Source organism: Klebsiella sp. K47 (genome assembly GCF_051858335.1).
In the GTDB taxonomy this organism is placed as follows: domain Bacteria; phylum Pseudomonadota; class Gammaproteobacteria; order Enterobacterales; family Enterobacteriaceae; genus Klebsiella; species Klebsiella pneumoniae.
On sequence record NZ_JBPYUI010000003.1, the window covers coordinates 56,273 to 147,442 of the forward strand.

86 protein-coding genes and 5 pseudogenes are annotated in these 91,170 nt (G+C 55.2%); 57 read left to right on the forward strand and 34 right to left on the reverse strand.

Features of this window, described 5'->3' with window-relative positions; all coding sequences use genetic code 11:
• Positions 1–102: 102 nt before the first annotated feature.
• Positions 103–1,710, reverse strand: coding sequence for an FAD-NAD(P)-binding protein (locus tag RRF55_RS03510; RefSeq protein WP_032414953.1), 1,608 nt, complete (start codon positions 1,708–1,710; stop codon positions 103–105).
• A gap of 275 nt (positions 1,711–1,985) precedes the next feature.
• Between RRF55_RS03510 and RRF55_RS03515 the strand changes: the two genes are divergently transcribed.
• Entirely contained in the window at positions 1,986–3,218 is a 1,233-nt protein-coding gene (locus tag RRF55_RS03515; protein WP_002905221.1) for an MFS transporter, read from the forward strand.
• Positions 3,219–3,258: 40 nt separating this feature from the next.
• On the opposite strand, the gene RRF55_RS03520 is transcribed toward RRF55_RS03515, so the two are convergent.
• The gene (locus tag RRF55_RS03520; RefSeq protein ID WP_004148410.1) at positions 3,259–4,173 is read right to left on the reverse strand and encodes a DMT family transporter; all 915 of its coding nucleotides are present in this window, start codon (positions 4,171–4,173) and stop codon (positions 3,259–3,261) included.
• A 201-nt stretch (positions 4,174–4,374) separates the two neighbouring features.
• On the opposite strand from RRF55_RS03520, the gene RRF55_RS03525 reads away from it, so the two are divergent.
• Positions 4,375–5,475, forward strand: a complete 1,101-nt coding sequence (locus RRF55_RS03525; protein WP_004184110.1) for an iron-containing redox enzyme family protein — start codon at positions 4,375–4,377, stop codon at positions 5,473–5,475.
• Here RRF55_RS03525 and RRF55_RS03530 read toward each other — a convergent pair.
• The gene (locus RRF55_RS03530) at positions 5,451–6,029 is read right to left on the reverse strand and encodes a TetR/AcrR family transcriptional regulator (protein ID WP_032414952.1); all 579 of its coding nucleotides are present in this window, start codon (positions 6,027–6,029) and stop codon (positions 5,451–5,453) included. The genes RRF55_RS03525 and RRF55_RS03530 overlap by 25 nt on opposite strands.
• Positions 6,030–6,367: 338 nt before the next feature.
• Here RRF55_RS03530 and RRF55_RS03535 point away from each other — a divergent pair, with 338 nt between their 5' ends.
• Both RRF55_RS03535 and RRF55_RS03540 read left to right on the forward strand, forming a co-directional pair.
• On the forward strand, positions 6,368–6,556 hold the full coding sequence (locus RRF55_RS03535) for a hypothetical protein (RefSeq protein ID WP_004148407.1): 189 nt from the start codon (positions 6,368–6,370) through the stop codon (positions 6,554–6,556).
• Between the two features lie 70 nt (positions 6,557–6,626).
• On the forward strand, positions 6,627–7,205 hold the full coding sequence (locus RRF55_RS03540) for a GNAT family N-acetyltransferase (protein WP_074182352.1): 579 nt from the start codon (positions 6,627–6,629) through the stop codon (positions 7,203–7,205).
• A 16-nt stretch (positions 7,206–7,221) separates the two neighbouring features.
• Here RRF55_RS03540 and RRF55_RS03545 read toward each other — a convergent pair whose 3' ends face one another.
• Entirely contained in the window at positions 7,222–7,893 is a 672-nt protein-coding gene (locus RRF55_RS03545; RefSeq protein ID WP_223176065.1) for a hypothetical protein, read from the reverse strand.
• Entirely contained in the window at positions 7,890–10,145 is a 2,256-nt protein-coding gene (locus RRF55_RS03550) for a hypothetical protein (RefSeq protein WP_023278981.1), read from the reverse strand. The genes RRF55_RS03545 and RRF55_RS03550 overlap by 4 nt, the downstream gene beginning before the upstream one ends.
• A gap of 159 nt (positions 10,146–10,304) precedes the next feature.
• Here RRF55_RS03550 and RRF55_RS03555 point away from each other — a divergent pair.
• Positions 10,305–10,385 (forward strand): annotated as a pseudogene (locus tag RRF55_RS03555) (GNAT family N-acetyltransferase); the annotation flags it as partial.
• 37 nt (positions 10,386–10,422) lie between these two features.
• On the opposite strand, the gene oxlT reads toward RRF55_RS03555, so the two are convergent.
• Positions 10,423–11,721 carry an oxalate/formate MFS antiporter gene (gene oxlT, locus RRF55_RS03560; protein ID WP_099663903.1) on the reverse strand — a complete coding sequence of 433 codons (1,299 nt, stop codon included), beginning with the start codon at positions 11,719–11,721 and terminating at the stop codon, positions 10,423–10,425.
• A gap of 216 nt (positions 11,722–11,937) precedes the next feature.
• Here oxlT and RRF55_RS03565 point away from each other — a divergent pair, with 216 nt between their 5' ends.
• Positions 11,938–12,156: a hypothetical protein gene (locus RRF55_RS03565; protein ID WP_074188185.1), complete on the forward strand. Its 219-nt coding sequence runs from the start codon at positions 11,938–11,940 to the stop codon at positions 12,154–12,156.
• 110 nt (positions 12,157–12,266) lie between these two features.
• Here RRF55_RS03565 and RRF55_RS03570 read toward each other — a convergent pair whose 3' ends face one another.
• On the reverse strand, positions 12,267–13,319 hold the full coding sequence (locus RRF55_RS03570; RefSeq protein ID WP_017880184.1) for a LacI family DNA-binding transcriptional regulator: 1,053 nt from the start codon (positions 13,317–13,319) through the stop codon (positions 12,267–12,269).
• Between the two features lie 216 nt (positions 13,320–13,535).
• Here RRF55_RS03570 and RRF55_RS03575 point away from each other — a divergent pair, with 216 nt between their 5' ends.
• The 8 genes from RRF55_RS03575 to RRF55_RS03610 all read left to right on the forward strand — a co-directional run bounded on the left by RRF55_RS03575 (position 13,536) and on the right by RRF55_RS03610 (position 19,174).
• Positions 13,536–13,973, forward strand: a complete 438-nt coding sequence (locus RRF55_RS03575) for a PTS sugar transporter subunit IIA (protein ID WP_004179927.1) — start codon at positions 13,536–13,538, stop codon at positions 13,971–13,973.
• 11 nt (positions 13,974–13,984) lie between these two features.
• Positions 13,985–14,251, forward strand: a complete 267-nt coding sequence (locus tag RRF55_RS03580; RefSeq protein WP_004176134.1) for a PTS sugar transporter subunit IIB — start codon at positions 13,985–13,987, stop codon at positions 14,249–14,251.
• A 30-nt stretch (positions 14,252–14,281) separates the two neighbouring features.
• Positions 14,282–15,544 carry a PTS ascorbate transporter subunit IIC gene (locus tag RRF55_RS03585; protein ID WP_004176135.1) on the forward strand — a complete coding sequence of 421 codons (1,263 nt, stop codon included), beginning with the start codon at positions 14,282–14,284 and terminating at the stop codon, positions 15,542–15,544.
• Positions 15,545–15,564: 20 nt separating this feature from the next.
• Complete coding sequence (alsE, locus tag RRF55_RS03590) at positions 15,565–16,245, forward strand: D-allulose 6-phosphate 3-epimerase (RefSeq protein WP_004179925.1); 681 nt, start codon at positions 15,565–15,567, stop codon at positions 16,243–16,245.
• 115 nt (positions 16,246–16,360) lie between these two features.
• Positions 16,361–16,831 (forward strand): PTS sugar transporter subunit IIA, encoded by a 471-nt coding sequence (locus tag RRF55_RS03595; RefSeq protein WP_032414946.1) that lies wholly within the window; start codon positions 16,361–16,363, stop codon positions 16,829–16,831.
• Between the two features lie 56 nt (positions 16,832–16,887).
• The gene (locus tag RRF55_RS03600; RefSeq protein ID WP_004176139.1) at positions 16,888–17,199 is read left to right on the forward strand and encodes a PTS fructose transporter subunit IIB; all 312 of its coding nucleotides are present in this window, start codon (positions 16,888–16,890) and stop codon (positions 17,197–17,199) included.
• Positions 17,200–17,241: 42 nt separating this feature from the next.
• On the forward strand, positions 17,242–18,348 hold the full coding sequence (locus tag RRF55_RS03605) for a PTS fructose transporter subunit IIC (protein ID WP_004224873.1): 1,107 nt from the start codon (positions 17,242–17,244) through the stop codon (positions 18,346–18,348).
• 205 nt (positions 18,349–18,553) lie between these two features.
• Positions 18,554–19,174, forward strand: a complete 621-nt coding sequence (locus tag RRF55_RS03610) for a LysE family translocator (protein ID WP_023316872.1) — start codon at positions 18,554–18,556, stop codon at positions 19,172–19,174.
• Positions 19,175–19,231: 57 nt separating this feature from the next.
• On the opposite strand, the gene RRF55_RS03615 is transcribed toward RRF55_RS03610, so the two are convergent.
• Positions 19,232–20,440: an MFS transporter gene (locus RRF55_RS03615; RefSeq protein WP_094315990.1), complete on the reverse strand. Its 1,209-nt coding sequence runs from the start codon at positions 20,438–20,440 to the stop codon at positions 19,232–19,234.
• A 103-nt stretch (positions 20,441–20,543) separates the two neighbouring features.
• Between RRF55_RS03615 and RRF55_RS03620 the strand changes: the two genes are divergently transcribed.
• Positions 20,544–21,446, forward strand: a complete 903-nt coding sequence (locus tag RRF55_RS03620; protein WP_004176143.1) for a LysR family transcriptional regulator — start codon at positions 20,544–20,546, stop codon at positions 21,444–21,446.
• Between the two features lie 41 nt (positions 21,447–21,487).
• Here RRF55_RS03620 and RRF55_RS03625 read toward each other — a convergent pair whose 3' ends face one another.
• Positions 21,488–22,375 (reverse strand): LysR family transcriptional regulator, encoded by an 888-nt coding sequence (locus tag RRF55_RS03625; RefSeq protein WP_021462539.1) that lies wholly within the window; start codon positions 22,373–22,375, stop codon positions 21,488–21,490.
• A gap of 160 nt (positions 22,376–22,535) precedes the next feature.
• Between RRF55_RS03625 and ahlK the strand changes: the two genes are divergently transcribed.
• Positions 22,536–23,330: an N-acyl homoserine lactonase AhlK gene (gene ahlK, locus RRF55_RS03630; protein ID WP_004218740.1), complete on the forward strand. Its 795-nt coding sequence runs from the start codon at positions 22,536–22,538 to the stop codon at positions 23,328–23,330.
• A 104-nt stretch (positions 23,331–23,434) separates the two neighbouring features.
• Here ahlK and RRF55_RS03635 read toward each other — a convergent pair whose 3' ends face one another.
• The 7 genes from RRF55_RS03635 to RRF55_RS03665 form a co-directional block, all read right to left on the reverse strand.
• Positions 23,435–23,863 (reverse strand): cell envelope integrity protein TolA, encoded by a 429-nt coding sequence (locus RRF55_RS03635; protein ID WP_130974848.1) that lies wholly within the window; start codon positions 23,861–23,863, stop codon positions 23,435–23,437.
• 112 nt (positions 23,864–23,975) lie between these two features.
• Entirely contained in the window at positions 23,976–25,118 is a 1,143-nt protein-coding gene (locus RRF55_RS03640; RefSeq protein WP_004199916.1) for a M20 family metallopeptidase, read from the reverse strand.
• Complete coding sequence (locus tag RRF55_RS03645) at positions 25,118–25,873, reverse strand: glutamine amidotransferase (RefSeq protein WP_002904983.1); 756 nt, start codon at positions 25,871–25,873, stop codon at positions 25,118–25,120. The genes RRF55_RS03640 and RRF55_RS03645 overlap by 1 nt, the downstream gene beginning before the upstream one ends.
• A 14-nt stretch (positions 25,874–25,887) precedes the next feature.
• The gene (locus tag RRF55_RS03650) at positions 25,888–26,967 is read right to left on the reverse strand and encodes a phosphotriesterase family protein (protein WP_004176149.1); all 1,080 of its coding nucleotides are present in this window, start codon (positions 26,965–26,967) and stop codon (positions 25,888–25,890) included.
• 3 nt (positions 26,968–26,970) lie between these two features.
• Positions 26,971–27,972, reverse strand: a complete 1,002-nt coding sequence (locus RRF55_RS03655) for an ABC transporter permease (protein WP_002904978.1) — start codon at positions 27,970–27,972, stop codon at positions 26,971–26,973.
• 18 nt (positions 27,973–27,990) lie between these two features.
• Positions 27,991–28,737: an ATP-binding cassette domain-containing protein gene (locus RRF55_RS03660; RefSeq protein WP_004198552.1), complete on the reverse strand. Its 747-nt coding sequence runs from the start codon at positions 28,735–28,737 to the stop codon at positions 27,991–27,993.
• Between the two features lie 380 nt (positions 28,738–29,117).
• Complete coding sequence (locus tag RRF55_RS03665) at positions 29,118–30,140, reverse strand: LacI family DNA-binding transcriptional regulator (RefSeq protein WP_032414938.1); 1,023 nt, start codon at positions 30,138–30,140, stop codon at positions 29,118–29,120.
• Positions 30,141–30,486: 346 nt separating this feature from the next.
• On the opposite strand from RRF55_RS03665, the gene RRF55_RS03670 reads away from it, so the two are divergent.
• Entirely contained in the window at positions 30,487–31,440 is a 954-nt protein-coding gene (locus tag RRF55_RS03670; RefSeq protein WP_004176159.1) for an ABC transporter substrate-binding protein, read from the forward strand.
• Position 31,441: 1 nt separating this feature from the next.
• Here the strand turns inward: RRF55_RS03670 and RRF55_RS03675 are convergent, their stop codons facing one another.
• On the reverse strand, positions 31,442–32,314 hold the full coding sequence (locus RRF55_RS03675) for a PfkB family carbohydrate kinase (RefSeq protein WP_439419088.1): 873 nt from the start codon (positions 32,312–32,314) through the stop codon (positions 31,442–31,444).
• Between the two features lie 26 nt (positions 32,315–32,340).
• Here RRF55_RS03675 and RRF55_RS03680 point away from each other — a divergent pair, with 26 nt between their 5' ends.
• The gene (locus tag RRF55_RS03680) at positions 32,341–33,186 is read left to right on the forward strand and encodes a BtpA/SgcQ family protein (protein ID WP_099663900.1); all 846 of its coding nucleotides are present in this window, start codon (positions 32,341–32,343) and stop codon (positions 33,184–33,186) included.
• Positions 33,186–33,830, forward strand: a complete 645-nt coding sequence (locus tag RRF55_RS03685; protein WP_004199912.1) for a TenA family protein — start codon at positions 33,186–33,188, stop codon at positions 33,828–33,830. Before RRF55_RS03680 ends, RRF55_RS03685 begins: the two co-directional genes overlap by 1 nt.
• Before the next feature lie 52 nt (positions 33,831–33,882).
• On the opposite strand, the gene RRF55_RS03690 is transcribed toward RRF55_RS03685, so the two are convergent.
• Entirely contained in the window at positions 33,883–34,755 is an 873-nt protein-coding gene (locus RRF55_RS03690) for an alpha/beta hydrolase family protein (RefSeq protein ID WP_023316868.1), read from the reverse strand.
• Between the two features lie 454 nt (positions 34,756–35,209).
• Here RRF55_RS03690 and lysM point away from each other — a divergent pair, with 454 nt between their 5' ends.
• On the forward strand, positions 35,210–35,659 hold the full coding sequence (gene lysM, locus RRF55_RS03695; protein WP_002904908.1) for a peptidoglycan-binding protein LysM: 450 nt from the start codon (positions 35,210–35,212) through the stop codon (positions 35,657–35,659).
• Positions 35,660–35,795: 136 nt separating this feature from the next.
• Here lysM and pgtP read toward each other — a convergent pair whose 3' ends face one another.
• Positions 35,796–37,187, reverse strand: a complete 1,392-nt coding sequence (gene pgtP / locus RRF55_RS03700) for a phosphoglycerate transporter PgtP (RefSeq protein ID WP_023282591.1) — start codon at positions 37,185–37,187, stop codon at positions 35,796–35,798.
• 405 nt (positions 37,188–37,592) lie between these two features.
• Here pgtP and pgtC point away from each other — a divergent pair, with 405 nt between their 5' ends.
• The 4 genes from pgtC (at position 37,593) to RRF55_RS03720 (ending at position 42,705) form a co-directional block, all read left to right on the forward strand.
• Complete coding sequence (pgtC, locus tag RRF55_RS03705) at positions 37,593–38,813, forward strand: phosphoglycerate transport regulator PgtC (RefSeq protein WP_032415673.1); 1,221 nt, start codon at positions 37,593–37,595, stop codon at positions 38,811–38,813.
• Positions 38,814–38,824: 11 nt separating this feature from the next.
• A complete protein-coding gene (pgtB, locus tag RRF55_RS03710; protein WP_004184082.1) occupies positions 38,825–40,819 on the forward strand; it encodes a two-component system sensor histidine kinase PgtB in 1,995 nt (664 codons plus the stop codon).
• Positions 40,809–42,059 carry a two-component system response regulator PgtA gene (gene pgtA / locus RRF55_RS03715; RefSeq protein WP_032414937.1) on the forward strand — a complete coding sequence of 417 codons (1,251 nt, stop codon included), beginning with the start codon at positions 40,809–40,811 and terminating at the stop codon, positions 42,057–42,059. Before pgtB ends, pgtA begins: the two co-directional genes overlap by 11 nt.
• A 127-nt stretch (positions 42,060–42,186) precedes the next feature.
• Complete coding sequence (locus RRF55_RS03720; RefSeq protein ID WP_032414936.1) at positions 42,187–42,705, forward strand: GrpB family protein; 519 nt, start codon at positions 42,187–42,189, stop codon at positions 42,703–42,705.
• A gap of 180 nt (positions 42,706–42,885) precedes the next feature.
• Here RRF55_RS03720 and RRF55_RS03725 read toward each other — a convergent pair whose 3' ends face one another.
• On the reverse strand, positions 42,886–43,794 hold the full coding sequence (locus RRF55_RS03725) for a LysR family transcriptional regulator (RefSeq protein WP_002904893.1): 909 nt from the start codon (positions 43,792–43,794) through the stop codon (positions 42,886–42,888).
• Between the two features lie 216 nt (positions 43,795–44,010).
• On the opposite strand from RRF55_RS03725, the gene RRF55_RS03730 reads away from it, so the two are divergent.
• The 3 genes from RRF55_RS03730 (at position 44,011) to RRF55_RS03740 (ending at position 47,235) form a co-directional block, all read left to right on the forward strand.
• Positions 44,011–44,997 (forward strand): aldo/keto reductase, encoded by a 987-nt coding sequence (locus RRF55_RS03730; protein ID WP_004213043.1) that lies wholly within the window; start codon positions 44,011–44,013, stop codon positions 44,995–44,997.
• A gap of 46 nt (positions 44,998–45,043) precedes the next feature.
• Positions 45,044–46,225 (forward strand): aldo/keto reductase, encoded by a 1,182-nt coding sequence (locus tag RRF55_RS03735; RefSeq protein WP_004891956.1) that lies wholly within the window; start codon positions 45,044–45,046, stop codon positions 46,223–46,225.
• Between the two features lie 65 nt (positions 46,226–46,290).
• Positions 46,291–47,235, forward strand: coding sequence for an SMP-30/gluconolactonase/LRE family protein (locus RRF55_RS03740; RefSeq protein ID WP_032414935.1), 945 nt, complete (start codon positions 46,291–46,293; stop codon positions 47,233–47,235).
• A 51-nt stretch (positions 47,236–47,286) separates the two neighbouring features.
• Here the strand turns inward: RRF55_RS03740 and RRF55_RS03745 are convergent.
• Positions 47,287–48,324, reverse strand: a pseudogene (locus RRF55_RS03745) (aldo/keto reductase).
• A 217-nt stretch (positions 48,325–48,541) separates the two neighbouring features.
• Positions 48,542–48,646 (reverse strand): helix-turn-helix domain-containing protein, encoded by a 105-nt coding sequence (locus RRF55_RS03750; RefSeq protein WP_077257447.1) that lies wholly within the window; start codon positions 48,644–48,646, stop codon positions 48,542–48,544.
• On the opposite strand from RRF55_RS03750, the gene RRF55_RS03755 reads away from it, so the two are divergent.
• On the forward strand, positions 48,611–48,730 hold the full coding sequence (locus RRF55_RS03755) for a hypothetical protein (RefSeq protein WP_223168828.1): 120 nt from the start codon (positions 48,611–48,613) through the stop codon (positions 48,728–48,730). The two genes, RRF55_RS03750 and RRF55_RS03755, sit on opposite strands and share 36 nt — an antisense overlap.
• A gap of 280 nt (positions 48,731–49,010) precedes the next feature.
• On the opposite strand, the pseudogene RRF55_RS03760 reads toward RRF55_RS03755, so the two are convergent.
• Positions 49,011–49,370 (reverse strand): annotated as a pseudogene (locus RRF55_RS03760) (nuclease-related domain-containing protein); the annotation flags it as partial.
• A gap of 284 nt (positions 49,371–49,654) precedes the next feature.
• A complete protein-coding gene (locus RRF55_RS03765; RefSeq protein ID WP_223175340.1) occupies positions 49,655–50,275 on the reverse strand; it encodes a LysR family transcriptional regulator in 621 nt (206 codons plus the stop codon).
• 357 nt (positions 50,276–50,632) lie between these two features.
• Between RRF55_RS03765 and RRF55_RS03770 the strand changes: the two genes are divergently transcribed.
• Together RRF55_RS03770 and RRF55_RS03775 are read left to right on the forward strand one after the other, a co-directional pair.
• Positions 50,633–53,050 (forward strand): excinuclease ABC subunit UvrA, encoded by a 2,418-nt coding sequence (locus RRF55_RS03770; protein ID WP_087830455.1) that lies wholly within the window; start codon positions 50,633–50,635, stop codon positions 53,048–53,050.
• A gap of 35 nt (positions 53,051–53,085) precedes the next feature.
• Positions 53,086–53,673 carry an alpha-ketoglutarate-dependent dioxygenase AlkB gene (locus RRF55_RS03775; RefSeq protein ID WP_032414932.1) on the forward strand — a complete coding sequence of 196 codons (588 nt, stop codon included), beginning with the start codon at positions 53,086–53,088 and terminating at the stop codon, positions 53,671–53,673.
• 14 nt (positions 53,674–53,687) lie between these two features.
• Here RRF55_RS03775 and RRF55_RS03780 read toward each other — a convergent pair whose 3' ends face one another.
• Positions 53,688–54,566: a LysR family transcriptional regulator gene (locus RRF55_RS03780; RefSeq protein WP_032414930.1), complete on the reverse strand. Its 879-nt coding sequence runs from the start codon at positions 54,564–54,566 to the stop codon at positions 53,688–53,690.
• Positions 54,567–54,860: 294 nt separating this feature from the next.
• Between RRF55_RS03780 and RRF55_RS03785 the strand changes: the two genes are divergently transcribed.
• Positions 54,861–55,217, forward strand: a complete 357-nt coding sequence (locus RRF55_RS03785) for an MmcQ/YjbR family DNA-binding protein (RefSeq protein WP_032414929.1) — start codon at positions 54,861–54,863, stop codon at positions 55,215–55,217.
• Positions 55,218–55,272: 55 nt separating this feature from the next.
• On the opposite strand, the gene RRF55_RS03790 is transcribed toward RRF55_RS03785, so the two are convergent.
• Together RRF55_RS03790 and RRF55_RS03795 are read right to left on the reverse strand one after the other, a co-directional pair.
• A complete protein-coding gene (locus RRF55_RS03790) occupies positions 55,273–55,590 on the reverse strand; it encodes a BBE domain-containing protein (RefSeq protein WP_306462848.1) in 318 nt (105 codons plus the stop codon).
• A pseudogene (locus tag RRF55_RS03795) lies at positions 55,570–55,793 on the reverse strand (DeoR/GlpR family DNA-binding transcription regulator); the annotation flags it as partial. The pseudogene RRF55_RS03795 and the gene RRF55_RS03790, both read right to left, overlap by 21 nt.
• On the opposite strand from RRF55_RS03795, the pseudogene RRF55_RS03800 reads away from it, so the two are divergent.
• The 10 genes and pseudogenes from RRF55_RS03800 to RRF55_RS03845 form a co-directional block, all read left to right on the forward strand.
• Positions 55,789–55,935, forward strand: a pseudogene (locus RRF55_RS03800) (VOC family protein); the annotation flags it as partial. The pseudogenes RRF55_RS03795 and RRF55_RS03800 sit on opposite strands and share 5 nt — an antisense overlap.
• 248 nt (positions 55,936–56,183) lie before the next feature.
• Positions 56,184–57,740 carry a class I adenylate-forming enzyme family protein gene (locus tag RRF55_RS03805; RefSeq protein WP_002904845.1) on the forward strand — a complete coding sequence of 519 codons (1,557 nt, stop codon included), beginning with the start codon at positions 56,184–56,186 and terminating at the stop codon, positions 57,738–57,740.
• A complete protein-coding gene (locus tag RRF55_RS03810; protein ID WP_032414927.1) occupies positions 57,737–59,329 on the forward strand; it encodes an acyl CoA:acetate/3-ketoacid CoA transferase in 1,593 nt (530 codons plus the stop codon). The genes RRF55_RS03805 and RRF55_RS03810 overlap by 4 nt, the downstream gene beginning before the upstream one ends.
• Positions 59,330–59,340: 11 nt before the next feature.
• Positions 59,341–60,075 carry a 3-oxoacyl-ACP reductase FabG gene (fabG, locus tag RRF55_RS03815; RefSeq protein WP_002904841.1) on the forward strand — a complete coding sequence of 245 codons (735 nt, stop codon included), beginning with the start codon at positions 59,341–59,343 and terminating at the stop codon, positions 60,073–60,075.
• 11 nt (positions 60,076–60,086) lie between these two features.
• Positions 60,087–61,277, forward strand: coding sequence for a thiolase family protein (locus RRF55_RS03820; protein WP_032414926.1), 1,191 nt, complete (start codon positions 60,087–60,089; stop codon positions 61,275–61,277).
• A 135-nt stretch (positions 61,278–61,412) separates the two neighbouring features.
• Positions 61,413–62,750: an MFS transporter gene (locus RRF55_RS03825; protein WP_032414925.1), complete on the forward strand. Its 1,338-nt coding sequence runs from the start codon at positions 61,413–61,415 to the stop codon at positions 62,748–62,750.
• 13 nt (positions 62,751–62,763) lie between these two features.
• Positions 62,764–63,642 (forward strand): SMP-30/gluconolactonase/LRE family protein, encoded by an 879-nt coding sequence (locus RRF55_RS03830; RefSeq protein ID WP_439419089.1) that lies wholly within the window; start codon positions 62,764–62,766, stop codon positions 63,640–63,642.
• Positions 63,643–63,718: 76 nt separating this feature from the next.
• Positions 63,719–65,089 carry an MFS transporter gene (locus tag RRF55_RS03835; RefSeq protein ID WP_004176181.1) on the forward strand — a complete coding sequence of 457 codons (1,371 nt, stop codon included), beginning with the start codon at positions 63,719–63,721 and terminating at the stop codon, positions 65,087–65,089.
• A 13-nt stretch (positions 65,090–65,102) separates the two neighbouring features.
• A complete protein-coding gene (locus RRF55_RS03840) occupies positions 65,103–66,278 on the forward strand; it encodes a glycerate kinase (RefSeq protein WP_015958409.1) in 1,176 nt (391 codons plus the stop codon).
• Complete coding sequence (locus RRF55_RS03845) at positions 66,275–67,432, forward strand: CdaR family transcriptional regulator (RefSeq protein WP_032414921.1); 1,158 nt, start codon at positions 66,275–66,277, stop codon at positions 67,430–67,432. Before RRF55_RS03840 ends, RRF55_RS03845 begins: the two co-directional genes overlap by 4 nt.
• A gap of 82 nt (positions 67,433–67,514) precedes the next feature.
• Here RRF55_RS03845 and RRF55_RS03850 read toward each other — a convergent pair whose 3' ends face one another.
• Positions 67,515–68,390 carry an NAD(P)-dependent oxidoreductase gene (locus RRF55_RS03850; RefSeq protein ID WP_002904832.1) on the reverse strand — a complete coding sequence of 292 codons (876 nt, stop codon included), beginning with the start codon at positions 68,388–68,390 and terminating at the stop codon, positions 67,515–67,517.
• 111 nt (positions 68,391–68,501) lie between these two features.
• A complete protein-coding gene (locus RRF55_RS03855; protein WP_004190135.1) occupies positions 68,502–69,386 on the reverse strand; it encodes a LysR family transcriptional regulator in 885 nt (294 codons plus the stop codon).
• Positions 69,387–69,497: 111 nt separating this feature from the next.
• On the opposite strand from RRF55_RS03855, the gene RRF55_RS03860 reads away from it, so the two are divergent.
• Positions 69,498–70,241, forward strand: coding sequence for a sulfite exporter TauE/SafE family protein (locus tag RRF55_RS03860; protein WP_004190138.1), 744 nt, complete (start codon positions 69,498–69,500; stop codon positions 70,239–70,241).
• A 5-nt stretch (positions 70,242–70,246) separates the two neighbouring features.
• Here the strand turns inward: RRF55_RS03860 and RRF55_RS03865 are convergent, their stop codons facing one another.
• The gene (locus tag RRF55_RS03865; protein WP_002904825.1) at positions 70,247–70,945 is read right to left on the reverse strand and encodes a GntR family transcriptional regulator; all 699 of its coding nucleotides are present in this window, start codon (positions 70,943–70,945) and stop codon (positions 70,247–70,249) included.
• A 267-nt stretch (positions 70,946–71,212) separates the two neighbouring features.
• Between RRF55_RS03865 and RRF55_RS03870 the strand changes: the two genes are divergently transcribed.
• The 7 genes from RRF55_RS03870 (at position 71,213) to iroE (ending at position 78,652) form a co-directional block, all read left to right on the forward strand.
• Positions 71,213–72,745: a PTS transporter subunit EIIC gene (locus tag RRF55_RS03870; protein ID WP_032414919.1), complete on the forward strand. Its 1,533-nt coding sequence runs from the start codon at positions 71,213–71,215 to the stop codon at positions 72,743–72,745.
• 11 nt (positions 72,746–72,756) lie between these two features.
• A complete protein-coding gene (locus tag RRF55_RS03875; protein ID WP_004151635.1) occupies positions 72,757–74,085 on the forward strand; it encodes a 6-phospho-alpha-glucosidase in 1,329 nt (442 codons plus the stop codon).
• Between the two features lie 745 nt (positions 74,086–74,830).
• On the forward strand, positions 74,831–76,276 hold the full coding sequence (locus RRF55_RS03880; protein WP_004143440.1) for a sugar porter family MFS transporter: 1,446 nt from the start codon (positions 74,831–74,833) through the stop codon (positions 76,274–76,276).
• Positions 76,266–76,709, forward strand: a complete 444-nt coding sequence (locus tag RRF55_RS03885) for a PTS sugar transporter subunit IIA (protein WP_002904819.1) — start codon at positions 76,266–76,268, stop codon at positions 76,707–76,709. Before RRF55_RS03880 ends, RRF55_RS03885 begins: the two co-directional genes overlap by 11 nt.
• A gap of 416 nt (positions 76,710–77,125) precedes the next feature.
• Positions 77,126–77,365, forward strand: coding sequence for a hypothetical protein (locus RRF55_RS03890; RefSeq protein WP_002904816.1), 240 nt, complete (start codon positions 77,126–77,128; stop codon positions 77,363–77,365).
• Between the two features lie 24 nt (positions 77,366–77,389).
• Positions 77,390–77,530, forward strand: coding sequence for a hypothetical protein (locus RRF55_RS03895; RefSeq protein WP_002904814.1), 141 nt, complete (start codon positions 77,390–77,392; stop codon positions 77,528–77,530).
• 186 nt (positions 77,531–77,716) lie between these two features.
• Positions 77,717–78,652, forward strand: coding sequence for a siderophore esterase IroE (gene iroE / locus RRF55_RS03900; RefSeq protein ID WP_004148380.1), 936 nt, complete (start codon positions 77,717–77,719; stop codon positions 78,650–78,652).
• A gap of 33 nt (positions 78,653–78,685) precedes the next feature.
• Here the strand turns inward: iroE and RRF55_RS03905 are convergent, their stop codons facing one another.
• Complete coding sequence (locus RRF55_RS03905; RefSeq protein WP_032414917.1) at positions 78,686–80,341, reverse strand: putative bifunctional diguanylate cyclase/phosphodiesterase; 1,656 nt, start codon at positions 80,339–80,341, stop codon at positions 78,686–78,688.
• A gap of 296 nt (positions 80,342–80,637) precedes the next feature.
• Between RRF55_RS03905 and RRF55_RS03910 the strand changes: the two genes are divergently transcribed.
• The 3 genes from RRF55_RS03910 (at position 80,638) to map (ending at position 82,157) form a co-directional block, all read left to right on the forward strand.
• Entirely contained in the window at positions 80,638–80,886 is a 249-nt protein-coding gene (locus RRF55_RS03910) for a hypothetical protein (RefSeq protein WP_002904810.1), read from the forward strand.
• A gap of 289 nt (positions 80,887–81,175) precedes the next feature.
• Positions 81,176–81,394 carry a ParD-like family protein gene (locus RRF55_RS03915; RefSeq protein WP_002904808.1) on the forward strand — a complete coding sequence of 73 codons (219 nt, stop codon included), beginning with the start codon at positions 81,176–81,178 and terminating at the stop codon, positions 81,392–81,394.
• Positions 81,375–82,157: a type I methionyl aminopeptidase gene (gene map, locus RRF55_RS03920; RefSeq protein WP_004179825.1), complete on the forward strand. Its 783-nt coding sequence runs from the start codon at positions 81,375–81,377 to the stop codon at positions 82,155–82,157. Before RRF55_RS03915 ends, map begins: the two co-directional genes overlap by 20 nt.
• A 226-nt stretch (positions 82,158–82,383) precedes the next feature.
• Here map and RRF55_RS03925 read toward each other — a convergent pair whose 3' ends face one another.
• Positions 82,384–82,671 carry a hypothetical protein gene (locus RRF55_RS03925; protein WP_032414916.1) on the reverse strand — a complete coding sequence of 96 codons (288 nt, stop codon included), beginning with the start codon at positions 82,669–82,671 and terminating at the stop codon, positions 82,384–82,386.
• Between the two features lie 443 nt (positions 82,672–83,114).
• Between RRF55_RS03925 and RRF55_RS03930 the strand changes: the two genes are divergently transcribed.
• The 5 genes from RRF55_RS03930 (at position 83,115) to RRF55_RS03950 (ending at position 89,394) form a co-directional block, all read left to right on the forward strand.
• Positions 83,115–83,678, forward strand: a complete 564-nt coding sequence (locus RRF55_RS03930; RefSeq protein WP_004143457.1) for a fimbrial protein — start codon at positions 83,115–83,117, stop codon at positions 83,676–83,678.
• 77 nt (positions 83,679–83,755) lie between these two features.
• Positions 83,756–84,451 (forward strand): fimbrial biogenesis chaperone, encoded by a 696-nt coding sequence (locus tag RRF55_RS03935; protein WP_025861922.1) that lies wholly within the window; start codon positions 83,756–83,758, stop codon positions 84,449–84,451.
• Between the two features lie 15 nt (positions 84,452–84,466).
• Positions 84,467–86,968: a fimbria/pilus outer membrane usher protein gene (locus RRF55_RS03940; protein ID WP_064153112.1), complete on the forward strand. Its 2,502-nt coding sequence runs from the start codon at positions 84,467–84,469 to the stop codon at positions 86,966–86,968.
• On the forward strand, positions 86,956–87,960 hold the full coding sequence (locus RRF55_RS03945; RefSeq protein ID WP_004176196.1) for a fimbrial protein: 1,005 nt from the start codon (positions 86,956–86,958) through the stop codon (positions 87,958–87,960). The genes RRF55_RS03940 and RRF55_RS03945 overlap by 13 nt, the downstream gene beginning before the upstream one ends.
• A 141-nt stretch (positions 87,961–88,101) precedes the next feature.
• On the forward strand, positions 88,102–89,394 hold the full coding sequence (locus tag RRF55_RS03950; protein WP_032414911.1) for a glycoside hydrolase family 10 protein: 1,293 nt from the start codon (positions 88,102–88,104) through the stop codon (positions 89,392–89,394).
• Between the two features lie 16 nt (positions 89,395–89,410).
• Here the strand turns inward: RRF55_RS03950 and RRF55_RS03955 are convergent, their stop codons facing one another.
• Positions 89,411–90,733: a type II toxin-antitoxin system HipA family toxin gene (locus RRF55_RS03955; RefSeq protein ID WP_023316847.1), complete on the reverse strand. Its 1,323-nt coding sequence runs from the start codon at positions 90,731–90,733 to the stop codon at positions 89,411–89,413.
• Positions 90,733–90,999, reverse strand: coding sequence for a type II toxin-antitoxin system antitoxin HipB (hipB, locus tag RRF55_RS03960; protein ID WP_004176198.1), 267 nt, complete (start codon positions 90,997–90,999; stop codon positions 90,733–90,735). The genes RRF55_RS03955 and hipB overlap by 1 nt, the downstream gene beginning before the upstream one ends.
• Positions 91,000–91,170: the final 171 nt, after the last annotated feature.

Below are 91,170 nucleotides of genomic sequence, written 5' to 3' on the forward strand. Positions count from 1 at the left end.
CCTCGTAAATGTTAAACGTGGTCGTGCAGGGGACGGACAGTTGCTGTTTATAGCACGCCTGTTCACCCCCCCAGTATTCGGATATTGCGCTTAAGCGCTCCGCTATTCGATATACCAGAGACGGCGCCGTCGGCCGGCGGCCTGCTGCGACACGGCGCGGGCCATTGCGCTGCCAATCTCGGCGCTGGCCGTCAGCCCCTGCACAAAGGGGCGATCGTGCATCAGCCAGGGAAGGGCGCCGAAGGCGACCCGACCGCGCACTGTCTCCGGCGCCTGCAGCGTGTAGTCATCACCAACGTCCGGAATGTCGTCGCCGCAGGCCAGCAGCTGCTGGCGCAGTGAAGGGAAGGGCAGATCCCGGGTTTTCAGCGCTTTTTGTCCGCGGGCATCGATAAAGACATCGAATTCGCAGCGCTGACGATGATGAACAATCAGCGTCCGGTCAGGCTCCCGCTGCAGCTCATAATCTTCGCCCAGCGTCAGGATCCGCAGAATGCCAGCCCGGTGCAGGGCCAGCAGCCGACGTATGGACTCCGGCGGAATGGCGGCGTAGTTATCGATAAATACCCGGGCGAGGCCCTGGCGGAAGCGACGGCTGTCCGCGTCGTTGAACTGCGGCACCACGGTTTCAATCGCCTCATGCAGGCGCAGAATGGCATAGCGCCAGGGCACCGTGTGGTGTTCGCGCTTATTGCGCTCCACCTCCTGCAGATTGCGCTGCGCCCACTGAAAGGGGTCATGGGTGAGGCGGTCGGCAAACCAGGCGTCGGCGATACTGTCAGGCGTCAGCTGACGAAGCCCGATCGCCTCGCTCCAGTCGGGGGCAGCATATTCCAGCTCTTTAACGATCAGCTCAAAAATCCGATCTAACAGAGCGTCGCTACCCTCCGCAAAGGCCGCTTCGAGGGCGGCGGGAGTGGCAATCTCCAGCGGCTCCCACGGGATCGGGCAGTAAAAATCGGCCTCCGGCAGCACGCCGTGGCGTGACATCAGGGTGATCTCCAGCGCTTCGCTGCCTGGATGGAGGGAAAAATGGGTCGTTTTGTCGTCCTCGGTATGGAAAACGCCGTGGCGGGCCACTACCGCCACGGCGGCATCAATCGCGCTTAATGAAGTCCCAAGGATCCCCACCCGGCAGGGGGCAATGCGGGCCTCCATCAGGCCGGTCCACGGGCTGGGGAAGTACTGTCGGCTGGCGCGCTCTTCTTCAGGCCACAGATGGCCGGTGGCAATCGCCACCAGGTCGACGATTACCGGGTCTGCTGCACTATCGGTGTGGATGGCGATCCCGGTGGACTGAACCGCAATATCCGTGACTTCACAGGATTCACAAACGCTAATCACAAAGCCGACGTCCCGGGCCCGCTCAACGAGGTAAAGAAAACGGTCGCGATAGTATTCGCCGAGGATCACCCGCGGCAGAAACTGGCGCTCATGCAGGGCGTGCCGTTCAAGCCCGCGCGCTGACAGCCAGTCATCGCTTTGCTGCTGCAGCCATTGCAGGTAGGTCAGGTCGATGGGGGGGATCTCAATGCTGGCAATATTGGCCAGCATTTGCGCCGCGGTATTATCGTCACTGTAGGGCATACCCACCCCGGCCTGCGCCTCTTTTTCAAACAGGGTGATGGCCAGCGGCTCACCGCGCTTCACCAGTTCATAAAAGGTGTAAATCCCCGTCGGCCCCACGCCGACGATGGCAATTCTCTTCATGATTCTCTCCCTTCCTGTGGGCAGATGCGGCATTGATGACGCTTCGCTTAAGCGAACCTGGTTTTAATTCTGGTCGAAAATTACCGAACCGGTGAGGGGAACACGCAATTTGAAACAAATTAGCATGCTAATAAACTTGCCGATTGTCGTAAAAGGGGTGTAATTAACAAAAGAGCAACTTTCTATACAAACAATTTACACAAGCGGCGACCCCAGCTCGCTCTGCTGGACGCCGCGCACACTCCCGGCAATGCCGTCGGGATAGGGATGACAAGATGCACGGCTGGACCTCACGACAGCGTAATGCGGCGATAGCCAGTTTTTTAAGCTGGACGCTCGATGCTTTCGACTTTTTCCTGTTAGTTTTTTTACTGAGCGATATCGCCCACTCGTTTCATGTCGACCTTGAGGAGGTCACTCTGGCGATTCTGCTGACTCTGGCCGTGCGGCCCGTCGGCGCGCTAATTTTCGGCAGGGCGGCGGAGAAGTTTGGTCGCAAACCAATCCTGATGCTCAACATTGTGTTCTTCTCGGCTTTTGAGCTGCTCTCCGCCGCCGCGCCGTCGTTGATGCTGTTTTTCCTGCTGCGGGTGCTGTACGGCGTGGCGATGGGCGGGATCTGGGGCGTGGCCTCTTCGCTGGCGATGGAGACGATCCCCGACCGCTCGCGCGGCCTGATGTCCGGCCTGTTCCAGGCGGGATACCCCTTCGGCTATTTGCTGGCGGCCGTCGCCTACGGGCTGCTGTTTGAACAACTCGGCTGGCGCGGGATGTTTGTCATTGGCGCCGCGCCGGTGCTTCTGCTGCCGTTTATCTATTTCTGCGTCGAGGAGTCTCCGGTTTGGCAGGCGGCCAGGCAGAATAAAGAGAGTACGGCCCTGCTGCCGGTACTGCGTAGCCACTGGAAGCTGTGCCTGTACCTGGTGGTGCTGATGGCGGCTTTCAACTTCTTCTCCCACGGGACGCAGGATCTTTACCCGGTCTTTTTGAAAGTTCAGCACGGCTTCGAGCCTAAAACGGTCAGCATCATCGCGGTCTGCTATAACATCGCCTCGATCATTGGTGGAGTGTTCTTCGGTTCGCTGTCGGAGAAGATTGGCCGACGCAAAGCGATTATGATCGCCGCCATGCTGGCGCTGCCGGTCATTCCACTGTGGGCTTTCGCCAGCGGCTCGCTGGCGCTGGGGGCGGGGGCGTTCCTGATGCAGTTTATGGTCCAGGGGGCCTGGGGGGTGATCCCCACCTGGCTCAATGAACTGGTCCCGGCCAACACCCGGGCGGTGCTGCCCGGCTTCGTCTACCAGCTGGGTAATTTGCTGGCTTCGGTGAATGCCACTCTCCAGGCATCAATCGCCCAGCATCATGGGCATAACTACGGCCTGGCAATGGCCCTGGTGGCCGGGACGGTGGCGATTGTCATTACCGTCCTGACCTTTTTTGGTCGCGAAGGCCGGGTGATCCAATCCGCAGGAGCGGGACATCACCAGCCGCTCTCCACCAGCCGTTAACTTTTGTGACCGGGCGTGGCCAGGCGCCCGGTCGCATACATTAGTCACGCAGACGAATAGACGCCGCCTGGCGTTTCTCCAGCGAGCAGATCCCAATCCCCACCATGATGAACAGCGCGCTAAACAGATGCCAGGCATGCGGCTGGGTATGCAGGAACAGGATGCTCAACACCCCGCCGGAGAGGGGGATGATGTGGGTGTAAATTTCGCCCCGCGTGGCGCCAATGGTGGCGATACCTTTGTTCCAGAACAGGTATGCCAGCCACGATGGGAAAATTACCAGATACGCCAGGCCGCTGAGGAAAAACGGCTCGCGCCAGGCTGCCCAGTCCTGCGCCGGGTGGCGCATCAGCCAGAAGATGACGATTGGCACCAGGATCAGGGCGCCGAGCAGCGAGCTGACGGCGACAAAGCCATTCGCCGGGATACGGCGGTCCTTCAGACGTAACAGCGAACAGTAGAGCGCCCAGCTCAGCGCCGACCCCATCGCCCACAGGTCGCCGATGGCAAAGGTGTGCAGAGAGGCGGCGTGCAGCGGATTTCCCTGAAATAAGAGGATCATCACGCCGAGGGTGCTAAAAGCCACTCCAAGCCAGTTACGCCCTGATACCGGATCGCGAAAAAACAGTCGGTTAATCAACAGTACCATGCTCGGCGTGGCGGACATATAGATGGCGGCGTTGAGCGCGGAGGTGGTTTGCAGGCCAATATAGAGCGTGAGCGGGAAACTGACCTGGCCGCAGAGGGTTAGCACCACCACCGCTGGCGCGTTTGCCCGCAGCAGGTGGCGACTGCCGGCGATTTGCCGTCGGTAGAGGAGGCCCAGCAGCAGCGCCGTCAGCGCCCAGCGCGCTTCGGTCATCAGGATCGGATCCACGCCCTGCACCAGCACGTGCCCGACAACATAATTCCCGCCCCAGAACAGAGCCGCCAGCGTCAGTAACAGATAAGGCATGATGATTCCTTGTGTCGTTTGTCACTGTACTGAATGGTAATGTTATTGTTTTTATAATATCAATAATATTTTAGTGGTTTTTATTGTATTCATTTAAATTCTTTAATAAACAGTAAATTGAAAGCGCGTGTGAAATTTACGTTGCCGCATCATGGACGGTACTATACCGTATAGTAGCCATGTATTTCACAGGGATAAATCATGCGTAACACAGATAATGGGGTGATTGGAAGCGACCAGACCGCGGTGATGGCCAGGCTGGCGCTGGATGAGTTAATTGACCAGCTTTTGCACAGCAACGCGCTGTCGCTGAAGCTGACGGCCAACCCGCTGGTGGCCGACAGAGCCTGGCATCTCACTGAGAATACCTGCATCCGCGCCTTCTCCGCTGACGATCCACAGGCCAAAAAGCGTGCGCACCACGCGCTGTTCATTCTCTATCAGTCCTGGCTTGCCGACCCGCTCTCGCCAGCGGCCGCCAATCAGTTTCATCCGCTGCTTTCCGGGATCAGAAATTACATCGAGTCTGAGTGGCTGCGGGCGGAAAGCAAACGCTTCCACCACCAGAGACCAATGCTTAACGCCGGCAATATCGTCGACGAACTGCGCGCCTTATGCCAGCAGCACCCGGCGTCTCATCATCCGCTGTTCGATTTCCTTGCCAGCGAGGCCTCTGCGGCGCAAATCGACTATTTCTTCAAAAGCGACAGCGCCCTCAATCTGCTTTTCTTCGATCTGGTGGCGATGGGGCTGGTGGGCTCGCTGCCGGAAACCCGCGCTGAGATTGCGCAAAATCTGTGGGATGAGATAGGCCAGGGCAGCACCGAGATCACCCACGTTAATCTGTATAAAGATTTACTGAAGCGGCGAAATATCGCCTTACCGGACAATCATTTTGCCCATTTGTACGAGTGGCAGGGGCTGGCCGGGTATAACGCCTTTATGCTGGGCGGCGTAAACCGTCAGCATTACTACAAATCGCTGGGCGTGATGGCGATGACCGAGCTGCTCGACCCGCCGCAGTATGAAAAACTGGTGGCGGGCTGTCGGCGGATTGGGCTTTCCGAGCGCGACGTGCATTACTATGCCGAACATATCACGGTCGACATCGGTCATGCGGATGGCTGGCTGAACAATGTGATTGTGCCGATTGGCAAAAAACATCCGGCGGCGATGGAGGAGGTCTTCTTTGGCGCCGCGCTGCGTCTGCAAACCTGCAACGATTACTATGATTGTCTGCTGGCGGCCCTGCAGTCGCTGGGCGGCAGTTTATCATCTCACAGCGTACCGCCTTCTGAGTAAATAAGCGCTTTGGCCGCGCTCCAGGCGGTCACCCCTGGCGGGATCTCCCGGCATTCGGCGGACTCGGCCTGCTGGGCGGCGATGGCGCCATCGATGAGCATCACCATCATCATGGCCACCCGCTCGGCAGGTTCCGGTTTTAACACCTGCAGGAGGATATCGCGGAAGAACTGCCAGAGGAGCGACTTAAATCGGGAGCATTGCTCCCGGATCGCCGGCGATGACGCGCCATATTCAAACAGCGCGCGGGTAAACATGCAGCCGTGGAACGTTTCGCAGGTAAACCAGCTATGGTAGTAGTCGAACACGGCGAACAGCTTTTCCCGCGCGCTGGCTTTATCCGCGGTGATCTGCGCCAGATCCTGCATAAATTCGCTCTCTTTCTGCTTGAGGATAGCCAGAATGAGCGCCTCTTTATCGGCGTAATAGCGGTAGAAGGTCATTTTGGAGATGCCGGCATGTTCAGCAATCCGCTCGATGCTGGGCGACTGATATCCTTCGCGATTAAACAGCGTGCTGGCGTGGCGGAGAATGTCCGCTTGTTTTGGCTTCATGCGTTTTCCTGTCGAATGGTTCGCTGTCACGATTGCCGGTGACACGGCCGTCCTGCGACAGCGGTGCATTATGCCGGATCTTGCCGCCAGACGGGCAAAAAGTAAATCAGCCGCGGTTTATGCGGAGTCGGTTCCCTCAATAAAAACAAGATTGCGTAGACATACACAAGTCATGTCCTTATGTTTCTGAACCGACGTATTATTCGGACCTTTATACACATAAGCTGTGAATGATGTACTTTCTGATAGGCATTATTTCTGAAGTCTAAGACGGTTACAGCAGGACAGGCATCGAATGAGGGTATTACAGACATCATTACCAGGATGATCCGATAACTATGATGAATCTTATTAAAAGATTGCTGCGAAGAATATTCAGGTCGTTAATTTCATCTTATGGCCCAGCTGTACTGACCATCCTCTTCGCCGTGGCGCAAGGGCTCTTTTTTCCAGAGACGCCTCTCTGGCTTGTTCCCCTGTTTTTCGTATTTGTTATTGTAATGTTTTATCGGTTTGTGAAATTTTAATATCGAAATTTAACTTTATATTAAATTGACAAGGAAGTGCGATGGCTGGGTTGAGGCTGCGCAGGTTAAGATGGCCCCGCCATTGCCCGTCTCATTGAGAAGAAGAGAAGAAATGAAATTACCCCTGACCACGCCCCGGCTGCTGCTGCGCCGGTTCAGAACGGAAGATCTGCCGTCTTTCAGCCATTATCGCAATCTGCCGGAGGTGGCCCGCTTTCAGAGCTGGACCCACTACGGCATGACAGAGGCGACAGCCTTCTATGAACAACAGCGTTCGCAGGCCTTTGCTGAGGATGAGAGCTGGTTCCAGCTTGCCGTAGAGATCCAGGCCAACGGTGCGCTGGCGGGAGATGTGGGGATCCACTTCTTAGATCACGGCAGACAGGCCGAGCTGGGGATGACCTTTTCCCCTGCGTATCAGCATCAGGGGTATGCCCGGGAAGCCATGCGGGCGGTGATGGCCTTACTCTTTGAACAGTTAGCCTACCACCGGCTGACAGCGGTGGTAGACACCCGCAATACCGGCGCGATCAAACTCCTGGAAGGGCTGGGCTTTCGTCGCGAGGCGCATTACCGGCAGAATATCTTTTTTAAAGGCGAGTGGGGCGATGAGTACCAGTACGCGCTGTTGCGCAGCGAATATCAGTGAAGTGACGGGCGAGCCGTCACTTCTGGCTATGCTCTGCAACACCCAATTCGACTGTCTCAAGGGAAATGAGCATATAGGGGGTAAAGTCGACTTCTTTTCCATCGATAAGATTGATCATCGACCCTGAACCACAGAATGCAGCTTCGTCACGTATAAGACAGAATGACAATTTTTTCTTCACTCCTTTCTTTTGTTCTTGTAAGGAAACGTTGTTATCAATGACTGCATATCCATGCGCATTAATTGTCTGAATATTATACAGATGTACAGGCTGCAACTCGCTAAGGTTAACAATGCCATAGACATCCTTAGAGCGCTGGATACTTTCTTTACTCAAAGTGTATTTTTTCTTTTTCCATATTCCTGTTTTTTCATCAAAGTAGACTTTTTCAGGAAGCAACCTGTTTGGGCCGTATCCATCATGGATGACATCGACAGAAAACCAACAAAACCAAGTGTTAAACGGTGGGTTTTTTATTTTTAATGATGTGTATTCACTCGGATAATAGTTTTTAAATGCAACTTTATCACATGTGTTATTCCCGCTACCATTAGATATGGCGTTATTATAATTAACAAACCTGTTTTTATTGAAGTCAGAGGGTACATGTATTGCCGGTGTGATGGAGCTTACGGCTTTTTGTGATAAAAATATCAATATTAGTAAAATTATAACCCCCCTCATCATCCTCTCCTTAACTGTTCTGATTCGGGTTCTTCATTAACCAAAAAGTTATTGCTGTCCGGGAATTTTTGCTCAGTAAGTACGGCTATCGCACTACCGTATGCGCAGCAGCGTTCATTAAAACCATTTAATCCTTGATATTGTTCATTATCAATTTGTGCGGGTAAATTAACGGCGGCACTGGCTTGCCAGAAGGCCTGACTACGATAGTAAATTTTCACCCCGTTTCTTCTGGTATTGACGCTACATCGCTCGAGTATATGTTCGTTATCAGCGTAATATGCCATATTTCTTGACGCCCAGTAAAATCCTGCACTGCTAGTCGCCTCATGGTTATCGCTGCTGACATTATCCCTCCAGCTAATAATGTTCTCAGGAATGTGGTTTTCTGTATCAGATAGGTGATTGTCGGTGTAGCGAATGCCCCGGTGTGAATAAAGACGATTATATTCATTTATCAGAGTATCTTTGATGTTTACAGGATATACTCGTCCTCTGAAGCTAAAATATTCGAAATAATTTAGTGGGCTGGTTAGCTGTAACAGGCCTCGTCCATACCACGGGTAGTACCAAATATTATAGCGACGAACGATCTGATGCGTGCGTGGATCCCTTTCCGTATAGCGATAACCTTCCTCCATTGTTCCCAGCCACCCCGTCTCCTGAATCCCGTTTCCCAGAAAGCAAGCGAGTCGGAGTGGGGTGGTTATCAGGTGTTTCTGCATTGCTCTGTTAATGTGCGTGCGGATATTATCCGCAAGGCTTCCGACGCCATCCCGGTAGATGATGGCTTCCCATCGATAATCATTCTGTCCCGCCATTCTTAACAGATTGCGCGGAACAATTTGCTTCAATTCTGATTTGCTAAGCCAGCAGCACCTGCGAAAATGGGTAATGAAGGCCACTGGATGAAAATGCCATAGTCGACCTGTGCCAAGCGTGCCCGTATCAAAGCACAGTGCTAAAACATGACTTTTCAACCGCTCATAGTCCTCATCAGACATAGCTTGAGTATCGTCGTTATTGTTTTTTAGCCAGGAATAACGCTGTTCAAAAGTGTCGGCGTTCCATTCGAGTGGAAAATGACAAACCAGACGGCTGCTCAGATCGCTAAGGTTCCCACTCTCCTGTAATCCCGTGATAAAGGCGGAATTACACTGGCTGTTATTGTCCATGTCATCGTCCACCATTCGCCAGCCCGTCCAGTGCGGGAAGTCGGCATCACTGAATTTTTTGATGTCAGAAGAGGCCAGATTTACAAGCCCTGAGCCTCCGGGGAAGTTGACAGTACGCCACAACGGGGCGATGGCAGGGATGAGAGTTTCATATTCAGTACTAATAATCCGACCAAAGCGGAGTAGTTCAAAGCCCGCAGAGGGATTCTGCGGGTACAGACGTTTGGCTGTCCAGTATAGATTGTATTCATATTTCAGACCTAATCTTCTTATGTCGTCAATTTGGTTAGCATCTATGTTTACTAGAGGCTCTCCCACCGTATCGAAGTGTGCCCCGATGGTGATATTCTGCCTACGAGTAATCATCGAACAGTCACCTTTTTCGAAGGTCATACTGACAAACAGAGCTTCGGCACTGGTATGAACGAGATTTAGGCGGTCGGTATCTGCTGAGGCTGCGTCAGCTACAGATTCGTAAAACCGTGTCCCAGCGGGCAGATAAAAATGAATATCACCATAAACGGTATCGGTTCTGCCATCGCGGGTGACATCGAGTTCGGGTAGCATGCGTCCGGTTAGTTTCAACATGTTTTCATTGTCACAGAAAATCTGAAAGTGAAAGGCATTATTTTCATCCACCATCCCATTCTGTCCTATGCGATCCTTGCGCCAGACTTTGCCTCCCTCCCTTATTGCGGGACTCAGTCGGTCTCTGAGGTGCATATACAGGGAGTAATAGACGACGCTACAACTTTCCCCGATCTCGGTTTTATGCTTTAGCAGAATATATCCATCATCAGTTCTGCCATTAATATTCAGCGGGAATGCATCCCGTCTTTCTGTGTTTGACGGCGCCCTGAAAGAGACAACTTCTCCATCTGCAATCGCACGTACAAATTCGATGCGATTATAACCTTCATCAGGATTGTCGGTGTGGAGAACATGTACACCGCCATGCCATGATCCGGATCTGTTTACAGGAAAATCCCGGTTTAAATCAGTGGGTATCATTCTTTCCACCCATGATGCATCACATTCTCCTTCATTCCGGGGACGTATAAATGGCGGGCTTATTATCATGCTGACTCCCTGTCTGCTTTGTTGAGGCTATAAAAGTACAGAATAGCGTAATTTTAATTAATTAAGTACTGTGCGTTGTTAAATAAAAAAATAACTTGAATGAATTTATTAGCTGACGTTATCAACGCTATGATTTTCATTACCTGAGAACGAAAGTAATATTACCGGCAGAATATCTTTTTTAAAGGTGAGTGGGGCGATGAGTACCTGTACGCGCTGCTGCGCAGCGAATATCAGTGAAGTGACGGGCGAGCCGTCACTTCTGTCAGCGCTGCAGTTAGCTGTGCTGGCGGATAAAGCGCGCGCGCCACGGTTTTAGCACCCACAGCGCGAGGGCGGCGGTGACAAAATCAAGGCCAATCGCGCAGCTGAAGACCACATGCCAGCCGTGAGTGTGCTGATAGAGCAGTGCCGCCAGCGGACCGCCAAAGATTGACCCGATGCCCTGCGAAATATACAGCCAGCCATAGTTGCTGGCGGCATGCTCGCTGCCGAACGTATCGGTGAGCGTCGACGGGAAGAGCGAGAAGATCTCCCCCCAGCCAAAGAACACCACCCCGGAGAGCAGGACAAACAGCAGCGGATCTTCCCGGAACGCCAGCCAGAGCATCATCGCTACCCCCTCCAGCGCAAAGGCGATAAACATGGTTTGCTCGCGGCCGAAGCGGTCGGAAATAAACCCAAACAGCGGCCGGGTTAAGCCGTTGGTAAAGCGGTCTATCGTTAACGCCAGCGGCAGCGCCGCCATGCCAAACACCACCGCCTGGCTAATGCCGAAATCCTCGGCGAACACCGCCATCTGCGAAGTGACCATCAGCCCGGAAGTCGACATCATCGCCATCATGGCGAACATCAGCCAGAACAGCGGCTGGCGCAGCATTTCCCGGGAAGTAAACGATCTGCTGCTCTGCACCACCGTCTGACTGACGGGCTGGGAGACAGCAAGGGGCGGCAGCTTCAGCCCCTGACTGGCGAGGAAGCCGACGAGGGCGAAAAGGATCCCGAAAGTCGTCATCGTGTGTTCAAGGCCGTTAGTGGTCAGCGACAGGGAGATGGGGAAGGTGGTTATGATGGCCCCCATCCCGTAGCCCGCCGCCACCGCGCCGGCGGCAAACCCCCGCTGCTGTGGGAACCATTTGACCATCAGGCCGACAACGCCGATGTAGACGATCCCGGTCCCGAGGCCGCCCATGCAGCCATAAACCAGCCAGAGCGTTGCCAGGCCATTCACCTGCGCGGAAAGCACCCAGCTCATTCCCGCCATCACCGTGCCAATAGCGATCAGCCGCCGTGGGCCAAATTTTTCCACTAACCGCCCTTGAAAAGGGGAAAAGAAAGTCTGCAGGATAATCAGCAGCGAGAAGGTGACCTGCAATTCTGGCAGACCGACGCCAAGTTTGGCGGCCAGGGGTTTTGTCAACAGCGTCCAGACATATTGCGGACTGGAGATAGCGGCCATACAGATCAGGCCCAGCACCAGCTGGCGCCACTTGCCATATTGCGGGGTAACCAGCGGTTCGCTGAGTGTCGTCATGTTGTTCTCCGTTTTCAGTAAGCAGGCTTCCGTGAAACGCATCCACCCTGGATGCCTCACAGAAAGGGGAAGGTTGCGACCGCAGACTGGCGACCTGTTGTGGCCATATGGCATACGTTCTTGTCCACATTGCGGTATACAAGCGAAGAGCATTAAACGTGCCATATAAAATAACTTCTTATATTCAACTGGTTAATGTAATGGGGGCATGTCTGACGGGGGGCGGCATGGTGAATGTGCGGCACCAGGGCGGTGCAAATGAATTATCGCGGTGCGCTTTGCCTGCTAACTGGCGTAGGAGACATCGTATACCCTGAACTGGCGCTAGACGGACTTCAGTGCAAAGCCGCCCAGGCGGGTCGAGGCTACGAAATCACCGCCTGGGGCGGCTGGCAAGATAAACGGGAAATGAGGCTGGCGGTTTACCCGCTTAGTAGCGAAAAAACGCTACTGTCCCGACTATTTTTTGCTTTATGAGCTGGGCATTTATTGTATGGACTCTCGCAGAGAGACATTCTTCCTGGTAGAAACCCTGGCTACCACACACAGATACTAGATAGGGGAAGCCTTATCGCCCTATATTAAACTCATGCCGCGGTACTGGCCCGGACTTTGAGCACTGACGGAATTTCAATGAACTTTTCACCAGGCTTATCGTTAAGCAGTTCGAGAAGGGCTTTACCGGCTTTCACCCCAATGTCATGCCAGGGAAACTCAACGGTTGTCAGGGCAGGGGAACAGACTGTCGATAACACTCCTCCGCCTAAACTCGCAATGGCTACGGTATTGGGCACCTTAATGCCGGCACTGTGGCAGGCCATCATACATCCACAGGCCATTTCATCCGACGTGCAAATTAACGCATCCAGATCGCCCCAGGTAATCATCATATCCTTGAATATATTGACGCCTGTGGCGATGGTGGATGGCAAATGCGTGGTTACCACCCGGTGCGGGGAGCGGTTCAGAGCGAGCATCGCCGTATTCCATCCGCTCAGCAACTGGCGAAACATTGTGTTATTAGCCGGGGTACAGAGCAGTGCGATGTTTTTTAATGAGGCGTCGGCCAGATGAGTCACGAGCTGTTTTACGGCCTTACCGTAATCCACGCCGATGCACATACCCACAGGGTGGGTATTTAGCGCGCCAATTTCCAGAATAGGAACATCCACGTTGGCCAGCAGCTGGGTGCAGCTCTCAATGGTATCGATATTGAACTGAATAATGGCCGCCGGGTTATAGGCGAGCATTTTTTCAAACGTCTTTTGTTCACTTTGACCGTCATGCCCGGATTCCATAAACATCATGGTATATCCGCGTTCGGTCAGCACTTTTTGCAGCGCTTCAGAGACCGGCAAAAAACCCGGCGAAGAGAAGGTGGGAACGACGGCGAGAATAAGATCGGAATGGACCGACGCCAGATTACGTGCCTGCAGATTAGGGACATAGCCGAGTTGACTGACGGCCGCATCGATGCGATCGCGAAGCTCAGGATTCACTTTTTCAGGCATTCTCAGCGCTCGCGAGACGGTCATGGCGCTCACACCGACAAACTCAGCCACCTCGGTCAGGGTTATCTTACCCGTTCCTTTACGTCGTTTTTCTTTCGGGCTACCGTCCGCGTCTAAACTCTTCACCAAAATCACCAACCGTTTGAAAAATAAAATATAACGAAAGTATATCTGCGAATCGCATTATAACTTACCACAGCGAGGGGGAAAGCACATTATAGCCAGTGTTAGCGGTAACGCACTTTTTAACATTTTTCTTTGTTAGCGCTAACTTTGGGAGGTGTATCACAGTTGCATTTTATTTAGCTGTTTATAGTGCAGCACATAGACCCCTCGGGAGAGCATATGATCAGAGACTGGTTAACCCCGGATAAAATTAAAGTCATTAACTCAATAGATAGCTGGGAAAATGCCGTTCGACTTGCAGCAGAACCCTTGCTGATGCAAGGGTATATAGCCGGGTCGTATATTGAGGCGATTTTGCAAAGCCATAAAGAACTTGGGCCCTATTACGTATTAGCTCCCGGCTTGGCGATGCCTCATGCCCGTCCTGAACAGGGGGTATTAAGAAATGGATTATCGCTACTTCATATTAAAGAAGGGGTGTCGTTCGGCTCGGAAGAGAACGATCCGATATACGTGGTAATCATGCTATGCGCTCGTTCCGGGAATGAACATATCACGATGATCGGTGAACTGGCTGAAATCTTTAGCGATCAGCAAAAGTTACACCGATTGTTAAATGCCGATGATAGCAAGGCGATTCAGGCCGTTATTGACTGAAGGAAAACAGAATGAAAAAAGTGCTTATCGTGTGCGGTAATGGTTTGGGCAGCAGCTTCATCGTTGAAATGAATGTCAAAAAGATCCTTGCCGAAATGAATAAAGAAGCTGAAGTCGCACATACCGATCTGACGTCGGCAAAAAGCGAAACTGCCGATCTTATTCTCAGCGCCAAAGACATTGCAGAACATCTTAGCAGTCACTCTGCAAAGGTCGTTGGATTAAGTAATTTACTTGATAACAATAAAATTAAAGAAATTTTAGCAGAAAACATTTAAGCAACGGCTATCTGATTCGTGGAGTTAAACATGCTTCATTTTCTTATTTATGATGTGCTAGGAACACCGGCGATACTGGTTGGTTTATTTTCACTGATCGGTCTGCTGTTGCAAAAAAAAGGAATTTCAGACGTTATTTCAGGCACGCTGAAAACCATCATGGGTTTTGTCATATTGACCGCCGGCGCCGGTATTATAGCCTATACGTTAACCATCTTTAGCCAGTTATTTGAACATTCTTTCCATATTCAGGGCGTGGTGCCCAACACTGATGCCATGGCCGCTCTGGCGCAGAAGAATTACGGCACGGAAACCGCCACCATTATGGTATTGGGCATGCTGATCAATATCGCCCTGGCGCGTCTAACGCCATTAAAGTACATCTTTCTGACCGGACATCATACGCTTTATATGGCTGCGATGCTGGCGGTTATCCTGTCTGTAGGGGGCTTGTCAGGGGGATGGGTGGTGGCCATCGGGGCGGTTATTCTCGGTGCGATGATGGTCATCTCCCCGGCTATCTTGCAGCCGTTTACCCGTAAAATAACCAACACCGACGATCTGGCGCTCGGGCATTTTGGATCTATTGGCTACCTGCTGTCCGCGCTGGTGGGCAAAATTATTGGTAAAGGTAGTCCCTCGATTGAAGAGATCAAAGTACCTAAGTCGCTCAATTTCCTTCGCGACTCATCGGTGGCCATCTCTCTCACCATGATGATTCTGTTTCTGGTGCTGGTGCTCGTTGCGGGCAAATCCTTTGTCGAGGAGACCCTGAGCGCTGGTCAGAACTTTATTATCTTCGCCATTATTCAGTCCCTCACGTTTGCTGCAGGAGTTTATATCATCCTCGCCGGGGTTCGGATGGTGATTGCCGAGATCGTCCCGGCGTTTAAAGGGATTGCGGACAAACTGGTTAAAGACGCGAAGCCGGCGCTGGACTGTCCGACGGTGTTTCCCTTCGCTCCGAATGCCGTCATCGTCGGCTTCCTCGCAAGCTTTGTCGCAGGACTGGTCAGTATGTTCCTCTGCCCGCTGTTCGGCTTGAGCGTCATCGTCCCGGGCCTGGTTCCCCACTTTTTCTGCGGGGCCACAGCGGGGGTTTACGGCAACATTACCGGCGGACGTCGCGGGGCGGTGGTAGGGGCTTTTGCTCACGGTCTGCTCATTTCGTTCCTGCCTGCCATTCTCTTGCCCATGATGGGGGATATGGGACTGGGCTCCACAACCTTTGGAGACGCAGACTTTGGCGTTGTCGGCATCGTGCTGGGTCATATCATCGCAATGTTTAACTAACTATTTATCGGAGGTGGTTTATGAGCGCTAAATTTTCACCGTCACTGATGTGCATGGATTTAACGCAGTTCAAAGAGCAGATCACGGCAATGAATAAAAAAGCGGATTTTTACCATGTTGATATAATGGATGGCAATTACGTCCGCAATATCACACTGTCTCCCTTTTTTATTGAGAATCTGAAAAAAATTACTACTGTGCCCATTGATGTTCATCTGATGGTGAATCATCCGGAAGATATCATTCCCATGTGTCTCGAGGCCGGCGCCGATATCATCAGCTTTCATCCCGAGACGGCGAATAACAAAATATTCCGCCTGCTGAATCAGATCAAGGATGCGGGCAAAAAGTGCGGGGTGGTGCTGAACCCGGCGACACCGGCAGAAAGCATTGCCGAATATGCGCATCTGCTGGATAAAGTGACGGTCATGTCGGTTGACCCTGGCTATGCCGGACAAAAGTTTATTCCTGAGTCGCTGAACAAGATTAGAAAGCTCATCAACATGCGCAAAAATAATGGCTATCACTATCTGACGGAAATTGATGGCTCTTGCAATGAGAAAACCTTCGGTCAGATTGCTGAATCCGGGGTAGATGTCTTTATCGTCGGCACATCGGGTCTGTTTTCGCTCCATGAGGATGTCAGCCAGGCGTGGGACAGAATGATCGAGATCTTCCAGCGGGAAACTGTCGCTGCATAACGGTTATTTCTCTTCGAACCAAAGTGTGTATTTGAATAAGCCTTAAAAGATCTGCATCACGCCAGCGATGCTGGTTTGTTATTTAACGACTACTCTATATGAATGCGGGTGAATCATGGATATTTCGACAGTGCTTAATGTTAAAAACATCAAGTTAAATATGACCGCCAGAACCAAAGAAGAGGTGATAGAAGAACTCACCGATTTACTTATCCAGGATGGCGCCGTCACCAATAAGGAAGACTTTATTCGTGATGTCTGGTTACGCGAGGAGCTAGGCTCTACCGGTTTTGAAAACCATATCGCTATTCCACATGGTAAATCTTCCGGTGTTTACCGTACCGCATTAGCCATCGGACGCACGCAACATGCCATTCCCTGGGAGACCATGGATGGCAGCGATGTCCGCTGTGTTATTTTATTTGCGGTTTGCCTGGTGGATCAAAATGCCACCCATATTCGCCTGTTGGCACAAGTGTCTGGGTCACTGGCGGATGAAGACATTATCGCTAAATTACTTGTTGAATCTGATCCACATAAAATCATTGCGCTTTTCAATTCAGAAACAGAAAACGCCGATGCTTAATACCAACTTGCTAATATCGATTAGTAATTTATTAAATTAATTAACGGAGAAACATTATGAATATTGTCGGCGTTACCGCCTGCACGGTGGGGATTGCACATACCTATATTGCACAAAAGAAAATTGAAACTGCGGCTAAAAAAGCCGGACATAACGTTAAAATCGAGACGCAAGGAACCATCGGCATTGAGAACCCGTTAACCGCTGATGAGATTGCCGCAGCAGATATTGTCCTGCTTGCTGCCGATGTCAAAGTAACGGGCGAGGAGAGATTTGCCGGCAAAAAAGTCGTTAAAGTCGCGACGGAAACGGCAGTCAAATCCCCCAATAAGTTGATTGAAAAACTCAGTGAAATAGTCAATTCATAATTTTATTTCGGCCTGGCGACTCTACATTAAAGGGCGTGACTTATGTCTCTAAAACAAATATGGCAAGCAGCAAACCCTAAAGGACATCTGCTGACCGCTATCTCGTTTCTGATCCCCATTGTCTGTGGTTCTGGGTTTATTATCGCCATCGGTATGGGGCTTGGCGGAACGGTGCAGGACACGTTAACTCCGGGACAATTTGATGTATGGCAGGCGATGGCCACCCTGGGCGCCAAGGCGCTTGGGCTGTTGCCGGTGGTGATTGCCGTGGGAATATCTGGCTCGATCGCCGGCAAACCAGGCATCGCGCCAGGATTTGTCGTCGGGCTGGCGGCGAATACTATAAGCGCAGGCTTTATCGGTGGGATGATTGGTGGCTATATTGCGGGGTATATTGCGCTGGCGATCATTAAAAACGTCAAGGTGCCTGACTGGGCCCGCGGGTTGATGCCGACGCTGATCGTTCCCTTTTTTGCCTCCATTATCAGCTGCCTGATTATGGTCTATATCATCGGTACGCCTATCGGTATCTTTACGGAAGCGCTTACGTCTTTCCTGAGAAGCATGGGCACGTCTTCGAATTTGGTGTTAGGCGCAGTCATAGGCGCATTGTGTATCATTGACTTTGGCGGCCCGCTGAATAAGACATGCTTTGCTTTCGTGCTGACCCTCCAGGCGCAGGGGATAAATGAACCCATTACCGCACTTCAGTTAGTTAACACCGCTACGCCTATCGGATTTGGCCTGGCTTTCTTTATTGCCAAACTGCTGCGTAAAAATATCTATAACCGTGAAGAAGTGGAAACCTTAAAATCAGCGGTTCCGATGGGGATTGTGAATATCGTTGAGGGTTCTATCCCGATCGTCATGAATGATATTGTGCGCGGTATCGCGGCGGCGGCTATCGGCGGCGCGTGCGGCGGGGCGGTCACCATGGTCTATGGTGCGGATGCGACGGTTCCTTTTGGCGGAGTACTGATGATCCCCACGATGTCACATCCGATGGCAGGCATCATGGCCCTGCTGGTGAATATCGTTGTTACCGCCACGGTCTATGCCGTCATCAAAAAAGATATCCCTCGCGACGTGATTGTTGATAATGATTACGAAGAAGAGGATATCGACCTGGATGATATTAAAGTGAGCTAACGTATCCCAGGGTTATTTTAAATCAACATTAAGCTCTTCCTGTAAGAACATCAGCCCATGACTAAGCATTACTTAGTCATGGGCTACCCTTTGCATCTGTCATCCCCGAAGAAAAATGGAGCAGGGTAAGCAGAAGATCAGGGGAAATAATCTTGTTGCAAAAATGTGAACCCTTCAGTAGCCTTGTCTCTTTCGGAGACAGGAAATGCTCGTCACTGATTCACTTCTTGCTTACACCCTCGCTGCTACACTGCTTACCCTGACGCCAGGTCTTGATACTGCTCTTATTCTCCGCACGGCGACTGCTGAAGGGGGACGCAAAGCCTTGCATGCCGCGTTAGGCATCGATCTCGGGTGCTTTATCTGGGGCGCGCTGGTGGCCTTTGGTTTAGGTGCGCTACTGGCGGTTTCTGAGTTGGCTTATACCTTATTGAAATGGTGCGGAGCAGGATACCTTTGCTGGCTGGGCATCCAGTTGCTTCTGCGCCCGCGCCAGCAATTTAACACCACTCCGGCAGAATCCACTACCACCAGTAACTGGTTTCTGCGTGGGATGCTGGGGAATGTGCTTAATCCCAAAATGGGTGTTTTCTACGTTTCGTTTTTACCTCAGTTTATCCCCGCCGGGCATTCACCCGTGAGCTGGACTTTTCTCCTGGTCGCTATCCATGTATTGATAGGGACGCTGTGGTCGTTAACGCTGATTACCGCCACTCGCTATGCCGCCGGCATCCTGAAAAAACCGGCCGTAGTGAAATGGATGGACCGAACGACCGGCTGCCTGTTTCTGTTGTTTGCCGCGAAGCTGGCCATGAGTCGGCGGTAGTCACGCAGGGGCGTATGCCCCTGTTTTTGCCTTAAAAAATGAGCAACCCGCGGAGTACTACTCAGTGGTGAAACGATCGGGCTCGAACGTACGTTTAGCCAGTTTCTTTTGCAAAACGATGACAATAATTGGGGTTCCTGATGCGGTAATTGCACATACCGCCAACAGCGTATCCATATTTTGTAGCGCCATGCGATGGTCGGGTAACAAAAAAGCAGACAGGAAAAATGCGGCAGTTGTCATCAGATACATCATGGATGTCTGTAATGAAGAGAATCCCGCTCGTTGCTTGTTATCAGGAAACTGAATCGTCACCGCCGACGATGACACCAGACGACTGTAAGCTGCGCCGAGAAATAACGTAATAAATAGCGCTGGATGCGGATAGCCCATCACGGGTATCAGTAAGCTCAGGATAAAAACGAGGGTCGACCCGGTCGCCAAACTCAAAGCAGAAACACGGGAGGTTAATGCGCCTGTCATTCTGGTAGACAGATACCCCGCCAGGCCCCCGCCGAAGAACAACCAGGGCAGCAGACCTTGAGAAGCCCCCAACAGCTGCGTCATTAATGGCGCCAGGACAGGAATGATCAGCATTGGACTAAACTGTACCAGCGCATTACCGGAAGCAAACAGTAAAGTATCTACATCGAGGGGCAGCGCGTGGGACGTGTCGAAAGTGACGGGATCCTGAGGGATGATGGAGACGATCAGTGGCAATGCCAACCAACACAGTGTACAAATTAACCACAACGCGACATGCCAACCGTAATGAGTACACAAAAATAGTACAGCGGGCATCCCCACGATGCTGACCATCGAAAATGACGCAATCACCGTCGCCAACATTTTTCCGCGCAAGTCAGCCGGTGTGTGGTTTATCAAAATAGTGATCCCCACAGCCATTGTCGTACCGCCAACCAGTCCTGCGAAGAAGCGCAATGTAAGAAGAAGAGGAAAACTGGTAGTGAATGTCGTCAACAGTGTCGCCATGGCTAGCAGTACCATATTAGCGATTAAAAAATGCTTCTTATTGCAACGATCAATCCAGTAAAAGGCGATAATTCCCGACAGGACGGCTCCAGATGTGTACATACCGGATACATAGCCTGAGAAGGTGACGGGAACAGTGAAATCTGCAGCCATAAATGTAAAAACAGGGCTGAACATCATATATTCCAGCGCATTAGTAAACTGGACAAAAGCGATTACCATAGCAATCCGAATGAGCGTCTTTTGATTAAATGTTGTGGTGACCAGTGGCATAGCAAGCGACCTGTGGATGAAAGATATCCTAGCTTAACTGCTATCAAACTTGTCGATTAGATGGTAAAAATGGCACTCATTATTATCATATGTGGGATAGTTGATGCGGCCAGTTCTTGACTTTAATGCGCTGAAAATCTTCATTGCTGTGGTGGAAAGAGACAGTTTTGTCGGGGCATCGAAAGCCCTGGAAATGCCGACATCAAATGTGAGCCGTTGCATTTCTCAGTTAGAAGACAAACTGAACCTTCAGCTCATTGAGCGCAGTACCCGACATATGAAGCTCACACAGGCTGGGCATCTACTCTATACCCGGGCGAAGCCATTACTGGAAGCACTTGAGCAAACTGAAACCGAATTAACGTTGCGACAAATGCAATTCAAGGGGCCATTACGTATCTGTATTCCCAATGAAATCGGTCCTGTATTGCTGGGCTCTGTTGTTGCTGATTTCGCCTGTCAGCATCCGGATCTGGAGATGAGTTGCGTCACAAATTTGTCGGGTTATGAATCCCTGCGAGATGATCTGGATTTAGCTGTCATTGTTAGCCGTGGTCAGATGGATGACAGTGACTACATCGCCCGTCATCTGGTGACGATCCCTTGCACCATCGTTGCGGCCCCCTCCGTCATCCAGCGTTATGGCACGCCTTCTCGAATACAGCAATTTGAAGAGTTACCCTGTATTACAACGGTGAATGCGCTTAAAGGCGCTCCCTGGCAGTTTGTGAATAAAAAGGGCGGATTCGAGACGATCAAGGTTAACGGTCGTTATCGGGTCAACAGCGGAGAGATGGCAGGGCGAGCGGCCATCTCAGGTGTCGGTTTTGCCATCCTGTCGAAACAAGCCTGCCAACCCTATATTGATGATGGGCGGTTAATCGAGATTGAATTTGAACAATCGGCAGCCCCCTTGCAATTGTTCGCTCTGTATTCAGATCGGCGTTACTTGCCGGCAAAAACAAGAGCGCTTATTGATTTCATGCATCAGAGATTGAGTCATTAACAAGAGGCCATCTTCAGCGCGCCAGGGCAGCGCTGTTTTATTCAGCCGGCCGGCTCAAGCAACAAATCTCTGATATAGCCCTCCAGCAGGGAGGCACAAATTCGCGTTTCATACGACATCATCCCAGCTGGTGGATGGAGCAACCAGGCACTAAATGGCGGGATCGGATAGTGGCTTAAGAGGGGGATGAGCGCGCCGTCTGCCATTTCTTTTCTGCAAACCGGACTTTGCAAAACACCAATGGCATGTCCCGCTAATAACCAGGAGAGGACACTCCGCCAGTGCGTGGACTGAAATTGAATATTGACGGGAACATTAATGAGTTGATCTTCGGAAGCGACCAATTGAATGCGATTACTGGCGAATACACCGGAAACAGCAGCAAATGGATAATCTGTCAGCGCATCCGGCGTGTCAGGATGACCCATTTTCGCCAGCAGAGCCGGAGAGGCGAGTAACACTCTGCGCACGGTGCCAAGCGGGCGTGCGACAAAAAAACCTTCGGAGACATCACCTAATCTCAGCGATAAATCGACCCCCTCGGTGACGGGATTGATGACGCGGTCGTTAAAAATGACATCGACCTGTAGCTCCGGATGCTCGTTCTGAAGCTGCAACAATGCAGGCATCAGCAGGCTTTCTCCGGCGGAATAGGGCGCGGCAATACGGATTTTGCCTTGCAGCCCCTGATTTTCCTCATTCACAGAAAGAGCATGCTCTGCCGCCTGAACGGCCGTTTTGCTTCGCTCATAAAACACGTTACCGCTTTGCGTTAGAGACATGTTACGCGTGTTGCGCCTAAGCAAACGTGTCCCAAGATGAGCTTCCAGTTTTTCTATTCTTTCACTCACGGCGGGCTGGCCAATACCGAGATCGCGGGCTGCAGCCGACATGCTGCCCCGTTCAACCACCCTGATAAATATGCGCATTGCTGAGAAGAGATCCATTCACCAATTATATTGGCTTTACCGATAAATGTAAGTGGGGACAGGTATCTACTGCTTTACTGCGAAATGATGAAAAATCCAGACTCAAGGCCTGAGTCAGGCTAAATTTCAATCTATTTAATTGATTTATTAGTGGAAAATAATGATGCCAGAGATAAAGCTTTTCATGTTCCAGTCAGGAACACAGCATTGTCGATATCAGCATATCCGGATGAATCAGGGCGTGGGAGAGCATTATGAGATCCCTGTCCCCTGGTTTCTGCTGACCCATCCGGATGGGTTTACGCTGATTGACGGCGGTCTGGCTGTCGAAGGATTGAAAGATCCCAGCGGTTATTGGGGAAGTGCTGTAGAGCAGTTTAAACCGGTGATGTCAGAAGAACAGGGTTGCGTGGAACAACTTAAGAGGATTGGCATTGCTCCTGAGGATATCCGCTATGTGGTCCTGTCCCATTTGCACTCTGATCATACGGGAGCAATTGGTCGCTTCCCCCATGCTACGCATGTTGTCCAGAGGCAAGAGTATGAATATGCCTTTGCCCCTGACTGGTTTACTTCGGGAGCCTATTGCCGACGCGATTTCGATCGTCCCCAACTTAACTGGCTATTTCTGAACGGGTTGTCCGATGATCACTATGACCTTTACGGTGATGGCACGTTACAATGTATTTTCACCCCAGGGCATTCACCGGGCCATCAATCTTTTCTTATCCGCTTACCGGGTGGTACAAATTTTACGCTAGCGATTGATGCGGCTTATACCTTAGATCATTACCATGAGAAGGCGCTCCCGGGGCTAATGACGTCTGCTACTGATGTCGCTCAGTCTGTGCGAAAGCTGCGTCAGCTTACCGAGCGATATCATGCGGTATTCATACCCGGCCACGATCCTGAAGAATGGAAAAAAAACAGGCTTGCGCCAGCCTGTTACTATTGAATCATTCCTCGCTGATCGCCAAAAAGCGTCTGTTAAGCAGGGCTGTCAGCTTATCTTGTTCGAAATGGCCCTGGTGATGGCCGGGGCCATTTCTGCGGGCAAGCTCAGGGCTTCACGTCCAGCACGACATGACTGAAGGTTTGATAGGTTTTTTCGTCCGGCGCGGGCGGGATGTTGGCTTTTTTCAGCGCGGACATCACCTGCGCGCAGAATGGCCGATCGCCGCTCTCGACCGTTGGATCCTGCACCGTCCCGTCACGCTGCAGCATAAAGCGCACCGAGCATTTTTGCCCTTGCCAGGAGGCCGGCTGGTCTATGTTAGCGAAGATAGCCGCCTGGATCCGTGCCATATAGCGTGAGGCATTGGCCTGGGGTGAAGTATCGGAACCCGTTTGATAATCGCGAAGTATCTTATCCACTTCAGCCGATATTTTAGCGTCTTCGGCGCTGCCCGGCGCAGAAGCACGACCCGAGCAGGCGGAAAGGAGTAAAGAGAGGGTGCAAACGAGCACAGCGTTGGTTTTCACGGACATGCTAAGCCTCCTTGCTGGTGGTGATACCGTCGTGTACGAGGCGGTTATCCTCTGTTATTCCGCGATATTATTCAAACGCTGAATTGCATGGCACGCGCTTTCAGTGACAGTGTCACTCATTTTTTACTTTCGTCGCGGGCGGTGATGCCATCCAGTCGCGAATGATGTCACCGTATAGCTGTTCGGCCTCCGCCAGTCGGCTGAGCAGGCAGTATTCGTCGGTTTGATGCGCCATCGACGGCTCGCCGGGGCCGAGAATAATACAGGGCGGATCGCCCAATGCAGGCAGCAGCAGCGAGGCGTCGGTAAAGTAGGGCACCACGCGCGGCGCAATCGGCTCAGCGTGCAGCGGCTGACAGCGTTGATAAACCTGCTTAATCCACGCATGATCCTCCCGGCTGAGGACGGCGGGCAGGTCGACCAGCGTGGAGACGGTGACGCTTTCGCCAAGCAGCGTCGTCAAGCGCTCCCGGATAGTGGCGTGCTGTAAATTGGGCGCGCTGCGGATATCGACATCAAAACGCGTGCGGTCCGGTACGGAATTAATATTGAGTCCGCCTTCTATGCGTCCGACGTTGAGGGTGGGTTGCTTCATTAGCGGATGCGGCGCGCCTGGCGAAAAATGCTGAATCTTACCCAACGCATCCGCCGCAAGATAAATAGCATTGATCCCCAGCTCCGGCATCGCGCCGTGGGCGGTTTTCCCCCGCGTTTCGCAGCGTAGCCAGAGCGCGCCTTTATGGCCGATAACCGGATAGTTGGCGGTGGGTTCACCGACGATCAGCGCGCCCACCTCCGGCAACGTTGCGGAGGCGATCAGCGCCCGCGCGCCGTCGCAGCCGGTCTCTTCTCCGCCGGTTATCAGCAATACCGCGCCGCGTCCGGCGAGGATCGCTTCCCGCTGATGAACACAGGCGACGGCAAACGCCGCTATCGCCGCTTTCATATCGCTGGATCCGCGGCCATAAAGACGCCCGTCTTCCATCTGCGAGCCGAAAGGATCGTACTGCCAGCGGGCATTTCCCAGCGGGACGGTATCCAGATGTCCGGTAAAGGCCAGCGGTTTACCGCTCTTCGCCCCGGGCAGGCTGGCGATAAGATTGCAGCGTCCTTCGCCGAACGACGACAGCGAAACCTCAAAACCGCTATCATCAAGCCAGTCGGCGAAGAACCGCATGCAGTCGGCTTCGCTGCCCGGCGGGTTGATGGTGTTAAAGCCCAGCAGCTGCCGGGCGAGCTCAAGAGTCGCGGTCATCAGCGGCGTTCCGTCAGCCAGTCGAGGCAGTTAATCCACAGCTGGCGATAGCCGGGCCATTTGGCAAACTCTTCCGGCAGCCAGTGCGCCGACATGTCGCTGGTCCACACCAGCGAGCGTCCCTGCTGATATTCGCGAACAGCCAACAGCGGATGACCGGTACCGGCCACGGTCGCCAGCAGTTTGCCTTCCGGGTGCATTTCAACTTCGTTATAGCCCAGCAGCCACGGCCATTCGCCCGGAATATCGTTAAACAGGGGGTGAGACTCCGTCACTTCGGCATAGCAGCCTTCCGGGGTTTCAATGCGATCGTCCCAGGCCAGGCAGCGTACCGGCAGCACTTTCTCCACCTCGGTATGGCGGTAGCGCGCGCCGCCGTTGATTCCCTGGAAGCTGTAATAGCCGCCGATCATCATCAGCGCCCCCCCGCCGGCCACGTAATCATGCAGGAGCGTTAAACGGTTGGCGGTTCGGCGGCTCTTCAGCCAGGTGTCCGGATGCAGCAGCAGCGTATTGGCGCCAATGTCCGAGAGAATAATCGCATCCCACTCCTGCAGCGCTTCCAGCGTCAGCGGAAAGTCGGTCGCCGCCGCGTGGGCGGGCATATAGGTAATGGCATAGGGACTGTCGGCGAGCGCGGCCAGAAAGTCCGTTGCGCCGGTGTGCCAGGTGGCGGTGGCAAACTGGTCGAAGCCTTTAACGTGCGTTGACGTGCTGGTCCAGGACTCACCGACCAGTAAGATTTTTTTCTGCATGATGACGTTTCCTTTTATCCGCCAAAGACCCGCTGGGGGTTTCCAATCATTAAGGTTTCAAGTTGTTCGCCGCTGACGCCGTGGCGCCGCAGACGGGGAACAAAATGCTTGAGTATGTAGCCATAACCGTGGCCGCCGTAGCGGGTGAGCATGGTTTTCAGGAAGACGTCCTGCGACAGCAGAATTTGCTGGATGTAGCCGTCGTCAATCAGCTCGCGGATCGCGCGGGCGTTCTCCTCGTCGGAGGGCGACTGCGCCGACTCGTCGGCGTAGTAATAGCTCATGCCAATCATGTCGTATTCGAGAAACGCCCCGCGCTGCGCCAGTTCGCGCTGGTAGCGCTTATCGGCAAAGCTGGGATTCATATGGCACAGCACGGTATGGCGTAAATCGGCGCCTTCCTGCTCGAGAATATCCAGCACCCGATGGCCCAGCCGCTCCCAGCCGGGCAGATGGACCTCGATCGGCACGCCGGTCGCGGCGCTGGCCCGACCCGCAGCGCGCAGGGATTTCTCCTCATCCGGCGTAAAGCGGCTGGAGATACCGATTTCGCCGATGAGCCCGGCGAGCACCTCCGGTTTCTCCTCCGCGCCGCCAAGATCGTAAATCAGCCGTTCGGTCAGCTGTTCGACGCTGCTGATTTTTACCCACTCAGGGTGCGAAGGTTCCAGATAGAGCCCGGTACCCATAATGATGTTCAGACCGGTCAGCCGCGCGATGCGCGCCAGCGCTTTCGGATCGCGGCCAATGCCGATATTGGTCGGGTCGACTACCGTTTCTCCGCCAAGGGCGCGATATTTAGTCAGCTCGTCAATCGCAACGTCGACATCAAACAGCTGACAGTTATCGCGGCTCATCAGCGGGTTGAGCGACAGTTCGCCAAGGTTTTCCATTTTCACCGGCATTTCGGCAAGATGGCGATCGCTGCAGCAGCAGGGCGGCACCCATTTGCCGGAGGCATCCAGCAGAATATGCTCATGCATCAGAGTAACGCCCATTTCGTTAATCGGCAGTGGGCCAAGCACAGTCATTACATAACCGCTGCTAACGCCAACCGGCAGCGGGGAGGGATGGCGAAAAATTGATCCTTTCATCAGCTATCCTTTTGCCGCGGAGCGCGTCGGGTTGAGAATGCGGGTGTTCAGCCAGATAGCCAGCAGGATAATGGTGCCGGTGGCTATCTGGGTGTAAAACGGCGAAATATGCGACAGGATCAGCCCGTTCTGAATGACCGCAATCGACAGTGCGCCCAGCAGCGTGCCAATAATAGTTCCGAAGCCGCCAAACAGACTGGTGCTGCCTAGCACAACGGCAGCAATGACCTGCAGTTCAAAGCCTTCGCCCTGGTTGGAGGAGCCGCTGCCGAGGCGTGCGGTAATGATCATCCCCGCCAGCGCGGCGGCCATTCCGCTGATGATATAGACCTTCATGGTGACCGCTTTGGTGTTAATGCCGCTGCGCCGCGCGCCTTCGGCGTTAGCGCCGATGGCGGTCACGTAGCGGCCAAAGCGCATATGGTTGAGAACGATATGCCCGATCAGCAGAATCAGAATGCCGAGCAGTGCGGGCATGGGGATCCCGACGACCCACGCGCGTCCGATAAAGGTAAACAGGCTGTCAGCCGGCACCGGAATCGAGTAGCCCTGGGTGACCAGCAGCGCGATGCCGCGAACTACGGCCAGGGTGGCGAGCGTGACGATAAACGCCGGAATGCCTTCATAGGCAATAAAGAAGCCGTTGATGGCGCCAACGAATCCGCCTAGCAGCAGGCCGCCGAGGAGTACCACCGGCCACGGCAGACCCCAGCTATTCAGGGCGATAGCGGAGAGCGCGCCGACCAGCGCCAGGGTGGAGCCTACCGACAGATCGATACCGCCGGTGGTAATGACCAGAGTCATTGCCGTCGCGACGATCAGCAGCGGGGCGCTCTGACGGATAATGTTGAGCCAGTTGGTGCCGGTGAGAAAGTTGCTGGTGATCAGCGAAAACACCACGCAGCAGAAGACGAAAAAGAGCGCGATGCTGACTACGCCTGAATGGTTATGCAGCAGGCGGCGCGGCAGCGAATGCTGGATCATGCGTGAGCTGCTTAAATTCATGATACTCATCCTGTTACCTCAATGTGCTGCCGCAGAGCGGGCGGTGAATTTTTCGCCCACAATCAGGTTAACGATATCGCTCAGGCTGGTGTCGGACACCCGTCTGTCGGCGACGTTGGTACCTTCATACATCACCATGATCCGGTCGCAGACCAGGAACAGGTCCTGCAGGCGGTGGGTAATCAGAATCACGCTCACCCCGCGAGCGGAAACGCGGCGAATGAGCTCCAGAACCGCTTCAACTTCCGCGACGGCCAGCGCGGCGGTGGGTTCATCCATAATCAGCACTTTCGGGTCAAAGGCCGCGGCGCGGGCGATGGCTATAGCCTGGCGCTGGCCGCCGGAGAGATTTCGCACCAGCAGCCGGGTATCCGGAATGGAGATCCCGAGCCCTTTAAGCATCTCTCTGGCATCGGCGTGCATTTTGGCCTCGTCGAGAAAGGGGATGCCGAGGACCGATTTCATCGGCTCACGGCCCATAAACAGATTGCCCGCGACATCGACCGTGTCACAGAGCGACAGATCCTGGTAGACCATCTCGATATGGCAACGGCGTGAATCGGCCGGATTCGTAAACTGTTGCTGTTCACCGTCGATACGAATCGTGCCGCTGGAGGGGATCACCGCGCCAGAGAGCACTTTGGTCAAGGTGGATTTCCCCGCGCCGTTATCGCCCACTAAGCCCAGCACTTCGCCCGGGGCCAGCTCAAGGTTGACTCCGCGCAATGAGCGTATCGACCCGTAGGTCTTGGTGATATTGATCATCTCTACCCTTGGCGGGGTAGTTTGTGGCTGCTGCATCTGATAACTCCCATCGCTGTGGCCGGGAAAATGTTCGCCATCCTGCGGGAGAGACTCTATCCGACACGGTTTACAATCTAGTAAACCGGTTTACCTGCGGACCAGAGCACTCGCCAGTGCAGTCAGGACAAACGCTATGTAAGATATTTGTTCGCCAGTAAGAACATTGCAGCATCCGTGCCAGGGCAGTAACCACACAGCAGCCCTGTAACTTAACCTTATGTATTCAATACACTTAATTGAATACAATCCGGTAAACCGGTTTACTGATTATAGTGAATAAATTGTTAATTGATCGTTTTTTGCGCCAAAAGCGGGCGCTTTTGCGCCATTTTGGGACGGGCTTAACAAATCTTGATCGAGTCGCGGCCAATCCATTCAACCGGCAGGCGGGTTTCCGCAGGGATATCCGGATCGTCGTTTAGCAGGCGCATCATGATGTTCACCGCAGTGCGGCCCAGTTCGCGGGCGGGCTGACGGATAGTGGAGATCCGCGGCTGGGTAAAATCGGCATAGTTGGCGTCATCGAAGCCCACTAACGATAGCGCCTCTGGCGCCTGGAGCCCACTGGCGCGCAAGCCGTCGAGCAGACCGAGCACCAGATAGTCGCTGGCAGCGAAGACGGCGGTAGGGCGAACCTGTTGGCTGAACAGGTACCGCAACGCTTGCTGGCCAAACTCGCGCTGGTAGTCGCCATACATCACCCATTCGGGCGACCAGCTCAGGCCCGCTTGCTCCATCGCGGTGCAAAAGCCCTGATAGCGCTCGCGGACGCTCATCAGCTTGTCCGGGCCACCGACGAAAGCGATATGGCGATGCCCGGCGGCGATCAGTTTTTCGGTGGCGATCCGCCCGCCCTGGACGTTATCGGCAAACACTTTCGGTACCTTACTGCCGGGAATATCTTCATCCAGCAGGACAATCCGTTCGTGACGCTGGACTTCCTTGCGCAGCAGGCCATTATCGGGGCGGTTGGTGGTGAACAGCAGACCGTCGACCTGGCAGGTATCCAGCCAGCGAATGAACTGGCACTCTTTTTCCGGGTTGTTGCGGGTGATACACAGCACCAGGCTGTAGCCGCTGGCAGAAGCGGCCTCTTCGGCTGCGTCGGCCAGTTCGGCAAAGAAGGGGTTGGTAATATCGGGAAGCACCAGGCCAAGCGTTTCGCTGCCGCCTTTGCTAAGACGGCGTGCCAGGCTATTGCCGCGATAGTCCAGTTCGCGAATGGCGGTTTCGATGCGGTCGATGGTGTCCTGCGGCAGCACAATACTGTTGTTCATATAGCGCGACAGGGTCGCCTTCGACAGCCCGGCCAGCTTTGCCACATCGGATAACAATACACGTTTTATACTCATTTCCTGCGCCATTTGTGCCAGAATCGGCTATCTGTAACATAGTTAAGCGCGGTGGATACAGCAATTTCTCTGCGAACAATCACCAAAAATAAATGCTTGACAAATTTTAATCAGCAGAGAATTGTATAGGCAGTTTACCGCATTATCCGGGAAGTCATTCCCAACCCCGTTTAAGTTATTCCAGTCGCGCACCGACACGGACCGGTTGCCGGGATGACATTAAGCAGGTATCCGCCGAACGTTCAATGATTGTTCTGGCGATATAGACGATATTTGCCCGCCAAAAAAAATAATCCTTCTGCGTTCGCATGCGGCGCGGAACTCTGCTGGCTATCAACTATTCCCGACGAGGATACTGATGATGTTATTTCACACCGGAAAACTGCGTTTCCTTGCTGTCGCCACGACCATGCTGGCATCCATGAGTTTTATTTCTGCCGCCAGCGCTGCCGGTCCGACTTATGCGCTGGTACAAATCAACCAACAGGCGCTGTTCTTTAATCTGATGAATAAAGGCGCACAGGATGCGGCCAAAGCCAGTGGCAAGGATTTAGTTATTTTTAACTCTAACGATAATCCCGTGGCGCAAAACGACGCGATAGAAAACTATATTCAGCAAGGCGTTAAAGGCATTCTGGTTGCTGCTATCGACGTTAACGGGATCATGCCAGCGGTTAAAGAAGCCGCCGCCGCAAACATTCCGGTGATTGCGATTGATGCCGTATTACCGGCCGGGCCACAGGCAGCTCAGGTCGGCGTTGATAATATTGAAGGCGGCAGAATTATCGGTCAATACTTCGTGGACTACGTGCAGAAAGAGATGGGCGGCCAGGCGCGACTGGGTATAGTCGGCGCGCTGAATTCGGCCATTCAGAACCAGCGGCAGAAAGGGTTCGAAGAGACGCTGAAAAGCAATCCGAAGATTACTATCGCTAACGTGGTCGACGGGCAGAATGTGCAGGATAAAGCGATGACCGCGGCGGAAAACCTGATCACCGGTAATCCGGATCTGACAGCGATTTATGCCACCGGCGAACCCGCGCTGCTCGGCGCTATCGCCGCCGTAGAAAACCAGGGGCGGCAGAAGGATATTAAAGTCTTTGGCTGGGATCTGACGGCGAAGGCGATTTCCGGTATTGACGGCGGCTACGTCACCGCCGTACTGCAGCAGGACCCGGAAAAGATGGGCGCCGAAGCCCTGAATGCGCTGAACAGCATCACGTCGGGTAAAACCGTGCCGAAAACCATTCTGGTTCCGGCGACGGTGGTAACCAAAGCGAACGTCGATTCATACCGTCCGCTGTTTAAGTAGGTCAGCGCGCCCCGTCCGTGGTTAACAGGGCGGCGAGCTCACGGCTGCCGGGAAACGCGCTGAGCGTCCCCCGGCGGCTAACCGTAATGGCGGCAGCGCGACTGGCGTGCGCCAGCGCCAGCGCATCCGGCGCGACGACGCGCAGCAGGGCGGAGGCCAACATGACGGCGAGGAACGTGTCGCCCGCGCCGGTAGTATCAAGCGCCTCGGCGGGCACGGCGGGACAAAACTGACGCTGGCCCTCCTGGACCAGCCAGGCGCCTGCGGCGCCCTGGGTAATCACTAAGGTTTTCACCCCGTATGGCTGGAGCAGCTCGGCCTCGGATTCATTGACCACCGCGATGTCGATGAGGGGCCACAGATGGCAAAAGTCAGGATTGACAGGTGAGGGGTTGAATACCGTCGTCATGCCGCGGCTTCTGGCGTACTGGAACAGCGCCCGCGTTTTATCGAGGGAGAAATTGCCCTGCTGTAGCAGAATATCGCCAGCGACGGCATCCGCCATATGCGGAATCATTTCATCCAGGCTGAATGTATCGGCCGCCGCCGTAGTGGTAATGATGGCGTTGTCGCCATCAGCGCTATTTAAAATAATCGAGGTATCGCTATGTTGATTGAAATGGCCGTCGGGTAGTAGCATCAGTGGTTCATTTTTTATCTGCTGGCGGATCCACGCGCCGTTGCTGTCATTTCCCGTGGCGGCAATTAAACGCGTCTCTATTCCGCAGCGGGATAATATAATCGCCTGGTTCGCGCCTTTACCGCCGATATCCTGCGACACTTTAACGCCGTGAATGGAGGCTCCTTTTTTCGGTATATCCGGAATGGACCAGGTTTCATCTACGGTAATATTACCAGTAACGTAAACACGCATAGTGTTCCCTTAACAGGATGGATAAGATGGTTGCTATCTCAGCAGAAAAAACGAATGCAATACAAGCTATTTTTTCACGAAGCAAGGCTGTTATTGGTGTTATTCATTGCGACCCATTTCCTGGCTCGCCAAAATATCGAGGAAAATCAGTCTCGGATATTGTTGAACGTGCGCTTCGCGATGCTGAAAATTATATTTCAGGCGGTGTTCATGGTCTGATTATTGAAAATCATGGCGATATTCCTTTCTCTAAACCTGAGGATATCGGCCATGAAACCTCCGCGCTGATGGCGGTCATTACCGTGAAAGTTCGTGAACGTTTTGCTGTGCCGCTGGGCATTAACGTTCTGGCTAACGCGGCGATCCCGGCAATGGCGATCGCCCTGGCGGGAGGCGCCGATTTCGTCCGCGTAAACCAGTGGGCCAACGCCTATATCGCCAACGAAGGATTTATAGAAGGGGCGGCCGCTAAGGCGCTGCGCTACCGCAGTATGCTGCGCGCTGAACATATTCGCGTTTTTGCCGATAGCCACGTTAAGCACGGTAGCCATGCCATTGTCGCCGATCGTTCGATTCAGGAACTGACGCGCGATGTCGATTTCTTCGAGGCTGACGCGGTGATCGCCACCGGCCAGCGTACGGGCGATAGCGCCACGATGGCGGAAATTGACGAGATCCGCGCGGCGACGGAACTACCGCTCCTGGTGGGCTCCGGGGTGACACCGGCTAACGTGAAGCAGATCCTCGGGCGGACTCAGGGGGTCATTGTGGCCAGTACAATGAAGGTCGATGGCGTCTGGTGGAACGATGTTGAGCTGGCCCGGGTGAAACATTTTATGTCGGTCGCGCAGGCCGCGCTGGAGGAGGCATAATGGAAGCGTTTAGCGAACGCCTGCTGCGCGAACATCAACCGGCGTGGCAGGCGATGCAGCAGCACCCGTTTGTGACTGATATCGAACAGGATCGTCTGCCGACAGTCGTCTTCAACCGCTATCTGGTGTTTGAGGGCAACTTTGTCGCGACGGCAATCGCGATTTTTGCCCTCGGGGTCAGCAAAGCGCCGGGTATTCAACAGCAGCGCTGGCTGATTGGCGTGCTGAATGCCCTGGTTGATATACAGATCGCGTGGTTTGAACAGGTGTTGTCAGCACGGCAGATCGATCCCGCTGAGTACCCGGATGATTTGCCCGGGGTACGGCGCTTTCGCGACGGTATGCTGCGGACCGCCCACGAGGGCAGCTATGAGCAGATTGTGACCCTGATGTTCGGTGCGGAATGGATGTACTATTTCTGGTGCCGACGGGCGAGCGAACATTATCAGAGCGATGCTGATTTACGACGCTGGGTGGAAATGCACGCTGAGGACGAATTTTATCAGCAGGCTCTCTGGCTAAAAAACGAACTCGACCGCTGCGCCATGGCGCTGAGCGAAAACGAAAAGCAGGCGTTATCGGCGCTTTACGGCGAGGTGCTGCAGTGGGAAATTGATTTCCATCACGCGGCGTACGAGGAGTAGCCGCGAGGTGAAGAACAGGAGGCGCCGGAAGCGGCGTCTCCTGAAATATTGCTCAGGTCGTCCGCCTCTTATCCGGGCAATGTCTCTCCAGCCATTGTGCGACGAGGGGCCATAATTTCTCCGCATTCCGGGTACGAAAGAAGCCCATATGACCAATGGATGAAAGTCCGTAATCCGCCCGCCGTATTTCACGGCGTTCTATTTTTGCGTTTTGCGCTGGAGCAAGCAGGCGTGAGATGGCTTCTGTATTAGCCCAAGGGTCGTCATCAAAACCCAACACCAGAATAGGTAAGGTTATCTTTCCTGCCCGCTGACGCGCATCCCACTCCGGGTCGTCATAGAAATATTCAGGCATCGCGCTCCAGCGTCCCCACTGAAGCATCGCCGGAGCCGGTAAATCTTCACCCAGCCCGAGACGTCTGGCTGGCATATACCCAAAGAGCCGGCAAAGTGCCGGCCCCAAAACGCGCAGTAAACACCATACTCGCAGCTTTTCCTTCGTTTGGCTGATAGTGCTTGTCACGCCTGCGTGTGAGGCAATCATGACGGCGGCTCGCAGGTCGGTGGAGGCGGAAGATAACAGCACGGCATGCCCGCCAATACTGTGCCCAATCGCCAGCAGGGTAAGGCCAGGGGCTCGGGCTTTCGCCCACGCGGTGATGCATCCAACGTCCTGCTCGATCCAGTCGGACATGGTGTTTTTGTTGTGACGGACTCTCCCGGACTTCGAAAGACCAGTGCCCCGGTAATCATAAGTAATGACACTAAACCCCCTTTTATAAAGGTATTCAGCGAATCCTTTATAAAATCCCTGTACAACGGCCGTCGCCGGGTGAACGATCACCAATGCTTTGGCTTTGTGTCTTTGCCAGAGCGTGGCGGCGACAAAGCCGCCCTGGCTTACGGGGATGATGACAGATTCCATGAGTCTCGCCTTGTGTGGTCATACCAGTTTAACCTGGATTTACTGTAGCTGCTGCGTCAGAAATCAGCGAATGTTTTTGAGACGATCTCAGTAAGAAAAACGTCCTGAAAGCATTGGCGACCAGAATCAGGAGCCCTCAGGCGGGGTGCCAACTCCCAGCCTGCCATTTAAGGTCCCATATCATTTCACAATCAATCAGCCTCTGCGCCAGGTGCCTTGTGTTAGGGGGGATAATGTCCGCTTTAGTTTCGTGTCACCTTGCCGGAATACAGACTTTCCTGCCGTAGCGGGGCAAATATCCTGCACTTAGTCGCTTATTGATTATACTTTGATGGCAGCTTGTGCTGCTTCAGGCTGTTGACGCGAGGGCGGGTAGCAAAACCAGCCCCCCTGACATTGGATCAACGGGTCCGATGATGATGTGATCATGTAACCGTCGTGGAGGTATGGAAAGATGGGATTATTAAATTTTGTGAAAGAAGCGGGCGAGAAAATATGGGATGCCGTCTCCGGCGACAGTAAAGAAGATCGGGCTGAAAAGCTGAAAAAACATATCGATGGACTTAATCTGCCTGGCGCCGAAAAGGTCAATATTGATGTTGCGGAAGATGGCACCGCAACGGTCACTGGTGATGTCGCTTCGCAGGAGGATAAGGAAAAAATTCTGGTTGCGGTCGGGAATGTCACTGGCGTAGGCCAGGTCAGTGACGGCGTTAAGGTGACGCAAAGCGGGGCGGAAAGTCGTTTTTACACGGTCAAATCTGGTGACACTCTGAGCGCAATCTCAAAAGCGATGTATGGCTCGGCCAATGAGTATCAACGCATTTTTGAAGCCAATAAACCGATGCTGACCCATCCCGACAAAATCTATCCGGGTCAGGTGCTGATTATCCCGGCGAAGTAGGCCACTCAGCAGCAACATCAGTGATGGCAGGAATACTTGCTTTATACCGCTGTCGGAAGCCGCCGCGGACATCTATTCCTCTATCAACGGCAAAAGAGCCAGCAAGCTGGCTCTTTGTTCCCCCGGGTTCAGGCGCTTACTGTGCGTCAGCCAGTGCCAGTCGGGCCTCTTCCTGCTCGGTGATTTTACGCTGTTGCTCAAGTTCCAGCGCGCCGCGATGAGAGAGGTAGCAGAAGAGTATGCAGCAGAGGATCCCGCCCATCAGCAGATAGAACCCGCCGTGCCAGCCCATTTTATCGACCATTACGCCGAACAGGCTGGTGCCTAACGATGCGCCAAAGATATAGCTCATAAATCCGCGCAGACCCACGGCTGAACCGACGGCAAAGCTGGGGACGATTTCCATGGTCTGGACCGAGGCCAGAAACTGCGGGACATAAATAAGGCAGCCCACAATCGCCGCGAATACCGTGACCATCAGTAGCGATTCGCTTTTCCAGTAGCCGATCAGACAGATGAAGATTAGCGTCATACAGATTATGGCTAACGGCATCCGGCGCCCTTTAAACAGCTTGTCGGAGAGCCAGCCGGCCAGCAGAGTAGACGGAATCGCCGCCCACTCAAAAAACAGGAATGCGACGCTCATTTGTTCTTTGGAAAAATGTTTCACCGTCAGCAGGTAAATTGGCAGCCAGCTGATCATGCCGAAACGCACCATATAGACAAACACATCCACAAAGGAGACATACCAGGCGTTTTTGTTACGCAGTACGTAGGTACAGAAGATCTGAAATGCGCTCATGTTCTCCGGCGCTTTCTGGCCGTGTTTGGTCTTCAGCACCACTTTCTCTTCCGGCATCATCTCTGCCAGCGAAGGCAGACCTTCCTCGCGCGGCGAACCCTTACCCAGCACCAGTACGCTAATGGCGAATACCACCGCCACGCAGGCCGGTACAATGTAACTGGCGCTCTGCCAGTGCTCGGTGCCGAGAATGGCGAATGCGGCGCCGACGATCGGGGCGACAATTCCGCCGCCGACGTTATGGGAAATGTTCCAGAACGCCCCTACGCGGCCACGCTCACGGCGCGGGAACCAGTTCGCAATAGTAATAAAAGAGGGGCCGACCCCCATACCCTGAAACAGGCCGTTCAGGACAACCAGCGCAGCGAAGACCCAGAATGCGGTACTGAATCCTAACCCGACGTTGACGATAGCGCACAGCACCAGGCCACAGGCCATAAAGACTTTCGGGCTGGCTTTATCCGCGAGGCTGCTCATTACGCCTTTACTGATCCCGTAGGCGATGAGCATACAGCTGCTGAGCAAACCGATCTGCGTGGCGCTGAGGTCTAACTGTTCTTTCAGATAGGGCGTGGATAAGGTGAAGTTATTGCGCACGATATAGTACGCCAGGTATCCCAGAAATACGCTTAGCAGCGCCTGCATACGGTATCGACCATAGGTTGCCTGAATTTTCTCAGCAGGAACTTTATTCGCCGACGGGCCTTTTTTTAATAATGATAACATGTCGTCACCTGTATTTATATTGATATGAACATCAGGAGTAATTACCCCGAAGGGTGAAATAAGCGGCTAAAAAATTCAAATCGTCGAAATGAGTCAAAATTGACTCAAAATAATGCAGGGACGGGTTGTTTTTGACCCATCTGGCATGAGCGAGATTTTGCGAAATTAATTTTGCGCTGGTTTTATGTCCGGCTTGTGCGGACACTAACAAATTGCCTAATCATTATCTGGTAATCTTTCCCGATATTCCCGGACGCCCGTTTGACTATTTTTTCGCTCGCGGCGATTAATTCACCAGATGTCATAAACGGGTAAGTTTTGTCTCAACGCGGTTTTTACGATATTTCAATATTTATGAACGGGATCACAAACATATTTCTTCGTGGGGTCAGGATAATGGGCAAAATGTTCGCGCTGCTGCTGCTGACCGCATGGCTGAGACCCTGTGCGGCGCAAGGCAATGAGCTGGTGATGGCAACGACATTTTCTCCCAGCGCCACCGTGTGGATTATCGATCGCTGGCAGCAAGAGCCGGGGTCGGTGATGATAAGGACGCTCAACCGCACCAGCGCCTCGCTGGAACAGTTGCTTGATACGGCAAATGCCGAAAATGTCGATCTGATCCTGACTTCGTCGCCGATGCTGCTGCAGCATCTTCAGGAGCATCAAAAACTGGCGCCGTTCAGCGGTGCGCCGGCAGTCAGCCAACATCTGGTGCCGGAATCCATTCGCTCCACCTCCGTGGCCGTGGCGATCTCCGGGTTCGGTTTGCTGATGAATCGCTCGGCACTGATGACCCGGCATCTGCCTGCGCCAGCGGACTGGGATGACCTGACCGATCCCCGTTATCAGGGGGCGCTGCTGATGAGCAGTCCGTCGCGTTCGGATACCAACCATCTGATGGTGGAGTCGCTGCTGCAACAAAAAGGCTGGATTAAAGGATGGGAAACGCTGTTGACGACAGCGGGAAACCTCGTGACCATTTCATCCCGTAGCTTTGGGGTGGCAGATAAGATTAAAAGCGGCCTGGGCGTGGCTGGTCCGGTGATTGATAATTACGCCAATCTGCTACTGAACGATCCGCACCTGGCTTTTAGCTATTTCCCTCAGTCGGCGGTTTCGCCGACCTATGTCGCAGTGCTTAAAAACAGCCAGCACGCCAGCGAAGCGCGGCGGTTTATTCGCTATCTGTTAAGTCCGGAGGGCCAGACGATCCTCGCCGACGCTAATACCGGGAAGTATCCGGTAACACCGCTGGCGCCAGGCAATCCACGGGCGGCGCAGCAGGCGATGCTGATGAATCAACCGCCATTAAACTATCGATTGATCCTCAAACGTCAGCGTTTGGTTCAGCGGATGTTTGATACGGCGATTAGCTTTCGTCTTGCCCAGCTCAAAGACGCCTGGCGAGCGCTGCATAGCGCGGAGGTCCGTCTTAAGCGTCCGCTGCCCGAGATACGGGCGCTGCTCACCCGTGTCCCGGTGGATCCGGCCAGCAGCGAGGATGAAGCCTGGCTGGCTCAGTTCGACAACAAAAGTTTTGCGGAACAGCAGATGATGGAGTGGCAGCTCTGGTTTCTCAACAACCAGCGGCAGGCGATTACTAAACTGGAAGAACTGAAATGACGGACAGGTCCATGCTGCAACGCCTGCGGCAAATCAGTATCAGTAGCAGTCTGCGCGGGGCATTTCTGACCGGGGCGCTGCTTACGCTGATTGTCAGCAGCGTAAGCCTCTATTCCTGGCATGAACAAAGTTCGCAGATCCGCTATTCGCTGGATGAGTATTTTCCGCGCATCCATGCGGCTTTTCTGATTGAAGGGAATCTCAACCTGGTGGTCGATCAGCTCAATGAATTTCTGCTGGCGCCAAATACCACGGTACGACTGCAGCTGCGCAACCAGATTATCCAGCATCTGGACAAAATAGAACGGCTAAGTCAGGGGTTGTCGCCGGCAGAACGCCAGCAGTTGGGGGTGATATTGCAGGACAGCCGCGCGCTGCTGGCGGAACTGGATCGCGTGCTCTACAACATGTTTCTGGTTCGTGAAAAGGTGGGAGAGCTTGCGGCGCGGATCGACTGGCTGCACGATGATTTCACCACCGAGCTGAATTCGCTGGTGCAGGATTTTACCTGGCAACAGGGAACGCTGCTCGATCAGATTGAAGCCCGACAGGGGGATGCGAGGCAGTATCTGAAACGCGCCCGGGAAGTGCAGAATGAACAGCAGCAGGTCTATACCCTGGCTCGTATTGAAAATCAGATCGTTGACGACCTGCGCGACAGGCTCAATGAACTGAAATCCGGGAATGATGACGGCATGCTGGTGGAGACGCATATCCGCTATCTTGAAAACCTGAAAAAAACGGCGGATGAAAATATCCGTGCGCTGGATGACTGGCCGAGCACCATTACCCTGCGACAAACGATTGATGAGCTGCTGGAAATTGGCATGGTGAAAAATAATATGCCGGATACCATGCGCGACTATGTTAGCGCGCAAAAAGCGCTCGTGGAAGCCAGCCGGTCCAGAGAAGCGACGCTGGGGCGCTTCAGAACGCTGCTGGAAGCCCAGCTTGGCAGCAGTCACCAGCAGATGCAGATGTTTAATCAGCGTATGGCGCAGATTGTCCGGGTCAGCGGCGGGTTAATCCTGGTGGCGACGTTGCTGGCGCTGCTGCTGGCATGGGGGCTGAACCATTATTTTATTCGCTCGCGGCTGGTGAAACGCTTTACCGCGCTGAATCAGGCGGTGGTGCAGATTGGTCTGGGCCGGACCGAGGCGACCATTCCGGTTTACGGGCGCGACGAGCTGGGACGTATTGCCGGTTTGCTTCGTCATACCCTGGGTCAGCTTAATGCGCAAAAACAGCAGCTGGAACAGGAGATTGGCGAGCGAAAAGCGATTGAGGCCGATCTGCGCGCCACGCAGGACGAGCTGATCCAGACCGCTAAACTGGCGGTGGTGGGGCAGACGATGACCACCCTGGCGCATGAGATTAATCAGCCGCTGAACGCGCTGTCGATGTATCTTTTTACGGCGGGAAGGGCGATCGAACAGGGACAGGCGGAGCAGGCGCGGACGACGTTAAGCAAAGCAGAAGGGCTGATCAACCGCATTGACGCGATTATCCGCTCCCTGCGCCAGTTTACCCGCCGCGCAGAACTGGAAACGCCGCTGCATCCGGTCGATTTGCGTCAGACGTTTACCGTGGCGTGGGAACTGCTGGCGATGCGTCATAAGCCTCAGCAGGGGACGCTGGTGATACCGGATGACACTGTCTGGATCCTGGGGGACGAAGTGCGCGTCCATCAGGTGCTGGTGAACGTGCTGTCCAATGCCCTCGACGCCTGCCCGCACGCCGCGCAAATCACCGTGAGCTGGCAAATCCAGGGCGGAAGGCTGTGCGTGTTGATTGCCGATAACGGCCCTGGCTGGCCTGCGGCCTTACTCCCTTCGCTGTTAAAGCCGTTCACTACCAGTAAAACCGTGGGGCTCGGAATAGGGCTTTCGATATGTGTTTCGCTGATGACGCAAATGGAAGGGGCGTTGCGCCTGGCGTCGACGTTTACACGCAGTGCCTGCGTGGTGCTGGAATTCAATTTGACGGATGTAAAAGATGTTGAGTAATAACTGTTCGATTCTGCTGATTGACGATGATGCCGATGTGCTGGATGCCTATACGCAGCTGCTTGAGCAAGCGGGGTATCATGTCAGTGCCTGTAATAATCCGTTTGATGCGCGGGAGCAGGTGCCGAAGGACTGGCCCGGCATCGTTTTAAGCGATGTCTGCATGCCCGGCTGCTCCGGTATCGATTTAATGACGTTGTTTCATCAGGATGACGATCTGCTGCCGATTCTGCTTATCACCGGTCACGGCGATGTGCCGATGGCGGTGGAGGCGGTGAAAAAAGGGGCCTGGGATTTCCTGCAAAAGCCGATCGATCCGGGCAAACTGCTCACGCTGGTGGACGCCGCGCTGCGTCAGAGGCAATCGGTTATCGCCCGTCGCCAGTATTGTCAGCAAAAATTACAGGTTGAGCTTATTGGCCGCAGCCAATGGACGGTTCGGTATCGCCAGCGCCTTCAGCAGCTGGCAGAAACGGATATTGCGGTATGGCTTTACGGCGAGCCGGGAACCGGCCGCATGACCGGCGCGCGTTACCTGCACCAGTTAGGACGGCACGCTGAAGGTCCGTTTATCGCCTGCGAGCTGACTCCGGCTAACGCCCATACGCTTAATGAACTGATCGCCCAGGCCCAGGGCGGGACGCTGGTCTTAAGTCACCCCGAGCATCTGACTCACGAGCAACAGCATCAGCTGGTACAGCTGCAGAGTTATGAGAAGCGGCCTTTTCGCCTGATTGGTATCGGTAGCGCTTCGCTGGTGGAGTTGGCCGCCAGCAGCCAGATAGTGGCGGAACTCTATTACTGCTTCGCGATGACGCAAATTGGCTGCCAGCCTCTGTCAAAGCGACCTGATGATATCGAGCCGCTGTTTCATCACTATTTGCAAAAAACCTGTCAACGGCTGAATCATTCCGTCCCGGAGGTGGATGCTGGTCTGTTGAAGGGGATGATGCGCCGGGTGTGGCCAAATAACGTTCGCGAACTGGCGAACGCCGCCGAGCTGTTTGCAGTGGGCGTATTACCGCTCGCAGAAACGGTTAATCCGCTGATGCACATCGGCGAGCCGACGCCGCTGGATCAGCGGGTTGAGGACGTCGAACGGCAGATCATCACCGAAGCGCTGAATATCCACCAGGGACGTATTAATGAGGTGGCGGAGTATCTGCTGATACCGCGTAAAAAACTTTATCTCAGAATGAAGAAGTATGGTCTGAATAAAGAGCACTACAAAGGGGTTTAGGGCATCTTGTCAGACGATGGTTGAAAATTATGAGGACAGATACAGATTATAAATGCCTTCAAGTCAGCAGAGGCGATTTATGTTATTGTGACTGCTTAAATTTCCTTAAAAGGTGTGAATGTTGAACATGCGAATATTGACTGTAGTTGATTATGATGAGATGTGGCCGGCTTTATTTGAGAACGAACGTACTCTGTTGCAGATGACGCTTGGTAAAGTGATATCCCGGATTCATCATATTGGTAGCACCTCGGTGCCTGGATTATCAGCTAAGCCAGTAATAGATATATTAATCGAAGTTGCTAATCTTGAAGAACTGGACCGTTTGAATCAGGCAATGGAGGGTGTAGGATATACTGTGCGTGGTGAAAACGGCATTTTAAATCGTAGGTACTTTACAAAAGGTGGAAATCAGCGTAGTCATCATATCCATGCGTTTGCCACCGGGGATGCTCAAATCATAAAACACCTGGCATTCCGTGATTACCTTATTAAACACAATGACGTAGCCATTCAGTACGCTTTAATGAAAAAAAGCGCGATGTTATTATGTGAAAATGACAGCCACCGATACAGCATTTATAAAGCGGATTTCATTCAGAAACATCTTCGTATGGCGCTTATTGATGCGGGTCACCTGGGCTAGCCTTCAAATAAACTACAACCCATGTTTTTTTGTAATTTTTCACAGCGTTACCTCTTGTTTCTCCATTATTAGCAAACAGCACGCCTTGCAGACTCCCTGCGGCTTCCTGCAACTGAGCATTCTGAATAAGCGACGGGGCGATAAAGCCGATAACGCATCGTTCAGTATGGAGGCACTATTTCACAACCCCAGCGGCCTGGCCTCCTGTATGAACTCAATCAGAAGGCGAAGCCCGGTCGGCAATTGCCGGCGGCTTGAATAATAGATATGAAAACCTTCCTCTAGTGGGGACCATTCCGTAAGCACCAGACGGAGCCGTCCATCCTTGACATAGGGTGCAACAAGAGGCTCCGGAAAATACATCAGGCCAGCCCCGCCCAATACGGCCACCAGACCCGTTTCGGCATGATTGACCGTCACTGAGCCTGGCACCGTCATTTGGTATGTTTCGCCGTCTCGCGCAAGTTCCCAGCGATAAACCCGATCGTCACCGAGACGATTGCTGATGCAGCGATGGTGTAATAAATCATCCGGATGTTCAGGCGTTCCGTAGCGTTCCAGGTAATCAGGGGAGGCCGCGATAACCCAGCGAATATCGGCAGATAAACGCCGGGCAACCATGTCCTCCGGGACGGTGCCACCATAGCGGATGCCGGCATCGAAGCCCGCATCAGTCACGTCAACCATACGGTTGCTGGCCACAATATCGATTTCAATATCGGGATAGCGATCCATAAAAGCGGGCATGACCGGCGCAAGCAAAAGATTTGCCGCTTCAACGGCTGCATTGATGCGGATACGTCCGGTAGGGGTATTGCGATACCGGTTAAGCGATTCAAGCGCGCCTTCTATGGTGTCGAAAGGCTGAAGAACAGACTGAACCAGTTCCTCACCAGCTGCCGTAGGGGTAACGCTCTTGGTCGTGCGATTAAGCAGGCGAACTCCGAGCCGGGTTTCCAGTCCCTTCAGGGCATGACTCAGCGCTGATGCACTGACGCCTAATTCAATTGCCGCACGGCTGAAGCTGCGATGACGTGCAATCGCCATGAAATAAATAAGATCGGCAACATCAGCTCTGCTTATTTGCATACAGAATAGTTTTCCTTATGCGGCGTTAAAACCCGAATGCGTTGATGAAGAAATAATATACACCTTAGACCGATTAGGGCTAATCCATTGCTGAATTTTTTTCACAAGTCCATTCATGCACGTCCACTCACTGTACACGTTGTGCTTCGTTATTCTTGAAAATCATGCGCTCTGGCTGGTAGGCCAGGGCGGAACACTCATCTAACGGAGCCGTTTATGAACTATACGCATCTTGGCCGCACCGGCCTGAAAGTCAGCCGCCTTTGTCTCGGAACCATGAATTTTGGTGACGTCACCGACGAGAAGACCAGCGCCCGCATTCTGGATGAGGCGCTTGAGGCGGGTATCAATTTCATTGATACAGCAGACGTGTATGGCACTGAACAATCTCCCGATATCCAGCAAGGCTCGGGGCTGTCCGAGGAAATTATTGGTCGCTGGCTTCAGCAGGGTGGCCGCCGTGAACGCATCGTTCTGGCGACAAAAGTCTATCAGCCTATGGGACCGGGCCCGAACGATCGCCGGCTTTCTGCTTACCATATTCGCAAAGCCTGCGAGGACAGTTTGCGACGGCTTAAGACCGACCATATTGACGTCTATCAGATGCATCACATCGATCGTCATACGCCGTGGGAAGAGATCTGGCAGGCCATGGAACTGCTTGTTCAGCAGGGAAAGGTTCTTTATATCGGTAGCAGCAATTTCGCGGGCTGGGACATTGCGACTGCGCAGTCAGTCGCCACGGCCCGTCATTTCCTGGGCCTGGTCGCCGAGCAAAGTCTTTACAATCTGACTGCCCGAACTGTTGAGCTGGAGGTCATTCCCGCATGCCGCCATTTTGGCCTGGGGTTGATCCCCTGGAGCCCGCTTGCCGGAGGGCTGCTTGGCGGCGTACTGAAAAAGATGGCAAGCGGGCGCCGTGCCAGGCCCGCGTTTGCCCGTCTAATCGAACAGTATCGTCCGCAGCTGGAAGCCTACGAGGGATTATGTGAGGACCTCGGCGAAACCCCCTCCGATGTGGCCCTGGCCTGGCTCCTGCAGAATCCTGTCGTTACCGCTCCACTGATTGGGCCTCGTACGGTCGAACAACTCCAGCAGGCGCTTCACGCAACGACAGTCACGCTATCAGACGACACCATGAGCTGTCTCGACGAAATCTGGCCCGGCCCCGGGGGAGAAGCGCCCCAGGCTTATGCCTGGTAATGACCAAATTAATGAATCCTTTCTTCGTTATAGGGAGTTCCAGTTTATGAGCAAGATGATGCATGACCAGCCTTCTGCTGCCGTACCCGCTTCCCGGGACCGGCGCAATTTTCTGATCGCCGGCGCCGGTCTGGCTTTGGCCGCAACCACCCTTGGCAGGAGCGGCGCCGTGATGGCGAAACCGGCTGGTCAGGACACGCCGAACGCCCCTTCGGATGCTGCTCCCGTCCGGAAGGAAACCTTAACCACGCGTAAACTCGGCTCGCTGGAGGTGTCCAGCATGGGACTCGGGTGCCTGCCGATGGTGGGTTATTACGGCGGAGGTCCGCGCGATCGTAAAGCCATGGTTTCGCTTATCCGGGCAGCCTTCGAACAAGGTATCACGTTCTTTGATACTGCCGAGGTCTACGGCCCCCATCTCAGTGAAGAATTTGTCGGGGAAGCACTGGCCCCTGTTCGCGATCGTGTGGTGATTGCCACCAAGTTCGGCTTCGGCGTGGAGGAGGGGAAGCCCACTTCCCTTAACAGCCATCCTGACCATATCCGCCGCGCCGTAGAAGGCTCGCTAAAGCGTCTGAAAACGGACCACATCGATCTTCTCTATCAGCATCGCCCCGATCCGAATGTGCCGATCGAGGATGTGGCGGAAACCGTGAAGGCGTTGATCCAGGAGGGTAAAGTGAAACACTGGGGACTGTCGGAAGCGAGTGCCAGGACAATTCGCCGCGCACATGCGGTACTCCCTGTGACTGCGGTGCAGAGTGAGTATGCCATGTGGTGGCGGGAACCAGAGACGCGAATATTTCCAACGCTCGAAGAGCTGGGTATCGGTTTCGTACCTTACTGCCCGACTGCCCGCAGCTTCCTCGCCGGAGCAGTCAATCCAAGCCAGCGGTTCGACAGCACCGATCGGCGGCATAACCTGCCACGCTTCCAGCCCGATGCCCTGGCCAAAAACATGGTGCTGCTTGAATTCGCGCAGTCGTGGGCCCGTCGCAAAAACACCACTCCGGTTCAGTTCGCGCTGGCCTGGGTAATGGCCCAGCGGCCCTGGATTGTCCCTATCCCGGGTACGACGCAATATCCGCACCTGATAGAAAACAGCGGCGCACCGCAAGTCCGGTTGACGGACAGCGAGCTACGCGAAATCGATGCGGCGCTTGCCAAAATCCCATTGCAGGGCGGTCGCGCCGATCCGTTTACCGAAAGTCAGTTTGATAAAAGTTAATACCTGCTGTCACAGGGAGACTGCAGGTGAAGTCTCCCTCTGTATTATTGCCGGGGATAAACCACATGAATGGACTAAATCATAACGCGCTTACATGCAGTGCCGTCCCCATACCGCCCTGGGAGCGTCCTCTCCAGACCGTGGAGGCCCAGCCGTACTTCAACGTTTCACAGGCGTCGCTCGTGCTCGAAGGGATCGTGTTCGATCGGAACAATAACCTGCTGTTTGTTGATGTGGCGACGGGGCGCGTGTTTAAGCTAACCCCGGAGCGGCAGCTTTCCATTGTCCTTAAGGAGAATTCATTCGGTGCTTCCGGCCTGGCGGTACACAAAGATGGACGGATCTTTATCGCCTCGGTGGGCGATATGCAGCGAGGTTCTGTTCGGGCTATCGAACCCAACGGCACCCGTGAGCAGATGATTGTTGCTCCTGATGCCGGATTTCTTGTCAACGACCTGGTCTTTGATAATCAGGGCGGATTTTATTTCACTGACAGCCGGGGAAATTCAGCCGATCCACAGGGTGGGGTGTTCTACGTTAGTCCCAATGTCGGGTCAATTCATGCCATCCTGCCTGGACTCGCGGTCGGGAACGGCATAGCGATTGACCCCGTCGGCTCTCAGATATGGGCCACAGAACACGCTAAAAACAGGCTTCATCGCGTAAGACTGTCAGACGCCACCACGGTCGCCCCGTTTGGTTCAGTTGTTACCTATCAGTTCACCGGGCCGGCGCCAGACGGGGCCCGTGTCGACAGCGAAGGCAATGTATATGTGGCCATCTCAGGCCAGGGCCGCGTCATGGTCTTCAACCGCAACGGACTGCCTATTGGGCAAATTGTGCTGCCTGACCGCGACAAAGGCCGTAACCTTAAATCGACAAGCCTGGCGATCCGCCCCGGGCATCGCGAGTTGTTTATTGTCGCCAACAGCGGGACCGAACCTGGTGGCGCGATGATTTTTCGATCGGGCGCATACGCGCCGGCACCGTTTCCCTTTTCACATCAGTGACCGGGAATGTGTGGTCTGGGAGACCCGGCAACGCCGGGCCAGGGCAGGGTGTTAATAGTTCTGGAACGCTGAAGGCGGCGTGAGGGAAGGCGGCGTATCCGGAAGCGGGGGAATGATCCCGTCAACGGGGTGCGGCAGATAGCGAGCTTCCAGTTCCGTAATTTCGGCATCGCTAAGTGAAAAGTCCAGCGAGCTGATAGCCGTGGAAAGATGTTCTGGTTTCGTTGCGCCAATGATCGGTGCTGTGATGACGGATTTTGATAACAGCCAGGCAATTGCAACATGAGCTCTTGGCACCGCGTGCTTTTCGGCAATGCTGGCAACAACATCAATCACGGGCTTATCCAGAAGGGCTGCGTTCTCATACATTTTTAACGCAAAGGCATCGTTTTGCGTTCGTCGGGACGTGACACTCCAGTCGCGCGTGAGCCTGCCGCGTGCCATCGGACTCCAGGGGATCACCCCAACGCCCTTGTCTTCACACAGGGGCAGCATCTCGCGCTCTTCTTCCCGCTAAAGCAGGTTGTATTGCGGTTGCATCGTGATAAATCGGGTCCAGCCGTTACGCTCAGCGGTATGCTGCATTTTTGCAAAGCGCCAGGCTTCCATAGAAGATGCGCCGATGTAACGTACTTTTCCTGCTTTAACGAGGTCATGCAGAGCCTCCATGGTCTCTTCAACAGGCGTGGAGTGGTCAAAGCGGTGAATCTGAAAGAGATCCACATAATCCATGCCTAAGCGCATCAGGCTATCGTCAATAGACTGAAAAATGGCCTTGCGGGAAAGAAACCCGGTATTGGGTGAGTTGCGCCACGGAAAGAAGGTCTTTGTCGCTACAACGATCTCGTCGCGTCTGGCCATCTCTCTCAGCGCTTTTCCTGTAATTTCTTCTGAACTACCGCCCGAGTAGATATTCGCGGTATCAAAAAAATTAATGCCGGCTTCAAGCGCCTGACGAATGAGCGGTCGTGACGCCTTTTCATCCAGGGACCAGGGTTGAGGCAAACGTTCAGGTTCGCCATAACTCATACAACCGAGACAAAGACGGGAGACTTTCAACCCGCTACGACCCAGATTCACATACTTCATTCGGTGTTCCTTCTTTTATTGCCAGCAATTATGTATGTGACAGGGTATTGCACTGGTATGAAGGGAACCAGCATGCGCCATTGAATGGTGTTATGAGTTTTTTTCACAAGCAGACAACATTCTCATACGCCAGCCTAGGCCCAAAGTCGGTATAGCATTCGCGGATAATATTGAGTGCGTACCGGGCAAGACCATCAGGCAGCTGGTTATTGCTGGGTTATCCACGACGGCGGTTAGGCATACTCAGTGGGCCTGATTGATTGTAACGCGAGAGAAGGCGTCGGCACTGGCGATCGGGAATACCCAGGCGCTGCGCGGCCATCTGAGTGGTCAGACGCCGGTCGACAACGTCATGAATGATTTAGAGTCGGTTAACTTCATCCAAAGTAAAAATGCCGGTGCATGATCCGTCATCAGAATCCTTTGATTGGGAAACTATCTTTGAAAGCAGTGATCGCTGTGGTAAGACTGTAGCGCGGACATGTCTATTTGCTCAGAGACGGACATCTCAAGTTAGCTACTACAACATGAGTGCGCATAATGTATATTATGTTAAATTTAGTTCATCGTTCATTTAGTTCATAACCGCCCACAGAATGCGATTAATCATACACTTACCTATCCCCCTATCTTCTTGCAGGACGTTATGTTTGTCGGTTACTTTGTTCATAACCATACTATAATGATTTTTTGCCACGGGTCACGCTTACGGGCGAGCGCCCCATGTTCATGTCACCCTTATACCAAGTATCACCGCGCGCGGTTACAGGCTGATGGTTCCAATCTTTCAGTTCAACAATGATCACGTTGCAGTGTGTGACAATAACTAAATCGAATTCACCCTCTTTTTTTGCCTCAACAAATCGAAAACCTGCATAACCTTTCCAGGGGAACATTCCATTGCCGGTAAAACCATAGCTTTGTAGTTGCTCGCCAATTGAACCGCCACGGACAGGCTTGTCAGGCTTAGATACGTTGGCTGAAAAAGCAGCCTTTATTTTCTCGATAGCCAACACTTCCTGTTCTTGTAAGCCACCATCCCACATTTCTACTTCCAACGAAGTGTCAACGTTTCCACAGGTCAGGTATGGTTTTCTTTCAGACCCAGAGGTATTGTGCTCTGAGTGGTATTTCCATTTTGTCACTTCTGAAATATCAATAAGGTATATTGTCTGGACAGAATCTGAGTCTTACTATTACATTCATTCCAGTGAGGAACGAAATAAACTTTGCTGAATCAATGTTTTTAAAATAAATCTTGCTGATTTTTTATTTCTTTCAATTTCACGACAGGAAATTGTCGCGTATGTGTTGTGGCGAAACAGAAATTTTAATTCACCGTAAGTGGCCAAGGCTCCGTGCGCCCACTTGAGGGATAGCGGTACTGGATACAGATATGGGAACTGAGATCCTCCACGCAGGCAGGAATCCCGTATCGCCTGATGTAGTCCGGCGATGCTACCAGATTCATGGCACAGTTACCGAGCGAGCGGGCCGTCAGCCGGGAGTCTGACAATTGGCCGACGCGTATTACCGCATCGAACCCCTCTTCCACCACATCAACCAGCCTGTCGCTAAGATCTACCTCAAGAGTTACTGCCGAATATTGCTCCATAAAGCGGCTGATCAACGGCAGGAAAAAGGACGGGATATAGGGCATACTCACACGCAACTTGCCTCTGGGCTCGCCTGATACAGACGAAAGCTCCTCCTTCGCTGCTGTCAGCTCATCAAGTATTACCCGGCTGCGCTCAAGAAACATTTCGCCTTCCGGCGTCAGGCTTAAACCGCGCGTGTTACGGTTAAGCAGACGCGTACCCAACTCTTCTTCTGTTTTGCTGACCAGCTTACTTACGGCAGAGGGGGAAATATTCAGCTCGCGCGCGGCGGCCGCGAAGCTGCCCAGATCAGCAATTTTCACGAACGCCTCAATACCGTCTACCAGGTTCATCTTCTTCTCCTGTAAATAGGTGTAGCAGTTATGCCATCTTACCCCGTTCTGACATTCCATTTCGTCACGACTGAATTACCGAAACCGGCAATTGTCCAATACGCGTCCTGGGACTAACCTTGAAGTTCTTTTCTCATGCCGTCTGTCCGGCCCTTTTCAGTCAGAGCGGAGCTCTTACGTGAAAGGCGAAACTAATAATATCGACAGACTGACGCATTATCAGGGGAACCAATGTCATCAGAAAAACCATCACAAAGCATAAATGCACAGCCTGAGGATATCCGTACCGGCGTCACTGTACATGGAGCCAGGACGCATAACCTCCGGGACGTTTCCTTCACCTTTCCCCGTGATGCCATGGTGGTTTTTACCGGGATATCCGGATCGGGTAAATCCTCCCTGGCGTTTGACACACTCTACGCCGAAGCGCAGCGACGGTTTATGGAGTCCGTCGCGCCGCACGCGCGGCGCCTGATTGAGCAGGCTTCGGCACCAGACGTGGACGGCATAGACGGGTTGCCGCCTGCTGTGGCCCTACAGCAGAGCCGGGCCGGCGCGCAGGAACGCTCAACGGTCGGCAGCCTGACGCGGATCTCCGTCACCCTCAGGCTGCTGTTTTCCCGTGCCGGCCTCCATCCCGCTGACATCCCGTTCCTGCCGGCAGAGGCCTTCTCACCCAATAATCCGCAGGGCGCTTGCCCTGCCTGTCAGGGCATGGGCATGGTGCATGAAGTTAAGGCCGACGCGCTTGTCCCTGACGGGTCGCTTAGCATCCGCGAAGGGGCAATAGCCTCCTGGCCCAACGGCTGGCAGGCAAAAAACCTGCGTTCAATCCTTGATTCGCTGGGCTACGACATCGATGCCCCGTGGGAAACGCTGGCTGAAAAAGATCGGGAATGGATCCTCTTCACCGACGAACAGCCGTCAGTGCCGATTTTTATGGGGCTGAATGCGGAGCAGCGCCGGGAGGCGATCGCGGCAGGTACCGAGCCCGCCTATACCGGTACCTATACCAGTGCCAGAAAATATCTTCTTCAGAGCTATTCGGGCGGTAAGGACTCAGTGAAAAAACGCCTCTCCCGCTTCATCACCGTGGGACCGTGCAACGAATGCCACGGCAAGCGGCTCAACAGAAATGCCCTGGCTTACACCTTCGCGGGCCACGACATTGCCGAAATGGGTGAGCTGACGATAACGCAGTTAAAGGCGTTGCTTTTACCCTTTGCCGAAGGCCATTCGTCGCATATGCCTGGCGAAGCCGCGCTGCGGGAGGCCGTCATCAGGATGACGACCGATATCTGCGGCCGCCTCGACCAGCTCGAAAGGCTGGGCCTCGGCCACCTCTCTCTGGGTCGCCGGACTACCATGCTCTCGTCCGGTGAGCTGCAGCGTATCCGACTGGCCACGCAGCTTATCTCCCGTCTGTTTGGCGTGATCTACGTGCTCGACGAGCCCGCGGCCGGCCTGCATCCGGAAGATGTTCGCGCCCTCCTCCAATCCCTGCGTCTGCTTCTGGAGGCCGGTAACTCGCTGGTTATTGTCGAACATAATCTGGACGTTATCGCCGAAGCCGACTGGCTCACGGAGGTGGGGCCGGGCCCCGGGCGCTTGGGTGGTGAGATCGTTTATAACGGCGCGCCATCCGGGATGGCACGGATTTCCCGCTCGCCTACCGCAGGCTACCTCTTCGACAAACACCGTCCGGGCCTGCGCCGGCGTCGACTTCCCGAACGCTGGCTGGAGCTTGAGCAAATCACCTGCAATAACATTCACGGGCTGGATGTCCGCATCCCTCTTGAACGGATGACCGCCATCACCGGCGTATCCGGCTCGGGCAAGTCCACCCTTCTGGCCCGGGTGCTCCCGGCGTTGCTTCAGCGACTAGACAAAACCCCGGAGGATGATGAGTCAGAGGAAGACAACCTGGTGCCGGAGGTACAGGGTAAGATCACGGCAGGCGGGACCTCCCTGAAACGTCTGGTTCGCATCGACCAGAAACCCATCGGGCGCACACCGCGCTCTAACCTGGCAACCTATACCGGCTTCTTTGATACCGTGCGCAAGCTATTTGCCGATACCAACGAGGCGAAAAAGCGGAATTTTGACGCCAGCCGCTTTTCCTTTAACCTGCCCGCCGGCCGCTGCCCCTCCTGTGAAGGACAGGGACAGATCACTATCGAACTGATGTTTATGCCCGAGGCAAGCGCGCCCTGCTCTGCCTGCGGCGGACGGCGCTACAATGAGGAAACGCTCCAGGTCCGCTGGCATAACAGAACGATAGCGGACGTGCTGGACCTCACCGTTGACGAAGCCGTTGAGGTGTTCAGAAATAATGACTCCATCCAGCGCTCCCTGGCCGCGCTTGCCGCGCTTGGTCTCGGATACCTGAAACTGGGACAACCCGCCACCGAACTGTCCGGCGGCGAATGCCAGCGCATTAAGCTCGCCTGGGAGCTGCAGCGCGTACAGCGGGGTAAAACGCTCTATCTGCTGGACGAGCCCTCCACGGGGTTGCATCCGGCGGATATGGACAAGCTGATGCGGGTTCTCGACAGGCTGGTTCAGCGCGGCGATACGGTGGTCATGGCGGAGCACGATATGCGCATTGCCGCAGAAGCCGACTGGGTACTCGATCTCGGTCCCGGCTCGGGCGAAAACGGCGGACGCATTGTTGCGACCGGCACGCCGGAAGAGGTCAGCCGCAGTAAACACAGCCTCACCGCGCCCTGGCTGGCGGCCAGGCTAAAAAAAAGGAATGGCGATCCTGACGAGTAATATCGGTCAGGTTTAGTGATGGTTTCGGAGGATACATGCAGTTTGATTTGTTTGCAGACGAAGCGCTGCCCTCCATTCCGGGGCTGATTTATCAGGCCGATTTTCTCACGCCGGAAGAAGAGAAAGGGCTGCTGGAGATTATCGCCACGCTGCCTCTCATGCCTGCACGGTATAAAGAGTATGAATCAAAAGTCCGCATTCTCAGCTTCGGCGGGCTTAATGATTTCAACACGCATACTGTCAAGCCCAGTCCGGCGCTTGATGCACGTCTGGTTCCGCTGCGAAACCGCGTCGCCGACTGGCTGAAGATTGAGCACGGGGCGATTTCTCATCTGCTCGTCACCGAATACCTGTCCGGCACGCAGCTGGGATGGCACCGCGACGTCCCGGTCTATGAAACCATCGTCGGTATTTCTCTGGGCAACCCGGCAACGATCCGCTTCAGGCCCTGGCCGCCCGACGTGCTGACAAGCCACCGGAAGGTCAGCCTTGAAGTAATGCCCCGCTCGATTTATAAGCTCGACGGCGAGGCCCGCTGGGGATGGCAGCACGCCGTACCTCCAGTGAAGTATCCGCGCTGGTCTATCACGCTGCGAGTGAACCGGGCGAAGCCGGGCCGTTGATTCCTCCCGCGCGTTCAGGAAAGGTGATGGTGGAAATAGTCGACGAATTCACGCAGGCGCAGCATGGCATGCTTGTTCGTGGGCCAAAGCAGGTGCAGTTGATACTCTTTTTGCACAGACTGCCCCAGAACCACAACCAGATCGCCTGAGGCGAGATAAGGCGCGGACAGCAGGTCGGGCATAAGAGCAATTCCGTGCCCCTGGAGCGCCAGACCTAATCGGGCGTCGGCACTGTTACATACCAGCCGTTTTGAAAAACTCAGGCTTCCTCTGTACTCCTCAGGAAGGGGCCAGGCTTCCAGCCGTCCCGTGGTGGGATAGCGGTACTGGATGCAGTGATGGTGCGCAAGGCTTTCGACCGAGTCGGGCAGACCATTCTTCGCCGCATACGCCGGTGACGCTACTAGCTGCATATTGATACGGGCAACCTGCCGGGAGGTTAGCCTTGAGTCAGACAACTGCCCCACGCGAAATACCACGTCAAAACCTTCATCAATCACGTCAACGACACGATCGCTGAAATCCAGCTCCAGATCGATTTCGGGATACGCCTCCTGGAAACCGCCAATCAGCGGCAGAAAAAAAGAGGTGATATTCGGCATGCTGATTTTAAGCTGACCGCGCGGCGTGCCGGCCGCTGCTGCAATATCCGCCTTGGCCGCAGCCATTTCACTGAGGATCACCCGGCCTCTTTTCAGGAAAAGCTGGCCTTCCGGCGTCAGGCTCAGGCTGCGCGTGTTGCGGTTGAACAGCACGGTACCCAGAGCATCTTCAGTGCGCGCAACAAGTTTGCTGACCGCAGACGGTGAAAGGTTCAGTTGGCGCGCAGCACCTGCAAAGCTCCCCTTTTCTGCCACCTGTATGAAGGCTTCAATGCCGTTGAAAAGATTCATCTGTAAACCCGATCCGTAAAAGTTGTCCGCACAGACTATAGCAACAGACAGTTAATTCATGACAAAACTTCACTTCTGAACTGCATTTTGACGCATTTTCTTCCCGGCAAGCCATTCCTATACTTTTTTTTCATTCAGACGACTTAAGGAGAGTGCTATGCCCCATTCAGAACGTAACATCATCATTACCGGCGCCGGGAGCGGTATTGGCGCGGCAGCGGCACGGGCATTTTCAGAGTCAGGGGATCGTGCTCACCTGTTTGACCTGTCACTAAAACAATCCAGGAGCCGGATATGAAAAGAGAAACATTGTTCAAATATGCCCGGGAGCACTTTAAGTCCGAGCCGGAATATTTATGGAGTAATTTGCCTCACTATGTAGTGCTGCGTCATCACCATGGTGAAAAATGGTTTGGTATTGTCATGAACGTACCCGGTACAAAACTGGGTCTTAAAAGCGAGGAAGAGGTTGACGTGCTGGAAGTGAAGGTCAGACCTGAGCATATCGGGTCGCTTCGCAGGAAAGAGGGTATTTTACCCGCCTACCATATGAATAAAGAGCACTGGGTTAGTGTGGTACTGGCAGGCCCGGTGACGCCCTCAGAAATTCACGAACTCCTGGCTGAAAGCCATGAACTGACCTCAGAATAGAACGCTCACGCCGCCCGCGGGCGGCGCCATCCGGCCTGACGTCCCGGCCGAAACGTCAGAACAGGCCGTAGGGGGCCCGGAAACGATTGTCAGGATCAAACTGCTTTTTCAGCCTGAGCAGCCTTTCCAGCGACGGGCCGTAAAAGTTCCGGGCACGCTCCTGACCTTCTGACCCCACGACAGCAGGGTAAGACATGCCTTCACTCAGGGAGGGCATGATGTGCTGAATTCTGGACATCCATTGATCTGCCAGCACTTTCTGCGCGCTGGTTTGCCAGCCAGCCACAATCTGCATATTGAAATGGTCATCACGCCGAGCAAATGCGCAGTGCCCCGTGGCCACCCTTGCGGCTTTCTTCGTTTCTGCCAGCATGATATCGGCCACGCAGGCGCCGTGTTTCAGCGACAGCGAATTGGTGCCCATAAATGCTTTATCGACATTTAGCGTGTCGAGAATGGAACGTCCGTTGATCGCCACCACGCAGTGGTATCCCTTCTTAACGATCCCCCCAGCAGAATAGTTTGAATCGAGGCACTGGCCTCAGGCTCCCGGGCGATTTGGTAATCATTAGTCAGCGACCTGGATGCGGTGCAGCAGCGGCTGGCGGCGCTCGGTTATCCGCTCGATGAAGGGCCGATAGAAGAAGACAACGTGCGCTTCCTGCTTATTCGCGGCCCCGATGGCGAACGGCTCGAGTTCGATGCCTGTAAACGCTAAGCGGCAGGGCTGACCCCTTCACTCTTTTAGGCCCGGTTAATACGGGTCTAAAAGATAGCGTCCTCTGGCATTATTCACGTCGGTTTGATTCGCGGATATCTCTCCCCCACCCGGTCTCTCCTGCCCATTGTGCAATGTTACAAAATTGCTTCTGTTTTGTTGATTTTCTATTGTGAGCCATTCGGCAATTTCCTCTCCTGAATTTCCCCAGACTACTCCTACTCAATACGCGATATCAGGAGAGACACATGAACAGCACCTCCGCCGACTTCCAGAATCTGTACCAGGCCCTGAGCCACAGCGCCGCCCGCAGCCCGGATGCCCTGGCGCTGGCGTTTGAGGATCGGCGCTATCTGTACCGCGATTTTCATCTGCGGGTACAGCGGGCGATGGCGCAGCTTGATCGCGGCTGGTCGCTGCGCAAAGGCGACCGTATTCTGCTGGCCTGGGGCAATCACCCCGCTTTTTGCGAAGTCCTTTTTGCCGCGCTGGGTTTGGGCATCGAAGTGGTGCCTTTCAGCACCAAGCTTAAGCAGGCCGAAAGCGAGGCGCTGGTAGGCCATATCGCTCCCCGGGTTGTCCTGTTCGATGCGACCGTGCAGGACTGGCTGAAAAACACCCCCGACGCGCGTGCGGTTTCACTCAGCGAATGGCAGGCGCTCTGCCTTCCCGAACCGCTGACCCGCCCGCCGGTCCCGGTTAACCGCGACGATACGGCGGTGATGATGTTCACCTCCGGCACCACCGGAGAGCCTAAAGGGGCGATTATCACCCACAATAACCTGCTCTGCGCGATTGACGCCTATACGCAAAAACTGAATCTCACCGCCGCGGATAGCACCATCCTGGCGGTGCCTATCTATCACATCACCGGCCTGTCGGCGCTGCTGGCGCTGTTTATTAGCCTCGGCGCGAGCATCTGGCTGCAGCATCGGTTCAATGCCCCGCAGGTGATCACCACCCTGCGCGAGCAGAACATTACCTTTCTGCACGGCTCGCCCACCATTTTTATCCTTCTTTGCCAGGCTGCGCGTGAGCAGAGCGCCAGCCATCCCGGCGATTTTCCGGCATTGCGCACGATTGCCTGCGGCGCGGGCCACCTGAGCGATGGACTGATCAAGGAGTTAAAAACCCTGTTCCCGCATACCGCGATTCAGCCGATCTACGGCCTCACCGAAACGACCTCGCCTGCGACGATTTTTCCGGGCGACGTCTGGGGCAGCGATAAATGCGGCAGTTCAGGTCAGGCGATCCCGGGTCTCGCCATTACCATCCGCAACGATCGCCAGCAGCCCCTCCCCGCCGGACAAATCGGCCATATCTGGCTAAAAGGCGATGTGGTGATCCGCGAATACTGGCAGCACAGCGAGCGACGCCCGAGCTGCGATGCGCAGGGCTGGTTTTGTACCGGCGATCTGGGCTATCTCGACGACGAAGGCTGGCTGTACATCAAAGACCGCAGCAAGGACATGATCAATCGCGGCGGCGAGAAAATTTACTCACTGGAGCTGGAAAACATTCTCTCTACCTATCGGGGAGTACGGGAAGTTGCCGTCATCCCGACCCCCAGCCCGGTCTACGGCGAAGAGCCCGTGGCGTTTATCGTGCCGGATGGCCAGCATCACCTGACCAGCGAAGAGATCCTCGACTGGCTGAAGGTCAAAATCGCCCGTTTTAAGCTACCGGCGCGCATTATTTTCACCCGTGCTTTACCGCGTACCCACAACGGCAAAGTGAGCAAACAGCAGCTCAAAACGCGTCTCGCAGAATCCATCATCACGCTATCAACGGAGGATAAAAAGTGAGCAGCAAATTTATCGACGCCCATGAGGCGGCGCGGTGGGTCGCCAGCGGCGACACCGTCTGCACCGTCGGGATGACGCTTATCGGCGCGGCGGAGTCCATTTTAAGCGCCATCGAAGCGCGCTTTCTGACCGCGGGCGAACCGCGTGACCTGACGCTACTGCATGCCGCGGGGCAAAGCGATCGCCAGCGCGGTATCCAGCACTTTGCCCATCCGGGTATGGTGACCCGCCTTATCGGTTCGCACTGGGGCCTGGCGCCGCGCTGGATGGCGATGATCAACAACAACGAAGTGGAAGCCTGGTGCCTGCCGCAGGGGCAGATCGTTCATCTCTATAGCGCGATGGCCGCCGGACTGCCGGGGCGGCTTTCCCCCGTCGGTCTCGGTACCTTTGTCGATCCGCGCATAGAGGGCGGAAGGATGAACGCCCGCACCCGCGAACGACCCAATCTGATCGAGCACGTCACGTTTCGCGGCGACGAATATCTGTTTTATCCGGCTCTTCCTCTGGACGTGGTCATTGTGCGCGGCACCCATGCTGATGAAGACGGTAACCTCACGACCGATGAAGAGGTGATGAAGCTGGAAGTCCTGCACGCCGTTCTCGCCGCCAGACGCTACGGGGCGAAGGTGCTGGCGCAGGTGAAATATCGCGTAGCGAAAGGCTCGCTGCATCCGAAAAGCATCACCGTTCCCGGCAACCTGATCGACGCCATCGTGGTATGCGAAGAGCCGCAGACGGATCACCGCCAGACTTCAAGCTGGGCCTTCGACCCAGCGCTGTGCGGCGATATCCAGCTGCCCGCCGCGCAGAATGCGCCGCTGCCGCTGGACCTGCGCAAGCTTATCGGGCGGATTGCCTGCCGCTATCTGACCCCCGGCTGCGTCATCAATCTCGGCACCGGTATTCCCAATGACGTGATTGGCGCCATCATTCACGAGGAACAGCTCGGCGAGCAGGTCACCATCACCGTCGAGTCAGGGATCTACGGTGGGCAGCAGGCGGGTGGCGTGGATTTTGGTATCGGCCGTAATCTGAGCGCGATGATTAGCCACCAGGATCAAATGCTCTACTACAACGGCGCAGGGGTCGACATCACCTTTATGGGCGCCGGCGAGATGGACCCGCACGGGCACGTCAATGCCACACGGCTCGGCGCATCCTGCCCCGGCGCGGGCGGTTTTATCGATATCACCCAGAATGCCCGCCACGTCGTGTTCTGCTCCTCTTTTACCGCCAAGGGGCTGGAGATCGCCTGTGAACACGGGGCGCTGCATATCCGCCGCGAAGGCGAAGTGCGTAAATTCGTCGCCGGGGTAAACCAGATTTCTTACAACGGCGAACTGGCCCGCGCCAAAGGACAAACCATGCATTACGTCACCGAACGGGCGGTTTTCGAACTGCGCCCGGAAGGACCGGTGCTGACGGAAATCGCCCCCGGCATCGATCTTGAGCGCGACATCCTGGCGCAAATGGATTTTCATCCGGCGATCGCCGCGGATCTTCAGGTTATGGACAGCCGATTGTTCGCCCCGCCGCCCTGCGGTCTCGCGGAACATCTGTCCCGGAATTCATCCTCTGACTCATAAGGAACGTTGCTATGAAACTTGCCAGTAAAACCGCCATTGTCACCGGCGCCGCACGCGGTATCGGCTTTGGCATTGCCCAGGTGCTTGCGCGGGAAGGCGCGCGAGTGATTATCGCCGATCGTGATGCACACGGCGAAGCCGCCGCCGCTTCCCTGCGCGAATCGGGCGCACAGGCGCTGTTTATCAGCTGCAATATCGCTGAAAAAACGCAGGTCGAAGCCCTGTTTTCCCAGGCCGAAGAGGCGTTTGGCCCGGTAGACATTCTGGTGAATAACGCCGGAATCAACCGCGACGCCATGCTGCACAAATTAACGGAAGCGGACTGGGACACGGTTATCGACGTTAACCTGAAAGGCACTTTCCTCTGTATGCAGCAGGCCGCTATCCGCATGCGCGAGCGCGGTGCGGGCCGCATTATCAATATCGCTTCCGCCAGCTGGCTTGGCAACGTCGGGCAAACCAACTATTCGGCGTCAAAAGCCGGCGTGGTGGGAATGACCAAAACCGCCTGCCGCGAACTGGCGAAAAAAGGTGTCACGGTGAATGCCATCTGCCCGGGCTTTATCGATACCGACATGACGCGCGGCGTACCGGAAAACGTCTGGCAAATCATGATCAGCAAAATCCCCGCGGGTTATGCCGGCGAGGCGAAAGACGTCGGCGAGTGCGTGGCGTTTCTGGCGTCCGATGGCGCGCGCTATATCAATGGTGAAGTGATTAACGTCGGCGGCGGCATGGTGCTGTAAGGAGAAAAACAATGACCCAGGCTAATGATATTGTGATTGTCAGCGGCGTCCGTACCGCTATTGGCACGTTTAACGGCAGTCTTAAACATACCCATCAGCATGACCTTGGGGCCGCCGTCATTCGCGAAGCGATCGCCCGCGCCGGGATTGCGCCGCAGGATATCGACGAAACGATCGTCGGCAACGTCGGGCAAATCGCCGAAAGCGGTTTTATCGCCCGCATCTGTCAGCTGCGCGCGGGGATCCCGCAGGAGAGCACCGCCTATTCCGTTAACCGCCAGTGCGGCTCCGGACTTCAGGCCCTGGCGGACGGCATGATGCAGCTGCAAAGCGGCCAGGCCGAGGTGGTCGTCGCCTGCGGCACTGAAAATATGACCCAGCTGCCCTACTACCTGCGTAAAGCGCGCGATGGCTATCGCATGGGCCATGGCGAGCTGGAAGATGGCCTGATCTCCATTCTCACCTGGCCGGAAAGCCCTTATCACAACGGCATCACCGCGGAAAACGTCGCGCAACGCTTCGGTATTACCCGCGAAGCGATGGACGATTTTGCCTGGTCGAGCCAGCAGAAGGCGCTGAAGGCGATCGCGGAGGGTCGCTTTCGCGAGCAGATCCTGGCCCTTGAGGTGCCGGACGGCAAAAAAGCGACCCGCCTGTTTGCGACCGATGAACACCCGCGCGACACCCCGCGTGAAAAGCTCGCCACGCTGCGTCCGGCGTTTAAAGCCGACGGCGTGGTGACGGCGGCCAACTCATCGGGCATTAACGACGGCGCGGCGGCGCTGGTGATGATGACCCGCCAGCAGGCGGAAAAACGCGGCTTAACCCCGCGCATGCGCATTCGCGGCTGGGCGGTCGCCGGCTGCGGAGCGGAGATTATGGGGTTTGGTCCCTCTCCCGCTACCCGACGCCTGATGGACCGTCTCAATATAGATGTGCAGTCCATTGATTTAATTGAACTCAACGAGGCCTTCGCCGCTCAGGCGCTGGCGGTGATGAACGATCTGCGTCTCGACCCGGCCCGCGTTAACGTCAACGGCGGCGCGATCGCCCTCGGCCACCCGGTAGGCGCCAGCGGTGCGATTCTGCCGGTCAAACTGATGTATGAAATGGCGCGCAGCGGCGCACGCACTGGTCTGGTCACCATGTGCATCGGCGGCGGCCAGGGGATTTCTATGCTGTTCGAGCGCGAAGGCGCTTAGCAAAAGACGGCCCGAAGTGGGGCTTCGGGCCGGGCGTCGTTCGGGTCAGCACCCGGCGACAACCTGTGAGCTGACGAACGGGATCGTCTCGATCCCGGCAAGGCTTCTGACCACGAATACGGGGAAATAATAACCATGTCCGCAATAAATGAAAAGGCGGTAAACGGGACGCAGCTGCAACGCACCCATAAAAAAATCTACCGCCATTTGATGCCGCTGCTTATCGTGGCGTACATCATCAGCTTTATTGATCGTACCAATATTGGCATGGCGAAAGCGACCATGTCGGTGGATATCGGCCTTTCCGCAACCGCATTCGGCCTCGGGGCCGGGTTGTTTTTTCTCACCTACGCAGTGCTGGAGATCCCCAGTAACCTGTTTCTCACCCGGATTGGCGCACGGCGCTGGATAGCTCGCATCATGATTACCTGGGGCATCCTCTCCTGCGGTATGGCGTTTGTCACCGGGCCTACGTCCTTTTACGTGATGCGCCTTCTGCTCGGCGCCGCCGAAGCGGGACTCTATCCGGGCATTATTTACTACCTCACCCTCTGGTTTGGCCGCGAAGAGCGCGCAAAAGCCACCGGCCTGTTCCTGCTGGGGGTCTGTCTGGCCAATATTATCGGCGCGCCTTTGGGCGGATTGTTATTAAGCCTTGATGGCATGTCCGGCTGGCACGGCTGGCAGTGGATGTTCTTTATCGAAGGGCTGCCTGCGATAGCGCTGGCGTTCGTCGTCTGGCGCAGACTGCCGGATAAACCAGCCGACGCCCGCTGGCTGGACAGCGACGATGTGCAAGCCATTAACGCGGTACTGGCGAAAGAAGCCGAGGAAACGCGCCATACGCCGAGCCGTTTCTCCCTGAAAACCGCGCTGTCCACCCGAGTGTTTTTGTTGCTGGTGCTGATTTACTTTACCCACCAGTTTTCGGTTTACGGCCTGAGTTATTTCCTGCCGGGGATCATCGGTAGCTGGGGCCAGCTTACTCCGCTGCAGATTGGTCTGCTGACCGCCATCCCGTGGATTGCCGCCGCCGCGGGTGGGATCCTGCTGCCGCGATTCGCCCGCACGGAACAGCGTTCCCGCAGCATGCTGATGGCCGGATATCTGGTCATGGCGACCGGCATGGCGATTGGCGCCATTGCCGGCCACGCTGTGGCGCTGCTTGGCTTCTCGCTGGCCGCTTTCATGTTCTTCGCTATGCAATCCATCATCTTTAACTGGCTCCCGTTCATCATGAGCGGGCATATGCTGGCGGGCAGCTTCGGCCTGCTCAACTGCCTCGGGCTGTGCGGGGGCTTTCTCGGGCCGTTTATTCTCGGCGCGTTTGAGGACCGCACCGGTGCGGCAACGTCCGGCTTATGGTTCGCTGTCGCGCTACTGATTATCGGCGCGCTGGTGTCCCTGTTTCTCAAAAGTTCCTCATCCCCAGGCTCCGTATCGGCGAAACAGGCCCACGGTGAAAAAGTGTAATCAGGAGGCCATTATGCGCATTGAAGTGTTACTGGATTTAAAAACCCGACTCGGCGAAAGCCCGGTCTGGGATGTCGAACAGCAGCGTCTTTGGTGGGTGGACAGCCTCGACGGGCGCCTGTTCGCCTGCAACGCGCAGGGCGGCGCGATTAAGAGCTGGGACGTGCGACAGAAAATTGGCTCTTTCGCCCTGCGCCAGAACGGCGAAGGCGCGGTGGTGGCGCTGCAGAATGGCGTTCATCTGCTCGACTTCGCTAGCGGCGAGCTGACGCTGTTGCACCATCCGGAAGCGGACCGACCCTTTAACCGGCTCAACGACGGCAAAGTCGATCGTCAGGGACGCTTTCTGTTCGGGTCAATGGATATGCGCGAAGAGGAACCGAGCGGCGCGCTATATCGCCTGGACGCCGATCTGTCACTGCACGTGCTGAAGAAAGACATTATCGTCTCTAACGCCCCCTGCTGGAGCCCCTCCGGCGAGACGTTCTATTTTGCCGATACCTGGACGGGCGAAATCTGCGCCTGGGACTGCAACACCGCGACCGGCGATCTTTCCGGCGAACGGGTCTTTTGCCATGTCGATCGCAGCGAAGGCGGCGCGGCGGACGGCGCCACCGTGGACAGCGAAGGCTATCTGTGGAACGCGCTGGTCTACGCGGGCAAGCTGGTGCGCTATACCCCGGAGGGCAAGGTCGATCGCATCATTGAGATGCCGGTGAAAAAAGTGACCAGCGTGATGTTCGGCGGCGAAAACCTTGATGTGCTGTACGTCACCTCCATGGCGCAGCCGCCCCTGCCGCGCTTCCCGGAAGATAATCAGCTGCGCGGCAGCCTGTTCGCCATTTACGACCTGGGCGTGACCGGCGTAGCGGAACGGCGCTTCGCCGGCTAAACGAACCACCGGCTCGCCGCGATAACAATAATACCCGGCGAACTGACTCTGACCCTGACACCAGGCGGCGCGCATCATGCTGTCGCGACGCCGCGGAGTAAACACGACTATGACAACAATCAATCACACACCTGCCGGTGAACAACGTGGCAAAAAGCGGCTGATACATCGCTTCTCCTGGGTTTCGCTACTGGTTTGCTGGCTAATCTGGGTGCTTAACGCCTACGATCGCGAGATGATCCTGCGCCTTGGCCCGGTCATCTCTAAGGAGTTCTCGCTCTCGCCGGAACAGTGGGGCAATATCGTCGCCCTGATCATGGTAGCCCTTGCGGTGCTGGATATTCCCGGCTCCATCTGGAGCGATCGCTACGGGTCTGGCTGGAAACGAGCGCGCTTTCAGGTACCGCTGGTGCTGGGCTATACCGCGCTGTCTTTTATTTCCGGGATAAAAGCGATCAGCCACGGGCTGACGGCCTTTGTGCTGCTGCGCGTGGGCGTCAACCTTGGGGCCGGCTGGGGCGAACCCGTCGGCGTCAGCAACACCGCGGAGTGGTGGCCGAAAGAGAAGCGCGGTTTTGCGCTGGGGGTGCATCATACCGGCTATCCGATTGGCGCGCTGCTGAGCGGCGTGGTGGCAAGCCTGGTGCTTGCCACGTTTGGCGAAGGCAGCTGGCGCTACTGCTTCCTGCTGGCGCTGCTCGTCGCCATCCCGCTAATGATCTTCTGGGCAAAATATTCTACCGCCGACCGCATCAACACGCTTTATCAGCATATCGACAGCCAGGGGTTGACGCGCCCGGCGACGCAGGAAAGCAGCCATGTCGCCAAAGGCGAAGGGATGAAGACCTTTTTACGCACCCTGCGCAACCGCAATATTTCGCTGACGGCGGGCAATACCCTGCTGACGCAAATCGTCTATATGGGCATTAACGTTGTACTGCCCCCGTATCTTTATCACGTCTCCGGCCTGTCGCTGGCGGCGTCCGCCGGGCTGAGTATTATCTTCACGCTTACCGGTACCCTGGGTCAGGTAATCTGGCCCTGGCTGTCGGATAGCTTTGGCCGTAAACGAACCCTGATCGTCTGCGGTCTGTGGATGAGTATCGGCATTGCGCTGTTCTATTTCGCCACCAATATGCCGCGCCTTATCGCCATTCAGCTATTTTTTGGCCTGGTGGCCAATGCCGTGTGGCCTATCTACTACGCCATGGCGTCGGACTCCGCCGAAGAACGCGCCACCTCTACCGCTAACGGAATTATCACCACGGCGATGTTTATCGGCGGCGGCATTTCGCCATTGCTTATGGGCTGGCTCATTCAGTTTGGCGGCGGCTGGGAAAATCCAGCGGGTTATATCTACGCCTTCTTTACCATGGCGGGATGTGCGCTGCTGGGGATGTTATTACAGCTCATGACCACCGATAAAACGCCGCGCAAAGCGCATTAACGCAGGAGAACGTATGAAGATTGTTATCGCGCTAGATTCGTTTAAAGGTAGCTGTAGCGCGCAGGCCGCTTGCGCAGCGGTAGCCCAGGGATTGCGCCGGGTTGACCAGACGCTGGAGCTGGTCGAAATGCCCGTGTCCGACGGCGGAGAGGGACTGCTGTCGACTCTGGCGGATAGTCCGTTGCTTGAGGGGGCGGTGTGGCAACAGCAGCGCTGTACCTCGCCTTATGGCCTCTCCCTGCAGGCGGATTTCCTGATCCTGCCCGGCGAGCGGGCCATTATCGAGATGGCGCAAAGCTGTGGGCTCGAACTCACGCCGCCAGCGCAGCGGGATGTGCGTCAGGCCAGCAGCTACGGGCTGGGCGAACAGGTAAAGGCGGCGCTGGACGCCGGGTGTCGGCATTTGATTATCGGCCTGGGCGGCAGCGCGACCAACGATGGCGGCATCGGTTTTGCCCAGGCGCTCGGCGCGCGCTTCTGGCGTAAGGACGGCACCCTGCTGCCGGCTCCCGCGGCAGGTCAGGACCTGGCGCATATTCAGCGCATCGATTTGAGCGGTCTGGACCCGCGTCTACAGCAAAGCGAAATACAGGCCTCCTGCGATGTCACTAACCCTCTGCTTGGCGAGCATGGCGCCACCTGGGTGTATGGGGCGCAGAAAGGCGCGGACGAGGCGGCGCTCTGCGAGCTGGAGGCGGGAATGGCGCATTATAGCCAGCTGCTTACGCAAACCCTCGGATTCGACGTCAGCGGACGGCCCGGCGCCGGGGCCGCGGGCGGTATGGGGGCTGCGCTTATCGCCTATACCGGCGCCACGCTGCGTCCGGGCATTGACCTGGTGCTGGAGCTGCTTAACGCCGACGACCATCTTCGCGATGCCGCGCTGACGATCGTGGGTGAAGGCTGGCTCGATCGGCAGAGCGCCTTTGGTAAGGCCCCGGTGGGTGTGGCAGGCAAAGCCGCACGCCATGGCGTGCCGGTTGTGGCCCTTTGCGGCGGGCGTGATGAGAGCAGCCGGCAATTATATCAACACCATATTGACGCAATGTGGTCTATTTGCCAGCGCCCTATGGCGCTGGCAGAGTCGATGAACACATGCGAACCGCTCCTCGCCGACGCCGCGGAGAATGTTCTACGAACCTTTCTGAGCGGGTGGCGCGGAGAGGCACATAAGCGGATAACTGTATGATTATTACAACAGCGCTGGCTAATGAAATTGTCGCCCGGGCAATGGCGATAATTCATCATAACGTGAATGTGATTGACCATCATGGACAGATCATTGCCTCAGGTGAACGGCATCGTATCGGCGAACAGCATGAAGTCGCCCGGGAGGTAATACGCACCGGGAAACGCATTTGTATTAACAACGCCGCGGAAGCCGCGCGTTTTCACAACGTGCATCCTGGTATTAATCATCCCATTATCTATGACGATCGTGTGGTGATGGTGGTAGGCATCAGCGGCGATCCCGCGGCGATAAGCCGCTATGCTGAACTGGCGGTGCTCACCGCCGAACTGCTGGTCCGCCAGGCCATAGAGATGCGGGAAACCAACTGGCGGCAACGTCTGCGTGACACCTTGTTTTGTCAGTATCTTGAACAAGGGGCTACACCCGCCGGGCAAGAAGCGCTTCATCGCCTGCTGGAACTTGGTTTCGATTTTGATACACCGCGGGTTCCGATCGTAGTGACCGTGCAGGTCGAACAGCATCAGTTAAGCGACATACTGAGTACGCTGTTGCGGGAATTCTCGCAGCTCTCCGGCGTAAGTGACGTTATTTTGCTGGGCAGCCATGAAATATTGATCCTCAACGCGCTAAGCGAAGCCCAGGAAACCCTGCTGCGGGGCATTGAGTTTGTACTGAGTAATCAGATAAGCCATTACCATATCGGGATTGGCGTGCAGGCGGACAGCGCCCCGGACATTCGCGAGGCCATTCGGTTCGCCCGCTCGGTGATCGAAGTGGGTAGCAAAGTGCAGCCGCAGCGGCAGATCTACTACTTTCGCGAAATGGCAATGCTCTGCCTGTTCAGGGTGCTGGAGAACAGCTATATGGTCAATTTTTTTATCAATAACGTACGCCAGCTGCTTGAGCATGATTCCGGCGAAGTGCTGCTGGATACCCTGAGCAGCTTTATTGCCAATAATGCCGAACCGGGCAAAACGTCGCTGCTGTTGGGGATTCATCGTAATACGCTCACCTATCGGCTGCAGCAAATTAAAAAGCATATACAGCTCGATCCGATGGTCTTCACCGACCTGACGCAGCTGGCGGTGTCGGTACACTGTTATCGCCGGCTGAATCCGCGCCAGAGCGAATGGATTGATAGCTTAAGCTAACGTACGGTAGATTCGAATTGATGCCCCATCCGCCAGGATAAGTGGCCACCATGGCCACTTCTTTCCTGGCGTGGGTAGGAAATTACGCTTTTGACGACGGCGACAGCCACTGATATACCGCAGACAAATCCTCTCCGGCATATCCCGCGTCCGCCGCCTGCTGCCACAGTTCGGCGATGTTTTCCAGCCCCGGCATGGTGTGCGGCTCGGCCAGGGAAAGCGCCAGCCGGGCATCTTTCAGGGCATGCGCCAGCTGCATCTGCGGGGTAAACTGCTCGCTGGCGATGGCGTCCAGTTTCACTTTGACATAGGGCGCCGCCAGCGGGCCGCCTTCCAGGGCGCTCCACAGCTGGTCGGGGGTGAAGCCCAGCGTCTTCGCCAGCTGGGCGCTCTCCGCGATGCCCTGCATCATCGAAATCAGCCAGGCATTGAGGACCAGCTTCATTTTCTGGCTGTTGCCCGCCTCGCCAAACCACTGCGTCCCGCGGGAGATAGCCGCAAACACCGGTTCGGCAGCGGCGCCCTTTTCCCGATCTCCGCTGGCGAGCACCAGGATCTGTGCCTTCTCCGCTGGGGCTTTGGTCCCCGACACCGGGGCATCGATATAGGTCATCGCTGGCTGAAGTTCCCGCAACAACGCGATGGCCTGCCGGGTCTCCGGCAGGCCAATGGTGCCCATCTGGCAATAGATCGCCTGCGGCTGACAGGCGGGCGCGATTTGCGCCAGTACCTCGAGGGTGGCCTCGCCGTCGGCGAGCATACTGATGATCACCTCGGCATCGGCCACCGCCTGCTGCGGCGTGGCGTGCAGAGATAACCCATGCGCCTGTAAATCTTCGCCGCGGGCTGGCGAACGGTTCCAGCCGGCAACGGTAAAGCCGTTTTTCAGCAGGTTACTGGCAAAAGCGTGTCCCATGGCGCCGAGTCCCAGCACCGCGACCTTTGGTAATGTACTCATCTTGTCTGTCCTGATTCGCGTCTTAATAAAAGCGGACCTCTACTATCGCATCTCTGGCACGGATGTCAGTAGCAATAACGGGCATGAAAAGTGACACTGTCACTGATATTCTCAAGGCTGACGAAGCCATTCCAGTAAGCGGCGCATCGCTGGCGACAGGCTGGCGTCATCCTGGTAGCACAGGCACAAACGGCGCTGCGCCCAGCGGTCCTGTAACCCGATGACGGCAAACGAATAGCGCTGCCGGTAACGCTCGGCAATAACGCGCGGCAGGATCGCCCCGCCGGCGCCGTGCGCCACCATCTCGCAAAGCCCTGCAAAATGGCTCATCCTGACCCGAACGTTTAGCGCCTGGCCGAGTTCAGCTGCGTGCTGTTCGATATGCTGCTGTAGCGCACTGGTCTGATAGAGGGCGACCAACGGCTCGTTGAGCACCGCCGCAAACGCCACTTCCTGTTTTTCGGCCAGAGGGCGAGCTGGCGGCACGATCAGCACCAGCGGGTCGTCAGCGACGGGATCGAGGCGCAGCGGCCCGGGGTCGACCGCATCGGACACCACTCCGGCCTGCGCCACGCCCGCCAGGATACAGCTGACGATATCCGCGCTGGTGCGTTCTTCGGTTTCGATCTGCACCGCCGGGTGCGCTGCCATCCAGGCGGCGAGCTTCCCCGGCAGAAAGGCCGACATCGCCGAGGTGTTGGCGAACAGGCGCAGCGTCCCCCGCTGACCGCAGGCGAAGGCGTGCATCGCCTGGCGCAGACGCTGCTGCTGCGCAAGAAGCGGGCGGGCATGGCGCGCCAGTACCTCCCCGGCCTCTGTCATCGTCACCCCGCGGGCATGACGGTGCAACAGCGGCACGCCGATCTCGGCCTCCATCTTGCGCAGCCTCTCACTGGCGGACGCCAGGGCCAGATGGGCATTCGCCGCTCCGCCGGTGATACTACCGGTATCCACGATGGCGATAAATAGCCGCAGATCGGCCAGATCCAGTCGCATCAGGCCCTCCTTTACCTTCGGTTTTTCCGTAGTCTATGGCCAACATACCGCATTGTGGCCCTCACGACCAGCTGTTTCAATGCCCCTTTATACCCTGAAAAGTGAGCCATAATGTTCGATTTACACACGATCTCTTTCCTGTTGATCTTTATTGCCGCCGGGCTGGTCAAAGGGGTGACCGGCATGGGATTGCCCACCGTGGCGATGGGCCTGCTTGGCCTGCTGATGCCGCCGCAGGCCGCAGCGGCGCTGCTGGTGCTTCCCTCGCTGCTCACCAATCTCTGGCAGTTACTGGCAGGCCCGGCGCTGGCGCAGATTGTACGCCGTCTCTGGCTTATGATGACCGGGATTATTATTGGCACGTTGGCCGGATCCTCACTGCTGATCGGCCTCAATCCTCGGTGGTCGGCGCTGGCGCTTGGCGCCGCATTGATAGTCTATGCCGGGTATGCGCTCTGCAGTCCGGTGTTTCAGGTTTCCGGCCGCGTGGAGAAGTGGCTGTCGCCGCTCATGGGCGGGCTGACCGGCGTTATCACCGGGGCGACCGGGGTATTTGTTATTCCGGCCGTTCCCTGGCTACAGGCGCTGGGCTTTCGTCGCGACGAGCTGGTGCAGGCCCTGGGGTTGTCGTTCACCCTTTCCACTCTGGCGTTGGCGGCTGGCCTCGCCCTGCACGATGGCTGGCATGATGATGCATGGCTATTGTCGGCGCTGGCGCTGTTGCCGGCGCTGCTCGGCATGTGGCTGGGAAAGCGGATCCGCTCGCGTCTCAGCCCGCAGCGCTTTCGTCAGGGCTTTCTGTTGTTCCTGCTGGCGCTGGGGATAGAGCTGATCGCCCGGGGATGGCTGGTCTGAATCCTCTAGCGGCGGGTAATGTGCTTCACATTGTACTTACTGGTGTTCTGGTAGATCTCTGAGAAATCGACGATCGCCCGGTTCTGGGCGTAGCTGATCGACTGCACCCGCAGCAGGAGGCTGTTTGGCGCCACCTGCAGCAGCTCCGCCTGCTCACGGGTCGCCAGCACCGGGGTATAGCTGCGGTGGCTCTCGATGATGGTGATATGGCACTCTTTTTTGAAATAGTTGAACTTAGACTGCTCGAGGTTACCCACGCTGAGCCAGGGGAAGGTGGCGAAGGGGATATAGCTGTTTTCCACCAGGATTGGGACCTCATCGATCAGCCGCAGCCGTCTGACGTAATACACTTTCTCCCCCGGCTGGATCTTTAACTGCTGGGCAATGGCTGGCGGGGCATCAAGCAGCGTAAATTCAATAACTTTGTTACGGTAGTTGGTGACGCCCACCACCTGCATCTGGTAGTTAAAGCCCTCCAGTTCCCCGCCATGATAGTTACTTTTACGCACAATGCAGGTTCCGCTGCCGTGCCGCCGCGCGATCAACTTTTCTTCCTCCAGTAGCGCCAGCGCTTTGCGCAGCGTCATCACCGAGACCTTCAGCTCCGCGGCGAGCGCTTTTTCGCTGGGCAGCATATCGCCGACGGCATAGTCGTCGCTGTTGATGCGGGTCCTCAGTTCAGTGGCAATCTTTTTATAAATCACTTTTAGATGTCTCGATGGAGTGGCGCCAGTCAACGGTAACCATGAATAACTTCATGTAATTAGATGATTATTTTTATCTTGCAGCGAAAAAATCAACAATGACACATCTATAAATCACGCCATATTTATATATCTGTCCAGCAATAATATATATGACTTTCGTCACAGATGGCCCTTTTCCTGCTCGGGATCCTGGTGGTCTGCTCCTAGTCTGATAAGCCTATTCATCAGGTGATGACAGCGGTCTGCAAAGACGAGAGGACAACCATGATTGGAGTGAAAAAGCTTCAGGACTTTTCCAAGGCGATGATCGGGCCGGTGCTGTATCTGCCAGCTATCGGCCTGTTGATCGCCCTGTTCAGCATGACGACCAACCGGCTGTGGGTGGATGAAAGCAGCGGGCTCTACCTGATGGGGAAATTTGTCTCCAGTATGCTCTGGGCGCTGATGAACCATCTTGGGTTTCTGTTCTGCCTTGGGCTGGCCAGCGGTCTGGCGAAAACCCGCAAGGCCGAAGCGGCCTTCGTGGCGGCCATGACCTGGCTGATGTACCTGGCGGCGAATAATAGCTGGCTAACCCTCACCCATCGCCTGGCGACCGGAGCCACCAACGCGCAACTGTACGGCAGCGGACAAACCTTTATCTTCGGTTTTCAGGTTATCGATATGGGCGTATTCCTTGGGATTATCCTTGGCTGCGCTGTCGCCTTTGTCCATAATCGCGTGGTTGGGATTGAGTTTCGCGGCGCGCTGTCGATCTACGGCAACAGTAAGCTGGTGCTGATCGTGATGCTGCCGCTGGTTGGCATGTTCGCCATCGCCACCGTCTATCTCTGGCCGGTAGTGGAGCTGGGCATTTCGGCGCTGACCGGCTTTATGAAATCCTTTGGCGCCATCGGGGTCTTCCTGTACGGCTTTCTCAACCGGTTCCTGATCCCCACCGGGCTGCATCATCTGATCTGGTCGCCGTTCGTTTTTACCTCTATCGGCGGTCAGCTGCTGATCGATGGTCAGACCGTCATTGGCGCTAAGCCTATTTTCCTGGCCGAAATCGCCCGCCACCCCGTTGACGCGCTCAGTGATTCCGCCCGTTTCCTCACCTATGGGATGGTGAAGATTTTTGGCACCGCCGGCATGGCGCTCGCCTTCTACCGTACGGCGAAACCGGAGAATAAGCAGCGGTTGAAAGTCACGCTGATCCCCTTGATTGTTACCTCCGTCCTGGTGGGGATCACCGAACCTTTTGAGTTTCTCTTTATCTTCACCGCCCCATTGCTGTGGCTTATCTACTCCCTGCTGGACGGTTTTTTCCAGATGCTGGCCTGGCTACTTCACGTCAGGGTCTGCGCCACTAACGGTCTCATCGATTTCGTCGTCTATAACCTCCCGGCGGGAGTCAGCGCGACGCGCTGGCCGGTGTTTGTCGCCCTCGGTCTGCTGGAAACCGCGACCATGTACCTGGTCGGCACCTTCTGTATTACCCGTCTGCGGCTGCTCACCCCGGGCCGAGAAACCGCAGCCGAAGATGAGCATTCGCAACAGGCTAATAGCGAGTATCCGGATAAAGGCGCGCTGGTGATTGCCGGGCTGGGAGGGAAAGAGAATGTCTGTGCGGTGGGCAACTGTTTTACCCGTCTGCGGGTTGATGTGCGGGACCCCGCCCTTATCCACCAGACGCTGTTGAAAGAGAGCGGCGGGAGCAGCGTGCTGATTAAAGGAAACCATGTCCAGGTTATCTATGGCCTGGGAGTTAACAAAATTCGAACGGCGGTCAACGCCAGTCTGGGTGTTATTGAATAACGAGGTGGTAAATGAAAGATAATTTTGTGGTCACCATTGCCGGCGGCGGCAGTACTTATACCCCTGGGATTGTGATGATGTTACTGGAAAATATGTCGCGCTTTCCCCTGCGGGAGATCCGTCTGTATGACAACCATCACCAGCGTCAGAAGACTATCGGCGACGCCTGCGCCATCCTGGTGGCTGAACGCTTCCCACAGGTGAAGTTCAGCTATACCACCGATCCGCAGGCGGCCTTTACCGACGTCGATTTCGTGATGGCGCATATTCGCGTTGGCCTGTATGAGATGCGGGAAAAGGATGAAAAGATCCCGCTGAAATATGGCGTGCCGGGCCAGGAGACCTGTGGTCCGGGTGGGATTGCCTACGGTATGCGCTCGATTGCCGGGGTGCTGGAGCTGGTCGATTATATGCAGCAGTACGCTCCAGGGGCCTGGATGCTCAACTACTCCAACCCGGCGGCTATCGTCGCGGAAGCGACCCGTCGCCTGCGGCCCGACGCGCGCATCATCAACATCTGCGATATGCCGGTGGCTATCGAGGGTCTGTTCGCCGACATCCTCGGCCTGCCGTCGCGCAAAGCGCTGAACGTTCGTTACTATGGCCTGAACCACTTCGGCTGGTGGACCAGCATCACCGATAAAGCCGGTAACGATTTGATGCCGGCGCTGAAGCGTCACGTGGCGGAGCAGGGATACAGCAGCCCAAAAGAAGACTTTCAGCATAAGGCGCCGAGTTGGATCGAGACCTTTAAAAAGGTGAAGGATGTGTTTGCCCTCGATCCGACGACGCTGCCTAACACCTATCTGAAATACTATCTCTACCCGGACTATGAAGTGGCGCATTCCGACCCGGAGTTTACGCGGGCCAACGAGGTGATGGCCGGACGCGAAAAAGAGGTCTTTGATATGGCCCGGGAGATCACCCGTCGCGGCACGGCGGAAGGCGCGCATTTCCATGCCGGGGCCCATGCCACCTTTATCGTCGACCTCGCCTGCGCCATCGCCTTTAACACCCAGGAGCGGATGCTGTTGATCGTCGAGAACAACGGAGCCATCGCCAACTTCGATGAGACGGCGATGGTGGAAGTCCCCTGCCTGGTGGGCGTTAATGGTCCGGAACCGCTGGCGATGGGGAAAATCCCGTCATTCCAGAAAGGGTTGATGGAGCAGCAGGTGGCAGTTGAGAAACTGGTGGTTGACGCCTGGATTGAGGGCAGTTACCAGAAACTGTGGCAGGCCATCGCCCTGTCGAAAACGGTGCCCAGCGCTTCGGTGGCGAAAGCCATCCTCGATGAACTGATCGTCGCCAACGAAGGCTACTGGCCCGCACTGCACTGATCTTTTTCGTGATGGGTAAGATGCAGAGAATCCACCTTCTCTGCATTTTTACCCGGTGTTTCCCCCGGTGATGCATTCATCCTTAACCTCCGCCCCCGTGGGCAAAGCGAATCGCTCATTTCCCCCTTCAGACCGGAGGTAAAAGGCCTCTATCTTCATTTTGCCCCGATCGTGACAATGAAATATAAATTCTATTCTTCAATATTATGGCGTAAAAATGTGATCTGCGTAGTATTCTTCGATTTACATTAACCCACTGAAAACAACATCGTTATTACCTCACTGTAAATTTAACCTGCTTTTCATGGGGATATACTCCCTTTAGCCTTTGTGATTGGCTTCATGCATTTACCATTCTGCAACACTGAATTGAAATTAAATTTTCATAATGTGATCTTGTTGCATGTTCATTCCATTTCTTTGTGCCATATTCTTACCACGGTAAATCGCCGGAGCGACAGCAACGTGCCACACCAGAGCGCTGTTCATCGGCAAATGTCGTCGCGACTGACGCACTAAAGACCGCTAACCCGCAAAGGAGAACGGATATCGACTACATCCATGTCAACACCAAGCCGTAAACCTCTTTGACCGCCATTGCTTAGCGTACCCTGCCTTGTGCTGAGCAATTACACAAAGAAGAAAATCATTTAATTCAGTTAGATACGACAACACAGGCGTGATAAATCCTGACTGGGGAGATGTATTTTTATCTTGTGTCGTTCAACAAAATAAAGGGACTACCATGTCATTTATAACAAACCTGAACCAGCAACAGAGAAAACGACTTCATCAGATCACCTTAGTGGCCACCTTCGGCGGCCTGCTTTTCGGTTACGACACCGGCGTTATCAACGGCGCCTTTTCCTCACTGAAGCAGTACATGGCGCTGACCCCAACCACCGAAGGGCTGGTAATGAGCGTTCTGCTGGTCGGCGCCGCGCTGGGCAGCGTGTTTGGCGGCAAATTTGCCGATTACTTCGGCCGGCGTAAATATTTACTCTTTCTCTCCTTTGTTTTTCTCATCGGCGCGTTGCTTTCCGCCGCGGCCCCCGATATCACTACCCTGCTGATTGCCCGCGCCCTGCTGGGCTATGCCGTCGGCGGCGCTTCGGTCACCGCCCCCACTTTTATTTCAGAAGTGGCGCCTACCGAGATGCGCGGCAAGCTGACCGGCCTGAATGAAGTCGCCATCGTCATTGGCCAGCTGGCGGCGTTTGCCATCAACGCGATCATTGGCATCATCTGGGGCCATCTGCCGGACGTCTGGCGCTATATGCTGCTGGTACAAGCGATTCCGGCCATCTGCCTGTTCGTTGGCATGTGGCGCGCGCCGGAAAGCCCGCGCTGGCTGATCAGCAAAAATCGTCATGATGAAGCGCTGCATATCCTCAAACAAATCCGCCCGGCGGAACGCGCGCAGAAGGAGTACGATGACATCTCTACCCTGATCAAAATTGAAGCTGGTAATAAGTACAGCGCCCAGAGCACCTTTGCGACGATTGTCAAAACACCCTGGATCCTCAAAATTTTGCTGGTCGGCATTACCTGGGCCGCACTGCAGCAAACCACCGGCGTTAACGTCATTATGTATTACGGTACGGAAATCCTGAGTGCCGCCGGTTTCTCAGAGCGTACTTCGCTGATCTGCAACGTGCTGAACGGTGTTTTCTCCGTGGGCGGTATGCTGATCGGGGTACTGTTCCTTGTCGACCGCTTCAAACGTAAGACAATCATCATCTACGGTTTCGCCATTATGGCAACCCTGCATCTGATTATCGCCGCTGTCGATTACACCCTGGTGGGTGACCTGAAAGCTACCGCCATCTGGCTGCTGGGCGCGCTGTTCGTCGGCGTGATGCAGGGCTCCATGGGCTTTATTACCTGGGTGGTATTAGCCGAACTGTTCCCGCTGAAATTCCGCGGGCTGTCGATGGGGATCTCGGTATTTTTCATGTGGATCATGAACGCGGTGGTCAGCTATCTGTTCCCGCTGCTGCAGGCAAAACTGGGCCTTGGGCCAGTCTTCTTTATCTTCGCCGCCATTAACTATTTAGCCATTCTTTTCGTGGTCTTTGCCCTGCCCGAGACCTCCAATAAATCGCTTGAGCAGTTAGAAGCAGAGCTGTCAGCAAACCATGAAGATAAAAAATCCACTCGTCTCACCAGGGAGGTTGGTTATGATCGATAACATCACGCTGGATAATCTGCATATTGGCTGCAAAGCCAGTAATAAAGCGGAAGTCATCGCCATGATCGGCGCGGAGTTTAAAGCCAAAGGCTATGTCAATCAGGAATGTGTCCACTTTCTGCTGGAGCGTGAACATCAGGTCTCGACCTTTTTAGGCAATGGCATCACCCTGCCGCATTTGCCGAAATCCGCGACGGATATCATCCTTAAAACCGGGATTGAGATCTATCAGTTTCCTGATGGCGTAATCTGGGATCGGAGCAATGTAATGTTTATTGCCATCGGCGTGATCGCGAAAGAGAAAGAGCATATTGACGTACTCAAGGAAATTGCCTCGATATTTAGCGATGAGCTGATCGCTAATGCACTGTCATTAATCTCTGACAAACATGATTTCCTGAAAATTCTGCAGCATAACGCCTTGCCCCATTAAGTATGACACCGACCGGAGCTCTGGCCCCGGTCGGATTTTCACCCCTCGCCCAGCAAACATGGCGAATAATCTGATTCTCCCCGTTATAACCTCAATGGCAATAATAACCAGAGAAACCAACGTATTGCTACTTGCTTGAAGTACGCGCATTAGCGCAGGCATTTCATAACTAAAATCCCATTAAAACAATGAGTTAAATATTCTTCAGAGCTACTCACCCTCAGGTTTATTGCTCGCGCTGTTAGCACCGTACGCCAGTGATTCCTGCGGTATTCCATTAGTTTTGATTTATATCAATACCTGTTCGATCGTTAAAATGCATTTTACAGCGCGATTATTTTAGCAGGGTGAATACGACATTGGTTTTACGATTGGGATATTTATTTAGCCGACCCGCAAGTCTGTGGGGATGGCTGATGTGTAATGCGTTTAACGGTATTGCGATTGTCCTCTGCTTTCGTGGCATAAGCAGCGTCACCGGTTTCAGCGAGGCGATCTGGCAGGTCATCATCACGCTGGCTATTATCATATCGACCTGGTACAGCGCTAACTATTTTGCTGCGCTGGAAGCTCGACGCGATAAACGACGCTATCTGCTGCTGGCCTGGGTGGTCATGACCATTCTGTTGAATTTTATTCACCTTGGCGGTGGTTAACGCCATCTATTAAAGGATCATACCATGACGCTGGCGATGCTGTTGGTGCTTATCAGCCACCATAAAGGGCTGACGCTCTTGCTGATCGTAATTATTGCGCTGCTGTTTATTGCGCTCACTCCGCTGGTCAAAAAACTGTTGAGTCACCTTCACGATCGTTCCTGAATTTTCTTTTATGACCGCCTACAGGGGGCCTTCTCTTCGTCATCTCCGTTTATCCCGTCACCCGCTCCCCCAGCATACAGTTTGTGGCAACGCCAGAAAAAGAAATGAGAACCATTATCATAAAAGCTGTGCTAACGTGTCAGCCCACAATAACGCCAGAAGCAACAAAACAGGGGGACAGACGAGGTGAAGTTGAGTTCAGGGAGCATCACAACAGGTCGTACGAGCGGGCTGCTGACGCTGGCGATTGGCGCACTCTTCTACAGCAGCGGCAGTATTGCCCGGCCGGATCTTCAGCCGCTGGGGCCGAACATTGCGGATAAAGGGTCGGCGTTTTACCACTTTACGCAACGCCAGTATGACTCTGCCGATGGCGAACGTCACTACCGGGTATGGACCGCAGTGCCGGACAAAGCCCCGCCCGCCGCCGGCTATCCGGTACTGTATATGTTGGATGGCAACGCGGTGATGGATAAACTCGACGACGCGTTTCTGCAGCAGCTCTTCGCCGGCTCCCCGCCGGTGATCGTCGCTATCGGCTACCAGACCGCGCTGCCCTTTGATACCGCAGCCCGCGCCTGGGATTACACCCCACCGCTAAAGACGCATGAGCCTCGCGCCGGGAAACCCGCGCTACCGCCGCGTAAAACCGGCGGCAATGATGTTTTTCGCCAGCTGCTGACCGAAACGATGGTTCCCCAGACGGAAGCTAACCTGAAAATAGATCCCCACCAGCGCGCTATCTGGGGCCACTCCTACGGCGGATTGTTTGTGCTCGACGCGTGGAGGAAGGCTTCGCCGTTTGGGATCTACTATTCCGCCAGCCCGTCGCTAGGTCAGGCCCTGCAATCGCCTTTGCAGGCAAGCCAAAGTCTTGATGCCGTCCGCTTTCGCGGGAAATCGCTGTACCTACTCGAGGGTGACGGTAAAGCCCGTGGAGAGCCGTCCGGGCACGAGGCCTCGCTTGAGGTGTTGCGTCAAACCCAACAGCAGCTTGCCAGTAAAGGGTTGACCGTAGCCTTCTGGCGCTACCCCGGCCTGACGCACGGTCAGATGTTCGAGGTCTCGCTGCGCTCGGCGCTGCTGCATCTTTCCGGGCAGGCAGCGCTTGCGCATCAGTAACGCCCTTACGCCCACCAGCGGAGGGTGGGCGCATCAGCGCCGGTCGGGCAGGTGTTTGATATCGACCGGCTCGCCGAACAGAAATCCCTGCATCTCGTCACATCCCTCCTCTTCGAGGATCTGCAGTTGTCCAGCCGTTTCCACCCCCTCGGCGATAAGCGGCGTATTGATCGAATTGCCCAGCGAAATAATGGCTCGCACGAATGAGCGTACCTGAGGGTTGCTCTCCACATCCGTCATAAAGCTGCGGTCGAGTTTGATGACGTCGAAATGAAAATCGCGCAGCATGCTCAGGGAGGAGTAACCGGTGCCAAAGTCATCCAGCGCAATACTGATCCCCATTTTTTGCAGATGATGCAGAACGCTGAACGCCAGCTGTTTATTGATCACAAACGCCGTTTCGGTGACCTCAAACTCCAGCAGACTGACCGGGTAGGCGGTACGCATCAGGATCTCGCGGACTTTTTCGATAAAGCTACGATGACGCAACTGCACCGGAGAGATATTGACCGAAACTTTTCTGTTCAAACCATTTTCCAGCGATTCGTTACACACCTGCTCGAGCACCCAGTAACCTAAGGGCACGATGGCGCCGCTCTCTTCGGCGATGGGAATAAACACGTCCGGTGGGATCGTCCCCAGCTGCGGATGCTGCCAGCGCAGCAGCGCCTCGTAACCGGTGATGCTACGATCTTTGATGTTGCGGATAGCCTGATAGTGGAGCGAAAACTCCCCGGCGTGAATACCGCGCCGGATATCGGCGGCCATCATATTGCGCTGCCGCGTCTTGTCATCCATTTCACGTTCATACCAGCAAATCTTATGGTCGAGGCTGCTTTTTGCCCGATACATAGCCAGATCGGAATTGCTCAGTATCGTATTAATATCCGTGCCGTCCTCCGGGTAGACTGAGATGCCAATGCTGGCGGAGAGAACCACTTCCGTCGCGGCAAACGTCTGCTTACCGCTGAAGCAGTGCCACAGGCGCGCAGCAAAGGCATCCACTTCACCCTCATCGGAAAAAGGTTTAACGGCCACAAACTCATCGCCGCCGAAGCGGGCGACCATCTCCTCCTTCTGCAGCGTTTTGAGCACGGCGCCCGCCACGCGCTGCAGCAGCTGGTCACCAATCAGATGGCCCTGCAGATCGTTAATCTCTTTAAATTTGTCTAAATCGATCGTGATAATGGCAAAGCGGCGGGCATCATTTCCAGTGATCAGCTTCTCCACCCGTTCAAAAAACTCCACCCGATTGGGTAAACCGGTTAACGCATCGTAGCGCGCCATCCAGGCGATGCGGTCGTTAATCGCCTTCTGTTCACTAATGTCGCGGGTAATTTTGGCAAAACCCAGCAGGGTGTTCTGCTCATCGCGGATGGTATCGATCATGACATGCGCCCAGAATCGGGACCCGTCTTTGCGATACCGCCAGCCTTCCCCTTCAAACTGCCCGCTACGCAGGGCGATTTCCAGGTTTTTTGCGGGTACACCGGAGAGTTGCTCAGCTTCGCTATAGAAGAGACCGAAGTAGCGACCGATGATCTCGTCGCTCAGGTACCCTTTTGCCCGGCGGGCGCCCTCATTCCAGCTAATGACCGTGCCGTCGGCGCTCAGCATATAGATGGCATAATCTTTAACGCTTTCAATAAAGTGGCGATAGGCAATATCCGTCAGGTGATCGTTACTCATGGTACAGCGCTCTCTGTGGCTTGATCGTGGCAAAACGCATTAGATATAGCAGAATTACGCCTATTAAGAATACAAGGATATGGCCTTTTGTTGGCCTCTTTCTGACCCGGACACCGCAGTAGGCGCGGCGGACGCTCTCGTTAAGCGTAGTGGACCAGGCCGTCCGAAGGAGTGATATTCCCCGCGATTTTTGCACTTAGGTCGCCCACTAATAGTTACTTTTATTGATTAAAAAGTTTGATTGAAAGAATAAATAAAAGGAGTAATGTTAATAATACTTTCTATGGAGGTTAAATATGTTGCGTGATTATTTAAAAGTGGAAAAAGAAGACCAGCTTGTTGAACAACAGAGTCGGCATGACAATAGCCAGCATTATTCTTCGGTGACCGAATGGGTTATTTTAAGTAAAGATGGCCAGCGCAAAGGCCGGGTATCCCTGTTCGACCGCTTCACCACCCGCCGCTCCTGGAGCGACAGTTTCCGCATTACGCAGTTCGATAATGCGGGTAAAGTGGTGGTGGATAAACTCACTGACGCGCTGTAAATCCTTCGGATTCCCGGCCTGACGGGAGAATATTAATACGCAAAATTAACACCTGCATAAAATATATTGATGCGTCGCCATCATGTTATTTTCTTTCTGCATACCGATAATCTAATGGGTAATTTTCGCCATGGTGCACAGCGCGAATTTTTAACCCGAAAAAATGCTGAATATAAGCCCGCTGGTCGGGCTTTTTTGCATGGTGCTCGCCATCTACGCCACAAAATGCCAAGGACATCCCGCGCTGTATTGTATACGATGTATATACGAATCGTTACGGTATATATCTATGGGAATCGTCAAAATCTCCGATCTGCTGCACGATGATATTCGTGATGCCAGCAAAGCCATGTCCCGCTCCGTCAATGCCCAGGCGGAATACTGGATCCGTCTGGGCATGATGAGCGAACTCTACCCTGAGCTTAACCACCAGCAGATCAAACTGCTGATGCTGAAATCCGGCTCTGACCGTCTGCTGGAGGTGATCAATGCCATCAATAATCATTAAAACCGCCGACGAACTCGCCCGGCAGCGCCATGCCGGCCAGCTGCTGGCGTCAGTGTTTGATATGCTGGATACTTTTATCGTTCCCGGCGTAACGACGATGGCGATTAACGATCGAGTGGAAGATTTTATCGTCAACCAGCTGCACGCCCGCCCGGCCAGCAAGGGGCAATACGATTTTCCCTATGTGTTGAACACTTCCATTAACGATGTGGTGTGCCACGGGATCCCCAAAGCGACCGAACATCTGCGCTCCGGGATGATTGTTAACGTCGATATCACCCTCGAGAAAGCGGGCATGATTGCCGACTCCAGTAAGATGTACCTGATAGGCGATGTCTCCCCGCTGGCCCGCCGGCTGGTAAAGACTACCTATGAAGCGATGTGGAAAGGCATTGAGGTGGTGAAGCCTGGCGCGACGCTGGGCGATATTGGCCACGCTATTCAGCGCTGGGTGGAGGAACATGGCTATAGCGTGGTCAGAGAATATTGCGGTCACGGCGTCGGTCAGGAAATGCATGAGGAACCGCAGGTGCTGCATTACGGCCGCCCCGGAGAAGGCGCCGTGCTGCAGGAAGGCATGGTGTTCACCATTGAGCCGATGGTCAACCAGGGCGACAGCCGTATCAAAACCAAAAAAGATGGCTGGACGGTGGTTACCCGCGATAAAAAACTCTCCGCGCAATGGGAGCACACCGTGGCCGTCACCGCCAACGGTTTTGAGGTGCTGACGTTACGCGACGATGAACAGTCGCGGATCCGCTGAGTTGCTTCCCTTTCTCTATGGCGGTGGGCCGCTTTCCGATCCCGGAGCTCGCTTGGGCGCCAGACGACACCTGATTCTGCCGCCGGGCGGCGGCAATAATTGTTTTCATGAATGATTTCTGCGCGCGCGTCTGCCCGCTGGTTATGGCTGATGCGCGCATAAACCGCACAACGGTTTATCCTTTACCTTCTTGCATCAGCTTACTCTTCATTGCCTTTATCCTGCCTTAGCGATAGCGAATAATGACATCCGCTTCACTATGCTGCGCATTTCGCCAGTGAATACTGACCTCACCGCGATTGTCCGGCATGGCGTAGCGATGACGGTTGTTTGTCAAGGCGACCTGTTCCGGTGAATGGTGCTGGCACGAGACATCGATACGATCGTGCCGGGGGGCGATAACACAGGCCGGATTGATGACCCGTCCTGAAAAATGAACCTGGCCGGAAAGCGCAGCAGACGACGCCAGCGGCGCCAGGCACAGACATAGCAGAGCGAGACGGAATGGAGACATAGCAATCTTCCTTGATAACGGGTGACACTGCGCGGCACAGCATCGTTTCTGTGCCCTACAACCTGCGGCTTCCTGCCGTCACTCCACGCTACTGCAAAATAGCGGCAGCGTAAATGATTATTCCGGGCCACCCGGTCAACTGCCGGGAATAACAACAACTTTTCGTAAAATTTGCTCAGAACAGTTATCTCCCGGAAATAATGCATTATACGTATGGGACTCTTTTCAATATTTAATGAGATTATACTTACACCAAAAAATAAATAATGTTACAGCTTAACACATCTTATCAATGGGCCTTTACGATGTTCTCCGTATAATCCCGCCCCCGACGGTAATATACATTAGCGATGCTTACCGTTTTTTGTGAACAGAAATAAAAAACATGCTTTAAAAATGTTAAATGCTTTTGTTAACTTGTGATTATTTAATAAGGTTTGAGTATGAAAGAAAAAGGCACCCTGCTGGTTGTTGGTTCACTGCTGGCCTTAAGTCTGGCTACTGTGACCACCGCCCGCGCGGCGGGTACACTGAATTTCACCGGTAAAATTATTAACGAGTCCTGCCAGATCGCCAATAACGGTGGCGATGTTAATGTCGATTTTGGCAACGTCGATATGTCGGCGCTGAAATCCCATGAAGCGAAAACCGCAGAAACGCCGTTCACCATCAACCTCACCGGTTGCCCACTGGCGCAGAACATCAGTATCAGCCTGGAAGGTACTCCGGACACCAACGCTAACGGCACCAGCGCCGCCGTGCTGGCGCTCTCTGACGCCGCGGATACCGCCAAAGGGGTGGGCATTGAAGTTTTCTCTTCCCCTGACGGCTCAACGGAAGGCACTCAGCTGACCTTTGACAAGCAGAGCAAAACGGCGGTTTCGCAAGCCGACGAAAACGGTGATATTGCATTTAACTTTATTGCCGATCTGAAGAGCGATTCCTCACAGGATGTCACTGCCGGCAATATTAATGCCACGGCCAATATTGATATTGTGTACGAATAGAATGTCCTGATTGCCACTTTTCCAAGGGCAGCGTCCCCCTGCCCTTATTCTCATTTCTCGTGACCGGATCCTCAATTATGCAGTGTTATAAAGCGGCTTTTATCCTGAGCCTTCTCTTTTGCCCGTTCCTGGCGTCTGCCGCCGGGGTTGCCATTGCCGGCACACGTGTCATCTATAATGAACAAAGCCATGAGGCAGACATCACGGTAAAAAACACCAATCCTCACGATCCGGTGCTTATTCAGAGCTGGGTAGACGATCTGGCTGATAATAATAAATCACCGTTTATCGTCACCCCGCCATTGTTCCGTCTGGATGCCGGAGACAGCAACGATCTCCGCGTGTTATTAACCTCGGCGCAACTGCCAAACGATCGGGAAAGTTTGTTCACCCTGAATATCAAAGTGATTCCTGCCAATACCGCGCCGGCTGGCGAGAACATTCTGCAATTTGCTATAAAGAATCAACTGAAGCTCATTTATCGCCCGGCAGGGCTCCCTGGCTCGGCGCTCGACGCGGCGCAGCACCTGCGCTGGCGGATCAGCGGCAACCACCTGCAGGCGGAGAATGCCTCCCCCTATTATGTGACTATCACCACGCTCACCTGCGCGGGCCAGAACCAGAAAACGCCGCTTGAGCGCAGCGTGATTGCTCCTCACAGCCGTGAAGAGTATGCCCTCCCCGGCGAGGCCTGCGCCCGCGAGGTGAGCTGGCGCATTCTGGATGACTTTGGCGCTGTGCAGACGTTTAGCGCCCCCGTTTCGGCGCACTAAGCGTCTGATGTCGCGATGCGCCACGGCCCGGCTCATACCGTTACCGTCGTCAGCCTCTCCATCCTGCTGGGCGGACAGAGCGCGCTCTTGCACGCCCAGGCGACCTTTAATATGGATCTGCTGGAGAAAAACGACCATTTGCCGGCAGTGGATCTGCAACGCTTCAATCAGCAGGCGGGCCAGCCGCCAGGCGACTATCCGGTGAGCTGGCAGGTCAACGGCTTCACGCTGGACGCCCGTAAGACCGTCACGTTTCGCCAGAACGATCGCGGACAGCTCACGCCCTGCCTTAAGCCGGAAGATCTGCTGCAGGCCGGAGTTAACCCGGCCGTGCTGTCTCAGGCGCCCAGCGCAACGTCCCGCTCATGTCCCGAACTCAACGCGCTGCTGCCGGGCAGCACGGTCAATTTCGATTTTGCTCATCAGCGGCTGGTAATGACCATTCCTCAGGCGCTGATGACGCACCGGGCGAGGGATAATGTTCCCTCTGCGCTGTGGGACGAAGGTATTAGCGCCTTTCAGAGTAACTATCGTTATTCAGGCGCCAGCCAGCGTACCCGCGAGGGCAGCACCGAGCGCGATAACTATCTGATGTTGAAAAGCGGCGTGAACGTCGGCGCCTGGCGCCTGCGCGCCAGCAATAGCCTGACCGCCAACAGCGATGATAAGCCCCAGTGGACGACCAGCGGCGCCTGGCTTGAGCGCGACCTCACGCGCTGGCAGAGTGAACTGACCCTCGGGGATACCTTCACGTCGGGCGATGTGTTTGACGCGGTACAGTTTCAGGGAATATCCCTCGCCTCCAGCGATGCAATGCTCCCGGACTCGCAGAAAGGTTTTGCCCCGACCATCCGCGGGATTGCCAGAACCAACGCCCAGGTCACGGTTCGGCAAAATGGCTACGTGCTGTATCAAACCTACGTCACCCCCGGCGCGTTCGTGATTGACGATCTTTATCCCACCGCCAGCAGCGGCAATCTTGAGGTTGCCGTCAAAGAGTCGGATGGCGAAATCCGCCGCTTCACCCAGCCGTATGCTTCGGTGACCAGCATGCAGCGCGAAGGCAGCCTGAAATACAACCTGGTCGCCGGGCGCTACCATAGCGACGATGCCAGCCAGCGGCCGTTGATGATGCAGCTGTCGCTGATGCGCGGGTTCGCCCATAACCTGACGCTGTTTGGCGGACTGCAGAGCGCGGCGCAATACCATAACCTCTCGCTCGGCGCAGGACAGGGGTTGGGAGAAGCCGGGGCGCTCTCGCTGCAGCTGTTAAACGCCCGCGACCGGCACCAGCAGGATCCGATCGATGGCCGGGCCTGGCAGCTCCAGTACAGCAAAGGTTTTGATCGTCTTGGCACGCAGTTCACCTTCACCGGCTGGCGTTATTCGCATCAGCGCTATGCCACGCTGAGCGAGGCGTTTTCCAGCCCGGGTAGCGAAGACGACCTGCAGGATAGCGACAACAAAAAAGCAACCCTGCAAATCACCGCCAGCCAGAGCCTGCCGTACGATATCACCCTCTATCTGAGTCTCGACCAGGACAGCTACTGGTCAGGGGGCGCCTCACAGCGTACCGCCAATATGGGGATCAGCAGCCAGGTTCACGGTATCGCGTGGTCGCTCAGCTACAGCGGCTCCCGCAGCAGCCACGGTGACGAGGAGGATGACGAGCCGCATTCCGACAAAGTGGTGACATTGTCACTTTCCGTGCCGTTGAGCCACCTGCTGCCGGGGAGCTATGCCGGCTATACCCTGACCTCCTCCCGCCACAGCGTTGGCAGTCAGATGGTCAGCCTCAACGGCACATTGCTGGACAATCACGCGCTTAGCTACGCCGTCAGCCAAACCCGCGATCGGCAAAACGGGTCCAGCGGCAGCCTGACGGCCGGGTACAGCAGTGGAAGAGGCGATCTGAATCTCGGCTACAGCCACGATTCGCAGGCCGCTCGTCTGAACTACGGCGCCAGCGGGGGCATTCTGATTCACCGCCACGGGGTAGTCTTTACACCGGAAATGAATGGCGCTGTCGTCCTGATTGACGCCGGTGGCGCCGGGGGTGTGACCCTCGCCAACCAGAAAACCATCGCCACCAATGGTGACGGGTACGCCGTGCTGCCCTTCGCCACCGCCTATCACCGCAACGACGTCTCTCTCGACAGCCATTCGCTGCCGGAGAATGTGGATCTGGCCAACAGCACCGTGACGCTGGTCCCTACCAAAGACGCGGTGGTTCTGGCGCGCTTTCACACCCACGTTGGCTATAAGGCGCTGTTTACGCTGCAGTCGCGGGGACAACCGCTGCCCTTTGGCAGCGAAGTACGCGCCAAAGACACCAACAGCATCGTTGCCAGCGAGGGTCAGGTGTACCTGGCCGGCCTGGCGCCAAAAGGCACCCTTTATGCGCAATGGGGGCCGGGCCCTCAGCAGCGCTGTAGCGCCCGCTACGATCTCACCCCGACGCTGGCGCAGACCCCCCATCCACTCATTTTACAGCAGACGTTATCATGTCCTTTTTAACTCTCCTGCGTCGGGTCGCCCTGACGCTGTTATTCACTCTGTTACCGGCCGCCAGCGGATGGGCCTGTACGCCAGTGTTTGTCCGCGGCCAGGCCTCCACCCTTCGGCTGAACGTGGGGCAGCTCACGGTTCCGGCTGACGCCAGACCCGGCACCCCGCTGTATCATAAAAGTTTCGCCTGGAACCGCCTTAGCGACGGCGGCGAACAGTGGATCCGCTGCGCGGACGACCCGCACGGGCTGTCGCCGCTGCTGCTGGACAGTCTGCTGTCCGGGGGAGTGACGCGACCGACGGTTTATCAAACTAATCTCGCCGGCATTGGCGTTCGCGTATCGCTGCGCGCTATCGGCAGCTATGGCGGCTTTCCTGACCGGCCGACGCCCTCGCCGTTTAGCCAACGGGTGGACAATCCCGCCGCCTTGCCCGATGCGGTGTGGAAACTGGGCTATTTCCGCCTGACGATTGAGCTCATTAAAACCGGTCCCGCTGCGACGCCGGGCGAGCTTGAGTATCACAGCGAGCGCTTTTTAATGGCGGAGCATACCCCGCTGGCCGCGTTAGACTTAACCGGCAGGATCAGCACCGCGGGATGTTCAGTGAATGACGCCACGCCAGCCCTGATCAAGCTCCCTGCGGCGATGCTTGACCACTTCGGCGGCGTCGGCAAAACCACCGGCGACACCCCTTTTGCGCTGCAGCTGGATTGCAACAGCGCGGTCACGATTTCCCTGCGAGTTGACGGCGCGGAGCCCCTCTCCGCCCGGGGGCATGGCGTTCTGCGCAATGACGCCACCGACGATCGGGCGCAGGGTATTGGCGTGCAGTTGCTTTACCATCGTCAGCCGGTCGTACTGAATCATGAGATGACGCTGGGCAGCGCGAGCGCGGGCCGGTTTACCCTGCCGCTCACTGCCCGCTACTACCAGACACGTTCCCGGATCACCGCCGGTCAGGTGTCGGCCGTCGCGACCTATACCTTGCATTATGACTAGGCGATGGCGAACCGACGGATGAAGCGGATGAAGGAATTGCTCTGACCGGCGAATAGTAAGAGAATAGCGCCTACACGCGACGATCTGAGTACACGGGAGTTCATCATCAGCCATTCTCGTCGATTCCCCTTAGCCAGCAAAGTGGCGCTGGCAGGCGCGGCGCTCATCGCCGCTGGCATGCTGTTCAGCTGCACCAGTAAAGCCCCTAAATCCCTTGTCACGCCGCCGAACGCTGCCGCCATCAAAGCCGGGCAGGCGCACCGGGAGCCGGTGCGCGGCGTGTGGCTCACCACCGTTTCGCGCCTTGACTGGCCGCCGGTCGGGTCGATTATCGCCAGCACGCCGGAGAGCCGCATCACGCAGCAGAAGCTGGCGCTGATCGCTAAACTCGATAACCTGCAGCGCCTGGGGATCAACACCGTCTTTTTCCAGGTGAAACCGGACGGTACGGCGCTCTGGCGGTCGGATATTCTGCCGTGGTCCGATATGCTGACCGGCAAAATCGGCGAATACCCTGGCTACGATCCGCTGCAGTTTATGCTGGATGAAGCGCACAAGCGCGGCATGAAGGTTCACGCGTGGTTTAACCCCTACCGCGTCTCGGTCAACACCAAACCGTCGACGATTGCCGAGCTGAACAACACCCTTACTCAGGTACCGGCCAGCGTGTTCGTCCTGCACCGTAACTGGATCCGCACCGCCAGCGATCGCTTTGTTCTCGACCCGGGCATTCCCGAAGCGCGTGACTGGATCACCAGCATCGTCGCTGAAGTGGTGCAGAACTACCCGATTGACGGCGTGCAGTTCGATGACTATTTCTATACCGAAACCGCCTCTTCCCCGCTTAACGACAACGAGACTTTCCGCCGTTACGGGCAGGGCTATGCCTCGAAGGGCGACTGGCGGCGGCATAACACCCAGCAGCTCATAGCCCAGGTTTCCACCACCATCAAAAAGCTCAATCCGAACGTCGAGTTTGGCGTGAGCCCGGCCGGGGTGTGGCGCAACCGCTCCCACGATCCGGCGGGGTCCGATACCCGGGGCGCGGCCGCCTATGATGAATCCTATGCCGATACCCGCAGCTGGGTGCAGCAGGGACTGCTCGACTACATCGCGCCGCAGATCTACTGGCCGTTTGCCCGCGATGCCGCGCGCTATGATGTGCTGGCCAACTGGTGGGCCGAGGTGGTTAAACCGACGCATACCCGGCTGTATATCGGCGTGGCGCTGTACAAGGTGGGTGAACCGTCCAAAAACGAGCCTGACTGGACGGTGGATGGCGGCGTGCCGGAGCTGAAAAAGCAGCTCGATCTCAATGAGACTCTGCCGCAGATCCAGGGCACCATCCTGTTCCGCGAAAACAACCTCAATCAGCCGCAAACCCGGCAGGCGGTTAACTATTTGCGCAGCCGCTGGGGGCAGCCGCAGAGCTAGCCGCCAGCCGGCTCTGCTATAGCGCCTGCAGCCCTTGCTGCAGGCGGGCGTGCAGCTTCAGCATGTTCTCTGTAATGGCCTGCCAGACGTGGCTGGAAAAGTCCGCCGGCAGCGTCCGGCGAGCGCTTTCGATTGCCTGCGGCACATGCCCGGCAAACTCCTGGAGGATCGCCAACATCTGCTCTCGGGGAAAGTTCACCGCTTTGGCCGTCGCCAGAAAATGACGCGGATAGATGGCGTTAATCTCTGTTTTACGCCCTTTTGTGGCATTGAGCCCCATCGACAGCTTCAGATCGCGCAGATGCAGTCCCGTGCCGCCCAGCACCGGAAACGCCGAAATAATGTCGTAGAACGGTGTTAAGCGGTAGCTGCCGCCGGGCAACAGGTAAATTGAGAAGTTTTTTGCGTGACCGTCCGTCGCCCCCGTCAGCCACTGGAAGACCATGAACTTCATAAAGTCATAGCGATCTTTCAGCGCTTCACTCGAGCCCAGCAGAAAGGTCATGATCGCGGCGATACCCGGCCCGCCGTCAGACTCATATTTCATCGCTGAAGGAAGGCCAAAAGCCTGACACAGATCCTCCTGCGGCAGACGCAGCAGCACCCGTCCCTCCTGCGCCCAGCGCCGGTCGAAGCGGGTTACCGCCAGGGCGCGGATCCGCGGGGTGGCGATGATCTCCGCTTCCGGCACCGCCAGGCCCAGTTCTCTGGCCAGCGCCAGGCACAGATACTCATTATCCACGCTTTCACGCAGATCTAGCGTCGCATTGGGCTGCTTTATCTCGCCGATGGGCAGCTTAATGATATGCGTGGTCGGCGTGGCGCCCTGCGGAATACACCACTGCTCGCCCATCCGCAGCAGCGCCGTTTTCTCCTGGGCGCCGGCCACCGAGATACGGAAATCGTCCTGGCTGGTAATCATCCCGAGGGGGATATCCGACTGGTAAGCGGTCAGCAAAGCGGTGAGCTGCGCCTCGTCCAGCGTCTGCCAGCGTAATCCTTCCAGGTGCGCCTCTTCCCCCGGCGGCAGGAGGGTCACCGCCCCTACGCTATCCCGCCCGACTTCGGCCAGCAGATCGAACGGCTGCTTCGAGCGCGCCTGATAGCGCCTGACGATCCGGTCGCGGACCTGCGGGCTATCGGGCAGCAGGTTATCAAAATAGTGATACACCGCGTCGGCAGTGATATTGCCATACTGCAGCGGCAGTGAGAGGGAGAGCGGTCTGGCGCGCGGGCTGCGCAGCCACTCTTCGTCATAGCGAAAACTGTGCGCCCCGTTAGCCTGGCGGGTTAAGGTTCCCACGCGCACATTGTTCATCCAGGTGGTAAGCGTCGCCATTACCAGTCAAGGTCCGTGTTGTTATCGGGAGCCGGCGCCGTCTCAGCAGCTTTGGCGTTCAGCATCATCACCACCCCCAGCGACTGGAGGATCTTAAACAGCGTGGTTAAGGTGGTTTTGTCGGGGTGATTTTCAAAATTGGACAGCGTGGCCTGCTTAATGCCGATCCGCCTGGCCAGCGCATCCTGGGTCCAGTGGTTCTGCTGGCGCAGCAGCTTCAGGTAATTGGCCAGCTGCACGGGACTGTATATCTGCGGGGAATTCATCGCCTTGTTCCTTACCATCATTTATCCCCCTGTCGGGATAAACTTGGTTTTATACCCTACAGGGGATAATGTCAAGGATATCCCCTGGTGGGGATAGGAGAATAATTATCCTTGTGTGGGGATAAAACAGGAAGGATGATCGCCGGAGCCACCTGTACATGCCCGGTGGCG

Bases quoted from the DNA above. Each gene is read 5' to 3' on its own strand.
- RRF55_RS03510 (WP_032414953.1), bottom strand. From the start codon at position 1,710: ATGAAGAGAATTGCCATCGTCGGCGTGGGGCCGACGGGGATTTACACC.
- RRF55_RS03515 (WP_002905221.1), top strand. From the start codon at position 1,986: ATGCACGGCTGGACCTCACGACAGCGTAATGCGGCGATAGCCAGTTTT.
- RRF55_RS03520 (WP_004148410.1), bottom strand. From the start codon at position 4,173: ATGCCTTATCTGTTACTGACGCTGGCGGCTCTGTTCTGGGGCGGGAAT.
- RRF55_RS03525 (WP_004184110.1), top strand. From the start codon at position 4,375: ATGCGTAACACAGATAATGGGGTGATTGGAAGCGACCAGACCGCGGTG.
- RRF55_RS03530 (WP_032414952.1), bottom strand. From the start codon at position 6,029: ATGAAGCCAAAACAAGCGGACATTCTCCGCCACGCCAGCACGCTGTTT.
- RRF55_RS03535 (WP_004148407.1), top strand. From the start codon at position 6,368: ATGATGAATCTTATTAAAAGATTGCTGCGAAGAATATTCAGGTCGTTA.
- RRF55_RS03540 (WP_074182352.1), top strand. From the start codon at position 6,627: ATGGCCCCGCCATTGCCCGTCTCATTGAGAAGAAGAGAAGAAATGAAA.
- RRF55_RS03545 (WP_223176065.1), bottom strand. From the start codon at position 7,893: ATGATGAGGGGGGTTATAATTTTACTAATATTGATATTTTTATCACAA.
- RRF55_RS03550 (WP_023278981.1), bottom strand. From the start codon at position 10,145: ATGATAATAAGCCCGCCATTTATACGTCCCCGGAATGAAGGAGAATGT.
- oxlT (WP_099663903.1), bottom strand. From the start codon at position 11,721: ATGCGTTTCACGGAAGCCTGCTTACTGAAAACGGAGAACAACATGACG.
- RRF55_RS03565 (WP_074188185.1), top strand. From the start codon at position 11,938: ATGAATTATCGCGGTGCGCTTTGCCTGCTAACTGGCGTAGGAGACATC.
- RRF55_RS03575 (WP_004179927.1), top strand. From the start codon at position 13,536: ATGATCAGAGACTGGTTAACCCCGGATAAAATTAAAGTCATTAACTCA.
- RRF55_RS03580 (WP_004176134.1), top strand. From the start codon at position 13,985: ATGAAAAAAGTGCTTATCGTGTGCGGTAATGGTTTGGGCAGCAGCTTC.
- RRF55_RS03585 (WP_004176135.1), top strand. From the start codon at position 14,282: ATGCTTCATTTTCTTATTTATGATGTGCTAGGAACACCGGCGATACTG.
- alsE (WP_004179925.1), top strand. From the start codon at position 15,565: ATGAGCGCTAAATTTTCACCGTCACTGATGTGCATGGATTTAACGCAG.
- RRF55_RS03595 (WP_032414946.1), top strand. From the start codon at position 16,361: ATGGATATTTCGACAGTGCTTAATGTTAAAAACATCAAGTTAAATATG.
- RRF55_RS03600 (WP_004176139.1), top strand. From the start codon at position 16,888: ATGAATATTGTCGGCGTTACCGCCTGCACGGTGGGGATTGCACATACC.
- RRF55_RS03605 (WP_004224873.1), top strand. From the start codon at position 17,242: ATGTCTCTAAAACAAATATGGCAAGCAGCAAACCCTAAAGGACATCTG.
- RRF55_RS03610 (WP_023316872.1), top strand. From the start codon at position 18,554: ATGCTCGTCACTGATTCACTTCTTGCTTACACCCTCGCTGCTACACTG.
- RRF55_RS03615 (WP_094315990.1), bottom strand. From the start codon at position 20,440: ATGCCACTGGTCACCACAACATTTAATCAAAAGACGCTCATTCGGATT.
- RRF55_RS03620 (WP_004176143.1), top strand. From the start codon at position 20,544: ATGCGGCCAGTTCTTGACTTTAATGCGCTGAAAATCTTCATTGCTGTG.
- RRF55_RS03625 (WP_021462539.1), bottom strand. From the start codon at position 22,375: ATGCGCATATTTATCAGGGTGGTTGAACGGGGCAGCATGTCGGCTGCA.
- ahlK (WP_004218740.1), top strand. From the start codon at position 22,536: ATGATGCCAGAGATAAAGCTTTTCATGTTCCAGTCAGGAACACAGCAT.
- RRF55_RS03635 (WP_130974848.1), bottom strand. From the start codon at position 23,863: ATGTCCGTGAAAACCAACGCTGTGCTCGTTTGCACCCTCTCTTTACTC.
- RRF55_RS03640 (WP_004199916.1), bottom strand. From the start codon at position 25,118: ATGACCGCGACTCTTGAGCTCGCCCGGCAGCTGCTGGGCTTTAACACC.
- RRF55_RS03645 (WP_002904983.1), bottom strand. From the start codon at position 25,873: ATGCAGAAAAAAATCTTACTGGTCGGTGAGTCCTGGACCAGCACGTCA.
- RRF55_RS03650 (WP_004176149.1), bottom strand. From the start codon at position 26,967: ATGAAAGGATCAATTTTTCGCCATCCCTCCCCGCTGCCGGTTGGCGTT.
- RRF55_RS03655 (WP_002904978.1), bottom strand. From the start codon at position 27,972: ATGAATTTAAGCAGCTCACGCATGATCCAGCATTCGCTGCCGCGCCGC.
- RRF55_RS03660 (WP_004198552.1), bottom strand. From the start codon at position 28,737: ATGATCAATATCACCAAGACCTACGGGTCGATACGCTCATTGCGCGGA.
- RRF55_RS03665 (WP_032414938.1), bottom strand. From the start codon at position 30,140: ATGGCGCAGGAAATGAGTATAAAACGTGTATTGTTATCCGATGTGGCA.
- RRF55_RS03670 (WP_004176159.1), top strand. From the start codon at position 30,487: ATGATGTTATTTCACACCGGAAAACTGCGTTTCCTTGCTGTCGCCACG.
- RRF55_RS03675 (WP_439419088.1), bottom strand. From the start codon at position 32,314: ATGCGTGTTTACGTTACTGGTAATATTACCGTAGATGAAACCTGGTCC.
- RRF55_RS03680 (WP_099663900.1), top strand. From the start codon at position 32,341: ATGGTTGCTATCTCAGCAGAAAAAACGAATGCAATACAAGCTATTTTT.
- RRF55_RS03685 (WP_004199912.1), top strand. From the start codon at position 33,186: ATGGAAGCGTTTAGCGAACGCCTGCTGCGCGAACATCAACCGGCGTGG.
- RRF55_RS03690 (WP_023316868.1), bottom strand. From the start codon at position 34,755: ATGGAATCTGTCATCATCCCCGTAAGCCAGGGCGGCTTTGTCGCCGCC.
- lysM (WP_002904908.1), top strand. From the start codon at position 35,210: ATGGGATTATTAAATTTTGTGAAAGAAGCGGGCGAGAAAATATGGGAT.
- pgtP (WP_023282591.1), bottom strand. From the start codon at position 37,187: ATGTTATCATTATTAAAAAAAGGCCCGTCGGCGAATAAAGTTCCTGCT.
- pgtC (WP_032415673.1), top strand. From the start codon at position 37,593: ATGTTCGCGCTGCTGCTGCTGACCGCATGGCTGAGACCCTGTGCGGCG.
- pgtB (WP_004184082.1), top strand. From the start codon at position 38,825: ATGCTGCAACGCCTGCGGCAAATCAGTATCAGTAGCAGTCTGCGCGGG.
- pgtA (WP_032414937.1), top strand. From the start codon at position 40,809: ATGTTGAGTAATAACTGTTCGATTCTGCTGATTGACGATGATGCCGAT.
- RRF55_RS03720 (WP_032414936.1), top strand. From the start codon at position 42,187: ATGCGAATATTGACTGTAGTTGATTATGATGAGATGTGGCCGGCTTTA.
- RRF55_RS03725 (WP_002904893.1), bottom strand. From the start codon at position 43,794: ATGCAAATAAGCAGAGCTGATGTTGCCGATCTTATTTATTTCATGGCG.
- RRF55_RS03730 (WP_004213043.1), top strand. From the start codon at position 44,011: ATGAACTATACGCATCTTGGCCGCACCGGCCTGAAAGTCAGCCGCCTT.
- RRF55_RS03735 (WP_004891956.1), top strand. From the start codon at position 45,044: ATGAGCAAGATGATGCATGACCAGCCTTCTGCTGCCGTACCCGCTTCC.
- RRF55_RS03740 (WP_032414935.1), top strand. From the start codon at position 46,291: ATGAATGGACTAAATCATAACGCGCTTACATGCAGTGCCGTCCCCATA.
- RRF55_RS03750 (WP_077257447.1), bottom strand. From the start codon at position 48,646: ATGGCCGCGCAGCGCCTGGGTATTCCCGATCGCCAGTGCCGACGCCTT.
- RRF55_RS03765 (WP_223175340.1), bottom strand. From the start codon at position 50,275: ATGAACCTGGTAGACGGTATTGAGGCGTTCGTGAAAATTGCTGATCTG.
- RRF55_RS03770 (WP_087830455.1), top strand. From the start codon at position 50,633: ATGGTGGTTTTTACCGGGATATCCGGATCGGGTAAATCCTCCCTGGCG.
- RRF55_RS03775 (WP_032414932.1), top strand. From the start codon at position 53,086: ATGCAGTTTGATTTGTTTGCAGACGAAGCGCTGCCCTCCATTCCGGGG.
- RRF55_RS03780 (WP_032414930.1), bottom strand. From the start codon at position 54,566: ATGAATCTTTTCAACGGCATTGAAGCCTTCATACAGGTGGCAGAAAAG.
- RRF55_RS03785 (WP_032414929.1), top strand. From the start codon at position 54,861: ATGAAAAGAGAAACATTGTTCAAATATGCCCGGGAGCACTTTAAGTCC.
- RRF55_RS03790 (WP_306462848.1), bottom strand. From the start codon at position 55,590: ATGCTGGCAGAAACGAAGAAAGCCGCAAGGGTGGCCACGGGGCACTGC.
- RRF55_RS03805 (WP_002904845.1), top strand. From the start codon at position 56,184: ATGAACAGCACCTCCGCCGACTTCCAGAATCTGTACCAGGCCCTGAGC.
- fabG (WP_002904841.1), top strand. From the start codon at position 59,341: ATGAAACTTGCCAGTAAAACCGCCATTGTCACCGGCGCCGCACGCGGT.
- RRF55_RS03820 (WP_032414926.1), top strand. From the start codon at position 60,087: ATGACCCAGGCTAATGATATTGTGATTGTCAGCGGCGTCCGTACCGCT.
- RRF55_RS03825 (WP_032414925.1), top strand. From the start codon at position 61,413: ATGTCCGCAATAAATGAAAAGGCGGTAAACGGGACGCAGCTGCAACGC.
- RRF55_RS03830 (WP_439419089.1), top strand. From the start codon at position 62,764: ATGCGCATTGAAGTGTTACTGGATTTAAAAACCCGACTCGGCGAAAGC.
- RRF55_RS03835 (WP_004176181.1), top strand. From the start codon at position 63,719: ATGCTGTCGCGACGCCGCGGAGTAAACACGACTATGACAACAATCAAT.
- RRF55_RS03840 (WP_015958409.1), top strand. From the start codon at position 65,103: ATGAAGATTGTTATCGCGCTAGATTCGTTTAAAGGTAGCTGTAGCGCG.
- RRF55_RS03845 (WP_032414921.1), top strand. From the start codon at position 66,275: ATGATTATTACAACAGCGCTGGCTAATGAAATTGTCGCCCGGGCAATG.
- RRF55_RS03850 (WP_002904832.1), bottom strand. From the start codon at position 68,390: ATGAGTACATTACCAAAGGTCGCGGTGCTGGGACTCGGCGCCATGGGA.
- RRF55_RS03855 (WP_004190135.1), bottom strand. From the start codon at position 69,386: ATGCGACTGGATCTGGCCGATCTGCGGCTATTTATCGCCATCGTGGAT.
- RRF55_RS03860 (WP_004190138.1), top strand. From the start codon at position 69,498: ATGTTCGATTTACACACGATCTCTTTCCTGTTGATCTTTATTGCCGCC.
- RRF55_RS03870 (WP_032414919.1), top strand. From the start codon at position 71,213: ATGATTGGAGTGAAAAAGCTTCAGGACTTTTCCAAGGCGATGATCGGG.
- RRF55_RS03875 (WP_004151635.1), top strand. From the start codon at position 72,757: ATGAAAGATAATTTTGTGGTCACCATTGCCGGCGGCGGCAGTACTTAT.
- RRF55_RS03880 (WP_004143440.1), top strand. From the start codon at position 74,831: ATGTCATTTATAACAAACCTGAACCAGCAACAGAGAAAACGACTTCAT.
- RRF55_RS03885 (WP_002904819.1), top strand. From the start codon at position 76,266: ATGATCGATAACATCACGCTGGATAATCTGCATATTGGCTGCAAAGCC.
- RRF55_RS03890 (WP_002904816.1), top strand. From the start codon at position 77,126: ATGTGTAATGCGTTTAACGGTATTGCGATTGTCCTCTGCTTTCGTGGC.
- RRF55_RS03895 (WP_002904814.1), top strand. From the start codon at position 77,390: ATGACGCTGGCGATGCTGTTGGTGCTTATCAGCCACCATAAAGGGCTG.
- RRF55_RS03905 (WP_032414917.1), bottom strand. From the start codon at position 80,341: ATGAGTAACGATCACCTGACGGATATTGCCTATCGCCACTTTATTGAA.
- RRF55_RS03910 (WP_002904810.1), top strand. From the start codon at position 80,638: ATGTTGCGTGATTATTTAAAAGTGGAAAAAGAAGACCAGCTTGTTGAA.
- RRF55_RS03915 (WP_002904808.1), top strand. From the start codon at position 81,176: ATGGGAATCGTCAAAATCTCCGATCTGCTGCACGATGATATTCGTGAT.
- map (WP_004179825.1), top strand. From the start codon at position 81,375: ATGCCATCAATAATCATTAAAACCGCCGACGAACTCGCCCGGCAGCGC.
- RRF55_RS03925 (WP_032414916.1), bottom strand. From the start codon at position 82,671: ATGTCTCCATTCCGTCTCGCTCTGCTATGTCTGTGCCTGGCGCCGCTG.
- RRF55_RS03930 (WP_004143457.1), top strand. From the start codon at position 83,115: ATGAAAGAAAAAGGCACCCTGCTGGTTGTTGGTTCACTGCTGGCCTTA.
- RRF55_RS03935 (WP_025861922.1), top strand. From the start codon at position 83,756: ATGCAGTGTTATAAAGCGGCTTTTATCCTGAGCCTTCTCTTTTGCCCG.
- RRF55_RS03940 (WP_064153112.1), top strand. From the start codon at position 84,467: ATGCGCCACGGCCCGGCTCATACCGTTACCGTCGTCAGCCTCTCCATC.
- RRF55_RS03945 (WP_004176196.1), top strand. From the start codon at position 86,956: ATGTCCTTTTTAACTCTCCTGCGTCGGGTCGCCCTGACGCTGTTATTC.
- RRF55_RS03955 (WP_023316847.1), bottom strand. From the start codon at position 90,733: ATGGCGACGCTTACCACCTGGATGAACAATGTGCGCGTGGGAACCTTA.
- hipB (WP_004176198.1), bottom strand. From the start codon at position 90,999: ATGAATTCCCCGCAGATATACAGTCCCGTGCAGCTGGCCAATTACCTG.